At 66.0% G+C, this 82,506-nt stretch carries 73 protein-coding genes and 1 tRNA gene (1 of these 74 only partly in view); 34 read left to right on the top strand and 40 right to left on the bottom strand.

Features of this window, described 5'->3' with window-relative positions:
* Nucleotides 1-40: 40 nt before the first annotated feature.
* Nucleotides 41-117: transfer RNA gene (locus WC729_RS07110), tRNA-Met, on the top strand.
* 270 nt (nucleotides 118-387) lie between these two features.
* Here WC729_RS07110 and dinB read toward each other — a convergent pair.
* From dinB to WC729_RS07090, 4 genes are all read right to left on the bottom strand, one after another.
* Nucleotides 388-1,425: a DNA polymerase IV gene (dinB, locus tag WC729_RS07105; RefSeq protein WP_372851027.1), complete on the bottom strand. Its 1,038-nt coding sequence runs from the start codon at nucleotides 1,423-1,425 to the stop codon at nucleotides 388-390.
* 91 nt (nucleotides 1,426-1,516) lie between these two features.
* On the bottom strand, nucleotides 1,517-3,037 hold the full coding sequence (locus WC729_RS07100) for a tetratricopeptide repeat protein (protein ID WP_372850961.1): 1,521 nt from the start codon (nucleotides 3,035-3,037) through the stop codon (nucleotides 1,517-1,519).
* Between the two features lie 98 nt (nucleotides 3,038-3,135).
* Nucleotides 3,136-3,789, bottom strand: coding sequence for a sulfite oxidase-like oxidoreductase (locus tag WC729_RS07095; protein WP_372850959.1), 654 nt, complete (start codon nucleotides 3,787-3,789; stop codon nucleotides 3,136-3,138).
* A 27-nt stretch (nucleotides 3,790-3,816) separates the two neighbouring features.
* A complete protein-coding gene (locus WC729_RS07090) occupies nucleotides 3,817-5,115 on the bottom strand; it encodes an acetamidase/formamidase family protein (protein ID WP_372850957.1) in 1,299 nt (432 codons plus the stop codon).
* 141 nt (nucleotides 5,116-5,256) lie between these two features.
* Between WC729_RS07090 and WC729_RS07085 the strand changes: the two genes are divergently transcribed.
* Nucleotides 5,257-6,495: a TolB family protein gene (locus WC729_RS07085; protein WP_372850955.1), complete on the top strand. Its 1,239-nt coding sequence runs from the start codon at nucleotides 5,257-5,259 to the stop codon at nucleotides 6,493-6,495.
* Here WC729_RS07085 and WC729_RS07080 read toward each other — a convergent pair.
* Both WC729_RS07080 and gntA read right to left on the bottom strand, forming a co-directional pair.
* Nucleotides 6,492-7,088, bottom strand: coding sequence for a DUF1989 domain-containing protein (locus tag WC729_RS07080; protein WP_372850953.1), 597 nt, complete (start codon nucleotides 7,086-7,088; stop codon nucleotides 6,492-6,494). The genes WC729_RS07085 and WC729_RS07080 overlap by 4 nt on opposite strands.
* Nucleotides 7,085-7,792, bottom strand: a complete 708-nt coding sequence (gene gntA / locus WC729_RS07075) for a guanitoxin biosynthesis heme-dependent pre-guanitoxin N-hydroxylase GntA (RefSeq protein ID WP_372850951.1) — start codon at nucleotides 7,790-7,792, stop codon at nucleotides 7,085-7,087. Before gntA ends, WC729_RS07080 begins: the two co-directional genes overlap by 4 nt.
* A 145-nt stretch (nucleotides 7,793-7,937) precedes the next feature.
* Here gntA and WC729_RS07070 point away from each other — a divergent pair, with 145 nt between their 5' ends.
* On the top strand, nucleotides 7,938-9,020 hold the full coding sequence (locus WC729_RS07070) for an FAD-binding oxidoreductase (RefSeq protein ID WP_372850949.1): 1,083 nt from the start codon (nucleotides 7,938-7,940) through the stop codon (nucleotides 9,018-9,020).
* Here WC729_RS07070 and WC729_RS07065 read toward each other — a convergent pair.
* The 4 genes from WC729_RS07065 to WC729_RS07050 are packed head-to-tail and all read right to left on the bottom strand — an operon-like array spanning nucleotide 9,002 to nucleotide 14,873.
* Nucleotides 9,002-9,976 carry a hypothetical protein gene (locus tag WC729_RS07065; protein WP_372850947.1) on the bottom strand — a complete coding sequence of 325 codons (975 nt, stop codon included), beginning with the start codon at nucleotides 9,974-9,976 and terminating at the stop codon, nucleotides 9,002-9,004. The two genes, WC729_RS07070 and WC729_RS07065, sit on opposite strands and share 19 nt — an antisense overlap.
* A 5-nt stretch (nucleotides 9,977-9,981) precedes the next feature.
* The gene (locus WC729_RS07060; RefSeq protein WP_372850945.1) at nucleotides 9,982-11,229 is read right to left on the bottom strand and encodes a JmjC domain-containing protein; all 1,248 of its coding nucleotides are present in this window, start codon (nucleotides 11,227-11,229) and stop codon (nucleotides 9,982-9,984) included.
* On the bottom strand, nucleotides 11,222-14,509 hold the full coding sequence (locus tag WC729_RS07055) for a type 2 lanthipeptide synthetase LanM family protein (RefSeq protein ID WP_372850943.1): 3,288 nt from the start codon (nucleotides 14,507-14,509) through the stop codon (nucleotides 11,222-11,224). Before WC729_RS07055 ends, WC729_RS07060 begins: the two co-directional genes overlap by 8 nt.
* 13 nt (nucleotides 14,510-14,522) lie before the next feature.
* On the bottom strand, nucleotides 14,523-14,873 hold the full coding sequence (locus WC729_RS07050) for an NHLP leader peptide family RiPP precursor (protein ID WP_372850941.1): 351 nt from the start codon (nucleotides 14,871-14,873) through the stop codon (nucleotides 14,523-14,525).
* A 299-nt stretch (nucleotides 14,874-15,172) separates the two neighbouring features.
* Here WC729_RS07050 and WC729_RS07045 point away from each other — a divergent pair, with 299 nt between their 5' ends.
* Entirely contained in the window at nucleotides 15,173-15,439 is a 267-nt protein-coding gene (locus WC729_RS07045; protein ID WP_372850939.1) for a hypothetical protein, read from the top strand.
* Here the strand turns inward: WC729_RS07045 and WC729_RS07040 are convergent.
* Entirely contained in the window at nucleotides 15,418-15,600 is a 183-nt protein-coding gene (locus WC729_RS07040) for a hypothetical protein (protein WP_372850937.1), read from the bottom strand. The two genes, WC729_RS07045 and WC729_RS07040, sit on opposite strands and share 22 nt — an antisense overlap.
* Here WC729_RS07040 and WC729_RS07035 point away from each other — a divergent pair.
* From WC729_RS07035 to WC729_RS07025, 3 genes are all read left to right on the top strand, one after another.
* Nucleotides 15,583-16,605: a winged helix-turn-helix domain-containing protein gene (locus WC729_RS07035; protein WP_372850935.1), complete on the top strand. Its 1,023-nt coding sequence runs from the start codon at nucleotides 15,583-15,585 to the stop codon at nucleotides 16,603-16,605. The genes WC729_RS07040 and WC729_RS07035 overlap by 18 nt on opposite strands.
* Before the next feature lie 166 nt (nucleotides 16,606-16,771).
* Nucleotides 16,772-17,062 (top strand): UvrB/UvrC motif-containing protein, encoded by a 291-nt coding sequence (locus tag WC729_RS07030; protein WP_372850933.1) that lies wholly within the window; start codon nucleotides 16,772-16,774, stop codon nucleotides 17,060-17,062.
* The gene (locus tag WC729_RS07025) at nucleotides 17,059-18,321 is read left to right on the top strand and encodes an NRAMP family divalent metal transporter (RefSeq protein WP_372850930.1); all 1,263 of its coding nucleotides are present in this window, start codon (nucleotides 17,059-17,061) and stop codon (nucleotides 18,319-18,321) included. Before WC729_RS07030 ends, WC729_RS07025 begins: the two co-directional genes overlap by 4 nt.
* A gap of 3 nt (nucleotides 18,322-18,324) precedes the next feature.
* On the opposite strand, the gene WC729_RS07020 is transcribed toward WC729_RS07025, so the two are convergent.
* The 3 genes from WC729_RS07020 to WC729_RS07010 all read right to left on the bottom strand — a co-directional run bounded on the left by WC729_RS07020 (nucleotide 18,325) and on the right by WC729_RS07010 (nucleotide 20,940).
* Entirely contained in the window at nucleotides 18,325-19,428 is a 1,104-nt protein-coding gene (locus WC729_RS07020) for an NADH:flavin oxidoreductase/NADH oxidase (RefSeq protein ID WP_372850928.1), read from the bottom strand.
* A gap of 244 nt (nucleotides 19,429-19,672) precedes the next feature.
* Nucleotides 19,673-20,494: a ferredoxin--NADP reductase gene (locus tag WC729_RS07015; protein WP_372851025.1), complete on the bottom strand. Its 822-nt coding sequence runs from the start codon at nucleotides 20,492-20,494 to the stop codon at nucleotides 19,673-19,675.
* 2 nt (nucleotides 20,495-20,496) lie between these two features.
* On the bottom strand, nucleotides 20,497-20,940 hold the full coding sequence (locus WC729_RS07010) for a hypothetical protein (RefSeq protein ID WP_372850926.1): 444 nt from the start codon (nucleotides 20,938-20,940) through the stop codon (nucleotides 20,497-20,499).
* 118 nt (nucleotides 20,941-21,058) lie between these two features.
* Here WC729_RS07010 and WC729_RS07005 point away from each other — a divergent pair, with 118 nt between their 5' ends.
* The 4 genes from WC729_RS07005 to WC729_RS06990 are packed head-to-tail and all read left to right on the top strand — an operon-like array spanning nucleotide 21,059 to nucleotide 24,181.
* The gene (locus WC729_RS07005; RefSeq protein ID WP_372850924.1) at nucleotides 21,059-22,063 is read left to right on the top strand and encodes an acyltransferase family protein; all 1,005 of its coding nucleotides are present in this window, start codon (nucleotides 21,059-21,061) and stop codon (nucleotides 22,061-22,063) included.
* Nucleotides 22,064-22,123: 60 nt separating this feature from the next.
* Nucleotides 22,124-22,846: a hypothetical protein gene (locus WC729_RS07000; RefSeq protein WP_372850922.1), complete on the top strand. Its 723-nt coding sequence runs from the start codon at nucleotides 22,124-22,126 to the stop codon at nucleotides 22,844-22,846.
* Between the two features lie 49 nt (nucleotides 22,847-22,895).
* Nucleotides 22,896-23,345: a thioredoxin TrxC gene (trxC, locus tag WC729_RS06995; RefSeq protein WP_372850920.1), complete on the top strand. Its 450-nt coding sequence runs from the start codon at nucleotides 22,896-22,898 to the stop codon at nucleotides 23,343-23,345.
* A 2-nt stretch (nucleotides 23,346-23,347) separates the two neighbouring features.
* Nucleotides 23,348-24,181, top strand: a complete 834-nt coding sequence (locus WC729_RS06990) for an aldo/keto reductase (protein WP_372850918.1) — start codon at nucleotides 23,348-23,350, stop codon at nucleotides 24,179-24,181.
* 1 nt (nucleotide 24,182) lies between these two features.
* Here WC729_RS06990 and WC729_RS06985 read toward each other — a convergent pair whose 3' ends face one another.
* A complete protein-coding gene (locus WC729_RS06985) occupies nucleotides 24,183-24,590 on the bottom strand; it encodes a helix-turn-helix domain-containing protein (protein ID WP_372850916.1) in 408 nt (135 codons plus the stop codon).
* A 68-nt stretch (nucleotides 24,591-24,658) separates the two neighbouring features.
* Between WC729_RS06985 and WC729_RS06980 the strand changes: the two genes are divergently transcribed.
* Nucleotides 24,659-25,291, top strand: a complete 633-nt coding sequence (locus WC729_RS06980; protein ID WP_372850914.1) for a cation transporter — start codon at nucleotides 24,659-24,661, stop codon at nucleotides 25,289-25,291.
* 9 nt (nucleotides 25,292-25,300) lie between these two features.
* On the opposite strand, the gene WC729_RS06975 is transcribed toward WC729_RS06980, so the two are convergent.
* Both WC729_RS06975 and WC729_RS06970 read right to left on the bottom strand, forming a co-directional pair.
* A complete protein-coding gene (locus tag WC729_RS06975) occupies nucleotides 25,301-27,364 on the bottom strand; it encodes a VIT domain-containing protein (protein ID WP_372850912.1) in 2,064 nt (687 codons plus the stop codon).
* The gene (locus WC729_RS06970; RefSeq protein WP_372850910.1) at nucleotides 27,336-27,707 is read right to left on the bottom strand and encodes a MerR family transcriptional regulator; all 372 of its coding nucleotides are present in this window, start codon (nucleotides 27,705-27,707) and stop codon (nucleotides 27,336-27,338) included. Before WC729_RS06970 ends, WC729_RS06975 begins: the two co-directional genes overlap by 29 nt.
* A 176-nt stretch (nucleotides 27,708-27,883) precedes the next feature.
* Between WC729_RS06970 and WC729_RS06965 the strand changes: the two genes are divergently transcribed.
* Both WC729_RS06965 and WC729_RS06960 read left to right on the top strand, forming a co-directional pair.
* Complete coding sequence (locus WC729_RS06965; RefSeq protein WP_372850908.1) at nucleotides 27,884-28,270, top strand: VOC family protein; 387 nt, start codon at nucleotides 27,884-27,886, stop codon at nucleotides 28,268-28,270.
* Nucleotides 28,271-28,332: 62 nt separating this feature from the next.
* On the top strand, nucleotides 28,333-29,127 hold the full coding sequence (locus WC729_RS06960; protein WP_372850906.1) for a hypothetical protein: 795 nt from the start codon (nucleotides 28,333-28,335) through the stop codon (nucleotides 29,125-29,127).
* 13 nt (nucleotides 29,128-29,140) lie between these two features.
* Here WC729_RS06960 and WC729_RS06955 read toward each other — a convergent pair whose 3' ends face one another.
* On the bottom strand, nucleotides 29,141-30,184 hold the full coding sequence (locus tag WC729_RS06955; protein ID WP_372850904.1) for a rod shape-determining protein: 1,044 nt from the start codon (nucleotides 30,182-30,184) through the stop codon (nucleotides 29,141-29,143).
* 220 nt (nucleotides 30,185-30,404) lie between these two features.
* Between WC729_RS06955 and WC729_RS06950 the strand changes: the two genes are divergently transcribed.
* The 6 genes from WC729_RS06950 to WC729_RS06925 all read left to right on the top strand — a co-directional run bounded on the left by WC729_RS06950 (nucleotide 30,405) and on the right by WC729_RS06925 (nucleotide 34,842).
* A complete protein-coding gene (locus WC729_RS06950) occupies nucleotides 30,405-30,728 on the top strand; it encodes a Crp/Fnr family transcriptional regulator (RefSeq protein WP_372850902.1) in 324 nt (107 codons plus the stop codon).
* Nucleotides 30,729-31,101: 373 nt separating this feature from the next.
* Nucleotides 31,102-32,610 carry a PAS domain S-box protein gene (locus WC729_RS06945; protein ID WP_372850900.1) on the top strand — a complete coding sequence of 503 codons (1,509 nt, stop codon included), beginning with the start codon at nucleotides 31,102-31,104 and terminating at the stop codon, nucleotides 32,608-32,610.
* A complete protein-coding gene (locus WC729_RS06940) occupies nucleotides 32,607-33,227 on the top strand; it encodes a response regulator transcription factor (protein WP_372850898.1) in 621 nt (206 codons plus the stop codon). Before WC729_RS06945 ends, WC729_RS06940 begins: the two co-directional genes overlap by 4 nt.
* A 70-nt stretch (nucleotides 33,228-33,297) precedes the next feature.
* The gene (locus WC729_RS06935) at nucleotides 33,298-33,696 is read left to right on the top strand and encodes a response regulator (protein ID WP_372850896.1); all 399 of its coding nucleotides are present in this window, start codon (nucleotides 33,298-33,300) and stop codon (nucleotides 33,694-33,696) included.
* Nucleotides 33,697-33,868: 172 nt separating this feature from the next.
* Nucleotides 33,869-34,414, top strand: a complete 546-nt coding sequence (locus WC729_RS06930) for a DsrE family protein (protein ID WP_372850894.1) — start codon at nucleotides 33,869-33,871, stop codon at nucleotides 34,412-34,414.
* A gap of 113 nt (nucleotides 34,415-34,527) precedes the next feature.
* Nucleotides 34,528-34,842 carry an NIPSNAP family protein gene (locus WC729_RS06925; protein WP_372850892.1) on the top strand — a complete coding sequence of 105 codons (315 nt, stop codon included), beginning with the start codon at nucleotides 34,528-34,530 and terminating at the stop codon, nucleotides 34,840-34,842.
* A 381-nt stretch (nucleotides 34,843-35,223) separates the two neighbouring features.
* Here the strand turns inward: WC729_RS06925 and WC729_RS06920 are convergent, their stop codons facing one another.
* From WC729_RS06920 to WC729_RS06900, 5 genes are all read right to left on the bottom strand, one after another.
* A complete protein-coding gene (locus tag WC729_RS06920) occupies nucleotides 35,224-36,237 on the bottom strand; it encodes an alpha/beta hydrolase (protein ID WP_372850890.1) in 1,014 nt (337 codons plus the stop codon).
* A gap of 114 nt (nucleotides 36,238-36,351) precedes the next feature.
* Nucleotides 36,352-37,725: a Gfo/Idh/MocA family protein gene (locus WC729_RS06915; RefSeq protein ID WP_372850888.1), complete on the bottom strand. Its 1,374-nt coding sequence runs from the start codon at nucleotides 37,723-37,725 to the stop codon at nucleotides 36,352-36,354.
* A gap of 15 nt (nucleotides 37,726-37,740) precedes the next feature.
* Nucleotides 37,741-38,904 (bottom strand): Gfo/Idh/MocA family protein, encoded by a 1,164-nt coding sequence (locus WC729_RS06910; protein ID WP_372850886.1) that lies wholly within the window; start codon nucleotides 38,902-38,904, stop codon nucleotides 37,741-37,743.
* Nucleotides 38,905-38,928: 24 nt separating this feature from the next.
* Nucleotides 38,929-39,378, bottom strand: coding sequence for a cupin domain-containing protein (locus tag WC729_RS06905; RefSeq protein WP_372850884.1), 450 nt, complete (start codon nucleotides 39,376-39,378; stop codon nucleotides 38,929-38,931).
* A 102-nt stretch (nucleotides 39,379-39,480) separates the two neighbouring features.
* The gene (locus WC729_RS06900) at nucleotides 39,481-40,833 is read right to left on the bottom strand and encodes an MFS transporter (protein WP_372850882.1); all 1,353 of its coding nucleotides are present in this window, start codon (nucleotides 40,831-40,833) and stop codon (nucleotides 39,481-39,483) included.
* Nucleotides 40,834-40,979: 146 nt separating this feature from the next.
* Here WC729_RS06900 and WC729_RS06895 point away from each other — a divergent pair, with 146 nt between their 5' ends.
* On the top strand, nucleotides 40,980-42,587 hold the full coding sequence (locus WC729_RS06895) for an alpha-glucosidase family protein (protein ID WP_372850880.1): 1,608 nt from the start codon (nucleotides 40,980-40,982) through the stop codon (nucleotides 42,585-42,587).
* A gap of 119 nt (nucleotides 42,588-42,706) precedes the next feature.
* Here the strand turns inward: WC729_RS06895 and WC729_RS06890 are convergent, their stop codons facing one another.
* Both WC729_RS06890 and WC729_RS06885 read right to left on the bottom strand, forming a co-directional pair.
* Nucleotides 42,707-43,624 (bottom strand): Gfo/Idh/MocA family protein, encoded by a 918-nt coding sequence (locus WC729_RS06890; RefSeq protein ID WP_372850878.1) that lies wholly within the window; start codon nucleotides 43,622-43,624, stop codon nucleotides 42,707-42,709.
* Nucleotides 43,625-43,633: 9 nt separating this feature from the next.
* Entirely contained in the window at nucleotides 43,634-45,187 is a 1,554-nt protein-coding gene (locus WC729_RS06885; protein ID WP_372850876.1) for an alpha-N-arabinofuranosidase, read from the bottom strand.
* 92 nt (nucleotides 45,188-45,279) lie between these two features.
* Between WC729_RS06885 and araD1 the strand changes: the two genes are divergently transcribed.
* The 4 genes from araD1 to WC729_RS06865 all read left to right on the top strand — a co-directional run bounded on the left by araD1 (nucleotide 45,280) and on the right by WC729_RS06865 (nucleotide 53,049).
* Entirely contained in the window at nucleotides 45,280-46,263 is a 984-nt protein-coding gene (araD1, locus tag WC729_RS06880) for an AraD1 family protein (RefSeq protein ID WP_372850874.1), read from the top strand.
* Nucleotides 46,264-46,330: 67 nt separating this feature from the next.
* Nucleotides 46,331-47,053 (top strand): FadR/GntR family transcriptional regulator, encoded by a 723-nt coding sequence (locus WC729_RS06875; protein WP_372850872.1) that lies wholly within the window; start codon nucleotides 46,331-46,333, stop codon nucleotides 47,051-47,053.
* A gap of 119 nt (nucleotides 47,054-47,172) precedes the next feature.
* Nucleotides 47,173-49,881: a beta-galactosidase GalB gene (galB, locus tag WC729_RS06870; RefSeq protein ID WP_372850870.1), complete on the top strand. Its 2,709-nt coding sequence runs from the start codon at nucleotides 47,173-47,175 to the stop codon at nucleotides 49,879-49,881.
* A gap of 222 nt (nucleotides 49,882-50,103) precedes the next feature.
* Entirely contained in the window at nucleotides 50,104-53,049 is a 2,946-nt protein-coding gene (locus WC729_RS06865) for a TonB-dependent receptor (RefSeq protein ID WP_372850868.1), read from the top strand.
* Nucleotides 53,050-53,238: 189 nt separating this feature from the next.
* Here the strand turns inward: WC729_RS06865 and WC729_RS06860 are convergent, their stop codons facing one another.
* Both WC729_RS06860 and WC729_RS06855 read right to left on the bottom strand, forming a co-directional pair.
* Nucleotides 53,239-55,032 (bottom strand): IlvD/Edd family dehydratase, encoded by a 1,794-nt coding sequence (locus tag WC729_RS06860; protein WP_372850866.1) that lies wholly within the window; start codon nucleotides 55,030-55,032, stop codon nucleotides 53,239-53,241.
* Nucleotides 55,032-56,168 carry an aldose epimerase family protein gene (locus WC729_RS06855; RefSeq protein WP_372850864.1) on the bottom strand — a complete coding sequence of 379 codons (1,137 nt, stop codon included), beginning with the start codon at nucleotides 56,166-56,168 and terminating at the stop codon, nucleotides 55,032-55,034. The genes WC729_RS06860 and WC729_RS06855 overlap by 1 nt, the downstream gene beginning before the upstream one ends.
* A gap of 103 nt (nucleotides 56,169-56,271) precedes the next feature.
* Between WC729_RS06855 and WC729_RS06850 the strand changes: the two genes are divergently transcribed.
* On the top strand, nucleotides 56,272-57,585 hold the full coding sequence (locus tag WC729_RS06850) for a sugar MFS transporter (protein ID WP_372850862.1): 1,314 nt from the start codon (nucleotides 56,272-56,274) through the stop codon (nucleotides 57,583-57,585).
* 172 nt (nucleotides 57,586-57,757) lie between these two features.
* Here the strand turns inward: WC729_RS06850 and WC729_RS06845 are convergent, their stop codons facing one another.
* Nucleotides 57,758-58,309: a hypothetical protein gene (locus WC729_RS06845; protein WP_372850860.1), complete on the bottom strand. Its 552-nt coding sequence runs from the start codon at nucleotides 58,307-58,309 to the stop codon at nucleotides 57,758-57,760.
* A gap of 95 nt (nucleotides 58,310-58,404) precedes the next feature.
* On the opposite strand from WC729_RS06845, the gene WC729_RS06840 reads away from it, so the two are divergent.
* Nucleotides 58,405-59,367 (top strand): helix-turn-helix transcriptional regulator, encoded by a 963-nt coding sequence (locus tag WC729_RS06840; RefSeq protein ID WP_372850858.1) that lies wholly within the window; start codon nucleotides 58,405-58,407, stop codon nucleotides 59,365-59,367.
* A gap of 111 nt (nucleotides 59,368-59,478) precedes the next feature.
* Here the strand turns inward: WC729_RS06840 and WC729_RS06835 are convergent, their stop codons facing one another.
* The 6 genes from WC729_RS06835 to WC729_RS06810 form a co-directional block, all read right to left on the bottom strand.
* Complete coding sequence (locus tag WC729_RS06835; RefSeq protein ID WP_372850856.1) at nucleotides 59,479-61,149, bottom strand: cation acetate symporter; 1,671 nt, start codon at nucleotides 61,147-61,149, stop codon at nucleotides 59,479-59,481.
* A gap of 53 nt (nucleotides 61,150-61,202) precedes the next feature.
* Complete coding sequence (locus tag WC729_RS06830; RefSeq protein ID WP_372850854.1) at nucleotides 61,203-61,514, bottom strand: DUF485 domain-containing protein; 312 nt, start codon at nucleotides 61,512-61,514, stop codon at nucleotides 61,203-61,205.
* A gap of 108 nt (nucleotides 61,515-61,622) precedes the next feature.
* Nucleotides 61,623-62,165: a hypothetical protein gene (locus tag WC729_RS06825; RefSeq protein ID WP_372850852.1), complete on the bottom strand. Its 543-nt coding sequence runs from the start codon at nucleotides 62,163-62,165 to the stop codon at nucleotides 61,623-61,625.
* 54 nt (nucleotides 62,166-62,219) lie between these two features.
* Nucleotides 62,220-63,089, bottom strand: a complete 870-nt coding sequence (locus WC729_RS06820) for a Nif3-like dinuclear metal center hexameric protein (RefSeq protein WP_372850850.1) — start codon at nucleotides 63,087-63,089, stop codon at nucleotides 62,220-62,222.
* A complete protein-coding gene (locus tag WC729_RS06815; protein WP_372850848.1) occupies nucleotides 63,086-64,006 on the bottom strand; it encodes a Nif3-like dinuclear metal center hexameric protein in 921 nt (306 codons plus the stop codon). Before WC729_RS06815 ends, WC729_RS06820 begins: the two co-directional genes overlap by 4 nt.
* Nucleotides 64,003-65,460 (bottom strand): alpha/beta hydrolase family protein, encoded by a 1,458-nt coding sequence (locus WC729_RS06810; RefSeq protein ID WP_372850846.1) that lies wholly within the window; start codon nucleotides 65,458-65,460, stop codon nucleotides 64,003-64,005. The genes WC729_RS06815 and WC729_RS06810 overlap by 4 nt, the downstream gene beginning before the upstream one ends.
* Nucleotides 65,461-65,695: 235 nt before the next feature.
* Between WC729_RS06810 and WC729_RS06805 the strand changes: the two genes are divergently transcribed.
* The 5 genes from WC729_RS06805 (at nucleotide 65,696) to WC729_RS06785 (ending at nucleotide 71,036) form a co-directional block, all read left to right on the top strand.
* Nucleotides 65,696-66,982, top strand: coding sequence for an SGNH/GDSL hydrolase family protein (locus WC729_RS06805; RefSeq protein ID WP_372850844.1), 1,287 nt, complete (start codon nucleotides 65,696-65,698; stop codon nucleotides 66,980-66,982).
* Between the two features lie 14 nt (nucleotides 66,983-66,996).
* The gene (locus tag WC729_RS06800; RefSeq protein ID WP_372850842.1) at nucleotides 66,997-67,902 is read left to right on the top strand and encodes a polysaccharide deacetylase family protein; all 906 of its coding nucleotides are present in this window, start codon (nucleotides 66,997-66,999) and stop codon (nucleotides 67,900-67,902) included.
* 112 nt (nucleotides 67,903-68,014) lie between these two features.
* A complete protein-coding gene (locus WC729_RS06795; RefSeq protein WP_372850841.1) occupies nucleotides 68,015-69,961 on the top strand; it encodes a sialate O-acetylesterase in 1,947 nt (648 codons plus the stop codon).
* A gap of 24 nt (nucleotides 69,962-69,985) precedes the next feature.
* Nucleotides 69,986-70,180, top strand: coding sequence for a hypothetical protein (locus WC729_RS06790; RefSeq protein ID WP_372850839.1), 195 nt, complete (start codon nucleotides 69,986-69,988; stop codon nucleotides 70,178-70,180).
* Between the two features lie 76 nt (nucleotides 70,181-70,256).
* A complete protein-coding gene (locus tag WC729_RS06785; protein WP_372850837.1) occupies nucleotides 70,257-71,036 on the top strand; it encodes an N-acyl homoserine lactonase family protein in 780 nt (259 codons plus the stop codon).
* A 7-nt stretch (nucleotides 71,037-71,043) separates the two neighbouring features.
* Here WC729_RS06785 and WC729_RS06780 read toward each other — a convergent pair whose 3' ends face one another.
* The gene (locus WC729_RS06780) at nucleotides 71,044-71,991 is read right to left on the bottom strand and encodes a GGDEF domain-containing protein (protein ID WP_372850835.1); all 948 of its coding nucleotides are present in this window, start codon (nucleotides 71,989-71,991) and stop codon (nucleotides 71,044-71,046) included.
* Nucleotides 71,992-72,223: 232 nt separating this feature from the next.
* On the opposite strand from WC729_RS06780, the gene WC729_RS06775 reads away from it, so the two are divergent.
* Together WC729_RS06775 and WC729_RS06770 are read left to right on the top strand one after the other, a co-directional pair.
* On the top strand, nucleotides 72,224-73,360 hold the full coding sequence (locus WC729_RS06775) for an aminotransferase class I/II-fold pyridoxal phosphate-dependent enzyme (RefSeq protein ID WP_372850833.1): 1,137 nt from the start codon (nucleotides 72,224-72,226) through the stop codon (nucleotides 73,358-73,360).
* 341 nt (nucleotides 73,361-73,701) lie between these two features.
* On the top strand, nucleotides 73,702-74,382 hold the full coding sequence (locus WC729_RS06770) for a response regulator transcription factor (RefSeq protein ID WP_372850831.1): 681 nt from the start codon (nucleotides 73,702-73,704) through the stop codon (nucleotides 74,380-74,382).
* Between the two features lie 163 nt (nucleotides 74,383-74,545).
* Here the strand turns inward: WC729_RS06770 and WC729_RS06765 are convergent, their stop codons facing one another.
* The 5 genes from WC729_RS06765 to WC729_RS06745 all read right to left on the bottom strand — a co-directional run.
* Nucleotides 74,546-76,360 carry a hypothetical protein gene (locus tag WC729_RS06765; RefSeq protein ID WP_372850829.1) on the bottom strand — a complete coding sequence of 605 codons (1,815 nt, stop codon included), beginning with the start codon at nucleotides 76,358-76,360 and terminating at the stop codon, nucleotides 74,546-74,548.
* A 443-nt stretch (nucleotides 76,361-76,803) separates the two neighbouring features.
* A complete protein-coding gene (locus WC729_RS06760; protein WP_372850827.1) occupies nucleotides 76,804-77,463 on the bottom strand; it encodes a peptidylprolyl isomerase in 660 nt (219 codons plus the stop codon).
* Between the two features lie 203 nt (nucleotides 77,464-77,666).
* Entirely contained in the window at nucleotides 77,667-79,085 is a 1,419-nt protein-coding gene (locus tag WC729_RS06755) for an efflux transporter outer membrane subunit (RefSeq protein ID WP_372850825.1), read from the bottom strand.
* A gap of 12 nt (nucleotides 79,086-79,097) precedes the next feature.
* Nucleotides 79,098-82,274 carry an efflux RND transporter permease subunit gene (locus WC729_RS06750; protein ID WP_372850823.1) on the bottom strand — a complete coding sequence of 1,059 codons (3,177 nt, stop codon included), beginning with the start codon at nucleotides 82,272-82,274 and terminating at the stop codon, nucleotides 79,098-79,100.
* 149 nt (nucleotides 82,275-82,423) lie between these two features.
* Nucleotides 82,424-82,506 carry the 3' end of an efflux RND transporter periplasmic adaptor subunit gene (locus WC729_RS06745; protein WP_372850821.1) on the bottom strand. Its footprint extends 1,186 nt past the window's final position, so only the last 83 of its 1,269 coding nucleotides appear in the window; the start codon falls outside the window, past its right edge; the stop codon is at nucleotides 82,424-82,426.

Here is an 82,506-nt window from a genome sequence, read left to right as displayed (position 1 = left end):
CATGTCCTTCCCTCCCAACCAAGGGAGGCAAGAACCTTGGCGCGGGGTGGAGCAGCCCGGTAGCTCGTCAGGCTCATAACCTGAAGGTCACAGGTTCAAATCCTGTCCCCGCAACCAACGTCAAACCCGCAGGCCCCTAGCCTCGCGGGCTTTTTTGCGTCCACAACACACCCCAAAATGTCAGTGAACTCCATGACATTTCCGAACACAGCAGCCCGCAAAGCAACAGCTTCGCGGGCCTTTTTGCGTCTCCAAACCAACGCTCAAAATGTCAGTGAACTGCATGACATTTTGCCGCGCGAGGTTCGATCCAAAACACCAGCATCCGCCGCTAGAGACACTGCTCCGACAATCGCAACCGCCGGCGCTCTTTCTCAATGTCCGCTCTCACGATCCCAGCAAATCGAGCTGGGCTTCGTCTTCACCCCCGTCGAAGGTTGACAGGGTCACCCCGATCAGCCGGATCCCCGCCCGCAGCGGGTACAATGTCCGCACCAGCGCGACCGCCGTCTCGTGCAGCGTCTTGCGGTCGTTCACCGGCGCGTTCCGCGTCCGACTGCGCGTGACCGTCTGAAAATCGGCATAACGGCATTTTACCGTCACCGTCCGCCCCCGCCCGCCCGATTTCTCGCACCAGGCCCACACGTCATCCGCCATCGCCCGCACGCCCTCTTCGACCTGTTCGGGCGTCTCGCGGTCCTCGGTATAGGTCGTCTCCGAGCCCGAGGATTTGCGCGGCCGGTCGGGATTGACGATCCGGTCGTCCTCGCCCCGCGCGATCGCATGGTACCAGGTGCCTGCCTTGCCGAAATGCGCCTGCAGGAACGCCATTTCCTGCGCGCGCAGATCGGCACCGGTGAAGATGCCCAGCCGGTTCATCTTCTCCGCGGTCTTCGGGCCGACACCGTGGAACCACCCGACCTCGAGCTTCTCGACGAACGCCGCGCCCGCGCCCGGCGTGATCACGCATTGCCCATTGGGCTTGTTCTGGTCCGAGGCGAGCTTGGCGAGGAACTTGTTGTAGGAAATGCCCGCTGACGCCGTCAGCCCCGTCGTCTCGAAGATCCGCGCCCGGATCTCCGCCGCCGTCTCGGTCGCGGAAGGGAGTCCGCGCAGATTCTCCGTCACGTCGAGATAGGCTTCGTCGAGCGAGAGCGGCTCCACCAACGGGGTGTAATCAAGGAAGATCGCCCGGATCTGCTGTGAGACGGCGCGGTACACGTCGAAGCGCGGCGGCACGAACACGAGCTCCGCGCAACGCCTGAGCGCGGTGACCGAGGGCATTGCGCTGCGTACTCCGAACCGCCGCGCCTCGTAACTCGCCGCCGCGACAACGCCCCGCCCGCTCGGGCTGCCCACGGCCAACGGCCGGCCGCGCAGGGACGGGTCGTCGCGCTGCTCCACCGACGCGTAAAAGGCGTCCATATCGACATGAATGATCTTGCGGGTCACGGCCCCGCCTTCTGGCACTGACGGCACGGTTCAGGAATAGCGCCATCCTCGGGGATAGGCGACCCTAGTCGTCCTCCTCGTCGCCCTTTATCGCGGCCTTAGCATCCTCGATCTTGCCGGCATCGATCAGGTCGACGACTTTGCGCGGGACATTCTCGCCGGTGCCGCGATGCGGCGCGAAAGCCAGCGGCTGAAGCAGCGCGCGAGCGGCTGCCGGGTCTGCATCGAGCAGCATCTGTTGCGCAAGCGACATCCGGACGGCGCTGCTTTCGGGGGCCAGCACCTGGGCGCGCATCAGTCCCTTGATCGCGCCGGCGCTGGGCTTGGCCTTGGCCTGCTCGAAGCTCAGATAATAGAGGTAGAGTGGCATGACCGCGTTCGGATCGGCCCGGTTCGCCTTCAGCAGCCAAGCCCGGGCGACTGTCCAGATCGCTGGGTCGGTCGCCTTCGCCTCGACTGCGCGGCTCGTCGCGATCCGGCCCTTGGTCACAAGCGCATCGACCAGATCGGGTTTCAGCTTGAGCGCCTTGTCGGCGGCTTCGTCGGCGCGGTCGAGGCGTCCCGCACGATATTCCACTTCCGCCCATTGCGCCTGAACGACCGCGTCGTCCGGATATTTTGCGGCGATCCGTCCGGCCGGTATCGCGACGCGCTGCCAATAACCCTTCGCCATGCCGACCAAGGCCTGTGCGCGGACAGGCAACATCTCGGCCTGCCCGCGCGGCAGGGTCGTCACGGTCACCACCGGCTCCGTTGCCGGCGGTGGGATACGCAACGGTGCCGCCAGCTTGCCGCGACGATAGGCATCGAGCTGCGCGTTGAGCTTGTTCAGATCGCCAAAGGCCCGCCCAGCCGCGTCCAGGCTCAGCGCGCCCTTGTTCATGGCGTTCAGATAGGTCGCCAGCTGGCCCTCCCGCTGCTTGTTGAGCATCAGGAAATGCGTCAGCAGCCAGCCGCGTCCGTAAATGCGGTCCATGCCGTTCTCGTTGAAACCGTAGCGCTCCGGATCGAACAATTGCTTCGATGACAGCGCGCCGTTCTGAACCGCTTCGGCGCGATAGTTCGCTGGATAGCCAATGATCAGCGACCCATCGGGCTCAAACGATGTATTGGCGTTGAACTCGGCGAACCCCTCGACGAACCAGAAGGGATAGGCGATCGGGAAGCTCGAAAAGGTGAAATGATGGCTGTATTCGTGGAGCAGCAAAGCCTGTGAACTCCAGGACCCGACCTTGCTTTTCTTGTCCGCGTCGGGATCGTGCAGGCTGAAGATGAAGGAGCCTTCGGCGCGTTGCTGGTAGAAGCCAAGCGCGTTCGGGCACCGGCAGGCCGCGTTGAAAGGGTCGGCCCGCAAGGCATAAATCGCAATCGGCCGGGCGCGGCGATCCGGGCTGTCGGCAACGCCGTAGAGCCGCCGCATCGCCGTGTCGAAACGCTCGAGCCGTAGCGCAAAGTCGTGCGCGTTCGCCTCGGTATCGTCGATTGTCAGGATGAAATGGTCGGTCCGCGCCTGCCGCCATTCGGCCTGGGCCGGTGCCGCGAACGCCAGCAGCAGGACAGTCAAAAAACTCAATATGTTACGCATAACTGGCCCCCGCGCCCTCCTGTCCTCCCTAGGCAGGGGCGACCCGCTTCGCAATGAGACTGAAGCTCGAAATGGAGCGAAGTGCGCGATGCCGGGGGTCAGCTATAGCGCTCCTCGGTCCAGGGATCGCCGCGCCTATGGTAGCCGTTGACCTCCCAGAACCCCGCCTTGTCTGTAGCCAGGAAGTCGATCCCCTTGATCCACTTCGCGCTCTTCCAGAAATAGAGATGCGGCACCACCAGCCGCGCCGGCCCGCCATGCTCGCGGGCGAGCGGTTTGCCCTGCCAGCCATGCGCCAGGATCGCATCGGGCGCGGCGAAATCGGCCAGCGGGATGTTGGTGCTATAGCCGTCATAGCCGTGCAGCAGCACGAAGCGCGCATCGTCGCCGGGCTGGACCAGGTCGAGCAGGTCGCGGGTCAGCACGCCCTGCCAGTCATTGTCATAACGCGACCAGGTCGTAACGCAGTGAATGTCGGTGCGGATGCTCGTTTGCGGCAGCGCCATGAACGCCTTCCAGTCGAGCGCGACCGGATGGTCGACCAGCCCGCCGACCGTCAGCATCCAGCGCTCGGTCGGCACGTCGGGCTGCTGGCCCAGATCGAGCACCGGCCAGTCGCGCACCAGATGCTGGCCCGGCGGCAAGCGCTCGGCGTCGGGTCGCGCACTGTGGCCGGTCAGGAATTTGCCCTCGCTCGCCCAGCGTTGTTTCGACCGGGTGAGCTTGCTCGTTTCGGGGATCTCGTCGTCCATCCCGCGCTCCTGTGCCGTGCGTCTCCCCTATAGCACGCGCTTTGCCGGCAGCAGAGCCTTGTCGATCCGCGCGGAGACGCCGACGCTGCGCCCCGCCAGATTGGCGATGGTGAGGCGCACGGCGCTTCCCATCAACTGGGCACTTTCCGACAGGGTCAGGCCGTAATCCTGCTGCAGCCATTGGATCAGCCCGGTGCTCGCCGCCTTCGTCGCCTCGTCGAGCGACCCGGCCTGGCCCAGCACCATGATCTGCGTGGGGGATTCGACGCGGGGCGATCCGATCGACCGGCCCTTGATCAACTCGACGCCGAACTCGACGTCCATCGACGTCTCCAGCGCATATTGCGATGTCTCGCCGTCGCCCTGCAGCGCATGCGCGTCGCCGAGATAAAGCAGGGCGCCGGGTTGCTGGACCGGCAGAAAGACGGTGTTGCCTGCGACCACTTCGTTGAAATCCATATTGCCGCCAGTGCGGCCGGTATCGCCGGTCGACATCGGTGCAGATCCGAAACCCGGCGCCACGGCGAGCCCGCCGAGCATCGGCCGCATCGGCACCGACAGGTCCTTGAGTGCCCCCGTCCCCTCCGGGGTGGCCCGGCCCGTCGCCCGGTCGAGCTTCCAGCGCACCGGCTTGCCGAGATCGCCCGCCTTGGCGACCAGGCTCGTGCCGAGCGCCCGCCCGACGATGCTGTCCAGGCTGTCGGCATAGTCGCGATTGGGCGTCAGGCGCTTGATATGGATGGCCAGCGTATCGCCTGCCACCGCGCCGTCCACATAGAAAGGCCCGGTCTGCGGGTTGCCGAACAGGGCACGCGTGACGCCCGCCGCATCGACCCCGCCCGAATCCACCGTGCTGGTGCGCACCGTGTCGCCCGGCCAGATCGTCAGCACCGGTGCCCGATCGGCGCTGAACAGGTTGGAATAATCAGTCGGCGTGAAGTCGTAGGTCCGGGGCAGTCCCTCCGGCCGCTCGGGCAGGCGCCGCGCGGTGAAGCGATGTCGCGCCCGTGCGCCCGGCGTGTTTGAATCGGCGAAGTCGGCCTCGCCCGACATCGCTGCGCCATCGCGCATACCGGCATAGCGGTATTCGGTGCCCTTCGCGTCGGTCGCGACGAAGCGGAGCGACTTGCCCTTCGCGTCGCCCCTGACCGGATCGCCGTCCAACTCGCCGGAGAGCCCGCCTTCCTCGCGGATCAGAGTCATGGTGGAATAGGCCGGTGTGCCCCACATGTCGGTGACAACCAGCCAATGCTCTCCTTTGTTCGCCTCTCCGGCATGGGCCGGAATGGCAAGCGACAAGGCAGCGAGGGCGAGCAGCGTCTTCACAAGGGTCTCCGACAACATCGATTACAGTTGTAATCGATAGCGGCGATCCGCAACGATGCAAAGCGTGTTAGCGCTACAAATCAGATATGCTATATGATCCTGGCAGGCGGAAATTGCCGCTGCATTGGGGAGGATTATCGAATGACGGTGTCGCGCTGGGTAGCCATGTCGATTGCGCTTGCAGCCGGGGTAGCGGCGGGGGCGGCAACGCCGCAGCCGGTCGGCCAGTTCGTCGAGCAGCGCGACATCGGCACGCCCCAGTTCCCCGGTTCCTCCAGTCACGACGCGAAAACCGGCACCTACACGGTCACTGGCGGCGGCGCGAACATGTGGGCCGGGCATGACGACTTCCAGTTCATGTGGAAGCCGATGTCCGGCAACATCGCGATGCAGACCGATCTGGATTTCACCAGCCCCAAGCCGGCGCCGACCGCAGGCGGTTTCCTCCACCGCAAGGGCGGCGTGGTGCTGCGCCAGGATCTCGATCCGGATTCGGCCTATGTCGATGCGATCCGGATGAGCAACGACCAGCTTTCGCTGCAGTATCGCGAAGTGAAGGGCGGGCCGACCCGGCTCATCTGGATCAACACCGGCCGGCTGGGCAGCGTGAAGCTCGAGAAGATCGGCGACTATGCCTATCTCTCGGTGCCCGGCCCCGACGGAAAGCTCCGCCGGGCGGGTGGCTCGTTCAAGCTGAAGATCACCGGCACCTATTATATCGGCCTCGGCGTCTGCGCGCATGACAATGGCACGCGCGAGACCATGGCCTTTCGCAACGTGAAGATCACGCCGCTCCCGGCCAATGCGACGGGCCGCTCGAACGACACGGCGCTCCAGACCATCCAGGTCGCCAACGAGTTCGAACAGACCGTCCTCCACCGCGCTACCGGCCCGATCGCGGTCGCCGGCTGGTCGCCCGACGGCAAGGACATCGTCTACCGCACGGGCGGCGCTCTCTACAGCGCGACCGGCTGGGACAGCGACCGGGTCGCAAAGCTTGCCGGTCCTGCACCGACGCTTGCCGCGACCCCGACCAGCGACTGGGTCTATTCCAGCGGTCCGGCTGGATCGGCCTCGGGGCTCTGGCGCGCCCGTCCCGACGGCACCGGGCGTACCCGCATCGCGACGGGTGAGGGCAGCGCCTTCGATCCACGGCTATCGCCCGACGGCAAATGGCTGGTCTATCTCGCGACCGAGGCGCCGACCCGCACCCTCGCGGCCACGACTGATGTGGCACTTCGCCGCATGCCGGTCGCGGACGGCGTGCCTCAGCCGGACAAGGCCATCACCCTGTCGAAGTTCCGGGGTGGCACCGGCTCGCTCGACAAGGCCGCCTGGTCGCCCGACAGCAGGCTGATCGCCTTCGTGACCCGAGACTAGCCGGCCGGCTCGATCCGGTAGTGGATCGGCTTGAAGGTCCCGCCGTTCGAGTCCGGCGCCGAACAGGCGGTCAGGCCGATGATCAGGTCGGCCTCCGCCCGGAAGGCGATATGGTCGCCGGCCTTACTGATCGGCGGCAAGACCTTCAACGCGCCGGTCTCGCCGTCGACCGGTACGTTCATGAAGCAGTTGAACGCGCTCGGAATGCGGTCCGGCACGATGCCATAGGGCGCCAGTGCTTCGGCGAGGTTGCCGAAGCAGCCCCGGTGCGGCGTCAGGTCGTCATACAGCAGCCGGAAGGTATCGGCCGAGCAGGGCGTCAACAGGAAGTCGTGCCGCCCCACCGTGTCCTCCACGATTTCGAGCAGCACCGTCGAGCGGTTCGAATAAAGCTTGTCGCCCGTCGTGAGATAGATGCGCGAGGCATAATCCAGCGTCCGGCCCGAAGAGATCACTTCGTCCACATCCGCCGCGTTGAAGGCCAGCAGGTCGGCCACCTGCTCGCCGCGTGGGTCGATCACCACCAGGGTCTCGCCTTTGGCCAACCGGAAGGCAGTACCGCTACGCTCGGGAATCTCGGTCACGTCGCTCACTTGGCATCCCCTGCATAGCGGAACGGGCACGCCCAGTCCGAACCCACCGCACGGCCGCTATATTGCCGCGCTTCGCTCGTGTCGCCATGCCGCGACAGCATCGGGTTGCGCGATCCGGCCAGCGCTTCGTCGCGTACCAGGATCTTCTCGCGCATGCCCTCATATTTGCCCTGCGCGCGCAGCGTCTCGAACTGGTCGTGCAGGTTGAAGATCATCGCCGGTCGCGCGAAGCGCCGTGCCGGGCGGCTGGCATGCGGGTGAAGCCCGACGATGAAGAACGCCTCGCCGCCGAAGCTCAGCGAGAAATGCGGGTTCTCCGGGTCGGGGCTGACCGCCGGATCATAATCCTGGCCGCGCCACACATCCTTGTTCGACAGCGACTGGACGCGTTCCCACAAGGCAGCCTCGAACCGGTCCTCGGCCAGGTCCTCGGGGCCCTCGAATACCACCGCGAAGCTGCGGAACAGCGCAGGCGCCGCGCGATAGGCACCGGCGAACGCGATCAGCCCGTCATGGATGCGCAGATCGTCCCACGCGCTGTTGATGCGGTTGCAGGCCAGCACCTGCAACGTACCGCGCGCCAGCGCTGCCTTGGCGCCGACGCAAGGGAAGCCCGGATCGTCGACCATGGCGTGCATCATCGTCTGCAATTCTTCCTGTGCATGGTGCTGCCAGGGATGAAGGGGGGTGCTGGGTGGTGACATTGCCGGGGGAAGACGTTTCGCCAACCAAGCCGTTCCCGGGATTCATCCTGATCTACAGCAAGTGCAACGCGACGAATTGAAACGACATTGGGGCCACCTGCGCTTGGGCGGCCCGGCAGAATGTGACATTTTCCGTGCCATGCCGATGTTTGAACCGACTTCGCGGCCGATGACCGATTATGGCGGATTTCATCAGAGTAACGGCATCTATTGGCGCTTCGTGCCCCAGGATGTGGGGACGTTATGGGCCGGCCTGTCCGAAGTGAAGGCGCGCGGCATGGCGGTGCGCGTCCGCGGGGCGGGCCATTCGATGAACGGCTCCTCGATTCCGCGGTCGGGCGAGGTGCTGATCGAGACCAGGGGCCTCGATTCCTATGTCTTCACCCGCCCCGGCACGATCACCGTCGGGGCCGGCGCGACGATGTGGGACGTGCAGCGCCTGCTTGAGCCGCTCGGCTACGAACTGCTCGTGCTCAACGACGGCAACGCGCCTGCGTCCACCGTGGGCGGCTATGTCTCGGCGGGCGGCTTCGGCGCGGAGAGCTGGCGTCATGGCGGCTTCTGGGAAAGCGTCGAGAGCATCGACATCGTTACGCTCGAAGGCGCGGTGCGCACGGTTGCACGGGCCGATCCGCTCTTCTCCTGGCTGTTCGGTTCGATGGGCCAACTCTGCATCATCGTCTCGGCGACCCTGGCCGTCCGGCCGCGCGCGGGGGGCGACGCCACCTTTCCGCTCGGCAAGCGCGGGCGTGTGCCGGCGAGCCGTCACACCTGGGAAAAGACGATCTGGTTCTCCGCCTTCGTGCCGCGCCCGGTCTGGGGCGAGGCCCGGCGCGCGCTGGCGGCGATCGGGGAACGGCATGGTCACATGTGGCAGGCCCGCCCGGCCTATGCCTATTCCTTGCCGTTTGGCCGCTTCACCCCGCCTTTGATCCATCCGGCGCAGCAGGATCTGGTCGCGGTCGGCATCTGGGGCGAGGCACCGGAAGGTGGCTTCGATCACGCGGCGGTCCGCGCCCTCGACGCGGATTTCACGTTGTGGCTACGCGCTCATCCGGATTTTCGCCGCTACGCCCAGACCGAGCTGCTTTATCCCGGCTTCGATATCGCCGCTCATTTCGGGCCTGAGTGCTTCGCGCGTTTCCGCGAGTGGAAGAACCAGCTCGACCCTTCGGGCCGGCTCGCCCCGGGCCTGCTCGACCTGCCGGCTCAGCGCGCCAGCGCCTGACGCAGCGCAAGATAGGCCTTGGCCCGATAAGGCAGGCCCGGTTCGTGGACGAGCTTGATATGATGCACGCCGCGCTGGAATCGGCGGTCGCCCCGCACGACATCGCCGGCGGCCTGCCAGGTCCGTAGCGCCGCGGCCTTGCCCTCCCGGCAGGCGCCATCCTCGATCGCACGCGCGAGGAAGCGATCGAGCAATATCTCCGGCGCGCGCCCGGCCCGCGAGGGTGCGAAATAGGCCTCGAGCCCGATCTTCGGCAGCAGGTCGGGCGTCAGATCGATGCACAGGGTGACATCGCCGACCGACGGCTGATACCTGACCAGCAGCGCTCGCACCCCGTCGACATCGGGATACCCCCACGCTGCGAGCAGGGTCAGGATCCCGTCCAGCGCGATCTGGTTGATGCAAAGCCGGAGACCCGCGAACGGCCGCGCGCGCATCGCGCCGAGCTGGAAGATCACCGCCTGCGGTGGCAGCGCCGCCCCCAGACGCATCACCGCTTCGATCAGATCCTCCTGCACCGGTGCGCCTGCCAGCGCCGCGCCAGCCTCCGTGACGATGTCGCGCAATGCCTGCACATCGCCCGCGCGATAGAGTGGCCGACAGAACAGGTTCGGCACCTCCGGCTTCGGCCCGAACAAATCGAACTCGAGCCAGGCATCGTCGATCCGAGCCGCGTCGGCCAGATGCCCGAGCGCCCCGACCGACGCCCATGCGGGCTGTAACTCATACGCCGCCGCCAGAGTCGCTGCCCCGTCTCTCGCCCGCACTGCCGAGACGAGGATATCCGCCTGTGCTGCCGTCTCATGCAGCGGACATTCGAACCCGAAGGTCTGACGCACGAACGCGGCCGGCAGCAGCGCGCCCACCGTCAGCATCCGCGCGCGCGCTTCCTCCCCCACCAGTTCCGGCGGCAGGGGGGTCAGCAACGGCGCCAGATGCTCGGCAAAATCGCCCATGCGCCTCAGCCCGAATCGACGAAGGTCAGCAGCCCGTTCTCGACCAGCAGCTTGGCCAGCACGATCCGGCTTTCGTCGCTGAGCTGGGTTGGCAGGTCGCCGACGCGGAACGTCCGCACCGCCAGGACATGGCGGACCATCGATTCAGCACGGATCGGCAGCTTCAGGGATCTTCCGGCGAACAACAGCATCAGGTCGGCCCCGCCGGCATGCGCGTTGCAGCCGAGCCCCGGTCGAACCTTCAGCATGGTGTCGATGCCGATTGTGCCCAACCGCAGCATATCGGCCCCGGCGCCCTGCCAATCCCCCTCGCGCGAATGGACGAACTGGTCGGCCAGCGTGTCGAGCGAACGGGCCAGATCGTCCGGATGGAAATGGGCCGCCAGCGTCGCGACCATCTCCGGCGCCCGCTTCGCTGCCTCGGTCCGTATCGCAGCGTCGGTCGCGAACCCCGGCGGCAGCGCCGTCCTCAATGCCGGGCTCCGCCGCGCCGCCGCCAGTAGCGCATGCACCGCGACTTCGTACCAGGTCACCACCGGTGCCGCGACGGTCAGGTGAAGCGACGCGCTGTCGCCGGTCATCACTTCATGCACATGCCCGCGCGGCACATAGAGCATGTCGCCCGCGACCAGCCGGATCGTCCGCGAACTGTGCTCCGGCGGCAGGGTCTTCAGGCTCGTCTCATAAGGCAAGGGTCGCTTCAGCCACTCTTCCCGTCCGCGGAACATCACCTCCAGCGGCAGCTCGGCGGCGGGCGACCGGATCGTCCACAGCTTCTCGCCTTCGACCTGCAGGATGAACACGTCGTGATTGTCGTAGTGCGCGCCGAACGCCCGCGCCGCGGGCGGCGTCATGTACAGGTTGATCGCGATGTCGCTGCTCAGGTCATGCTCCAGGCAGGCAGCGAGGCGGCGGATCGCCGGGATATAATGTTTGGTGTTCCCGATGCGGATCGTCGCACCCTTGCCGATCCTCTTGTAGACTGCTTCGGGCGTCCATGACGATCGCGCCGCCGGCCCAGGCTCCGGCGCCTCCTTATTCTCCAGATGCTCACCGATTACCGAGATCGGGAAGTCGGCGCGCCCGCATTGGCTCGCGATCAAATGGTCGACCTGCTCCCGCCCGACCAGCTCGCTGAAATAGCCGGGCTCGCCGCGTGCGACATGCAACGGCTCGATCTGCCAGTGTTTCGCCAGGAACTCGTCGCGCCCGACCGGCCCGAGCAGCCCGGCCAGGCTCCAGTCTCTAGTCATAGGTCAGGAAGCAGGGCAGCGCCTCGGGCTCGGCAAGACGGAGCAGGCTGTACGCGATCCCCGCCGCCCCGGTGAACAGCCCCGGCGCGAACAGCTTGCCCGGCACGTTCAGCACCAGCCGGAAGCTCCCGTCGCGGCGATAGCGTTCGACGACATAAGCGGCATCGCGCCGCAGTCCCTCGATCGCCGCTGAGTCGCCCATCGCCAGCGCAAGGTCGAGTTGCATGTCGATCCGCCCCATATTGCCGCAGCAACTATGATCGACATGGTCGAGCGTGAAACCGCCCGCCATGCGCAACGCCCGTCCGGCCTGGTCGAGCAGATCGGGGTCGCGGGTGATGCGGTGCATCGCCAGCCGGTACAGGCCGATGCCGGGGGCGCCGTGGCACCATGCGGTCTGGAAGGCGGGTGCTTCGGCCGTGCTGCGATAATCGGGATAATTGCCGCGTTCGGCATCGAACAGCGCTTCCTCGAACGCGACATGGACCATCGCCGCGTCGCGGTAGCGCGCATCGCCGGTCGCCGCATAGGCGCGCATCAACGCCAGCGCGATGCCCGACGACCCATGCGATGCGCCGGTGACCACAGTGCCTTCATAGGTCGGCACCAGCCCATCATTATTGCGATTGGCAAGCAGATGGTCGGCGGTCAGCGCGATTGCCTTCACCACTCCGGCATCGCCGCTCACCCGGTGCAGCTTGGCGAGGCCGAGCAGCAGCCCGGCGCTGCCGAAGATCACGTCGAACTTGCGGTCGCGCGCCAGCAGGGCGGCATCGATCCGGTCGGTACAGGCGATCGCCGCCTCGATCGCTTCGGCGGCAATCTTATGGCCAGGCAGGAAATCGGCGATCGAGGCGAGCCCATAGACCACCGAGCCAAGCCCGTTGCCCCCACCGACCGTGCCGTAGCGCAGCAACCCGTCCAGGTCGGTCTCGATCGCCCCCAGCACCGGCCGGATCGCCGCCGCCGCCAGATCGGCCAGTGCGGCGTCTTTGCCCACCTTCGCCGCGCCGGCGAGGAAGAAGGCGAGCCCCATCGACCCGCTATAGAGATTGTAGGAGATCGGCTTGAACTGGAAGGTATCGGCTTCCTTCAGATATTCGAGCGCGATCCACGCCGCGCTGCCGTCGCCCGCCTGGATCGCCTCGCGCGCCAGTTCCTGCGCCACCTCGTCCGCCACCGCGCGGCACGCCTCGGCTGAGATCGGCGCAAGATGCCCGGTCGGCTGCTTGTCGAATTGAGTGAGCGCGGCGACCGCATCGGGATCGTCATGATAGCTGCGCGCCGCCCGCGCGTGGAAGGCGCAGGCGATATAACGTTCCTGCAGCGTCAGATCGTCGGCATCGAGCCGGTCGAGCTTGTGCCCCAGCCGCTCAAGGCACCCGCTCGAAAAATAGCCTGGCGCGCGTACCACGCCCGCTCCGTCAACGATGTCGAGCCCATCGGCCGGCACGCGGAAATAGGGGATGTCGAGGTCGATCATCGCCTCATGCTCGGCGCGCAGCATGCCCCAGGGGGTCGGCCCGTCGCCGCTCGCGCCGAGATACATGCGCGCCATCCGGTCGGTCTCGATGCTCCAGTCCACGCCGCTGCGCAGATATTTGGGGTCGGTCAGCTTCCACAGATGCTGCGCATAGACATTGGTCGCCTTGCGCACGAAGCGGACCTGGATGTCCTTGTGCCGGCCGATCAGCGCCGACAGCTCGGCTCGCCGCTCGACCAGCAAGCCGTACATGGCGCGGAACCCCGTAACGATCGCATCGACATGCCCGTCGGCCTGCACTGTCTCGCCCGCGACCAATGGCTGATTGGTCATCGCCGCGACCGGAATCTTCCGCGGCTCGAGTCTCATGTCGTCAGTGCCGATGCCGACCCAGGCCTTGACCGACTGGTCGTCATTGCCAGCGACCGCGGCACCGCCCAGCCCGCTGGTGTCGCGCTTGGCGCCGTCCGCCCGGATGTTCCAGTTGGGCAGCATGCCGGTGCGCATTACGGAATAATAGACGGTCTCATTGGCCAGCAGCGTGGCATTGCCCCCGGCCGCATCCATTTCCTTGTACGGATTGAAGATCGTCTCGGTGTCGATCAGGTAAGGCTGTTCGCCGCGCGCCACGAGATTCTCGTGATGGCAGTCATAGCCTTCGAGCGCATAGGTCAGCGCGAGCAGATAGCCGGCCCGGACATAGAATCGCGCCGCCGCCTCGGCATCCGCGCAAGGCTCGTTCTCGATGAACTCCTGCCAGCCATAAGTGCCGCGATTGATCGAGGCAGCGCTCGCCATCGGCAACAATCCGGCGCTCGTATTGATCCAGTCGATCAGCTCGCCCATCAGCAGGTCGGTATCGAGCGGCTTCGGCTTGTAGACGATCCGCCGGCCCGAGGCCCAGCGCAGAATCACCGTGCCGCGCCCGCCATTGTGCCGGTCGGACAGGCCGAAAGAAAGGGCGACCGGATCGCCCAGCGCCACGCCGCCGTTGAAGTGCTGCTCGAGCTCGAACCGGTCCTGCTCGAGCCGCGCGAACAGCTCGACGACCGACTCGATCCAGCCCGTCGCGAGCGCTGCGATCTGCCGCGCCAGCACGGCATATTCGCTGACGAAGCTGGGCCAGTGCCCGTCGAAGAAGTCGCGGATAAAGGCGCGGTACAGATCGGTCGAAACCTCGCCCCGCGCCCGGCGCAATACTGCCGACAGGCCCGATTCCCGCCGCGACCGATAGAGCGTGAATTCCAGGTTGAACGCCGGCGCCGCATGATGCGCGAGCTGATGGATCAACGTCGCCCGTGCTGACGAGAGGCTGGCCCAGCGCGCCTCGTCTGCCAGCTCCGGCCGCGCCTCGCGCAGTTGCGCGAACGCGTGTTCAGCAAAGGGCCGTACCAGCGCGTAGAAAGGCGGGTTACCCGCCTCCTCCGGATGCGCCGCGAAGATCTGCTCCTCGTCCCACTCGGCAGCCGCGGCCAGCGCATCGCGGATGAAACCGGTCCAGCCGGGCAGGGGAGCATCCGGCACGATCGCGGCATCCCCGAGCAGCGCCGCCAGCCGGTCAGGGTCGAAGCCGTCCTCGACCAGCCGTCGCCTGAATGTCGCCGCGTCGCCCTTGGCCGCGGTCTCGCGCCACTGCGTTTCGCGCCGCGCCGCGATCTTGCCCGGTTCTCCGCTCAGCGGCAGGCGCGCACGTTCATGGACGGTCATGGCGCGCACCGCGGCGCGCGCCATGTCGTCGGTCGTCGGTACCATGTCCGGTGCCCCGGCCCGGGGCGCCAGCGTATCGGCAAGGGCCATCAAGCCGCGCCGATCAGCCGCCTTCTTCCGTCGGCCCAGGTGCGCAGGTGGTGCCGTTGTTGCCGCACTGGGTGCATTCGAGCGTGCAGCTCGCGACCGAGCTCCAGCCGCTGCAGTCGGCGGCATCGGCTTCTTCCGACTGCAGCTCGGTCGTCGCGCTCGGCGCGGCGGGCAGCACGATGTGCAGGTCGCGCGCCGTTTCGTCATGGATGTGAATGTTGGTGTCGGGCGACAGCGTCACGCCATATTCGCGCTCGATCGTGCCCTTGGGATCGCTGACCAGTTGCTGGCGGAACGCATCGTCCTTCATCGCTTTCGCGACAAGCTCGTCGTTCAGCTGCGCGCGGTCCGAGGAATACCCCATGTCCTTCTCCATTTTTCGAGAGTGGTTACGCCTGTACGCAGTCGCGACAACGGACCTGGAACCAGGCGTCCGCGATGCGGCGGAGGATAAACCCGGCACCTTCAAAGGCAATTGAGCGAGGGCAGGATCGGCGAGTTTTATGCAACGGAAATGGTTGTAATGGAACGGAAGTTACACAGCGATGACAGTGCCGCGTGACCCTTTGGAATAGCGTGGAAAATGCCCGTGCGAAGGGCGCTTGGCGACGGGCGCGGGGCAGGGCATGGTCTGCCTGCCGCCGCACGACGGTACACAGGGGAATGGTTTTGGATCTCGACGCGCTGCTCTATCATTATTTCGGCACGACCGAGATCGAGACGCTCGACGACGCCGCGATCGAACTCGGGCTGGAAAAGCTCGGCACCGCCTTCTGGACGGAGCGGGAGCCCGGTCGCCGCTTCGCGCTGTGGGCCTTGCTCCATTCGCTGGGCGAAGCGCCCGATCCCGAGACGGCCTTCAAGACGCCGCGCGAGCGCGAGGCAGCCCATGCCTATGCCCGCGCGGCTTACCGGGCTGAACAATCCTGACCGAGACGATCTCGCTCGCACAGGCGCGGCGGATCGCGCTCGCCGCGCAGGGCTTCGGCCCCGCGCATCCCGCGCGTGCCGATCGGGGCAGCCTGCGCCGCACGATCGACCGGCTGGCGCTGCACCAGATCGACAGCGTCAACGTGCTCGTTCGCGCGCATTATCTCCCGGCCTTCTCGCGCCTCGGCAATTACGACCGGTCTCTGCTCGACACCGCTGCCTGGGGCCGCAAGTCGGAACGGCGGCTGTTCGAATATTGGGCGCATGAAGCATCGCTGCTGCCGCTCGCGCTCCATCCCCTGCTGCGCTGGCGCATGGCCCGGGCGGAATCGGGCACGGCCGGCTGGAAGAGCATGCGCGCCTTTGCCGGGGAACGCCGGCCCGAGGCGGAAGCGATCCTCGCCCGGATCCGCGCCGAAGGGCCGCTCGCCGCATCGGATTTCGAGGAGGGCAAGAGCAGCACCGGCTGGTGGGCCTGGGGCGCCACCAAGCATGCGCTCGAATGGCTGTTCTGGGCCGGGCACATCACCACGGCGACCCGGCGGCGCAGCTTCGAGCGCGTCTACGACCTGACCGAACGGGTCATCCCGCACCGTATCCTGTCGCTACCGACTCCGCCCGAGGCGGACGCGCACCGCGCCCTGATCGAGCTTGCCGCCCGCGCGCACGGCATCGGCACCACCACCGATCTGCGCGACTATTTCCGCCAGAAGCCGGAAGACGCGAGCCGGGCCGTCGCCGAATTGGCCGAGCAGGGCGTGCTGATCCCCGTCGCGGTCAAGGGCTGGACGTACAAGGCCTGGCTTCACCGTGACGCGAGGCGCCCGCGCCGGCTCGAGGCGGCCGCCTTGCTCGCGCCGTTCGATCCTTTGGTGTGGGAACGCGACCGGACCGAGCGCCTGTTCGATTTCCGCTATCGCATCGAGATCTACACGCCGGCGGAGAAGCGTATCCACGGCTATTATGTCCTGCCCTTCCTGCTCGACGACCGCCTCGTCGCGCGCGTCGATCTCAAGGCCGATCGCCAGACGTCGCGCCTGCTCGCGCACCGGGTGACGCTGGAGCCAGGCGCGCCGGCCGAGACGGTGGAGCGACTGACATTGGAACTGCGGCGCATGGCCGACTGGCTGGCGCTGGACCAGGTCGTGCTGGGGCCAGTCGCCTGACACGCCTTCTAAACCTTCCCCGGCGGAGGCCGGGGCCCAGTCGGGGGACGAAAATAAATGGGTGCTGCGCGCAACCACATGGGCCTTCCCGACTGGGCCCCGGCCTTCGCCGGGGAAGGCAGGTTGATTGTCCGGCTCCATTCCCGGTGTCCGACGTTATGCGGCCATGAGCGCCGAGATCGAAGACCTGCAGAACCGCATGGAGGCAGCCGCCGCAGCGCTGGATTTCGAAGAGGCCAAACGCCTGCGCGACCAGCTCAATCTGCTGCGCGGTGGTGCCTCGGCCGAGGATGCGGCGGCCGCCGACACCTCGGGACTGATTCGCCAGCAGCCCGGCCGCATGGGCCTCGGTACGAGTCAGCAACGGATGACGCCGCCCCTCGGCTGGACGCCGCCGAAAAAACCTGATCCGATGACGCGCGCCACTGGCCGCCGACGCTCCAAGGACCCTTCATGAATCCCGAAAAAGCGAACGGCAAACCCGGCCTGATCAGACAGCTCGGCCCCGGCCTGATCACCGGCGCGGCCGACGACGATCCCAGCGGCATCGCCACCTATTCCCAGGCCGGCGCGCAATTCGGCTTCGGCCTGCTCTGGACCCTGGTGCTCACCTATCCGCTGATGACCGCGGTGCAGCTGGTCAGCGCGCGGATCGGCCGGGTCACCGACGCGGGCCTCGCGCGCAACATGGCGAAGATCCTGCCCGGCTGGATCGTCACCGGGCTGGTCGCGTTGCTGTTCGTCGCCAACACGATCAACATCGGCGCCGATCTCGCGGCGATGGGCGCGGCGGCCGAGCTCGTCGTCGGCGCCGGCGATCACGTCTTCACCGCCATCTTCGCGATCGTCTCGCTGCTGCTTCAGGTCTTCGTGCCCTATCATCGCTACGCCGGCATCCTGAAATGGCTGACCCTGGTGCTGCTCGCTTATGTCGCGCTGGTCCTGATGGTGCATGTCGACTGGGCGCAGGTCGGCTGGGGCCTGGTCTGGCCGAGCATCGCCGGCGTCAGCGCGATCACCACCGTGGTCGCGATCTTCGGCACCACGATCAGCCCCTATCTCTTCTTCTGGCAAAGCTCGCAGGAAGTGGAGGAGGTCGACCGCGACGAGGCCAAGCACGCGCTGAACGATGCGCCCGATGAAGCGGCGGGGGAATTCCGCCGGATCAACTTCGATACCTTTGCCGGCATGGCGGTGTCGAACCTCGTGGCGCTGGCGATCATGATCGGCACGGCGGCGACGCTCCACGCCTCGGGCAAGACCGACATCGCCACCGCCGCCGACGCGGCCAGTGCGTTGAAGCCGGTCGCCGGGCAGTTCGCCTTCCTGCTGTTCAGCCTCGGCATCATCGGCACGGGGATGCTCGCCATTCCCGTGCTGGCGGGCTCGACTGCCTATGCCATCGGCGAATCGCGCGGCTGGAAGACCGGCCTCGAAAGCAAGCCGCTCGAGGCCAAGGGTTTTTATGCGGTGATCGCGATCTCGACGCTGCTAGGCATCGGCATCGACTGGTCGCCGATCGATCCGATCAAGGCCTTGTTCTGGAGCGCAGTGATCAACGGCGTGGTCGCGGTGCCGATCATGGCGGTGATGATGATCGTCGTATCGCGCCGCTCGACCATGGGTGAGTACACCGCGTCGCTGCGCCTGCGCTTCTTCGGCTGGGCCGCGACGGCGGTGATGGCCGCTGCCGCGGTAGCGATGGTAGCGATGTAGCGCCTACGCCTCGAACAGGTCGCGATGCTGGCGCGGTTGCGACCGGAGATACTGGTTCGGCGCCTTGACCTTCCCGCCGAGATGCGCCGCGGCATGCCAGGGCCAGCGCGGATCGTAGAGGATGCCGCGGGCCAGCGCGACGAAATCCGCATCGCCGGTGCCGATGATCGCCTCGGCTTGCTCATAGTCGGTGATCATGCCCACCGCGACCACCGGCAGGCCGGTCGCCTGCTTGATCGCCCGGGCCAGCGGCACCTGATAGCTCGGTCCGACCGGGATATCCTGCCGCGGGTCGAGCCCGCCGCTCGACACATGCACCGCGCTGCAACCGCGCGCCTCGAGCGCCTCGGCGAAGGCCACGCTCTGCGCGACATCCCAGCCGCCCTCGACCCAGTCAGTGCCCGACAGCCGCATCGTCACGGGCTTGTCGGCAGGGAAGGCAGCGCGGACCGCATCGAACACTTCCAGCGGAAAACGCATCCGGTTTTCCAGGCTGCCGCCATAATCGTCCTCGCGCCGGTTCGACAGCGGGGAGAGGAACTGGTGGAGCAGATAGCCATGCGCGCCGTGCAGCTGCACCGCGTCCAGCCCAAGCCGCGCCGCGCGCCGTGCCGAGACGGCAAAGGCGTCGCGCACCCGGTCGAGACCGACCTTGTCCAGCCCCAGCGGCGCATGGTCCTTGTGATGGAAACCGATCGGGGAGGGCGCCACCGTCTGCCAGCCATGCGCATGGTCTGGCGCGATCTGCGCGCCGCCCTTCCACGGGAGGTCGGTCGATGCCTTCCGGCCGGCATGCGCGAGCTGAATCGCGATCGGCATGTCGGACCAGCGGCGCACGCTTTCGATCGTCCGTGCGATCGCTGCCTCGGTCGCATCGTCATACAGCCCGACATCGGCATAGGAAATGCGGCCCTCGGGCACTACCGCGGTCGCCTCGATCGTCAGCAGCGCGGCGCCCGACAGCGCGAGAGTGCCGAGATGCATCTGGTGCCAGTCGGTCATGCACCCATCGACCGCCGAATATTGGCACATCGGCGCGACCACGATCCGGTTGGAGAGCGTGAGTGCACCGACCGCCTTGGGTTCGAACAGCCTGGGTCCCGCCATCTTGTATCTCCGCAATCGAAACCCGGCGCGAAATACCGCCGCGCCGTGCAGATCGGGATGGCCCACCCGACAATCAACCGCACCCCCTATCTAAGGGTGAGTTGGCAAAATGACGGCCCCCAAATCCCTCCGTCACCCCGGACTTGTTCCGGGGTCCATCGTCCCGCAAACGCAACGGACGCGGCGCCTGCGGAAACATGGATGCCGGAACAAGTCCGGCATGACGGATGGGGGCAGCATCACCTCACCCGACAAAAGCCCGCTCGATCACATAATGCCCCGGCTTCGCATTGGACCCCTCCTCGAACCCGCACGCCTCCAGCATCGCCGCCGTATCGCGGATCATCGCCGTACTGCCGCACAGCATCACCCGGTCCTGCGCCGGGTCGAACGCCTTCGCGCCGGCCAGAGGCGGCCCGAACAATTGCCCATCCGCCACGAGCGCATCGATCCGCCCGCTGGTGCGGAACGGCTCGCGCGTCACGGTCGGCACATAATGGAATTGCAGCAGCGCCTGGTCGCTCACCAGCGGGTCGCCGGCCAGCTGCGCGGTCAACTCGTCATGATAGGCGAGGTCGCTGACGCGCCGCACCGAATGCACGATCACCACCTGCCCGAACCGGTCATAGACCTCGGGGTCGCGGGCCACGCTCAGGAACGGCGCGAGCCCGGTGCCGGTCGACAGCAGGAACAGCCTTTTCCCGCCGAGCAGCGCGTCGAGCACCAGCGTGCCGGTGGGTTTCCTGCCCAGATAGAGCTGGTCGTCCGGCCGGATCGCCTGCAGCCGCGAAGTGAGCGGGCCGTCGGGTACCTTGATCGACAGGAATTCGAGCTCGTCGGACCAGGCGGGGCTAGCGATCGAATAAGCGCGCATCAGCGGGCGGCCGCCGGCATCGTCGTCGCCGGGCAGCCCGATCATCACGAATTCGCCCGACCGGAAACGGAAGCTCGCCGGCCGCTCCACAGCGAAACTGAACAGATGCTCGTTCCAGTGCCGCACCCAGCGCACCGGCACGGTCTGGAAGGCGGCATGGTCGGCAATGGTGCGCGGCGCGCGGACGGGCATGTTCATGAACGGTCGGCCCCCGTACCGGTGGCGTTGCCGGTGGTCGTGCCGGCGCCCAGGGCGGTCGCGACGAAATCGGCCGACTGGGCCAGCCGCGCCACCGCACCCTCGACGACCAGCCCGGCCGCCACCCGCTTGAGCCGCGCGATCGGCCCTTCCCGCGCGACCGCGAACAAGGCGAGCATCCGCGCCTCGTCGTCGGTCACCCGGGCCGATCCGGCGGCGCCGAAGCGGATATGGCCGAACCCGTCCTGGTCGAGCGTCACCATCATCATATTGAAATCGGGCAGCGCCTCGGCGATGCCGCGCCCCGCGAAGCCGGCATGGAGGGCGTGACAACAGCATCGGCCGGCGCGCGCCGCGCCCACCCATGTCCGCATCACGACGAGCAGGAACTGCTCGGGCTCGTCGAGCCGGCGGATCGCCCGGTCGAGATAGCGGTACATGACGACTCCTTATTGCGAGTGCGTCGCATTATTATAGAGAGGCGCTAGCGTCAATGCCGGATCGCGGCTTGAGACCGCGTCGATCGCTCCCTATCGTCGCGCAAAGGGGAATGGCGCCATGACGATCCGGGAACAGACCGCGCCCGAGCGCCCCCAGCTTGTGGGCCTGCAATATCTGCGCGCGATTGCCGCGACCGGCGTCGTCCTCTTCCACGCGACCGAAGCGGCGGGTGCGCCCTGGGGCCTCGGTGCACGCGGCGTCGACCTGTTCTTCGTGCTCAGCGGCTTCCTGATGATCGCGATCACGGACCGCGGTGTGCGGCCCTGGTCTTTCTTCAAGGATCGTTTCCTGCGCGTCGCACCTCTCTACTGGATCGCGACAGCCACGCTGGTCCTGGTCGGTCTGGTCGGTATCGCGCCCGGCATACCGCTCGATCCGGCCCGGATCGCGACCTCATTCGCCTTCATTCCCTATGGCGAGGTCAATGCCAGACATATCGCCCTGCCCATCCTGCCCGTTGGCTGGACGCTGAACATGGAGATGCTGTTCTACTCGGTCTTCGCGCTCATCCTTTTCCTGCCCCGCTACCGTATGGCGGTGCTGACCTGCGTGCTGGGTGGCCTCGTCCTGGCCGGTTTTGCCTTTCGCCCGACCGGCCTTGTCTCGGTCTGGACGAATCCGCTGATGCTGGAATTTGTCGCCGGCGGCTGGCTCGGCATGGCGTGGGTTCGGCCCGAGCGGCGGCGCCTTATCCTGGCTCTCATGCTTCCCGCCATGGCCATTTGGCTATTTGTCCCGACGGGGCGGATCGGCGTCCTGGCCACGCTCATCGTGGCGGTGGTGCTGTTCCTCGAAAGCCGCGGGAGCGTCCCGACATGGCGCGCCCTCCGGTTGCTCGGAGATGCGAGCTATTCGATCTATCTGTGGCAGCTCTTCCCACTGCTCGTGATTTTCCGTCTCGGCGCGCACTTCCCCGTGCCACTCGCCATCCTTGCTATCGTCACCATCATCGCTGCGCTCGGTGGCGGCATCCTTGCCTATCTGCTGATCGAGCAGCCGCTACGCAGGATATTCCATCGCCGCCGAACCCAAGGCGGCATCACCATCCCGGCCGGTCCATGACGGCACTGGCGAGCACCGCCGCCCTTTGATAGTCTGCCGCAACGTTTGGGGGCAGGCGATATGGCAACAATGGCAGGCGGCGTCAGGCCGGATGCGGTCGTCAGGGACCGTGGTTTCTTCCTCATCATGGCGCTGGCGATTTCGGCGACGGTGGTCGCGGGCTTCACGCTCCAGCTTGCTGCCGGCCGGTCGAGCTTCGCCTCGCCCTGGTGGGTGCATGTCCATGGCATCACCTTCATGGGCTGGCTCGGCATCTATGTGGTGCAGAACCTGCTCGTCTATCGCGACAATCTCGCGCTGCACCGCCGGCTCGGCCGGTTCGCTGCCGTCTATGTCGGCTGGATGGTGCTGGTCGCGGTCAGCGTGAACACGCTGGCGGCGATTCACCACCGCATCCCGCCCTTTTTCGAGACCAATGTCTTCCTGGTGATGGACTGGCTGACCGTGCTGGTCTTTGCCGGCCTCACCTGGGCGGGCGCGCGCATGCGCTACCGCACTGACTGGCATCGCCGGCTGATGCTCTGCGCCGCGATCCAGATCATGACGCCGGGCGTTGGCCGGCTGCTCCCGCTGCCATTGCTGGGCACCTGGATCATCTGGTCGATCTGGCTGGTCATGCTTGTCTATATCGGCGTGGCAGTGACCTATGATCTGGTCACGCGCGGCAAGATCCATCCCGCTTATTATTGGGGCTTCGGCGCCATCACGCTCTCGGTGGCCTTGATGCGGCCGCTCGCCTTCACCCCGCCGATGCTCGCCGTCACGGCTGCCCTGACCGGCTGATCGGGGAACCGGGTGGGCGCCGCAGGGTTGGCACGGCAAGGAGAAGCGCATGGCCGAGGCCAGTACAGAAACCCTGCTTGTCGCCTGCCCGCATGATGGCGCGCTCAACCGCGTACCGCGCGCCCGGCTCGATCAGAACCCGTCCTGCGGCAATTGCCACCGGCCGCTTTTTGCGGGCAAGCCGGTCGATCTGACGTCTGCGACCTTCGACCGGCACGCGGTGCAGGGCGACCTGCCCGTCGTCATCGATTTCTGGGCGGCCTGGTGCGGCCCGTGCCGCATGATGACCCCCGCCTTCGAAGCGGCGGCAGCGCGGCTCGAGCCGAAGGTGCGGCTCGCCAAGCTCGATACCGAGGCCGAGCCCGCCATCGCCGCGCGTTATCGCATCCAGGGCATCCCCAGCATGATCATGCTCCGCAAGGGCCGCGAGATCGCCCGCACCTCGGGCGTGATGCCGACGCAGCAGATCGTCGCCTGGATCGAGCAGGCGCTCGCCTGACCATGCGCTTCCGCCCCTTCGGCAGCACCGCGCGCGACGTCGCGATCATCGGCCAGGGCAGCTGGCGCATGGACGAGCGCAACCGCGCCTCCTCCGTCTCGGCGCTGCGTCGCGGCCTCGACGCCGGCATGACTCACATCGACACCGCCGAGATGTACGGCGATGCCGAACCGATCGTCGGACAAGCGATTGCCGGTCGCCGCGACGAGGTCTTCCTCGTCTCCAAGGTCCTGCCGCACAACGCCTCGCGCGCCGGCACGATCGTCGCGTGCGAGCGCTCGCTGGCGCGCCTCGGCACTGACCGGCTCGATTGCTATCTGCTCCACTGGCGCGGCAGCTATCCGCTCGAGGAGACCATCGCCGGCTTCGAGCAGCTCGTGCAGCATGGCAAGATCCTCTCCTGGGGCGTCAGCAATTTCGACGAGGAAGATCTCGATGAGGCGCTGGCCATCGCCGGTTCGGGCCGGATCGCCTGCAACCAGGTTCTCTATCATCTGGACGAACGCGCCATCGAACATGCGGTGATCCCGTGGTGCGACCGGAACGACGTCGCCGTGGTCGGCTACAGCCCGTTCGGCAGCGGCGACTTCCCCGCGCCGTCGAGCCCGGGCGGTCGCGTCCTCGCCGAGATCGCCGCCGCGCACGGTGCGAGCGTCCGTCAGGTCGCGCTGGCCGCGCTCGCCCGCCATGCCTTCGTCATTCCCAAGGCCTCCTCGCCCGACCACGCCATCGACAATGCCGGCGCGGGCGACCTCCTTCTCGACGAAGCGGCGTTCGCCCGGCTCGATGCCGCTTTCCCGCTGGGGCGCAAACCCCGCAGCCTGCCGATGATCTGACTCACCCCGCGCGCGGCGCCAGCGCCTCGAGGATTCGACAGTCGGAAATGGTCCCGCCCCGGCATGACGAAATCAGCGTGCTCAATTCCCGGCGCAGCGCGGTCAGGTCGGCCAGCTTGCGGTCGATCTCGGCGAGATGCCCGGTCGCCATCGCATCGACTGACCCGCAGTCGCGCTGCGCCTGGCCCGCCAGGTCGAGCAGGTCGCGCACCTGGTCGATCGAGAAGCCCAGGTCGCGCGCCCGGCGGATGAAGCTCAGTTGCGACAGCGCCTCGGTCCCGTATGCGCGGTAATTGCCCTCGGTCCGGCCCGGCGCGGCGAGCAGCCCGATCCGCTCATAATAGCGCACCGTCTCCACCTTGGTGCCGGTGGCCTTCGCCAGATGCCCGATCGTGAATGCCGTCGCCATGGCTTGACCCTGTAGTTGCTACAGGGTGCATATGCCCGTCCGACTCCGAACCTGTCGAGGGAATGCCGATGGCCTGCACCAGCTGCGCGCGCGAGACGAAACCGACCAACGATCCGCGCTGGCGCCGCATCCTGTGGATCGCGCTTGCGGTCAATGTCGCGATGTTCGTCGGCGAGATGGGCGCTGGCGTCGCCGGCGGCTCGCGCGCGCTTCAGGCCGACGCGCTCGATTTCCTGGGTGATGCCGCCAATTACGCGATCAGCCTCGGCGTCGCCGGCATGGCACTCGCCTGGCGCGCCCGGGCTGCGCTGGTCAAGGGCGGCACGATTGTCGCGTTCGGCCTGGCCGTGCTCACCGCGACGCTCTGGGCTGCCTTCCATGGCGCCACGCCCAAAGCCGAGGTGATGGGCGTGGTCGGCTTCGTCGCCCTGATCGCCAACGCCGCGGTTGCCGCGCTGCTCTACCGCTACCGCACCGGCGACGCGAACATGCGTTCGGTGTGGATCTGCTCGCGCAACGACGCGATCGGCAACCTCGCCGTGATGCTCGCCGCGCTCGGCGTATTCGGCACCGGTACCGCCTGGCCTGACCTGATCGTCGCCGCGATCATGGCGGGGCTCGGCCTGTGGGGCGGGGCCCAGATCATCGGCCAGGCCCGCGCCGAGCTCCGCCCCGATCCGGCCGCCGCCCAACCCGCCTGAAATCGGCGGTCAGGGCTGCATCCCCAACTCCCGCAGCAGCGCATCGACCGCCTCTTTCGGCAAGCGGCCAAGCAGCATCCGCGCGACCCGCATCGCCGCCCGGTCGGTCTCGCCCGCGATCCGGGCAGCGAGCGCGACCGTCAACAGCCGCGTATCGATCCCGAGCGCATCGGCGCGGGACCGGAGCAGGCGCGTTGCCACTGGCTCGATCTGGCGGGCAAGGGCCGGTGGAAGCCCGGAGATATCCCCCGCCGCGAGCGACGGCCCATGCTCGCTCCAGTCGATGCTTCTCGCGAGAATCTGCAGAAACGCCAGGATGCGCGTAGCTCCATGGTCGGGAGGCGGCACCGCCGGCGCGGCGGCCATGGCATCCGCACCGGGCATAACGCGCCTGCGCCGGACCTCCTCCACCACGGCATTGCTCCTGCCATGGCTCCGGGTCATCTTGGCGGCGCCGCCAGCCCTGGCTGAACGATCGAGCGGCGCTCTCATGGCCAGCATCGCGCCCGCGACCGCCGGCGCTTCCAGCGCGATCTTGCGGATCGACGGGACGCCTTCCTGGACGCTGCCCGCCTCATCGACCAACACCAGGCTGGTCAGATGAGTCACCAGCCCTTCCGCTTCAGCCAGTGCCGCCGCACGCTCCGTGCCCATCGCCGTCATGGCCAATGCCGCCGCCACCGCGCTCACGCCCGCCACGGGGTCGGCCGGCGCTGCCGCATCGGTCCAGCGCGCCGCGATCGTCACGCCGCCACGCCGCGCCAGCAACGTCTCGGGCTGCCCGGCGATCGGCTCGGGTTGCAGATAGGGCGTGCGGATCGCCGCGATCATCGCCCGGGCGACGCTCGCGAGATTGGTCTCGGCGGCAATGAACAGCTCACCCCCGGTCAGCGCCGCGAGGTGACCGACATTCGCCTCCAGGCTGTCCTCGCCGATCAGCAGCACGCTCACCCGCCGGCCAAGCCCGGCCAGCTTCTGCACATCGAGCGCATGGCTCTTGCCGTCAGTGATCAGCAGGATGTCGCGCGTGTCGGACCCCGCCGCCACCGTCTCGACTGCCCGTCCTGTCTCGGTGCCGCCGCCCGGGCTCGACACCTTGTCGAGCAGGCCGTCGATCGACCCGCCGTCGAAACGCGACAGCGCGCCGACCTGCCGCACGGCAGTGCTGAACTCCCACAGGTCGAGCGCATCACCCTCAGCCAGTGCCGCCGCGACATCGCGCACCACGGCCTTGGCCGCGCTGTGGTTCGTCATCAGCGTGCGCGCGCTGGTGAAGCGCTCGCCCATCGATCCCGACACGTCGACCAGCACCGCGATCGCCGCGCGCGTCGCACCGGCCGGGGCAGGGGTGACGGTCAGCTCGACCCGGCGGCCATCGGCGGCGCGACTGACCAGCGACGCTGCGGCCCAGCCTGGCACGGCGATATCGATTGGCCGGTCGAGCCCGATCTCCGCCTGTCCGTCGATCAGCCGCACGCCGGCCACCGTCACTGGCCCATCGGCATTGCGGATGCGTAACTGCGCGCGTTGCCCGGTCCTGCCGTCGGTCACCAGCTCGTCGGTATCGGCCAGGCCCGACCAGCCATAGACGTCACCCGCGGTCAGCGGGATGCGCAACTGCCCATTGCCCTCGACAAAGGCGAGCGTCGCGGCCCAGCGCGTGACGATCTCCACCTCTCCGCCCGGCCGCAGATTGGCGACCGACAGCATATGGATGCCGCGCAGCACTTCCTCGTGCAATACCGCCGCCTTGCCCTGCTGGATGGCGTCCTCATAAGTCTCGCGTGCCGCGTCGCGCCGCTGCGCACTCGCCTGCAGAACGCGGCCGTCGATCCGCGTTTCCAGCCCGAACAGGGCGGCATGCACCGGCATGGGGAACGTCATGATCGCCTCGATCGCGACGGCCTCGGCATTGCGGAACAGGCGCGTCGTGGTGACGGTCGCGAGGCCGGCGGCAATCGCGATATCGAAGCTGGTCGAGACCAGCGGAATCGGGCGCGCGTCGCTGCGCTGATGGAGGCGCTGCATGAACACGCCGAGCGGATCAATCATCGGTTGCGCGGTCGTGGTCATGGTCGGCCTCCTTCAGGATTCTCGTCAAAAGCGTTTCGATCTCGCGGATCAGGGGTTCGACCGGCGCGCCGCTCGCCACCATGTCGGGGCTGACCAGCAGGGTGATCCCGGGGACGATGGGGAAGGGCGTGCCCTCCCGTGCGTCGAGCAGCAGCTTGATCGCCGCGGGCGGAAAGCCCAGCTCGCGCAGCCGCATGTAGCGGCGGATGCCGCCCACATGCTCCTCGCCATAATCGGCCTTCGCTCGCCCGCCGCTGGGGCCGGGGATGAAGCCCTCCGAGATCAGATACCGGATCTGGCGTTCGGCCACTCCGGTCCGGTCGATGAGTTCGCGTAAGCGCACGGCGCCTCCTTTCGACAAATAATATGTCAAAAGAGTCAGGTCCGAGTCAAGTGCTTTTTACAAAAACTATGTCGAAAGGATTTCCGGCGCGATTTTGCTGCGTGTGGATCAACCCGGCTGACCGTCTTGACGCGCCCCCGCCGCCGGGCGAGGGTCCAAAAAAGGGGAGAGACACGATGTTCAGTCACATGATGGTCGGCAGCAACGATATTGCCCGCTCCAAAACCTTCTACGACGCCATTTTCGACGCGATCGGCGGCAAGCCCGCCATTGAGGATGATCGCGGCCGCCTGATCTATCTGCACAAGGGCGGCATCTTCATGGTGACCAAACCGATCGACGGCGCGGATGCCTGCCACGCGAATGGCGGCACCATCGGCTTCGCGTTGGCCAGCCCCGAGGAAGCCGAGTCCTGGCACCAGGCCGGTATCGCGCATGGCGGCACCCCGATCGAGAACCCGCCCGGCATCCGCGAAGGCGGCTTCGGCAAGCTCTACCTCGCCTATCTGCGCGATCCCGACGGCAATAAATTATGCGGGCTGCACCGGGTGCCGGCGGGCTGAACCTACCGCGCCACGCGAAGCCGAACGACCCGAGTTGAACACTCCTGCAGGCAGGTCACGCCATGTCCATTCGCTTAGCCCGGTCAGCCGTTCTCGTTCTGATATGGACCTCAAGCATTGGGGGCGCGGCGACGCCGAAGCTGCGCGAGATTGCGGCGATTGATCTGTCCGGGCCATTCGTCACGCGTTCGGCATGGCGCTTCACGGCCGTTCAGGGTCCGGAGTTCGACGATTCGCTCCGGGAAGGGGGCAAAGCGCCGGGTGCCGTCGCATTGTGCATCAGTAACGACGGTGGGCGATCCTGTTCCCCCGATCTGCAACGAATACTGCGCCCGTCTGAGGGTGAAGACCTCTTCTCGCAACCCCATTTCCTGGGCAAGGCTCAGGTCGTGACACCCCGTGGCGGGCGGGCGCTGCTGCTTGTGCAACTTGCCAGTCTTCACAGCGCCAATGGCAACCAGCGCGTGGCCACGCAGATTCTGGCCTATGATCGATCCCGTGATCGGTTCCGGTCGATCTACGGAAACCTGACCGGGCGGAACAACAACGAAGATGTTCGCTTCGTAACCGACGGCCCGCTTGAAGGCGCCGTGATCTCAGCTGAGCCAACCGGGAACGCGCCCTTCGGCTATTGGATCACGGTCAACCGGCTCACCAGGGCCTATACCTATAAACAGGTGATCCGCTTCCGCAGCGCCACCCGGTACGCCGACGGCAATCCATTGTCGGTCAACGATTCCGAGATGCCCAACATCCAGCATCGGCTTGGTCTATGGAGACCCGGCACCGCCATGCCGGTGCCGAAAAAGAATTGTCCGAAACCGCATTTGGTCAGGATGGAGCTTTGGTGCAGCTAAGCCGCGCCCGGTTTCAGGCCGTCGTCATCACCCCACTATAAACCGGGTCCTCCAGCGCCCGCCCGGCGCCCATCGCCACGCAGATCAGCGCATTGTCGGCAACGATCACCGGCAGCCCGGTGGCCTTGGCCAGCGCTTCGTCGATCCCCGACAACAGCGATCCGCCCCCGGTCATCACGATGCCCTGGTCGTAGAGATCGGCGGCCAGTTCCGGCTCGGTCCGCTCGAGCGCACCGAGCACGGTCTCGACCACCTGGCCGACCAGGTCGGCGAGCGATCCGGCGATCTCCGCCTGGGTGACCTCGACTTCCTTGGGCACGCCGGCGACCAGGTCGCGCCCCTTCACCCGCATGATCAGGCTGTTCGAGGCGGCTTCCTCGCTCGCCATGCCGATCTCGATCTTGACCCGCTCGGCGGTGGATTCGCCGATCATGAGGTTGTGCTTGCGCCGGATATAGGAGGCGATCGCATCGTCCATCCGGTCGCCGCCGACCCGCGCCGAGGTGCTGTAGGCAAGCCCGCGCAGCGACAGCACCGCGACTTCGGTCGTGCCGCCGCCGATATCGACCACCATCGCCCCGATCGGCTCGGTGACGGGCAGCCCCGCGCCGATCGCCGCCGCCATCGGCTCCTCGATCAGATGCACCTTCCGCGCGCCGGCATTCTCCGCTGCCTGGCGGATCGCACGGCGCTCGACCGGGGTCGCGCCCGAAGGGATGCAGATCGCCACCTCGGGGTGGCGCGGCAACCGGCTCTTCCCGCCATGCGCCTTGTCGATGAAATGCTTGATCATCTGCTCGGCGACATCGATGTCGGCGATCACCCCGTCGCGCATCGGCCGGATCGTGCGGAGCGTGTCGGGCGTCTTGCCCATCATCAGCTTCGCCTCGGCGCCCACCGCGCGCACGCGCTGGACCCCGTTCAGCGTTTCGATGGCGACGACGGAGGGCTCGTTGAGCACGATGCCCCGGTCGCGCAGATAGACGACGGTATTGGCGGTCCCGAGATCGATCGCCATGTCATTGGACGATCGGCTGAACAGGCTAGGAAATCGCATTTAAAATCAATCACTCGAAGGGTGGCCGCAGATACACCGGCAGGCCTGGCTTTAAGGTTAGGTGCTGGAAGCGGCGGCGTGGGCGCGTCGGCGGGGAGCGTCAAGGGTCCGCAGCGGACCGCTGCGTTCGACCGGGCTGTGCGGGCGACGAGGGGGCGGCCTGACCTCGGTCAACGCGCACCGGCTATGGTCGTATGTCGACCGCGTCGCCGAACCGGACATGGGCCACGGCGCGATCGTCCGGGTCGCGCATCTGTTCTGCGAATTCGCCTTGCGGACGGTGCGCGCCGGATTGCCCGGCGGCGACAGTTTCGAATTGCCGATGACTCAGGAACAGATCGGCGATGCGCGCGGGCTGACCGCGGTTCACCTCAACCGGGTGCTGCGCTCGCTCACCGAGCAGGGCCTCGTGACGCGCAGCGGCCATCGTTACGGCAGCACCGACTGGAAACGGCTCGAAGCCTTTGCCGATTTCTCGCCCCTCTATTTGCATCTGCACGAGGCCGAGCCGGTGGCCGAACATCGGTCGCGCTGGGCCGCCTGACGCTGACCGACCGGAGCGACAGTCGGATTCCAACATGAGTTCGACGCCTGCAATCGGAATTCCGCCACCGTTTTCAATGATCATAGTCTTTCCGAATAGATCGTGTCCAATTTGGATGTAAAGGACGTCCATATCGGTGAAGAAAAATGTAGAACTGAATAAGGAGGATTCTTCGCAGAATGTGGCACTACTGATGCCCAGAGATTGTACTGCCCTTCGAGTCATGCAACATGAAGATCAATGCTCATGGTCAGGTGGGACAAGGGGCGTCGGAAACAGGGGAGGGCTGAAGCTAGGGGAATCTACTTAATAGGCATATTGTTGATACACGGACGATGTGCCGTAGAAAAATAGGAATTGTCCCGGGGGGTGAATGCTGCGCCGCACCATTAAAGACGACACGTCGCTCGCGCTATTTGCCGAGAGTGCGGTCGATCGGGCAATGTTTCTCCTGGACACGCACGGCGCGATCAAGACATGGAATCGTGGTGCGGTTTTGTTGACTGGATGGGCCGCTGATGAGGCCATCGGTCAGCCCGGACTTATCCTCTACACGCCGCGCGACGTGGCTGGCGACAAGCCTGCCGCAAATCTCATCCGCGCCGCGGAGACTCAGGGAATACAGGAGGAAACCTGGCTGCGGCGGAAGGACGGCTCGGAATATCTTGCCGATGTGACGATCACCGCCCTTCGCGATCCGGATGGAGCGCTGCGCGGATATGGGCAGATCATCCTCGATATTACCGATCGCCGCGCGGCCGAGGCCGCGCTTGAGCGCAGTGCGTTGCATCTCCGATCCATTCTTGCGACCGTCCCGGACCCGATGGTGGTCATCGACGAATTCGGCGTCATTCAGTCGTTCAGCGCCGCCGCCGAGCGCCTGTTCGGCTATTCGGAAATCGAGGTGGTCGGCCATAATGTTTCGATGCTGATGCCGTCGCCCGATCGGGACCGGCATAATTCCTATCTTTCCAGGTACCTGACCACGGGCGAACGCCGCGTGATCGGGATGGGCCGCATTGTCGTTGGCCGTCGACGTGACGGTACCGATTTCCCCATGGAACTGTCGGTGGGAGACGTGGAATCCGACGGCTTTCGTATCTTCACCGGCTTCATTCGCGATCTGAGTGCGCAGCAGCGCGCTGAATTGAAGCTGCAGGAACTGCAGACCGAACTGATCCACGTTTCGCGCCTCTCGGCGATGGGAACCATGGCATCGACGCTGGCGCATGAACTCAACCAGCCGCTGACGGCGATCGCGAACTATCTCGAGGCGGCGCGCGAGCTTCTCGACCGAGCCGAGCGAAATGACCGGATCGAGGGGATGTTCCGTGAGGCCGTCAACCAGTCGGCCAAGGAGGCATTGCGCGCCGGAGTCATCGTGCGGCGATTGCGCGATTTCGTGTCGCGCGGGGATGTCGAGAAGCACATCGAGAAATTGCCCGAACTGATCGACGAGGCGAGCCGCCTCGCCCTGGTCGGCGCGACGGAGCGAGGCGTTCGCGCCGAGTATGAGCTCGCGCCCGAGGCGGATCTGGTGCTGGCCGACCGGGTCCAGATCCAGCAGGTGCTGGTCAACCTGATCCGCAACGCGATCGAAGCGATGTCGGAGAGTGCGGTTCGGACCATCGTCGTTTCGACAAGGCTCGAAGGACGACAGATGGTGCGTGTCTCGGTCTCGGATACTGGGCCTGGGCTGGCGCAGGTCGTTCAGGATCGACTGTTCGAGGCGTTCACCAGCACGAAGGAGCGCGGCATGGGCCTCGGTCTTTCGATCTGCCGTACGATCGTCGAGGCGCATGGCGGTCGGATCTGGGCGGATACCCGCCCGGGCGGCGGCACCATTTTCAACTTCACCATCGTGAAGGGGAGGGAAGAATGAGCGCAGACCTTCAGGTTATCCATGTCGTCGACGACGAGGAATCCGTTCGGAGCGCCGCAAGCTTCATGCTGCGGGTGTGCGGGTTTGACGTGCATACCTACGCGTCCGGAATCGAATTTCTCGCTCAGCTGGAGGGGCAGCCGCACGGATGCATCTTGCTCGACGTCCGGATGCCCGAGATGGATGGACTGGAGGTGCAGGCCGAACTCAACGCCCGGCGCTCGGAGATGCCGGTGATCGTGCTGACGGGGCACGGCGATATCGGCACCGCCGTCGCGGCAATGAAGGGTGGCGCGTCCGATTTCATCGAAAAACCGTTCGAAAAGGACGTCTTGCTGAATGCAATCGAGCTCGCTTTCGACAAGGCCGAGCTGGGGGCCGGGGCGAAGGCTCGGCATGACGCGGAAGTGCGCATCGCGGCCCTGACGCCGCGCGAACAGGATGTCCTCAGAGGGCTGGTGCGTGGAAGGCCCAACAAGCTGATCGCCTATGATCTCGGTATCTCGCCTCGTACGGTCGAGGTCTATCGGGCGAATTTGATGAGCAAGCTGCATGTGCGGAGCCTGTCGGAGGCGCTCCGGATCGCGTTTGCGGCCGGCTTGCTGGAGGAACTATAGCCCTCGCCGCCTCCTAGCTGGGAGAAACACGTAAAGACAGCCCAATGGCTTTCTTGATAATCCGACCGAAATGGATCGGATTATGCCAGAACTCTCCAGGACAGGGCTGAAGCGCGAACCAAGGCTTGTCCTCATTCAGGAGGATGATGATGGGCGCCGTACACTGCATCTGATTCTGACCCATGAAGGCTTCAGTGTGCGCTCCTATTCTTGCGCTATGCTGTTCCTTGCTGACACTGCCGTCGCCGATGCCGAATATCTCGTGTCGGATTGTCGCCTTCCCGATGGTGAGGGATTCGCGCTGTTGGAAGAATTGCGCCGGACCGGCTGGGAAGGCCACGCCATCATCGCGATCGACGGCCCTTCGCTCCAGCTCCGCGAGCGGGCGCTGGCTGCGGGCTATGCGGTGGTACTCTCGAAGCCCTTGCGGCCCCAGCGATTGATTTCCGCGCTCAGGCAATTCCGATAAGGTTTCGCCAACCGAACCGGCGGTCGTGTTCCGCCGCCGCATTCGGTGGGTGAAAGGCTCTGAGCGGAAATCCCCCGCTGGACGCTCGCCGAACAACGACATCGGCGCCTCTGCGGCGCTCTGCTATCCTCATGGGATATTGCCGACCGAGCCCGCGGATGAGGAGAGACGCATGACCGGACCGTACAGGACCTTGCTCGCCGGCCTCGTCGCACTGACTCTCGCCGCCGGAGCGCCGGCGCAGGACCGCGTCTTCCCGGTGATCCAGGGCTATGGTGGGGTGAAGCCGAGCCCGACCGCCGCCAACCGGCCCGACCCGAAACTCGATTACAAGGTGGTGTTCAACATCACCAGGGCCACGCCGAACGGCGCGAAGAATGTCAGCCTGAGCAAGGTCGCGCGCTTCCTGAACCTGCTGGGCGAAGACGGCATCCGCCCCGCCGCCGGCAAGGTCGTGCCGATCGTCCAGCACGAGGCGACCTCGATCGTGCTGAGCGATACGGCCTTTGCGAAGCACTTCCCCGGCCGGACCAATCCCGATGCGGAGCTCATTGCCCGGCTGAGGGCAGCGGGAGCGCAGGTGCATGTCTGCGCCCAGGCGCTGGCGGGGCAGGGCTATGATCCAAGCGAGGTCAGCCCCGACGTCGTGGTCGACGATTCCGCGCTGACCACACTCGCGAACCTCCAGCTTCGCGGATACGCGCTGATCCCGGATTGATCGCTGCCGGTGCGTTCACCGGCCATTTTCGCGCCCATATAGCGTCCGCGCGTGATCGACACGCCGGGCATGTCTATGACCGGCTCCGCCTCTCACGATGATGGAGCCCGCCGGTGATCACCTGTCATATCCGATACGAACTCGACGCTGACCGGATTGCCCTGTTCGAGCAATATGCCGAGATGTGGCTGGAGCTGCTGCCGCGCTTCGGCGGGACGCATCACGGCTATTTCCTGCCGTCGGAGGGGGCGAGCGATATCGCGCTGGCGACGTTCAGCTTCCCCAGCTTCGCGGCCTACGAACAATATCGCAAGGACGCGAGTACCGACCCCGATGTCGCCAGGGCCATGGCCTTCGCGACCGAGAACCGGTGTTTCCGGCGCTACGATCGCTCCTTCTTCCGGCCGCTCCTGCCGAAGAGCGGCTAAGGCGCGCGTGCCGATTCAAGCCGGCGGCCATTCGTGCTGAACTCCCTGACCCTCCCGGCGCACGCAGCGCTGCGAGTATTCGAGTTCAGCCTGAAGAAAAGCGCCATGAAGAACCGATACCCCTCGCATAATTCGGCGAGTAAAATACCACTATCGCGGCAATTGCCGCGTGCGGCCGAATCGCCGGATTCGCCTACTCATCCGCCCTTCCAACAGCACCCTTCAATATTCAGCGCGCAGCCCTCAAGAACCGCTCGATTCTGCCCTGCTCGCAGGTGCCCCGCGAAATTCGACGAATATTCGGCCGAATGGCGCAGAGCCGCGCATTTCCCAACATCTGTTCAGGCCGATTGCTGCGCCGCCGCTCATGCGCGCGATCCGTTATTTCCGATATCCCTGCCAAAGCCATTCGATCGCCCCGGGCAAGGTCTGGCCCACCACCCGCTGGTCGACATGCACCGAGTCCTTCGCGAACACATAATGATACGCATAGCCCTTCGCCTTCAGCGCCGCGGCCATGCGCTGGTTCGCCATCGGCCAGTTGTGGAAGGTCGATTCCGGGTCGTCGAAGTGCAGGTCCTTCTCGCCGACATGCATCCAGAGGCGGATCGGCCTTTTGGGGCTCTCGGGGATCAGGTGCGCGTGATAGTCCCAGGCGCCCTCGGGCGTCGCAGGATCGGGCGGGCTCTGCTGGTTCACGAAGGTGCCCGAATAGGACAGCACCCGACGATACCATTCGGGGTGGAACCACGCCATGCTGAACGCCGCCGCCGCGCCGGAGCTCGCGCCCATCGTCGCGCGTCCTTCCGGGTCTTTCGTGAAAGCGATCCGGTAATTGCGCGCTACCAGCGGCAGCACCTCCGTCTCGACGAACTCGGCATAGCGGCCGGAGACGGTGTCATATTCCAGCCCCCGCTCGGAGCCCTGCGCATCGCCCCCGCCCGACTGGATCATTACCGCGACCATCGGCGGCACCCGCTTCTGCGCAATCAGCGTGTCGAGCGCGAGCGCCACGCGCGTCGCATAATCCCGCCCGTCCTGCACCACCATGAACGGCGTCTCGGTCCCGGCTTTGTAGCCGGCCGGGATGTAGACGATCACCTCGCGCCGATACGGCGCGGGTTCGGACTGAAGCTCGGCCTTGGCCGCGATCCGGTTGCCGAAGGCGTCGCGTTTCGCCGTGGTCTCGTTCTGCAACTGCCGGATGCCGGGATAGATCTTGGAGTCCTGCGACAGCATCACGAAGCCGTGCAGCGTGCCCATCGGCTGGCTCGGATTGACCGCCATCTCGGGTGCATCGGTGTAACTGGGGCCGATCACCTCTCCGGTCTTCGCATCCTGCGCGAGCGCGCCAGTTGTGAGCAACAACGGAGCGAGTGCGATCGTGAATCTCATTGGGCTACCATCTCTCCGTTCGCGCTGAGTTTGTCGAAGCACTGTTCTTCTCTTTCCGCCCGCAGTCAGAAAAACAGCCCTTCGACAAGCTCAGGGCGAACGAGGGAGGCGACATCAGATCGCATAACCCTTGCGCTGCGGCCGGCTCAGCATCGCATTCGCCGCGTCGTCGCCGATGAAACGCTCAGCCTTGGGATCCCAGTGCAGCCGCCGCCCGGTCCGCATCGCGGTCCAGTGCAGCAGGCAGGTCGAGCAGGCCCGGTGCCCCAGTTCCGCGGGCGAGATGTTGGGCTTCCGCGTCTTGATCGAATCGATCCAGTTGCGATGCTGCTCGGGACTCCGCGGCAAGTGGATCTCGTTCGGTCCGATCACGCTGTCGAGGATCTTGGGGTTGCTCGCCAGCAGCCCGCTCGTGCCCGCCGCGGCGATCGCCGGGTCGCTCGCGGTCACCCCGCCGCCGGTGCGCGTGACGAAGATCGATCCCTCGGTGCCGATGAATTTCACGCCATTGGGCAAGGCGCCGGAAATCTTCATCTCCACGCCGTTCGCATATTTTCCATAGGTCTCGAACGGCCCATGCACGTTCCACAGCCCGCTCCTGGGGAATTCCGCCTTGCCCCAGATTTCGATCGGGCCGCTATGCTCGGTGTCCATGCCCCAATGCGCGATGTCGACATGGTGCGCGCCCCAGCCGGTGATCATGCCCGCGCCGAACTGCTCGCAGCGCAGCCAGCCCGGCCGGCTGAACGTGCCGTCCTGCGGATGCACCCGGATCTCGGTATAATAGACCTCGGGCGTCGTCCCGAGCCAGGCGTCGTAATTGAGATTGGCCGGGATCGGCATCGCCGCCGCTTCGGGCCCGGAAGGGTCGCCGGGCAGGCCGATCTCGACATGCGTGAGCTTGCCGATCCGCCCGTTGCGCACCAGTTCGCACGCGCGGTGGAATTGCGGCCATGGGTCCTGCGACCGCTGCTGCGATCCGATCTGCAGGATGCGGTCGGTCTTCGCCACGGCGTCCGCCATCTGCCGCCCCTCGGCGATCGTCAGCGATGCCGGCTTCTGGCAGTACACATCCTTGCCCGCCCGCACCGCATGGATCGAATTCGGCGCATGCTGGTGGTCGGGCGTCGAGACGATGACCGCGTCGATGTCCTTGTTGGCCAGCAGTTCGTGATAGTCGGCGTAACCGCGCGTGCCCGAATAGGGCTTGCCCGTCTTCTCGCCGTACGTCTTGTCGACCAGCTCGATGCCCTGCTGCACGCGCCGCGTGTCGAGGTCGCACACCGCGACGATATGCGCGTCGTCGAACTTGAAGACCTCGGCCATGTCGTGGATGCGCGAGATGCGCCCCACGCCGATCGCGCCGATATTGATGCGCTTGCTCGGCGCATTCTGCCCGAACACGCTGGCGGGTACGATCGACGGAAAGCCGACCGCGGCAATCGCCCCGGTCTTGATCAGGTCGCGCCGCGAGAAACCTTTGGTCATGAGAATGTCTCCCCGTCAGGCCGTGATCGGCCGGGTTGCGTTCTTCTGCGCCTTGAGCACCAATTCGGCGGCGAGCAGCGCCTGCTCCTGGTCCTGCGCGATCGATGTGCGCTCGACGATATCCGTCACGAATTGCGGGCCGAAGGGCAGATAGACCTTGCTGCAATCCAGATAGCGCGCGCTCTTGCCGTCGACGACGAACAGATGGTTGCCGCCGGGCTTGCCCGCCGGGTCGGCATATTTGCGCAGCTCGATATAGCCCTCGGTGCCCAGCACGAAGAGCCGCCCGTCGCCCCAGGTGCCGAGCCCCTTGGGCGTGAACCAGTCGACCCGCAGATAGCCGGTGCCGCCATTCCCGCTCATCGTCATGTCGCCGAAATCCTCGAACAACGGCTTGTCGGGATGGTTGATGTTGCCGGTCTGCGAGCCGACGACCTGGGCGCGATTGCTCTTGGTGAAGAACAGGAACTGCTCGGCCTGGTGGCTGCCGATATCGGTCAGGATGCCGCCGTAACGCGCCTTGTCCCAGAACCAGTCGGGCCGGCTCGCCGGGTTCACCAGGTGCGGCGCGATGTTGATCGTCTGGACAACGCGGCCGATAACGCCCTGTTCGATCAGCTCGCCCGCCTTGATCGCGGCCGGCACTTCCAGCCGTTCCGAATACATGATCGCGAACTTGCGTCCGGTTGCCTTGATCGCGGCGCGCACATCGGCGAGTTGCTTCAGGCTGGTGATCGCCGGCTTGTCGCCCAGATAATCCTTGCCCGCCTTCATCGCCCGGATGCCGAGCGGCGCGCGCAGATCGGGGATCGGCGCGCCCGCGATCAGCTGGATCGACCTGTCCTCCAGTATCTCCGCCTCGCTTCGCGCCAGCTTCGCGGTCGGAAAGAGCTTCTGGAAAGCGGCGAGCTGCTTCGCGTCGGTGGCGTAGACCCAGACCAGCTCGCCCCCGCCGCGGATCACCGCTGCGGTCATCGAATAGATATGGTTGTGGTCGAGCCCGATCACCGCGAATTTGATGTGATGCTTCGGCCGCGGATCGGTCGGCGCGCCGGTATTGACCGTCTCGGGAACGGCATTGCCGCTCAGCGCCTGCGCCATCACGTCGCCCGGCAGGGCGGCGGCAAGCCCGGCAACGCCGGCGCCGGTCAGCATCGAACGGCGGTCGATCGGATTCATCGTGTCTCTCCTTGGCGGTGGCGCTCAGTTCCTGGGCGTCGCCGGGGTGGTCCAGTTGATCACATGATAGGTCGTGTTGGTGGTGCCGACATTACGCAATCCGTGCAGCGAATTGGACGCGTTGAAGATCACCGATCCCGGCCCGAGCCGTTTCCACACGCCGTCGGACAAGGTCTCGACCGTGCCCTCGCGGATGATCACCAGTTCCTCGTTCGGGTGCTTGTGCGGCGCATGCGATGTCTGGCCGGGCTTGAGCGTGGTCACGTGCATCTCGAGATCGTCGAGCGTCGCGGTCGGCCCATTGCCCAGGCTGCGCACTTCGCCGACATCCGTCGGGGTGACCTTCATCGCATTCCAGTCCCACACGGACGGGCCGATGATCTTCTTCGTCTGGGCCTGAGCCAGCACGCCGGCGGAGCAGGTGACCGCTACGGCACTCAGCGCGACGACCATATCCCTACGCGTGATGCGCATCGCGACGTTCCTCTCCTGGCCGGTGCACCGCGTCTCGGGCGTCATCGGGGCCGCGCTGATGGTAGCGCTATCGAGGAGCGTATCGCCGATCCTATAGGATTGTCAAAGCGCCAAATTGGGGTCGGCACGGATTCCGGTGGCTTCTTGCGGGCGGTCGCTCAGGCGCAGCATCGCCAGCGCAGCACACCCCATCAGCACCGCCGCGATCGCGATCGTCCAGATCGGCTCGGTCGGGAAGAAACGGTGGATCACCGGTCCCATCACGACGGCGATGAACAGCTGGGGCAGGACGATGAAGAAGTTGAAGATGCCCATATAGACGCCGAGCTTGCCCGACGGCAGCGCGTTCGCCAGCATCGCATAGGGCATGGTCAGGATCGACGCCCAGGCGATGCCGATCGCGATCATCGGCAGGATCAGCATCTGCGCATCGCGGATGCCGAGCATCGCGGCGAAGCCCCCGGCCCCGATCAGCAGGCAGATCATATGAGTCCTGGCGCAGCCGATCCGCCGCACCAGCAGGGGCAGCACGAACGCCGCCGGCACCGCCACGCCATTATAGACCGAGAAGAGGATGCCGACCCAGTCGGCGCCGTCATTATAGGCTTTCGACGCCGTGTCGGTCGATCCGAAGACGTACCGGGTGACGACCGGCGTGGTGTAGACCCACATGATGAACAGCGCCGACCAGGAGAAGAGCTGGACGACTGCGAGGCGCTTCATCTCACCGGGCATGTTCACGATGTCGCGCAGGATCTGCGCCACGGCATTGCCGACCTTCCCGTCGTCGGACGCTGGCGTCGCATCCTCCCCGGCGAACGCGCGCAGCGCCTCGGGCGGATATTCGCGCGTGACGAGCACGGTCCACAGCACTGCGGAAAGGATCGCCGCCGCGCCGAGGTAAAAGGCATAGCGCACTGCATCGGGGATCACGCCCGGCGGCGCGACATTGCTCGCCCCCATGGCGGTGATCGCGAAGGGCGCGAGCGACCCGAGCACTGCGCCTGCGCCGATAAAGGCGGTCTGGAAGGCATAGCCCATGGTGCGCTGCGCCGGCCCGACCATGTCGCCGACAAAGGCGCGGAACGGCTCCATCGACACATTGATCGAGGCATCGAGCATCCAGAGCAGCAGCACCGCGGCCATCAGCACCGGCGCGTGCGGCATGCCGGTCAGCGCCATCGCGGCGAGCACCGCTCCGACCAGGAAATAGGGCCGCCGCCGCCCGAACCGGCCCCAGGTGCGATCGCTGAAATGGCCGACCAAAGGCTGGACGATCAGGCCGGTGATCGGCCCGGCGATCCAGAACAGGGCAAGGCTGTCGACATCGCTGCCGAGCGACTGGAAGATGCGGCTGACATTCGCGTTCTGCAGGCCGAACGCGACCTGGATCCCGAAGAATCCGAACGAAATGTTCCACAGTCCGGCCAAGGACTGGCGCGGCCGTCCGGTCACTCTATCCACCCCTGCCTGTATATTTTTTTATTTTCTGCCGGTCAGGATGTCAGTGACTTGGCGTCCCGGCAATCCCCGTTTGCGCACGGCCGTTGCTTTCGTCCCGAAGCGGCGCGCAAAAGGACGGAAACCGTAGGGGAGGGGCTGTGACGCGATCGGACGAGACGGGCGCATGGTGGCGCGGCGCGGCGATCTACCAGATCTATCCGCGCAGCTTCGCCGATTCGAACGGCGACGGCGTGGGCGATCTTGCCGGCATCACCGCGCACCTCGATCATGTCGCGTCGCTCGGCGTCGAGGCGGTCTGGCTCTCGCCCTTCTACCCGTCGCCGATGAAGGATTTCGGCTACGACGTGTCGGATTATTGCGGCGTCGATCCGTTGTTCGGGACGCTCGCCGATTTCGACGCGCTGATCGCCCGCGCGCATGCGCTGGGGCTGAAAGTGATCGTCGATCAGGTCTATGCCCACACCTCGGACGAGCATGCCTGGTTCGCCGAGAGCCGGTCCGACCGCACCAACCCGCGCCACGACTGGTATGTCTGGGCCGATGCCAAGCCGGACGGCACGCCGCCCAACAACTGGCAGTCAGTGTTCGGCGGCCCCGGCTGGACGTGGGACGCGCGGCGCGGCCAATATTACATGCATAATTTCCTGAGCAGCCAGCCGCAGCTCAACGTGCATCTGCCCGCGGTGCAGGACGCGCTGCTCGATGTCGCGCGCTTCTGGCTCGATCGCGGGGTGGACGGCTTCCGGCTCGACGCAATCAGCTGCGCGATGGTCGACCCCGCGTTGCGCGACAATCCCGCGCGCCCGCCCAGCAACAGCCGCCGCACGCGCCCGTTCGATTTCCAGTTCCATATCCACAATCAGTCGCATCCCGACATCCCGCTGTTCCTCGAAAGAGTCCGCGCGCTGACCGACAGCTATCCGGATCGCTTCACCGTGGCGGAGGTCGGTGGCCCCAATGTCGAGCCCGAGATGCAAAGCTTCACCCAGGGCGATCACCGGCTCAACACGGCATACGGCTTCAATTTCCTCTACGCGAAGGCACTGACGCCGGCGCTGGTGCGTGACGTGCTCGAACGCTGGCCGGATAGCCCGGGCATGGGCTGGCCGAGCTGGGCCTTCGAGAATCACGACGCGCCCCGCGCCGTCTCGCGCTGGGCGCCGCCGGGGCATGAGGCTGCCTTCGCGCGGATGAAGATGCTGCTGCTCACGGCGCTGCGCGGTAACATCTTCCTCTATCAGGGCGAGGAGCTAGGCCTCACTCAGGTCGACATCCCGTTCGACCGCCTGCGCGACCCCGAAGCGATCGCCAACTGGCCGCTGACCCTCGGCCGCGACGGGGCACGCACGCCGATGCCGTGGTCGGCGGGGGAGGCGGGGCTTGGCTTCTCGACGGCCGAACCATGGCTTCCCTTCGGCCCCGACCATGCGGCACTGGCGGTCGACCGGCAGGAGCGGGACGGGGCGTCGATGCTGGCGCTGACGCGCCGGCTGCTGGCGATGCACAAGGCGAACGAAGCGCTGCGGACGGGGGCGATCCGGTTCATCGAAGCGTCCGAAACGCTGCTGGCATTCGAGCGGGAGTCGGACGGGCAGCACTTGCTGTGCGTGTTCAACTTCACGGCCGAGGCGCGGGAGTGGGCGCATGAGGATGCGGACTCGTGGCAGGTGATGGAGCAGATCGGCGAGGTCGAGCAATGGCGCCTAGGCCCGTTCGCCGGATTGATCGCGGAATGGCGCACCTGAGCCCAACCTCACCTTCCCCGGCGAAGGCCGGGGTCCAGTCGGGAAGGCTTCAGCGATTGAGCGAGGAGTTCACCCAACTGGACCCCGGCCTCCGCCGGGGAAGCGCGAAGAGGAGCGGGCTATTCGAACGCGAACGCCTCAACCTCACGCCGCACCCCAACCTCCAGCGCCTCGGCCACGATCCGCAACGGCGCCAGATCCACATCGCTGTCCCCGCGCGCCACCAACTCGGCGAACCGCGCATAAAGCCGCGGATATTCCACATTCGTGCCCACCGTGATCGTTTCGCCCGCGATCGTCAGCTCCGCACCGCCCATCGCCAGCTTCAGCATGCCGTCGGGCGTATCGATCTCGATGTCCCAGCTTTGCACGCCCTCATGGAGAAAATCGAGCTCGACCGAGACCGGCACGTCGCCGCTCCGCAAGGCAAGCGTGCCCGCGATCGGCTGCGACCGCCCCACCGGTACTTCCAGCTCCGCCGACTCCACCGCCAGCGGCGCGGGCAGGATATCGGTCAGGATCGACAGCGCGTTGATCCCGGGATCGAATACGCCGAAGCCGCCCGCTTCCAGGATCCATTCCTGCCCTGGATGCCAGACGCGGATGTCTTCCTTCCAGATCACCCGCACGGCCTCGATCGTCCGCTGCGACAGCCAGTCGCGCGCGGCATCGACTCCGGCGGCTTCCTGCGAATGCCAGGCGGTGAACAGGGTGACCCCCGCCTCTCGCGCCAAACTTTCCAGGCCGGTCACGTCGTCGACCGTCAGCCCGGGCGGCTTTTCCAGCAGCACATGAAGCCCCGCTGCGATCGCCTCCCGCGCCATCGCGACGCGCGCGAAGGGCGGGGTGCAGATCGCCACCGCCGCCGGGGCGCCGGCAGCGAGCAGGGCTGGCAGGTCGGGATAGACCGGCACGTCGTCGGACTGGGCATGCGGATCGACCGCGCCGGCCAGCTGAAACCGGCCATCGGCGCGGATCGCTGGGACATGCTGGTCCCGCGCGATCTTGCCCAGACCGATAATGGCGATCGGCAGCATCGATATTCCTTACTTCAGCGCCACGACGGTCACCGATTTGGCCGGCAGGGTCAGCACTGCCTTGCCGCCCGTCACCGCTACCGGAGCGATGTCGCGCGGCGCAACCGCCAGCGGTTCGCCGATGCGGTTATGCGCGTCGATCCTGTCGGCGGTCAGCACGCTGCCGGTCAAGGTCGACGCCGTGCTGCCATCGACGTTCAGGGTCACGGTCAACGCATTCACCGGATCGAGATTGGCCAGCGACACGTGCACCACGCCGTCCGCACCGCGCACCGCCGAACTGCTCAGCGACTGCATCGTCCACTGGTCCTTGTTGTACCAGGGGCTGGTCATATCGACCGGCAATTGCGTCGCGTCCTGCCAGGGCACGTACATGCCGAATATCTGATAGGTCGGCGTCACGACCATCTTGTCGCCGTCGGTCAGGATCATCGCCTGCAGTACGTTGATCATCTGCGCGATGTTGGCCATCTTCACCCGGTCCGCATGGTGCGTGAAGATGTTGAGGTTGATCGCCGCCACCAGCGCATCGCGCAGGCTGTTCTGCTGCTGCAGGAAGCCGGGATTGCTGCCCGGCGTTGGGTCGTACCAGGTGCCCCATTCGTCGACCGCGAGCCACACGCGCTTCGCGGGATCGTATTTGTCCATGATCGCGCTGTGCTTCGTGACGAACTCGTCCATCCTCAGCGTCTTGGACAGCGTCTTCGCCCAGTCCGCCTCGTCGAAGCCGGTCGCCGATCCCTTTTTCTGCCAGGTGTCCGGCACGGTGTAATAATGCACGCCGATGCCGTCGACGGTACGCCCGGTCTCGCGCATCATCACGTCGGTCCAGTCGTAATTGTCGTCGCTGGCGCCGCTGGCGATCTTCAGCGTCTTCGTGCCCTGCGGGACTTTGACGAAGGTCGAATAGCGCTTGGTCACGTCGGCGGCATATTGCGGGCTCATATTGCCGCCACAGCCCCACAGCTCGTTGCCCAGCCCGAAATAGGGCAGCTTCCACGGCTCCTTGCGGCCATTGGCGCGGCGCTCGTTCGCCAGCGTCGAACTGGTCGGGGAGGTCATATATTCGACCCAGTCGGCCATTTCCTGCGGCGTGCCGCTGCCGACATTGCCGGAGACATAGGCCTCGGCACCGACCATCTCGGTGAAGTTCATGAACTCGTGCGTGCCGACCGTGTTGGGCTCGGTCACGCCGCCCCAATGGGTGTTGACCTTCACTGGCCGCTTCGCGCCCACGCCCTCGCGCCAATGATATTCGTCGGCGAAGCAGCCGCCCGGCCAGCGGATCAGCGGCACCTTGATCGCGCGGAGCGCCGCGATCACGTCGTTGCGGAAACCGTCGGTATTGGGGATGCGGGAATTCTTGCCGACCCACAGCCCGCCATAGATGCCGGTGCCGAGATGCTCGGCGAACTGGCCGAAGATCTCGCGCTGAACCTTCGGGCCGGGCTTGTCGGCATGCACGGTGATGCTGGCCTCGCGCGCCTGCGCCCAGGCCGTGCCCGACGCGAGCGTCAGCGCCGCCGCCAATGCGACCCTTTTCAACCCCATGATTGCCGTCATCGCCCCGATCCTCTCATCTGCCGTTCCATGACGGCTGGCTTTAGCTTATTGTCTGAGTATATGATTGCGCAAGTGGTAATCAGGAGAGGGTAATGCGGACGTCGCTGGTGCAGTTCATCCAGGCCGGAGGCGCGCGTGGCGTGGCCGTGCTGCATGGCGCTGAACCGCCGCAACGATTGGCTGGGATTGAGAGTATCCGGGCGCTCGCCGAGGCGGCACTGGCAGCGGGCAACAGCCTGGCCGATCAGGCAGCGCTGGCCGGCTATGCCGGCGAGGTCGACCTCGATTCGGTCACGCTGTTGTCGCCGATCGATCACCAGGATCCGGCGCATCTTCTGCTGACCGGCACTGGCCTCACCCATCTCGGATCGGCCGAGGGGCGCGACAAGATGCACCGCTCGATGACCGAAGCCGCGCAGCAGACCGATTCGATGCGCATGTTCCTGATGGGCGTCGAGGGCGGCAAGCCCGCTGACGGCGAGACCGGCGCCCAGCCCGAATGGTTCTACAAGGGCAATGGCGAGCAGCTTGTCGCGCCGGGCGCGCCGCTGCGCTCGCCCGCCTTCGCGCTCGATGCGGGCGAAGAGCCCGAGATCGCCGGCATCTATCTGATCGACGCGGAGGGCAATCCGGTCCGGCTCGGCTTCGCGATCGGCAATGAATTCTCCGATCACGTCACCGAGCGCGGCAATTATCTCTGGCTCGCCCATTCGAAGCTGCGCGCCGCGGCGCTCGGCCCGGAATTGCTGCTCGGCGACCTGCCCCAGGATATCCGCGGCACCAGCCGCATCGTGCGCAACGGCGAGACCATCTGGGAGCGCCCCTTCGTTACGGGCGAGGCGAACATGTCGCACAGCATCGCCAATCTCGAGCATCACCATTTCAAATACGACCTGTTCCGCCATCCCGGCGACGTGCACGTCCATTTCTTCGGCACCGCGACCCTGTCCTTCTCGGAAGGGATCCGAACCGAACCTGGCGATGTCTTCGAGATCGAGGCGGCGCCTTTCCGCCTGCCGGCGCGCAATTCGATCGCGATCGAGCCGGCGCGTGATGTTCGGATACGAATACTATAGGCTATCGACAGACGAGCCTTGCTGCGACGACGGGAGGGCCGACAGGGAGAAGGCGGATGGGGGACACGTGACGCCGGGGAAACAGCCAGGGGGACGCCGGATTCACGGCACGATCGCGCATGATCTGGGCGTGGAGATCGTCACGGGCGTCTACCAGCCGGGCGACGTGCTGCCGGGCGAGATCGAATTCGCGGAACAACTCCAGGTATCGCGCAGCGTCTATCGCGAGGCAGTGCGCATGCTGATGGCCAAGGGTCTGGTCGAGAGCCGCCCCAAGGCCGGCACCAGCGTCAGCCCGCGCAGCCGTTGGAACCTGCTCGATCCCGATGTGCTCGCCTGGATGTTCGAGGGTGAGCCGAGCGAGGCCTTCATCCGCAGCCTGTTCGAACTGCGCATGATCGTCGAGCCCGCTGCGGCCGCCGTCGCCGCGGAACGCCGGACGGGCCGCGAGCTCGCCCAGATGGGCCATGCGCTGGAGGAGATGGGGCGGTACGGCCTCGCCACGCCGGAGGGCCGCGCAGCGGACCAGCATTTCCATCACCTGATCCTGCAGGCGACGCGCAACGAGCCGCTGACTACGCTCTCCAGCACCATCGCGGCCGCAGTCGGCTGGACCACCATCTTCAAGCAGCGCAACCGCAAGCTGCCGCGTGATCCGCTGCCCGAGCATCAGGCGCTGTACGACGCGATCGCCAATGCCAACCCGGACGCGGCGCGCGCCGCCATGACGGAGCTGATCCGCCACGCGCTGGAGGATACGGAGCTGTCGATGGAGCCCGGGGCGGCCTGAGGGGCGGCGGAGAAACGGGAATAACTCCTACAAATTTCTTGACCCACGCCCCGCTCGCGCCATAGCGTCACGCCGTTTCGGGAACGACGCGATCGCCAAGGTCGCCGCGCGTGGAGAAGATGTCCGTGGCAAATCTGGCTCAAACCCTGGCGCGGCTGTCAGCGCTGATGCTCACGGTAACGCTCGCGCTGCCGGGCGCTCAGGCCCAGACCGCCCCGCGCGAACGCGTGTCGATCAACAGCGGCTGGCGTTTCCATATGGGTGATCCCGCCGGCGCGACCGGCCTGTCCTATGACGTGCGGCCCGAGATCGGGAAGAGCGAGGACGGCAAGGCCGCCGATGCGAAGCCCGACGAGGCCAAGGCCGTCACCGCCGTCAGCCAGCCAGTGCTTAAGCCCTGGATCCTGCCCAGCGCCAATGCCTTTATCAGCGATCCCGCGAAGCGCCATGTCCGGCCCGCGGGCAACCCTGGCAGCGACGTCTCCTTCGTCCAGGCCGGTTTCGACGACAGCGCCTGGCAGAAGGTGACGCTCCCGCACGACTGGGCGATCGAGCGGCCTTTTCTGAAGACCGGCCCCTATGGCGGCATGGGCCGGCTGGAGAGCTGGGGCGTGGGCTGGTACCGCAAGGCACTGGACGTGCCCGCGCGCGACAGAGGCAAGTCGGTGTTCCTCGATGTCGAGGGCGCCATGTCCTATTCGGCGGTCTGGTTGAACGGCAAGCTCGTCGGCGGCTGGCCCTATGGCTACAATAGCTGGCGGCTCGACCTGACGCCCTATCTCGCGTTCGGCGGCAGGAACGAGCTGGTCATCCGCCTCGACAACCCGCCCGAATCCGCGCGCTGGTATCCCGGGGGCGGGCTCTACCGGAACGTCTGGCTGACCAAGACGACTCCCGTCCATGTTGGCCAATGGGGCACGCGCGTTACCACTCCCGAGGTCTCGAAGGACAAGGCGGCGATCGCGCTCGACGTCTCGGTCGACAACGATTCCCGCGTCGAGGCGAACGCCGGCATTCGCACTGACATCTATGCGCTCGACGCTTCCGGCCGGAAGACGGGTGCCGCGGTAGCCCGTATTGCACCAACCAGCGTACGCGTCGCCGCGGGCGGCAGCGCCAGGGTCGCGGGCTCGACCATGCTTGCCAATCCCCGCCTCTGGGGCCCCCCGCCGACGCAACAGCCCAATCGCTACGTCGCCGTCACCTCCGTGACGCTGGGCGGCAAGCCGGTCGATCGCTACGAGACCCCGTTCGGCATCCGCTCCGTCACTTTCGACGCGAACAAGGGCGTGTTCGTGAATGGCGAGCGCATCGACCTGAAGGGCGTCAACAACCATCACGATCTCGGCGCGCTCGGCGCGGCGTTCAACGTCCGGGCGGCGGAACGCCAGCTCGAGATGCTGCAGGAGATGGGCGTCAACGCGATCCGCATGAGCCACAATCCGCCCGCGCCCGAATTGCTCGAACTGACCGATCGCATGGGCCTGCTGGTGATCGACGAAGTGTTCGACGTGTGGGAGCGCAAGAAGACGCCGCTCGATTTCCATCTGATCTTCCCCGACTGGCACGAGGCCGATCTGCGCTCGATGCTGCGCCGCGACCGCAACAATCCGTCGGTGGTGCTGTGGAGCGTCGGCAACGAAGTCGGCGAGCAATATACCGCGGAGGAGGGCGCCGCGATCTCGCGCGGGCTGGTGCAGATCGTCCGCGAGGAAGATCCCACCCGTCCCACCACCACCGCGATGAACTATGCCAAGCCCGACATGGCGCTGCCCGGTACGGTCGATGTGATCGGCCTCAATTACCAGGGCACCGGCGTGCGCGCCTATCCCGGCCAGTTCGCTGCCTTCCACGCCAAATATCCCGACAAGGTCATCATGAGCACCGAAAGCGCCTCGGCACTCAGCAGCCGCGGCGAATATCTCTTCCCGGTGGCGGGCGCGATCAGCGGCCCGGTGCGGCCCGGCTCGGGCGGTGATCCGGACAAGATGCAGGTCAGCGCCTATGAGCTGCACGCCGCCGATTTCGGCTCTTCGCCCGATCGCGTCTTTGCCTCGAACGACCAGAACCCGTTCGTCGCGGGCGAATTCGTCTGGACCGGCTTCGACTATCTCGGCGAGCCGACGCCCTATTATGCCGCGCGCAGCTCCTATTCGGGCATCATCGATCTGGCAGGTTTCAAGAAGGACCGCTTCTGGCTCTACCAGGCACGCTGGCGCCCGGAGCTGAAGTTCGCGCATGTCCTGCCGCACTGGACCTGGCCCGGCCGCGAAGGCCAGGTGACGCCGGTCCATGTGTTCAGCTCGGCTGACGAAGCGGAATTGTTCGTCAACGGCAAGTCGCAGGGCAAGAAGACGCGGGCGCCCTACGAATATCGCTTCCGTTGGGATTACGTCACCTATGAGCCCGGCGAGCTGAAGGTCGTTACCTGGAAGGGCGGCAAGCCCTGGGCGACGGAAGTCGTGAGAACCGCCGGCGTCCCTGCCGCGCTCGAGGCGACGCCCGACCGCGCGCAGATCAACGCCGATGGCCGTGACCTCGCCTTCGTCACGGTGCGCATCACCGACAAGGACGGCCTCACCGCGCCCCGCGCCGATAACGCCGTCACCTTCACGATCGACGGCCCGGGCGAGATCGTCGCGACCGACAATGGCGATCCGACCAGCTTCGACTCCTTCCAGTCGCCGACGCGCAAGGCGTTCAACGGCCTTGCGCTGGTGGTGGTGCGGGCCAAGGCCGGCAGCAAGCCGGGGGCGATCACCCTGCATGCCCAATCCGGGGCGCTCAAGGGCGCCACGATCGCGCTGAAGAGCGTAGCCGCGAGGTAACGCTACCGGCATCGCCGACGCCTGGAGCGGCCTCCCAGGGGAGGCTGCCAGCGCTGCGCATGGCCGAAAGAGCCAAGCCGTTCCGGTTCCGCGCTCAATCGAATATCGTCGCTTGACAGTTTTTACACGGACAATTAGCGGCCCGCATTGGTAGCGCTACCAGCGCATTGTGTAATCCGGCGATCCGTCGACGAGCGGGCGCCTTCGGAGAGGTAAACCTTTATGTTTCTGCGTAATCAGTCCCTGCGAGCCGCCCTGCTGGCCGCCACCGGTATCGGTGCCCTGACGATCGCGGGAACTGTATCTGCGCAGGAAACGGCCGCTCCGGCCATAAATACTCAGAGTACAAATGCTGCGCCGGACACTGTCGCTGCGACGCAAAATGACGCCGCCGCGACGCCTGACGACACAAGCCAGGACATCGTCGTCACCGGTATCCGCGCCTCGCTGCGCAGCGCGACCAACGCCAAGAAGAATTCGGTCGGGTTCGGCGATTCGATCTTCGCGGAGGACATCGGCAAGCTGCCTGCGACCAACCTGGCGGAGACGCTGAACCGCATCCCCGGCGTCAAGCTCAACCGCGACATCAACGGCGAAGGTCTGCAGGTCTCGATCCGCGGCCTCGGCCCGAGCTTCTCCAAGGTGCTGCTCAACAACACCCAGATCGCGATCGCGTCGGACGGCGGCACCAATGGCGGCAGTTCCAATCGCGAGGTCGATCTCGACTTCTTCCCGTCGGAGCTGTTCACGCGCCTCGACGTGGCGAAGAGCCCGGTCGCCTCGACCTTGGAGGGTGGCATCGCCGGTACCGTCAACCTGCGCAACGCGCGCCCGTTCGACAATCCCGGCCAGCACGTCACCCTGATCGCGCAGGGCCAGTACACCGACAGCAACCAGCGGATCAGCCCGCGCGGCGCGATCGTCGCGAGCAAGACCTGGGACAATTTCGGCGTGCTGGTCGGCGTGTCGGGCGTGAAGACCAAGACGCGGATCGACGGCTTCGAATCGATCGGCTGGACCGACGCGAACCTCACCTGCCCGACTGCCAGCTGCAATGCGGGCGGCAACGGCTTCTCCTATGCCTCGGTCACGCCGAACAATGTCGGCCATGGCCTGACCCCCGGCACGCCGCTCGATCTCGCCGCGACCTCGGGCCTGTCGCTCGACCAGCTTTCCAAGGCGATCATCCCGCGCCTCGGCCGCAACAGCTTCACGGATGGCACGCGCTCGCGCATCTCGGCGCTGGCCTCGGTCGAATGGCGGCCGAGCGACACGCTCAGCTTCGCCGTCGACGCCATCTACGCCAAGTCGGTCCGCGATTATTACCGGCTCAACATGAACTGGTATGTCCGCAATTCCGGGCCCGGCACCTCGCCGACCTCGACCGGCGGCATGGTGCCGATCGACCTGACCGTCGACCAGAACAATGTCGTGACCAAGGGCACCTTCGCCAACTCCAGCTTCTTCCTGGAGAATGACGTGTTCCACCAGACCACCGAATTCTGGAACGTGAACCCGAACGTCTCGTGGCAGCCGTCCGACACTGTGAAGATCGACGCGCAGCTCAATTACGGCCATTCGACCTTCTTCCGCGAACAGCCCCAGTTCGATTTCCAGACGCCGCGCGAGTCCGGCCTGGAGGTCACCTATGACAACAGCACCGGCGCGGCGCAGCCGATCATCACCACCAACCGCGATCTGGGCGATCCCAATCTCGGCTGGCAATGGTACCGCGTGAACGTGCAGAATGTCCGCCGCGAGACGACGACCAAGGGCGCGCATCTCGACACGACGATCGGCGACAAGACGACCAACTTCAAGTTCGGCCTGGCCTATGACGAGGCCTCGCGCTCGATCCGCGCGTACGACAACAGCATCGCCTTCCAGACCTCGGTGTGCGGCGCGACCTGTGACGGCCTGACCGGCTCGGTGCCGAATTCGGCGGTGGCGCAATATCTGTCGCGCTGGAGCGTCGACAATTTCGGCCATCTGGCGGGCGGGAATGTCGGCTACACCAGCATGATCATCCCCAATCTGGCGGCGCTGGAGAAGGCGACCAACTATGCCGCCTTCCGCGACAGCGCGCCCGAGAGCAGCGGCGCGGTGACGGGCGGCGCGACCGGCGACATCGACGAGAAGACCTTCGGTGCCTATGCCGAGACCAACGCCGTCGCGACAGTCGCGGGCAAGGATCTGCGCATCAATGCCGGCATCCGCTACATCCACACCAACCAGACGGTGGTCGGCCCGACCCAGACGGCGTCCGGTCTGGTCGATGTCTCGCTGAAAACCAGCTATGACGAGTTCCTGCCCTCGTTCAACCTGAGCTATGATTTGACCAGCCGGCTCAAGCTGCGCGTTGCGGCCTCGCGCAGCATGACCCGCGCCGATGCAAGCCAGCTGCTGCCGGGCCTGACCTTCTCCGACCCCTCGGCGCAGATCGCGACCGCAGGCAATCCGGACCTGAAGCCTTATACCTCGAACAATATCGATATCGGCGGCGAATATTATACCGGCGGCATCGGCTATGTCGGCCTGGCGGCGTTCCACAAGAATGTCGACGGCTTCACCGTGGTCCAGCAATCTACCGTGCCATTCACCTCGCTCGGCATCGCCTATAGCGATCTGAACACCACGCAGCAGCAGGCGATCGATCTGCGCGGCGGCCCGAACGTCGCTCAGGTGACGGTCAACCGCCCGGTCAATCTGCAGAATCTGATCCTCGACGGCATCGAGGGCACTTGGGTCCAGCCGCTCGACTTCGCGGTGAAGGGCCTCGGCTTCTCGGCCAACGCGACCTATATCAAGCAGAGCTCGTCGAGCGGCCTGTTCGCGCCGGGCGTGGCGCCGTGGAGCTACAATCTCCAGGGCTTCTACGAAGGCCACGGCGTGTCGCTCAGCCTCAACTATGTGTGGAATGACCAGACGGTCGCGGCGAACGGGCCGCAGAACAATCTGCCGGTCGGCCTAATCAACGATGCACGCGGCCAGCTCGATCTGTCTGCCGGCTATGAGCTGCCGTTCGCCAACAAGGCGTTCCGCCTGACACTCGACGTGCTGAACATCACCAACGCGCCGATCCGCACGACCTTCGGCTACGATAACGCGACCTACAGCGTCTATTATCCGGGCCGCCAGATCCTGTTCGGCGTCCGCGCCAAATTCTGAACCCTTTCCTCCCCTCCCCCCTTCGGGCCGGCCTTTGCGCCGGCCCTTTTTTTTGGGAAAGGAGTCGCGGCCCCAAATACCACCGTCACCCCGGACTTGTTCCGGGGTCCACCGTGCCGCGTACCAACACGCTTCTGCTCCTGCGGAACAGTGGATGCCGGAACAAGTCCGGCATGACGGAGGTGGAGGTTAGTGGTTGTCCCGCGGCAGCCCACGCGTCTGCGCGATCCGCTGATACTGCTCCGCCCCTTCCAGGATCGCCCCGCTGTCGAGCTGCCCGACGATCGCGCGCTGGATCTCCTGCCACGGCGTCTGCGAGGCGGGATAGGCATAGCCGCCCGCTTCCATCAGCACGCGGCGGCGCTCGGCCAGTTCCGCGTCGTCGATCAGCACATTGGCCGTGCCCGCACGCAGGTCGATCCGCACCCGGTCGCCGGTGCGGATCAGCGCGAGCCCGCCATTGGCCGCCGCCTCGGGCGAGGCATTGAGGATCGAGGGCGATCCCGAGGTCCCCGATTGCCGTCCGTCGCCAATGCACGGCATGGCGTGCACGCCTTCGCGGATCAAATAGGCGGGCGGCCGCATGTTCACGACTTCCGCCGCGCCGGGATAGCCGATCGGCCCCGCGCCGCGCATGAACAGCAAGGTCTCGCGCGTAATGCCGGTCGCCGGATCGTCGATCCGCGCGTGATAATCCTCCGGCCCGTCGAATACGACCGCCGGCCCCTCGAACGCGTCGGGATCGGCCGGGTCGGAGAGATAGCGGTCGCGGAATTCCTGCGAGATCACACTGGTCTTCATGATCGCGGCGTCGAACAGATTGCCCTTCAGCACGACGAACCCCGCATCCGCCATCAACGGCGTAGCGAAGGGGCGGATCACGTCCGCATCCTCGATCGTCGCGTCGCGGCAATTGTCGCCGATGGTCCTGCCGTTGGCGGTGATCGCGTCCTCGCGGATCAGCCCATGCTTCATCAGCTCCGCCACCACCGCGGGCACGCCGCCGGCATGGTAGAAATCCTCGCCGAGATACTCGCCGGCGGGCTGGAGGTTGACCATCAGCGGCACGTGATGGCCGTGTGTCTGCCAGTCCTCGAGCGGCAGGTCGACGCCGATATGGCGCGCGATCGCGGCGAGATGGATCGGCGCATTGGTCGACCCGCCGATCGCCGAATTGACCACGATCGCATTGGTGAAGGCATCGCGCGTCAGGATGTCGCTCGGCTTCAGGTCCTCGGCGACCATCTCGACGATGCGCTTGCCGGTGCGCCACGCCACTTCCTGCCGGTCGCGGTACGGCGCCGGGATCGCGGCCGACCCGGGCAGCTGCATGCCCAGCGCTTCGGCGAGTGAGTTCATCGTCGTCGCCGTGCCCATGGTGTTGCAATAGCCGGTCGACGGCGCCGACGAGGCGACGAGCTTGACGAAGCCGGCATGGTCGATCTCGCCCGCCGCGAGCAGTTCGCGCGCCTTCCACACGATCGTGCCGGATCCGGTGCGCTCGCCCTTGTGCCAGCCATTGAGCATCGGCCCGACCGACAGGGCGATCGCCGGGATGTTCACCGTCGCCGCCGCCATCAGGCAGGCCGGCGTGGTCTTGTCGCAACCGATCGTCAGCACCACGCCGTCGAGCGGATAGCCGTACAGCACCTCGACCAGCGCCAGATAGGCGAGGTTGCGGTCGAGCCCGGCGGTCGGGCGCTTGCCCGTCTCCTGGATCGGATGGACCGGGAATTCGATCGCGATGCCGCCCGCCTCGCGGATGCCCTCGCGCAGCCGCTCGGCCAGCACGAGGTGATGGCGGTTGCAGGGGGAAAGGTCGGAACCGGTCTGCGCGATGCCGATGATCGGCTTGCCCGATTGCAGCTCCTCCTGCGACAGGCCGAAATTCATGTAGCGCTCGATATAGAGCGCGGTCATGTCGATGTTCGCAGGATTGTCGAACCAGGCGCGCGAACGCAGCCCCTTGGGTGGTGTCGTCATCAGCGTGGCGCCACCGAGACACGGTAGATCATCAGGTGGCGATAAGGCTTGCCCGGATCGACCCGGGCCGAGCCGAAGGCCGGCTGGTTGGGCGTATCGGGGAATTTCTGCGGCTCCATCGCGACGCCGTCGCCCATGCGATAGACATGGCCGTGCTTGCCGACGAGCGTGCCGTCGAGGAAATTGCCGGTATAGAGCTGCAGCCCGGGCTCGGTGCTGAGCACTTCGAGCACGCGGCCGGACACGGGGTCCTCGAGCCGCGCGGCCAGCTTGGGTTCGGCGGTCAGCCCGGCATCGATCGCGAAATTATGGTCGTAACCGCGGCCGGCGACGATCTGCGCATCGCGTCCGTCGCGCAGCCCTTCGGCCAGAACGCGCGGCTTGCGGAAATCGAAGACACTGCCCTGGACCGGGCGCAGCTCGCCGGTCGGGATCAGGGTCGCGTCGACCGGGGTATAGGCCTTTGCCGGCATGGTCAGCCTGTGGCCCATCGCCCCCATCGGCGATCCTTCGCCGCCCAGATCGAAGATCGCGTGGTTGGTCATGTTGACGATGGTTGGCTTGTCGCTTGCCGCCTTGTACTCGATCGACAGCGATCCGTTCTCGTCGAGGCCGTAGGTCACGGTCACGTCGAGCTTGCCGGGATAGCCCTGGTCGCCGTCCGGGCTGACATAGCCGAAGGTCACGCGCGCCACGGGGCCGTTCTCCACCGAGACGACGCGCCATACGACCTTGTCGAAGCCCTTGGTCCCGCCGTGCAGCGAATTGGGCGCGTTGTTGATCGGCAGCTGATAGCTCTTGCCGTCGATCGCGAACTGCCCCCTGGCGATGCGGTTGGCATAGCGGCCCACCGTCACGCCGAAATAATTGGGCTTGTCGACATAACCGGCCAGATCGTCATAGCCGAGCACCACGTCCGCCGGCTTGCCGTCGCGGTCGGGTGCGATCAGCGATTGCAGGGTCGCGCCATAGCTCAGGATGCGCGCCGTCACGCCCTTCGCATTGGACAGGGTGATCGCCTCGACCTTGGCGCCGGCGACCTCACCAACGGTTTCGCGCGCCGCCGATGCGGCATGAGCCTCCGCCGTCGCCGTAGCGGCGCCAATCGTCGCCAGCATGATCAAAGCCTTGTGCATGAAAATCGCCCTCCACTGCGGCCGCTCGAACCGGCGGCGTTGACCGCGATTTTGCTTACATATACTCAGACAAAAAACAAGCGACGCAGCAGAGGACGTGAGAATGGCCGCACCGATACTCGATACGACGGCGCCGCTGGGGGCGGGTACGGGCGCAGGCCCCGGCTACCGCGCGACGCTCAGCCTTCTCGCCACGCTATTCTTCATGTGGGGATTCATCACCGTCATCAACGGCACGCTGCTGCCGCACCTGCGCAGCGTGTTCGACCTGAATTATACCCAGACAACCTTGATCGAGTCGGTCTGGTTCATCGCCTATTTCATCGCCTCGATCCCCTCGGCGAAGCTGATCGAGCGGATCGGCTACAAGGCCTCGATCGTCGCCGGCCTGGTCATCATGGCGTTCGGCGCGGTGCTGATGGTGCCCGCCTCGATGATTCCCTCCTATGGCGTCGTGCTGGCAGCCCTGTTCATCATCGCGGCGGGCATCACCTTGCTGCAGGTCGCGGCCAACCCTTATGTCGCGGTGATCGGATCGCCCGAAACCTCATCGTCCCGGTTGAACCTGGTCCAGGCGTTCAATTCGATGGGCACGACCTTTGCGCCCCTGTTCGGCGGCTATCTGATCCTCGGCCGCAGCACGTCGGGCACCGCAGCGGCGGGCGCGGTGCTCACCCCGGCCGAGCGGCTAGCCGACGCGCAGTCGGTGCAGCTGCCCTATCTGATCGTCGCGGCGGTGCTCGTCGTGCTTGCGGTGGCGATCGCCCGCTTCCGCCTTCCCGACATGAACGCCTCAACCCGTGGTGTCGCGCGCGAGAGGCTGCACCCCTGGTGGCATATTTGGCGGCACCCTCTCTGGGGGCATCGCAACCTGGTGCTCGGCGTGCCAGCGATCTTCATCTATTTGATCGCCGAGATCGGCGTCGGCAACCTCTTCATCAACTTCGTCTCGACGCCGGAGATCGGCAACCTCACCCACGAACAGGCCTCGCATTATCTCTTCCTGCTCTGGGGCGGGATGATGGTCGGCCGCTTCCTCGGCAGCTATCTGATGCAGCGCATCCCGGCCGAAACCGTGCTCGCGGCGTTCAGCGTGGGCGCGCTGGTGGTGATGCTCATCGCGACCTTCACCACCGGCCCCGTCGCGATGTGGGCGCTCATCTCGGTCGGCCTGTTCCACTCGATCATGTTCCCGACGATCTTCACCCTCGGCATCCGCGGCCTCGGCCCGCTCACCGAGGAGGGTTCAGGCCTGCTGATCATGGCGATCGCTGGGGGCGCGCTGGTGATCGTGCAGGGCTGGCTGGCCGATGCGTACGGCCTGCAACTGTCCTTCCTGCTGACCGCCGCGTGCGAGCTTTACGTGCTGTTCTACGCGCTATGGGGCGCGAAGCCGGTGGCCGTGGCTGCTGATTGATCTGTTCTTCCTCTCCAATGGGAGAGGATACGGAGACTTGCGAGTTTGCTCGCTAGTCGCAGTTGGTGAGGGGCTTCGGGAGCTATCGATAGCGCCGGAGCCCCTCACCAACTTCGCCTAATTCGCTACGCTCATAAGGCTTCGTATCCTCTCCCAAAGGAGAGGAACTCTTTCAAACCCGCGTCCAGTCCATGAACCAGCCCTCGTCCCAGCTCTTCCCGCCGTCCCGCGATACGCCCTGACGCCAGCGGCAGGAATTCGGGGTGATCCGGTCCCACACGCCCCGCGCGATCATCGGCTTGCCGTCTTCCATATCCTCGGAGGTGAAGGTCCCGGTGCCATTCTCGAACGATCCGGGCATGCCCGGCGTGGTCAGTACGCCCGATTTCGCGTTGACCCAGAAGTCCGACCAGATTTTCTTCTCCACATCGAGCAGCCTCAGTCCCATGCCGGAAAAGCCCCGCGCCGGGATGCGCAATTCCTCGACGCTGCCCACACCCGCCAGGATCGTCCAGCAGATCGCTTCGCCCTCGAATATATCCCAGTCGGCACCCTTCTTCATCCGGTGCGCGATCTTCCACTTGCCCGCGAGGAAATCGAAATCGCCCGGTTTGCCCGGCGTCCGCGTCGGAAGCGCTGCCGCAACGCCCGGCACGAACTGGCTCGCCGCCAGCCCCGCCGCTGCCTGAAGGATCGCGCGCCGCCCCATTCCCGTGCCTGTCATGTCCTGCCTCCCGAAAGCGCGCCACGGCGCCGGAGTCGGCTGTACGACGGCTATCCTGACAGGTACCGTCAGCATTTATCTGCTATCGCATGGCGATGCGCGCGAGCCGTCTCCTCTCGATCCTGATCCTGCTCCAGCTGCGTGGCCGGATGACCGCCGAGGCGCTGGCCGAGGAATTCGAGGTCTCGATCCGCACCGTCTATCGCGACGTCGATGCGCTGAGCGCGGCGGGCGTGCCCGTCTATGGCGATCGCGGGCCGGGCGGTGGTTTCCAGTTGCTCGACGGCTATCGCACCCGGCTGACTGGCCTCGCTGCCGATGAGGCCGAAGCGATGTTCATGATCGGCATGCCCGGTCCCGCAGCGGCGCTCGGGTTGGGCGCAGCGGCGGCGAGGGCGGGCGGCAAGCTGCTCGCGGCGCTGTCGCCGCCGGTGGGCGAGGGCGCGGGGCGGATCGGCACGCGCTTCCATCTGGATCCGGTCGACTGGTATCATGCCGATGAGGCAGTGCCGTTCCTCCCCGCCATCGCCCGCGCGGTGCTCGATCAGCAGGCGATCGAGATGACCTATGAAAGCTGGTCGGGCCTGCGCGACTGGCGCGTCGAGCCGCTCGGCCTCGTGCTGAAGGCGGGCGCCTGGTATCTGGTGGCGACGGCCCGGCGCGGCGTGCAGACCTTTCGCGTTTCCAACATCCGCACGCAGCAGGTGACGGAGGATCGGTTCGAACGGCCGGCCGATTTCGACCTGTCGTCCTGGTGGGCTGCCTCGCTCGAGCGCTTCGAGACGGAGCTGCGTCCGGCTCGCGCGTCGATCCGGCTCTCGGCGCTGGGCCGGCGCAGGTTGGCGGAACTCGGCGCCTATGCGGCCGAAGCGGTGGCGGCGGCCGGGGCACCGGACGAGAACGGATGGGCAATCGTCAGTCTGCCGATCGAAACGGCCGACAAGGCCGCGCTGACTCTGCTCGGCCTCGGACCCGAGGTGAGGGTGATCGAGCCGGTGGAACTGCGCGACAGCCTGCGTGATCTTGCCGAGCAGGTGATGGGGATGACCGCCACTTAACCCAAACGTCAGCCCGGACTCGTTCCGGGGTCCATCGTTCCGCACACGCACCGTCGCGGCGCTTGCGGAAACATGGATGCCGGAACAAGTCCGGCATGACGGGCGGAAAGGCTAGTGGCTGGACGCGCCCTCGGCCCCAATCCCAGTCTCGGACCGCACCCGCTGCTCGAGATACGCCCCCCGATCCACCGCCGCGCGCGCCGATGTGTCGAGTTTCGACACCAGCCAGATCGTGAAGAACGCCAGTGGCACCGTGAAGATCGCCGGCGACGAATAGGGGAAGATCGCCTTGTCGTGATGCAGGATCGCGACCCAGATCGCGGGCGACAGGATCGTCAGCACCAAGGCTGTCACCAGCCCGACCGATCCGCCCACCACCACGCCCCGCGTCGTGCAGCCCTTCCACAGCAGCGACAGCAGCAGCACCGGGAAATTGCCCGACGCTGCCAGCGCAAAGGCCAGGCTCACCATGAACGCGACATTCTGCTTCTCGAACAAGATGCCGAGCAGGATCGCCACCACCGCGAGCACCAGCACCGTACGGCGCGACACGCGCAGTTCGGCGGCTGAATCGGCCTCACCCTTGCGGAACACCGTCGCATAAAGGTCGTGGCTCACCGCCGAGGCGCCCGACAGGGTCAGCCCCGCCACCACCGCCAGGATCGTCGCGAACGCCACCGCCGAGACGAAGCCGAGGAAGATATTCCCCCCGATCGCCTGCGCCAGATGGATCGCCGCCATATTGGCGCCGCCACGCAGGACTCCACCTCGATCGATATAGCTCGCATCGGTCGCCACCAGCACGATCGCGCCGAAGCCGATGATGAAGGTCAGCAGGTAGAAATAGCCGATCCACCCCGTCGCCCACAGTACGGAACTGCGCGCCGCCTTGGCGTTGGGCACGGTGAAGAAGCGCATCAGGATATGCGGCAAGCCGGCGGTGCCGAACATCAGCGCCATGCCGAACGAGATCGCCGAGATCGGGTCCTTGATGAAATTGCCGGGCCCCATGATCGATCGCCCGCGCTCTGGCGCTGCCGCGATTTCGGCGGACGTCGTGGCGCTCATCGAGGCAAGATTGGTCTTCACTTCCACCGCGCGGGCGAACAGCGCCTCGGGCGAGAAGCCGAACTTCGCCATCACCATGAACGCCATGAAGCTCGCACAGCCGAGCAGCAGCACGGCCTTGATGATCTGCACCCAGGTCGTCGCGGTCATCCCGCCGAACAGGACGTACAGCATCATCAGCACGCCGACGATGATCACGGCATAGGCATAGTCGAGTCCGAACAGCAATTTGATCAGCTGCCCCGCACCGACCATCTGCGCGATCAGGTAGAACAGCACGACGACGAGCGTGCTCAGCGCCGCGAAGGTCCTGACCGGCGTCTGCGCGAAGCGGAACGAGGCGACATCGGCAAAGGTGTAGCGGCCGAGATTGCGCAGCCGCTCCGCCATCAGGAACAGGATGATCGGCCAGCCCACGAGGAAGCCGATCGAATAGATCAGCCCGTCATACCCATCGGCGAAGATCTGTGCGGAGATACCGAGGAACGACGCGGCCGACATGTAATCGCCCGCAATGGCGAGCCCGTTCTGGAATCCGGTGATGCCGCCGCCCGCGGTGTAGAAATCGGATGCGGTGCGCGTCCGCCGCGCGGCCCAGCGGGTAATGCCGAGCGTCAGGATCGCGAACGCCGCGAACATCACGATTGCAGTCCAGTTGGTCGGCTGCGGCTTCGGCGCCCTGGCGTCGATGGCGAGGGCAGGGGTGGCGATCATCAGGACCGCAGAAGCGATAGCGATGATGGGGGCGATTGCCCGGGCGATGCGGCTCATTCGCCTTTGCTCTCGACCAGGCTCTGGACGAGGGCGTCGTAATCGCGATTGGCGCGGCGCACATACAGACCGGTCAGCCCGATCGCGAGCAGGATCACGCCGAGCCCGACAGGAATGCCGATCGAGGTCACGCCCGATCCGATCGGCGCGGCAAGTGCACTCTTGTCGAAGGCGATCAGCAGGATGAAGCCGAAATAGGCGACCAGCATGACGCAGGTCAGCGTCCAGGTGAACCGGCCGCGCTGGCGGGTCAGCGCCAGATATCGCGGATCAGCCGCGATCCGCGCCAGACGTTCTGAATCGGCCATCCCACTCTCCCCCAGCCGCTCGTTGGCGGTATCGCTACCATGCTATATCGGCGGCGCGATGCAAGCGACGTTTGCCGATCGAACCTGTCTTCTTCCTGACGCTAGCCACTATTCTCGTTTGGTGGGTTCGATCGGCTCATTGCGATAATCGTGTGAAATCATGGGAGCATTCGCCATGATGCAAACCAGGTCGCGCAATACCTTATCCTTTTCATCGCCGCTCCGCTCCGCAATCTTGAAAGCGAGCAGGTAGCGGTGCGTCCGTTCAAGGCAGATGTGAAATGCGCCGAACTGCTTCGCACTCCGCGCGTAGAGCCAGAACGCACCCCCAGCGACGAGTTCCATTACACCACCGCTTATGATCGACAGAGAAGATATAGTTATTGAATTCGATGACGGTGGGGTCGTCAGGCCGAGTCTACTAAGGGCATCAAATGTGAGCATGTAAATGAGGCTCAAAGAAAAAATCGCAAGTCCGGCATACGCAAATGCCTTCGCTGCAGCGAAGCTTTTAGTAGCTTGACCCTGAACGTCCGTGTAATACTCCAAGATCATCGCTTCATGTTTGGCGACGATCTTTCCCATCGATCCATCGTCAACGGCATCGCCAAGCTCTCTGCATGCCTCTTTTTTCGCGGTTAAATTGTCCATCGGTTCCCCCTGTCGCGGGATCCATTTGCGCTCAGTCTACGACCTTGCGCAAGTCTAGCGCGTATTGATCTCAAAAACAGGCGCGTCCGGATTCCAATAGGGCTCGACCTCGGGAATGAACTCCACCGGCACTTCGTCGACAATCGTCTTCAGCCACTCCGCGCAATAGCGCATCCCGCCCGCGACCGATTTCGCCTGGCCAAGCAGGATCAGCGCCTTTTTGTCGCCCGCCGCGATCAGGTCCTGGGCATATTCCACCGCTTCCCATTCGCGGGTGTAGCCGCAGATCACGACATCGACCGCGCTGTTGAACAAGGCGATGGTGGGAAGCTGCGAGGCATTGCCCCAGCTCGTCGCGACCGTCGTCACCGGCAGCTTCGGATCGCCGACGATGCGCATGGTGCGGTCGCCGAGCCTGTCGTGAAGCTGCTGCGCCAGCCCGAGCAGGGTGGTCGGTGGCAGCTTGAACAGATTGAGATTGGCCGGATCGGCGAGATTGCCCGACCAGCCCAGCTCCTTCGCCATGCCGGTCGCGATCCCGTCGGGGGTGCGATCGCGCCAGTGATCGTGGAAGTTGAAGATCACCAGATCATGCGCGCGGATGAAGTCGCGCTTCGCGTTGAACAGCGCGTCGCCTTCGAGCCGGTCGAGCGAATCATTGCTCGACCAGAAGGGCGGATCGAAGGTGACGATAAAATTGGCGGCCTTGGCCGCCGCTGCCTTCAGGCAATCGAACGTCGCCATCGCAGTGGTGGCGATGCCGGTGACGGCGGTGGTAGGGTCGCCCGCGACGATCCGGTCGACCGTCTGCGGCCGGCCCGGCGCGCCGGACTTTTCGAGGATGCGATCGACCAGCTGCAGCGCCGTGACGGGGCCGGTGTGGAGCGGCGGACGGGCGGGAAGGGGAGGGGCCGCCTGCATCATGCGATCCTCGTATCGATCTCGAACACCGGGCGGCGCACGTTCCAATATGGCTCGATGATCGGCACGAATTTGACCGGTACCTCCTTCACGAATCCGCCGAGCCATTCGGCACAGGCCTTCATGCCCCATTGCTCCGACTTCACATGGCCGAGCACGATCAGCGCTTTCTTCCGGCCCGAGGCGACGAGGTCCTGCGCATAGGCGATCAGGTCCCAGTCCTGCGTCTCGCCGATCACCAGCACATCGGCTTCGCTGTTGAGGAAATTGATGCCGGGAAAGGCGCTGCAATTGCCCCAGCTTTCATAGACGATGGACACCGGCAGCGCTGGGTCGCCGATCACCCGAATGGTGTTCGCGCCCATGCGTTTCTGGAAATCCTTCGACAGCGCGAGCAGGGTCGTATGCGGGATGGTGAACAGCCGCTGGTTGTCGGCATGCATGAATTTCGACCAACCCATCAGCTGCATCGTGCCGAGGTTGATCCCGTCGACCGGGCGCAGCGCATGCCAGTGATCGTGCAGATGGTACGACACCAGATTGTGCGTCTTCGTATAGGCCAGCTTGGTTCGGTAAAGCGGATCGTCCTCGATCCCGCTCAGCCGGTCCTGATGCGAAAACCAGGTCGATTCATGCGTGATGATCATGTTCAGGCCCTGGCGTGCCGCTGCTTTCATCGCGTCGAACGTCGCCATCATCGTGGTGGCGATGCCGGTGACGACCGTGTCGGGACCGCCGGCCTTGAAGCCGTCCACCCCGCCGTCGCGCCACGGACCGCCGATCTGCAGCTTCATCCGCTCGATCACGTCGCCCGCGGTAAGCTTGCCGGCGGCAAGGGCAGGGCCCGCCCCTGCGGTCAGAGCGGCGCCCGCGCCCAGCGCAAGCACGCCCCGGCGGGAGAGATCCGCCTCGCGCATCATTTGAGTTCCTTCTGCGCGAACTGGATGAAATATTGCCAGTTGGGGTTGGGCGTATGGCCCCAGGGGTGCTGGCGGAACGCGACATCACCGGTATCGATCAGCGTCTCGACCTTGGGGAAGGTCGACGTGCCGATGCCCTTCTTGCCCAGCACCTCCCAGGCCGGGCTGGCCGCGACCGCCGACAGGAACATGCCCTGCGCATCCTGCCACGCATCGCCCGGAATGGCGCAGGGCGGATCCATGATCAGCCCGCCGCCGCCGATGAAGATCGGGCGCGGCGCGACCAGGGCGACGAATTCATGCGCATCGACCGGCATCTCGTCCGCTGTGTGCCCAACCGCAGCATATTTCAGGAAATTGCCCGCCATCCAGTGGAATTCATTGGGCGCCGCGACATTCTCCAGCGCCTCGCCGTAATTGCGCCGGTACAGGTTCCCCCCGCCCGCACCCGAGGAGGAAATGAAGCCGATCGCGAAGCGCGGATCGTCGACCAACGCCACCAAAGCCGCCTTGCCGCCACGCGAATGGCCCATCACGCCAACCTTGCTGCCGTCGACATCGGGGTCGGTCAGCAGATAGTCCATCGTTCGGCTGCTCGACCACGCCCAGGCGCGCAGCACGCCCCAATCGTCCATCGACCGCGGCTGGCCCTTGTTGACCAGGCCGATAATGCCTTTGGTCAGCCCGGCGCCATTGTCCGCCTGCACCGCTCCATTGTCGACCGAGACGAAGCCCCAGCCCTTCTCCAGCAACTGCTTGCCCGACGAGTCCACGACCGGCCCGCTCAGCATGCACATGCCGGTGGTGGCGCGGGTCGGCGGGGCGAGCGGCATCGGCCGCGGGCGGAGCGATCCGCCGCCGATGATCACCGGCACCCTCTTCCCCCTGGTGGAGGCGGGCGTGACGATATCGGCCGCGATCTCGACGCTGATCGCCGGATACGCCGCATTGTCGACATGGCCGACGACATGCTTGACGATCGCCGGGATGCCCTCGACGTCCTGCTGCGTCGTGCTGGCAACCGTCCAGGTCACCTTGGGCAGATGCGCCGGATATTTGCCATAGACATGCTCGTCGAACAGCGCCTTGATCTCTTCGCGGCGCTTCGCCCAGCCGGCCGCAGTCGTCACCTTGGTCCCGTCGCGCAGCGTCATCAGTGCCGGCAGATTGGGATACGGGTTTGCCTTGGCCTCATCGTAATTGGTGAAGTCCGGCCGGCCGGGGATCACGGCGTTCTTCGGGATGCGCAGCGCGGTGATGCCCTGCGCCTTCATCTCGCGCACCAGTTCGACGGTCGAGGCATCGAGCACCGCCTGCGCCTCGGGCGATCGCGGCCGGGCGGCTGAGTCGCTCGGAATCACCGGCGTCACGAAGTCCTGGCCCGCAGCCATGGCAACGCCGCCGGCCGACATGGCGCTCAGCAGCACACCGCACAACAGATGCGATCTCTTCATGCATCCTCTCCCGCCTCGATATATCTGATATTCTATATGATTCTGGACGCGGTTATCTCGCTGTCCGGGGCCGCTGGCAAGGGGCACGTGCGCACGATGTTTTCCGCCCGAAACGCCCGATTCGGGCCAGTTGGAGTCGCGGATAACGCTCGCTATGGTACCGCTATCGCGGCACCGGCCGAGATCAGGGAAGAGTGACCGTCACAAGGCGGCGAGACGACAAAAGGAGAAGATGTTGAGAAGCTTCCGTCCCTATCTGTCCCTCGCCGCACTGACGCTGGTGCTTCAGCCGCTCGCCGCCGCCGCCCAGTCGAAAGCCTGGACAAGAAGCTGGCAGGCCGTGCCGATGGAGCGTCCGGGCCTTCGTCCGCCGCCTCCGCCCCCGCCGGCGCAAGTCGGCCAACCTACGGCGCCGGGCCAGCCCGCGCCGCCGCCACAGCCGCAACAGGGCGTGCCGGTCCCCACCTCGGACGTCACCTATCGCATGGTCGCGCACCTCTCGGCCGGCGGCTCGACGCTGAGGCTGCGCCTGTCCAACGAGACGGGCACTGAGCCGCGCCAAATCGGCGCCGTTCATGTCGGGCTCGCCGGTCCCAATGGCGAGGTCGTCGCTGGCAGCGACCGTGTCGTCACCTTCGATGGCGACGCCTCGCCGGTCATCCCCGCCGGCGCGCCCGCGGTCAGCGATCCCGTAGCGCTCAAGACCGGCCCGCTCGCCAATGTCGTGGTCAGCATCTACGTGCCCGGCGACACGATTTCCCTCAGCGTCCATGCCCTGGGCGTCGCGACCACGCAGATCGCCCCGGGCGACCAGACCGCCGCCGCCAGCTTCCCGCCCGGCGGCCCCACCAATACGATGCGTCTCGTGCTCACCGGCATCGACGTCTCGGGCGGCCCCGCCACCGCGACGATCGTCACCCTCGGCGATTCGATCACGGACGGCGCGCAATCGACCCGCGACACCAACAACCGCTGGCCCGACATATTGGCCGCGCGGCTGGCCAAGGCAGGCAAGACCGGCTTCGCAGTCGCCAATGCCGGCATCTCGGGCAACCGCCTGCTCAACACCGGCAGCGGCCCGGCTGCGCTCGCCCGCTTCGACCGCGACGTGCTGGCGGTGCCCGGCGTGCGTTATGTGGTGATCCTCGAAGGCATCAACGACATCGGCAGCGCGACCCGCGCCAAGACGCCCCTGCCGACGGTCGCCGACATCACCGGCGCTTACCGCCAGATGATCGACCGTGCGCATGATCGCGGCGTGACGGTGATCGGCGCGACCGTCATCCCCTATAAGGGCGCCGGCTATTACAGCCCCGAGGGTGACGCCGTGCGCATCGCGGTCAATGCGTGGATCCGCACGCCCGGCAATTTCGACGGCGTGATCGATTTCGAAAAGGCCGTCGCCGACCCGGCCGATCCGCTGCGCATGGCCAAGGCCTATGACAGCGGCGACGCGCTGCATCCCGGCGATGCCGGCTACCGCGCGATGGGCGACTCCATCGACCTCGACCTGTTCCGCTGATCCGGAGAATGACAATGCTGCGCAGCATAATGATCGCCGCGACCCTTACGGCCGCGGCAAGCGGAACCGCGACCGCGCAGGAGATCGCCTTCACCTGGGACGATCTCCCCTCGCACAGCGCGCTGCCCGAGGGCACAACGCGCGTCGAGATCGGCGACAAGATCATCGCCGCGTGGAAGGCGGCCAAGCTCCCGCCGGTCTACGGCTTCGTCAACGGCGTGCGCACCGAGGAGGAGCCGGACTCGACCGCGATGCTGGATCACTGGCGCGCCGCCGGCCTGCCGCTCGGCAACCATGCCTGGTCGCACATGAACCTCGCGACGCACACGGCGGGCGAGTTCGAGCAGGACGTGATCAAGGGCGAGGGCGTCGTCGCCGATCGGATGAAGGGTCAAAACTGGCACTGGTTCCGCTATCCCAATCTCTCGGAAGGCGACACGCCGGAGAAGAAGGCGGCGGTGCGCAAGCTGCTCGCCGATCGCGGCTACCGCATCGCTGGCGTCACGATGAGCTTCGGCGATTATATGTGGAACGCACCCTATGCCCGCTGCGTCGCGAAGAAGGACGAGCACGCGATCGCCTGGCTGAAGAAGACCTATCTCGACGCGGCCGACGAGAGCATCACCTATGGCCGCGGCGTGTTCAAATCGCTGCTTGGCCGCGACATCCCTTATGTCCTGCTGATGCATGTCGGCGGTCTCGACGCGGAGATGCTGCCGCAACTCCTCGACCTCTACAAAAGTCGCGGCTTCAAGTTCGTGACCCTGGAAGAGGCACAGCGCGACCCCTGGTACAAAGGCTATATGGACCCGCGCGAACCGGATGCCCCGGGCCGCCCGGAATCGCAGCTCCAGGCAAAAGGCCTGCCGGTACCGGAGCGCCACAATTACGGCCCGGAGCTGGAAGCGATCTGCAAATAAATTCCTCCCCGAGCAAGCTCGGGGAGGAACGAGTAGCCCACTGGACAACCCCCTCAAACACTGCTCCTATATCCTATACGATCCGCGCAAGAGCGGACGGGGGAGAGCGACGATGAAGGGCCCATTCCGCGCATTGATCCTGGCCGGCCTCGGCCTTGCGGCACCGGCCATCGCCGCCGACGCGCCAATCCTTCACGTCATGTTCCAGGACCACGCCGTCCTCCAGCGCGACAAGCCGATCCCGGTCTATGGCCAGGCCGCCCCGAACACGACCGTCACCGTCAAACTCGGCACCGAGACCGCCACGGCCAAGGCAGACAAGACCGGCCAATGGCGCACCACCCTCGCAGCACTCCCGTCCGGCGGTCCCTACACGCTCGAGGCTCGCAGCGGCACCACGACCCAATCCGTCCAGGACGTCCTTATCGGCGACGTGTTCCTCTGCACCGGCCAGTCGAACATGCAGCTCGCGGTCCGCGCCGCGGGCAACGCGACCTTCGAGATGCGCGCCGCGACCGACGGCCAGATCCGCCAGCTCGGCATCGCGACCAAGGACAGCCTGACCCCGCTCTCCACTTTCGCCACCCCGGTGTCCTGGACGGTCGGCTCCCCCGACACGGTCGGCAATTTCTCGGCGAGCTGCTATTATTTCGCGCGCGAAATCAAAAAGACCACCAATGCCCCGGTTGGCCTCGTCGTCTCCGCCTGGGGCGGCAGCCGCGTGCGCGACTGGGTGAGCGAACCGAACCTGCGCAAGCTCGGCCAGTACAATGCCGATCTCGATATGCTCGCCCTCTACCGCACCAACCCGCAGGCCGCGCAGCGCCGCTGGGACTCAAGCTGGGAAAGCTGGTGGAAGGCCAGCGGGGCCGCGGCGGCAAAGGGCAACCCCTGGGAACCCGCCTATCCCGTCACGGACTGGAAGACAGCGCCGGCCGCGCTCGGCCCCTGGGCGCTCTGGACCGGGACTTCGCCCGACGGGTTCGTCGGCCAGATGTGGCTGCGCACCACCGTCGATCTCACCGCGGCGCAGGCTGCCCAGGCCGCGACGCTCGATCTCGGTTCGGTCAATGAAGAAGACCAGAGCTGGATCAACGGCAAGGGCGTCGGCGGTACCAGCTGGTCGAAACAGGCGCTGCACGACATCCCTGCGGGCGTGCTCCATGCCGGCGCCAACATCATCGTCACCAACATCTTCTGCAGCTGGCGCAATTGCGGGATGAGCGGCCCGGCCGAGACGCGCGCGATCCGCCTGAAGGACGGCGGCGCGGTGCCGCTGTCCAACCCCTGGCGCTACGCCGAGGTGCCGAACGGCCTCATCGCGCCGCAACTCCCCTGGGGTCCGACCCACGGCGTCACCCAGCTCTATTACGGCATGATCGCCCCGATCGGCGGCTACGGCTTCAGGGCCGCGATCTGGTATCAGGGCGAATCCGACATCTATTTCAACAGCCAGTATCAGGCGACGCTGACCGCGATGATGGGCGACTGGCGCGACCGCTTCGGCGCCGACCTGCCGTTCCTGATCGTGCAGATCCCCAATTACGGCCCGCGCCCGACCGCGCCGATGGAATCGGTCTGGTCCGACGTCCGCGAAGCGCAGCGCCGCGCGGCGATGGCGGATGCGAAGGCTGCCTATATCGTCACCGTCGACATCGGCGACGCGACCAATCTCCACCCCTCCAACAAGCAGGATATCGGCCGCCGCCTCGCCATCGCTGCGCGCCACGCCGTCTACGGCGATCCAACACCGGCCGCCGGTGCGGTGCCGGGTGTCGCGCGACGCACCGCCGATGGCGTTGTCGTCCCGTTCGGCCAGATCACCGGCACGCTCGCCGCCTGGAGCGGCCAGCCCAATGCCTTCGAACTATGCGGCCCGGCTGCCGGATCGTGCCGCTACGCCGATGCCCGGATCGACGGCACGACCGTGGTGGTGAAGGCCGATGCCACCGATGCGACGCGTATCCGCTATTGCTGGGGCGACAGCCCGACCTGTACCCTCACCGACACGAGCGGCCTGCCGGTCACGCCGTTCGAACTGACGATCCCGCCGCGCTGAGCGCCGGGACGGGGGAGACGGAGCATGTTCTTGGCGGGAATCTGGGCATTCGCACTATTGCTGGTGGCAGTTTATTGCATTTGGCAGGCAGTGCGCGATTTCCGTCGCGGCGAGCGCGCGATGGGCTTGCTCGGCGCGGTCTGCGCCGGTCTCATCCTGCTCATGCCGATCAAGACTCAGGCGGTGAAAATTGACCTGCCCGTTCCGGTCAACCGCTGAACCGGAACGCTCCCCCAGCGGAGGGATGGTGTCTCCGGCGCGCTTTACCGTAAATCCTTTGCAAAGGATGGTCGCGATGATCCGTACGATGTTGCTCGCCGCAGCGCTGGCCTTCACCACCGCTGCTGCCCCGGCGAAACCCAAGGTCCAGCTCTGGCGCATCGACTGCGGCGATTTCGGCCCCAAGTCGCTGGTCAACAGCTGCTACCTGATCCGCCATGACGACAAGCTGATGATCTGGGACGCGGGCTTCCCCGGCGAATGGGTCGGCAAGCCGCTCTCGCCCGAGACGCGCTCGACAAACGTCCCCACCAGCCTCGTGTCGCAGCTCGCCCGGCTCGGCATCACGCCCGACCGGATCGACGTGGTCGCGATCAGCCACCTGCACTGGGACCATCTCGGCCAAGCGGCGAGCTTCCCCAAGGCCCGGCTGCTGATCGGCAAGGAGGATTGGGAAGCGCTCACCGCGCCCCAGCCCGACAGCCGTCTGGAGCCCGTCCGTCTCGCGTCCTGGATCAAGGGCGGCGCATCGATGGAGGCAGTTCCCGGTGACAAGGATGTCTTCGGCGACGGCACCGTGATGATGGTCGCGACGCCCGGCCATACCCTCGGCCATCATGCGCTGCTCGTCCGCCTGCCGCATTTCGGCGCGGTCATGCTCAGCGGCGACCTCTATCATTCGAGCGACCAATATCGCGACAAGCGGGTCTCGAAGGGCAATGCCGATCAGGCAAAGACGGCAGAGAGCATGCGCCGCTTCGATGCTCTGGCCACCGCGGAAAAGGCGACCGTCATCATCCAGCACGAATCCGGCGATGTGACAAAGCTGCCGCTATTCCCCAAGGCGGCGGAGTAGCGCGCCCTTACATACAGGCGTGCGGCACCTCGGGCAGTGCCCGGCGCACCCGGTTCCGTCCGGCATGCTTGGCCGCATACAGCGCTGCATCGGCCGCCGCGAACAAAGCCTCGGCGTCGAACGCATAGGGATCGCGCACCTCGGCGATGCCGGCCGATGCGCTGACCTTCAGCAAGTCGCCCCGCCAGTGGATCGCCGTCGACAGACGCGTCAGCTGGCGCTCGACCCGCAGTTCCAGCCGCCTGTCGGGCGATCCGGGCGGGATCAGCACGGCGAACTCGTCGCCGCCGATCCGCGCCACCATCAGCGCGTCGTTGAAGCCGGCGCAGAGCCGGTCGGCGATCGATTGCAGGCAGGCATCGCCCGCCGCATGACCGTGCCGGTCGTTGACCAGCTTGAACCCGTCGATGTCGAACAGGATGAGCGCGCCCAGCGGTTTCATCGGCGCGGCGCAATCGAGGAAGCGGCTCTGGAAGATCTGGCGGTTGGCCAGCCCGGTCAGCGGATCCTGCTCGGCCATGCGCCGCAACGTCTCCAGCCGCGCCCGCTCCTCGGTGATGTCCTGCTTCAGCCCATAAAGCTGGACCGGCCGCTCACCGTCACAGACAATATCGGCGGTCAGCCGCATCCAGCGCTCGGCCCCGTCGGTGCGCATGATCTTCGCGTCCATGGTGAAGGGCCGGCGCCGCACGATCGCATCGGCGCGCAAGCATTCCATCGCAATGCGGGATTCCTCGGCATACATGGAGGCGATCTCGCGCCGGTCGATGCGGGCGCTGCGCGGCAGGCCGAACAGGTCGTAGATGCCGGAAGTCCAGCTCAACGAATCGTCCGAAAGGTTGCAGCTCCACGCGCCGATCCCGGCCAGCGCCGTGGCGCGATCCAGCAGGTTTTCCGATCGGCTGCCCCCCAGCATTCCGATCTGCGGCGCCTGCCGGATCCATTCAACCTTCATCGCGCGGCCCCTCTCTCCGCGCATGCCCGCCGCTTTGCGTTCCCCTCATGCCTCATCCCTAGGGGAAAGTCCTTAACGGAGAGTAAGGATTTGCAATAAATCGGCACGTATAGTGTCGTTTATTTTGTGGCACGCGGCACGCCGAAAGCACGGTGTTGGCTGATCCCGGGTGAAATCCGCGCGGCAGGCGTCTATCGCCACTCAACCGTCCCCCGCAACAAAGGCCCCCTTCATGCCCGCCCTCCAGGATTTCCGGCTCGAGACCTATTTCTCCCGGTGGGAATTCGCGGCACGCTATCATCTGACGGCCTCCGATGCGCAGAGCATGACGCTTGGCGAACTGCTCGCCATGGCCGATCCTGCCGACCGGGAAGGGTTCGACCGCCTCTGGCTCGGTTATACCGAAACCTATGGCGCGCCCGCGCTGCGTGCGGAGATCGCCCGCACCTATGACGTCCGCGAAGCCGCCGACATCCTCTGCTTCGCCGGGGCCGAGGAAGGCATCTACATCGCCAACCACGTGCTGCTCGAGGCCGGCGATCACGCCATCGTCGTCACCCCCAATTACCAGGCAGCGGAGACGGTGCCGCTGTCGATCTGCGCCGTCACCGGGGTACCGCTCGATCCGGAGGACAATTGGAGCCTCGATCTCGACCGCGTCGCCGCGGCGATCCGGCCCGATACGAAGCTCGTCTCGATCAACTTTCCGCACAACCCGACTGGCCGGATCATCGATCGTGCGCTGCTGGACGGGCTGGTCGATCTCTGCCGCCAGCACGGCCTGTGGCTGTTCAGCGACGAAGTCTATCGCCTGCTCGGCCCCGACCCCGCCAGGCAGGTGCCGCAGGTAGCCGACCTGTACGAGCGCGGCCTGTCGCTGAACGTGATGTCCAAGGCGTACGGCCTGCCCGGCCTGCGCATCGGCTGGATCGCCTGCGCCGATCGCGACCTGCTCGTCCGCATGGAGCGGATGAAGCACTATCTTTCGATCTGCAATTCGGCGCCGAGCGAGCAGCTCGCGATCATTGGCTTGCGCAACCGCGCGGCGATCCTCGCCCGCAACAATGCGCTGGTCCGCGACAATCTCGATCTGCTCGACGGCTTCTTCGCTGAATTCCCCGACCTGTTCGACTGGCGCCGGCCCGATGGCGGCTGTGTCGGCTATCCCCGTTATCTGGGGCCCGGCACCGTCGACGATTTCGCGGCGGACCTGGTCGAGCAAGCCGGCGTGCTGCTCCTGCCCTCGGGCATCTACAGCTCGGATCTTTGCCCGACGCCGACCGACCGATTCCGCATCGGCTTCGGCCGCGCCGGCACGGCAGAAGGGCTCGCCGCGTTCCGGGCCTACCTCCATCGCAACGCCGGGTAATTTACCAGCTGTCCCGGGTATAATAGGCGGCACCCCAAGATGGGCATCTCGCGTCAGGAAATGGTGCGATGAATCTTCAATGAATCCAGTAAATCGACCAGTATATTCCGTTGTCGTCGAAATGATTCAGTAGAATTCGTTTCTTCAATGGAACGAACCATTCGTGACATATGTTGTACTAATCCAGATCAATTTTTCTGGGATGGCGTGGGTTTTATCGCACCAACTTGCTCCGGGTCGCAACACGCTCATCGGCGGAAGGCGCTTTCCGTACAGGCCGTACTCTCAACAGGGGAAGGTCGACTGTAGTTTCCAGCGTTTCCTCATTGAGGATACCGGCAATGACACGCACAACCTATCTCGTCGACGACGACGCCGCCGTCCGCAATGCGATGCGCGGCCTGCTCGACCTTCAGCCGGATCAGACCCTTCTGGATTTCGGCAGCGGAGAAGCTTTTCTCGATGTGGCGGGGGAGGTCGATCCCGGCGTCCTGCTGCTCGATCTCAACATGCCGCGCTTGGGCGGCATGGAGGTGCTTCAGGCGCTTCGGGCCTTTCCCGGCAAATTCGCCGTCCTCGTCCTGACGGGCATGGGCACCGTGCCGCGCGCGCTCGATGCGATGCGCGACGGCGTGTTCGATTTCCTCGAAAAACCCTGTCCGGTCGAACAGTTGCTCGACACCGTCGATGCCGCCCATGCCGACCTCGCGCTGAAACGGGAAGCGATCGCCGGCGCGGACAAGGCCAAGGCTCAGATCGACACGCTGTCGGGCCGCGAGCGCGATGTGCTGATGGGCTTGCTCGATGGCCTGGCGAACAAGAACATCGCCTTTGCGCTGGATATCAGTGCGCGCACGGTGGAGATTTACCGTGCGAACCTGATGCACAAGCTTCAGGTGCGGTCGCTTCCCGCGGTCATGCGGATCGCCTTTGCGGCCGGGATGGCGCCAGGCGGTCAGACGCCCCGTACCGAGGATCTCAGCGGCATCATGACGGGCCGCGACAGGCTCGCGCCGATCTGATCCACCAGGGCGCCCTGCGGTCAGCTTTCCTGCGGTGCCGTGTCCGTGGGAAGAAGGTCGTGACGCGCATTCACGCATCACGAGCCTGACGATGGTGCGCCGCCCTTCTCCTTCGGCTTCTCGCCACCCTGGCCACCTGCGCGCCGCCGGAGCGATCGGTCCGTTACAGCCGCGTGATCACGACATAGAGCAGCAACAGATACAGCCCGAAGCCGATCCAGCCCAGCAGCCCGGCAAAAGCCGCCGCGAACAGGAACAGCGCGGCGCCGAGACCGATCACCAGCCCCAGGATCAGACCCAGCGACAGCGGCGGCAGCCAGCCCAGCGCGATCGCCCAGCTGGCCTGGCGCGGAACATAATCGAGATCGAGGCCCTGCGGCGGCAGGCCGTCGACGACGAAGCGGGCGATATCGTCCCACTGGCTTTCGCGGATGCCGGCACCGTGCCCGCCAGCGACATAATCGATCTGGTGTGACTGCGCCGCGCCGATCGTCACGCAGCTGATCCGCGCTCCGCTGACCGGCACGGCATCGCGCTGGGCAAGTTGGTCGAAGCCGTGATGCCCGGCGCTGCCCAGGTCGAGCGCCTTGAGGCGCGATAGACCGTTGGGGAAGATCGCAACGACCCAGTCCTTGCTCGCGACATAGTTCAGCACGGCGTCCACCTGCCGCCACTTGCCGGTGATGGCGCGGTGCCAGTCATATTGGCGGCGCACCACGCTGCCGGCGAACACGATCCGGCGGAAGCGGGCGGCGGGATAATCCTCCAGCGCGCGTGCGGCGAGATAGGTGCCGTTGGAGTGGCCGACATAGGAGAAATCGGCATTGGGATAGAGCGCCCGCCATTCGGCATAGCTGTCCATCATCCAGCGCACCTTGGCGCGGCGAACCCAGGGCAGGACGAACGGCACCATGGCGAGATAGCCATAGCTCAGCGTCATCGCGCGGACCTTGCGCGGTGTGCCCGTCGCCGTTGCGTCGGCTGCCCGCTCCATGATCTTGCGTGCGATCTTGCGGGTCCAGAAGCCCCGGTCGCGGATGCCGTGGATGACGAAGACCACGTCGGTAACCGTCGGGTCGCCGTCCGGCGCGGCGCCGTTCACCGCGAAGCTGTTGGGAATGGCGACCGGATCGCCGCGCGCGTCGCGTAGCGCGCGCAATTCCGCCGGGCTCTCGCGCAGCGCCGCCATGAAACGCCATTTGCGGTCGCGATTGCCCGCATCGTCCATCGCGATCGCAGTGGGATGGTTGGTATGAGGCAATTCGATCAGCACGAAACTGTCGCTGGTCAGGTCGACCGCGAAATCGATCGTATCGTCGGGTGCTACGGTATCGTCCTGCGATCCCAGGAGCTGGACCACCTGGATCGGCGCCTCCCGCCGCCGCCGGGTCAGGGCGAGCCATTGCAGGCGGGTCTGGACGATGAAGGGCGCGCCCTGGCGAATGCGCAGCAGGGTCCAGCGGCCGTTGAGGAAGATATCGCCGATCAGGATCAGGAAGGCCCACCATGCCGCGATCACCGGATTGGCAGCCGCATTCAGCGACCAGCCCCGCGCCATGCCGGCGAGCATCACCAGCCGGTCGATCCGGCCGGCCCATGGCTTGGCCTCGACATGATCTTCGAGCCCCGGTTCGAACGGCGCATCGGCCGTCTCGCCATGCGCGATGATCGTGGCCTTGCGGGCGATCAGCGATCCCATCGAATGGCCGACCAGCACGATCCGCGCATGATCCTGGCGCTGCATCAGGCCGTCGATCTTGTCGACCACCTTTGCCGCGATCAGCTCGGGCCGCGCGGCAGTGAGGGGAAAGGCATAAGGCAGCCGGGGGCAGAATATCGTCGCGTCGGGCCAGGTGGCGCGCACCGTCGCGGTCACTGCCGCCATCTTCAGCGGCGATCCCCTCAGGCCATGCAGCACGACGACCAGCGTGCCGCCGTCCGTTCCCCGATCCAGGCCGTCACGCGAGTCGATGCCCATTGCGCTTTCCCCCGTCAGCGTCGGCGCGAGGCTGCACCTTGCGGGGTGCATGGTCAACGAAGCCCGGCGGCGAATGGCGCCTGAATGGATGTTTCGACGATGACGGACCGGATGCGGGTTTATGTCGTCCCAGGCGCGATCGATTCAACCGCGAGCCCATTCGATGCATCGCGCACACCGGTCGGGACGCGACAATTCCGGCCGCGCTGTTTCTCATGATGGCCGATTGCTTACGCTTCGACCGTCCCTGTTTCCTGATTTTAGCCCGCTGTTACGCGGGAAATTTCCGCTGTTAATTCCATAACAGGGAAAAGGCGGGCCAATCTATTGAAATACCCGGCTAAAAATTGCCGAAAAATCCAACTTTTTCCCTGTTAATTCGCCAGAAAAAAACTGCGCCCTGTTATCGGCCTGGAACAGGGAGGCCAGCCGTCACCACGCCGCTATTTCACTCCGATCAGCCAGGGCTGCACCACGCCGGTCGGTTTGGGCGTCCCGTCGATCCGCTCGGCCCGGATCAGCGGCACGGGCTTCAGGATCATCTGCCCCTTCATCGGGCCGGATCCTGCGCCGATCGGCTGGGCGAGAATCTTGCGCACCACCTCCATGCCCTCGACGACCCGGCCGAACGCGGCGTAGCCGGTGTACCCCGGCTTCGCGTCCATGCTCGGATGCGCGCCGAGCATGATCGCGAAATTGCCGGTCGCGCCATTCTCGTCGCGGCCATGCGCCATCGAGATCACCGTATCGAGATGGCGGATGCCGGTCCGGTTGGTCGGCTCGAGCGGCACCGGCGACGGCAACATACGCCGCGCATCCGTGCCGATCCCGCCCTGGACGAAACCGTAGGTCGGGTCGGCCTTGCTCCGCGCCGAGCGGTAGAAGCTGGTATTGTCCAGCCGCTTGTCGTCGACATAAGCGAGGAAGTTCGCGGTGGTCTTGGGCGCACGCTTCGCGTCGAGCGCGATCACGATCGGCCCGAGCGCGGTGACGATCCGCACGCGCACCGTCCCCGGTGCGGGCCGGTTGAGGTGCTGTTGCGGCATGGCTGGCGTCGCAGTTGCCAGCGCCACGAGGGCGAAAAGGGAGAGAATCGGGCGCATCGGGCTCGCTCGAAGGGGGTGAAGCCCCTGCGAGCTAGGGGTTGGGCGAGGTCGACGCAAGCGGCGCGCCGAAAACCCTCTCCCAGCGGGAGAGGGAGGGCCCCGCCGCGAAGCGGTGGGAGGGTGAGGGTGAACGGAATCGCTCGGGTCACCCTCACCCTTCCGCGCTTCGCGCTCCCTCCCTCTCCCGCTGGGAGAGGGGTTTATCGTGCGGCGATCACCGGCCGCTGCCAGCCGCCGCCGAGCGACCGGAACAGGTCGATCTGCGCGCTGGCGATCCGAGCATCCGCGGCTGCCAGATCGGCGTCCGCGTCTGCGAAGGTCCGCTCCGCATCGAGCACTTCGAGGAAGTCGATCTGCCCCTCGCGCTGACGGGCGCGGGTGATGCGGGCCGCCGCTTCGGCGCCGTCGCGCGCTGCCTGCAGGGCGGCCCGGCGCCGCAACTCGCCCTGATAGGCGGACAGGGCCGTCTCGGTCTCCTCCAGCGCCTGGAGCACCGTGCCGTCGAACGACGCAAGCGCCTCGCGGCTGTCTGCCTCGGCGCCGGCGATGCGTGAGCGGGCCGCTTCCTGATTGGGGAAGGACCAGCTGATCAGCGGCCCCACCAGGAAGCGCAGCGCGCCGCCGGTGAACAGATCGCCAATGCTGGCGCTGCTCGACCCGATCGATCCGCCGAGCGAGATGCGCGGGTAAAGCTCGGCCGTCGCCACGCCGATCCGCGCCGTCGCTGCCGCCAGCCGTTGCTCGGCCGCGCGCACATCGGGGCGCCGGGCAAGCAGGGCCTGGCCGTCGCCGACCGGGATCGGCTGGTCGAGATGCGGCGTGTCGGTGCGCGCCGCGGCGATCTCGGGCAGTTCCTGCGGCGTGCGGCCGGTCAGGGTCGCCAGCCGGAACAGTGCCGCCTGGCGCTGCGCCTCGATCGCGGGGACGAGCGCGGCGCGCTGGTCGCGCAACGTGGTGATGCGCACCTGGTCGAGCTTGGCCGCGCGGCCGGCCTCGACCCGCTTGCCGGTCAGCGTCGCGGACTTGTCGAGCAGCTCGACGATATGCTTGGCGACGCCAAGCCGCTCGGCCGAGGACGCGGCATCGACATAGGCCCGCGTGGTCGCGGCGACCACCGCGACTCGCACGGCGTCCGCATCGGCATCCGCCGCGCGGACGTCGCCGCGCGCTGCCTCGATGTTGCGGCGGACGCGGCCGGCCAGGTCGACCTCATAGGCGACGCTCAGGCCGACATCATAGGACTCGCCCTCGGACGCCGTGCCGGGCAGGCGCTGGCCGTCGGGGGTGCGGCCATAGCCGCTGGTCGCGCCGATCGTCGCCTGGGGCAGCCGGTCCGACCGGACGCCGCGCAGCGAGGCGCGCGCCTTGTCGAGCCGCGCGACCGCCACGCGGATATCGGTGTTGGCGGCCAGCGCGTCGGCGACGAGCTGGTCGAGCGTCGGGTCGCGGTAGAGCTGCCACCAGCGGTCGTCCGCCTGGGCGGTCGAGACGCCGGGGTTGGCGCTGCCGATGAACTGCCCCGCCGCCTTGGGCGGGGCCACCGGCGCGACGAAGTCGGGGCCGGCCGCGCAGGCTGACAGGGCCAGCGCGGAGATCGATGCAAGCAATAGCTGTTTCATGACGGCCGCTCCTTATTCGGCGGGCTGAAGGGTCGCTGGCAGGTCATGCTCGCGACGGCGGGAGAACCGCACCGCGAGCGCCCGGCAGACGACGTAGAAGGTCGGCGTGAAGAGCAGGCCGAAGGCCGTGACCCCGATCATCCCGAAGAACACCGCGGTGCCCAGCGCCTGGCGAAGCTCGGCGCCTGCCCCGCTCGCCAGCACCAGCGGCACCGTGCCGAGGATGAAGGCGAAGCTGGTCATCAGGATCGGGCGGAGACGGGTCTGTGCTGCCCGCACTGCCGCCTCGACCGGCGACAGGCCATCCTGCTCCTCGGCCTGCTTGGCGAACTCGACCACGAGGATCGCGTTCTTCGCGGCCAGCGCGATCAGCACGACCAGGCCGATCTGGGTCAGGACGTTGTTGTCCATACCCCGCAGGTTCACGCCGGTCATCGCGGCGAGCAGACACATCGGCACGATCAGCACGATGGCGAGGGGCAGGGTGACGCTCTCATATTGCGCCGCCAGCACCAGGAAGACGAACACCACGGCCATCAGGAAGACGATGCCGGCCGTGCTGCCTGCCGCCTTTTGCTGATACGCGATGCCCGTCCACTCATGCGAGTAACCGGCGGGCAGGGTGGAGTCGGCGAGCTTCTCCATCGTCACCAGCGACTGGCCCGAGGAGAAACCCGGTGCCGTATCGCCATCCACCTCGACCGCGGGGAAGAGGTTGTAGCGCACGACCCGGTACGGCCCGGTCTTGTCCTGGAAGGTCGCGACCGATCCGATCGGCACCATCTGGCCCGAGTTGGAGCGGGTCTTCAGGTTCGCGATGTCCGCAGTGGTATTACGGAACGGCGCATCGGCCTGGGCCGTGACGCGGTAGGTGCGCCCGAGCAGGTTGAAATCGTTCACGAATGCCGAACCGAGATAGACCTGCAGCGCCTCGAACACCCGCTCCGGCGGCACGCCGAGCATGTTCGCCTTGGTCCGGTCGACATCGGTGAAGATGCGCGGCGTCGCGGTGTCGAAGAAGGTGTAGATCTGCGCAAGCCCGCTGGTCTGATTGGCCTTGCCGATCAGGTCATAGGAGTTCTTGCCGAGATCGGCGTAACCGCGCCCCTCGGTATCCTGCACCATCATGCGGTATCCGCCGGCCGAGCCGATGCCCTGGATCAGCGGCGGCGGCACGATCAGCAGCCGCGCCTCGTTCACGTCCGCGGTCGCCTTGCGCGCCTCGTCCATGATGCCCGCAAAGGTGACGCCCAGCTTCTCGCGCTCGGCAAAGCTCTTCAGCGGGAAGTAAGCGGCGGCCGAATTGGGCGCGAGCGTCTGCGACGGGCCGTCGAAACCGGCCAGCATCACCGAACCCTCGATGCCCTTGAGCGGCAGGATCTTGGCTGCGACCTTGCGCATCACAGCGTCGGTCCGCTCGATCGAAGAGCCCGGCGGCAACTGGATCACGGTGAGGAAATAGCCCTGGTCCTGCGCCGGCACGAAGCCGGTCGGCGTGATCCAGAACACCCCGCCGGTCAGCGCGATGAGGCCCGCATAAGCGAACATCATCTTCTTCGGTGCATTGACCAGTTTGCGGGTGAGGCTGGCATAGCCGACGCTCATCCGCTCGAACCCGCGGTTGAACGCATCGCCGGCACGGCCGATGATCCGCTGGAACCGGTTGCCCTCGTCCGTCCTCTCCTTGTGGCGGAGCAGCAGGGCGGCGAGCGCGGGCGACAGGGTCAGCGACAGGACGAGCGAGATGATCGTCGCGGTCGAGATGGTCACCGCGAACTGGCGGTAGAAGGCGCCCGACAGGCCGGTCAGGAACACCGTCGGCACGAACACTGCGCAGAGCACCAGCACGATCGCGACCAGCGCGCCCGACACTTCGTCCATCGACGTGCGCGCCGCCTCTAACGGGGAGAGCCCGCGCTCGAGATTGCGCTCGACATTCTCCACGACGACGATCGCGTCGTCGACCACCACGCCGATCGCCAGCACCAGCCCGAACAGCGACAGGTTGTTGAGTGAGTAACCGAACGCGGCGAGCACCGCGAAGGTACCGATCAGTGAGACCGGGATCGCGACCACCGGGATAATCGCCGCACGCCATTTCTGGAGAAACACCAGGATGACGAGCACGACCAGGATGACCGCCTCGAACAGCGTGTCCTTCACCGCGTCGATCGACTGGGCGATAAACTCGGTGGGGTTGTAGATGACCTTGTACTCGAGCCCCTTGGGGAAATGGGCGGACATCGCCTTCATCTCGCGTTCGACGCCCTGTGCGGCGGCGAGCGCGTTGGAGCCGGGGCGCTGGAACGCTGCGACGATCACCGTCGGCTGGCCGCTGAGATAGGTATTGGTGCCGTAATCCTGCGCGCCGAGCTCGACCCGGGCGACGTCCGACACCTTGACCTGGCGGCCATCGGGGTCGGTACGGATCACCACATCGGCGAATTGCTTGGGGTCGGTCAGGCGGCCCTGCGTCTCGACATTGAGCTGAAACGCATTGCCGCTGGCATAAGGCGGCTGGCCGAGCGTGCCGGCGGCGACCTGCACGTTCTGCGCCCGCAGCGCTGCGACGATCTCGCCGGCGGTCAGGTCGAGCGCGGCGGCGCGGCCCGGATCGATCCAGACGCGCATCGAATAGTCGCGCGACCCGAACAGCTGCACGTCGCCCACACCGTCGATCCGGCTCAGCCGGTCGCGCACCTGGGTGAGCGCATAGTTGGAGATATAGCCGCGATCGAGGCTGTTGTCGGGCGAGATCAGGTTCACGACCATCAGGAAGTCGGGCGACGTCTTGCGCGTCACCACGCCAAGCCGCTGCACTTCCTCGGGGAGGCGCGGCACTGCGATGGCGACGCGGTTCTGCACCAGCACCTGCGCGGCATCGAGATCGGTGCCCTGCTTGAAGGTGACGGTGATGACGACCTTGCCGTCACCGGTCGATTGTGACGACTGGTACAGCATGTTGTCGACGCCATTGATCTCCTGCTCGATCGGCGCAGCGACGGTCTCCGCGACCGTCTCGGCCGAGGCGCCCGGATAGCCGGCGCTGACGGTCACGGTCGGCGGGACGATGTCGGGATATTGCGAGACCGGGAGAGACCAGTAAGCGATCGCCCCGACAAGGGTGATGACGACCGCGATCACCGCGGCGAAGATCGGGCGCGTGATGAAGAAGCGCGAGAGGCGCATGGATTTCGTCCTTTGAAAAAAGGGTCGCTTGTTCGGGTCTCGTGTCGCCCTCACCCTTCCGGCGCTTCGCGCCTCCTTCCCTCTCCCGCCGGGAGAGGGAAGGGGCCCGCTCGGCGCAGCCGAGTGGGAAGGGTGAGGGTGAAAGCCCTTTAGTTCGCGATCGTCGCCTCACCGGCGACCGGCAGCGACACCGCCGGTCCGGTCGTGGCCGCCGCCGTGGCACCGATCCGGC

This window comes from Sphingomonas sp. (assembly GCF_041661825.1).
In the GTDB taxonomy this organism is placed as follows: domain Bacteria; phylum Pseudomonadota; class Alphaproteobacteria; order Sphingomonadales; family Sphingomonadaceae; genus Sphingomonas.
This window is presented reverse-complemented; position numbering and strand designations above follow the sequence as displayed.

What these genes read in the sequence shown, in the direction of transcription:
- WC729_RS06890 (WP_372850878.1), bottom strand. Translation starts at nt 43,624, where the DNA reads ATGCTGCCGATCGCCATTATCGGTCTGGGCAAGATCGCGCGGGACCAG.
- WC729_RS06885 (WP_372850876.1), bottom strand. Translation starts at nt 45,187, where the DNA reads ATGACGGCAATCATGGGGTTGAAAAGGGTCGCATTGGCGGCGGCGCTG.
- WC729_RS06935 (WP_372850896.1), top strand. Translation starts at nt 33,298, where the DNA reads ATGGATCGGATTATGCCAGAACTCTCCAGGACAGGGCTGAAGCGCGAA.
- WC729_RS06855 (WP_372850864.1), bottom strand. Translation starts at nt 56,168, where the DNA reads ATGCACAAGGCTTTGATCATGCTGGCGACGATTGGCGCCGCTACGGCG.
- WC729_RS06760 (WP_372850827.1), bottom strand. Translation starts at nt 77,463, where the DNA reads ATGCGCCCGATTCTCTCCCTTTTCGCCCTCGTGGCGCTGGCAACTGCG.
- trxC (WP_372850920.1), top strand. Translation starts at nt 22,896, where the DNA reads ATGGCCGAGGCCAGTACAGAAACCCTGCTTGTCGCCTGCCCGCATGAT.
- gntA (WP_372850951.1), bottom strand. Translation starts at nt 7,792, where the DNA reads ATGTCACCACCCAGCACCCCCCTTCATCCCTGGCAGCACCATGCACAG.
- WC729_RS06915 (WP_372850888.1), bottom strand. Translation starts at nt 37,725, where the DNA reads ATGACCAAAGGTTTCTCGCGGCGCGACCTGATCAAGACCGGGGCGATT.
- WC729_RS07065 (WP_372850947.1), bottom strand. Translation starts at nt 9,976, where the DNA reads ATGGGCGATTTTGCCGAGCATCTGGCGCCGTTGCTGACCCCCCTGCCG.
- WC729_RS07045 (WP_372850939.1), top strand. Translation starts at nt 15,173, where the DNA reads ATGGTTTTGGATCTCGACGCGCTGCTCTATCATTATTTCGGCACGACC.
- WC729_RS06765 (WP_372850829.1), bottom strand. Translation starts at nt 76,360, where the DNA reads ATGGGCATCGACTCGCGTGACGGCCTGGATCGGGGAACGGACGGCGGC.
- galB (WP_372850870.1), top strand. Translation starts at nt 47,173, where the DNA reads ATGTCCGTGGCAAATCTGGCTCAAACCCTGGCGCGGCTGTCAGCGCTG.
- WC729_RS06965 (WP_372850908.1), top strand. Translation starts at nt 27,884, where the DNA reads ATGTTCAGTCACATGATGGTCGGCAGCAACGATATTGCCCGCTCCAAA.
- WC729_RS07100 (WP_372850961.1), bottom strand. Translation starts at nt 3,037, where the DNA reads ATGCGTAACATATTGAGTTTTTTGACTGTCCTGCTGCTGGCGTTCGCG.
- WC729_RS07040 (WP_372850937.1), bottom strand. Translation starts at nt 15,600, where the DNA reads ATGCGCGCGAACGAGCACGTTGACGCTGTCGATCTGGTGCAGCGCCAG.
- WC729_RS07085 (WP_372850955.1), top strand. Translation starts at nt 5,257, where the DNA reads ATGACGGTGTCGCGCTGGGTAGCCATGTCGATTGCGCTTGCAGCCGGG.
- WC729_RS06845 (WP_372850860.1), bottom strand. Translation starts at nt 58,309, where the DNA reads ATGACAGGCACGGGAATGGGGCGGCGCGCGATCCTTCAGGCAGCGGCG.
- WC729_RS06795 (WP_372850841.1), top strand. Translation starts at nt 68,015, where the DNA reads ATGAAGGGCCCATTCCGCGCATTGATCCTGGCCGGCCTCGGCCTTGCG.
- WC729_RS06815 (WP_372850848.1), bottom strand. Translation starts at nt 64,006, where the DNA reads ATGATGCGCGAGGCGGATCTCTCCCGCCGGGGCGTGCTTGCGCTGGGC.
- WC729_RS07000 (WP_372850922.1), top strand. Translation starts at nt 22,124, where the DNA reads ATGGCAACAATGGCAGGCGGCGTCAGGCCGGATGCGGTCGTCAGGGAC.
- WC729_RS06940 (WP_372850898.1), top strand. Translation starts at nt 32,607, where the DNA reads ATGAGCGCAGACCTTCAGGTTATCCATGTCGTCGACGACGAGGAATCC.
- WC729_RS07020 (WP_372850928.1), bottom strand. Translation starts at nt 19,428, where the DNA reads ATGGCGGGACCCAGGCTGTTCGAACCCAAGGCGGTCGGTGCACTCACG.
- WC729_RS06985 (WP_372850916.1), bottom strand. Translation starts at nt 24,590, where the DNA reads ATGGCGACGGCATTCACGATCGGGCATCTGGCGAAGGCCACCGGCACC.
- WC729_RS06950 (WP_372850902.1), top strand. Translation starts at nt 30,405, where the DNA reads ATGGGCCACGGCGCGATCGTCCGGGTCGCGCATCTGTTCTGCGAATTC.
- WC729_RS07030 (WP_372850933.1), top strand. Translation starts at nt 16,772, where the DNA reads ATGAGCGCCGAGATCGAAGACCTGCAGAACCGCATGGAGGCAGCCGCC.
- WC729_RS06945 (WP_372850900.1), top strand. Translation starts at nt 31,102, where the DNA reads ATGCTGCGCCGCACCATTAAAGACGACACGTCGCTCGCGCTATTTGCC.
- WC729_RS07095 (WP_372850959.1), bottom strand. Translation starts at nt 3,789, where the DNA reads ATGGACGACGAGATCCCCGAAACGAGCAAGCTCACCCGGTCGAAACAA.
- WC729_RS07070 (WP_372850949.1), top strand. Translation starts at nt 7,938, where the DNA reads ATGTTTGAACCGACTTCGCGGCCGATGACCGATTATGGCGGATTTCAT.
- WC729_RS06835 (WP_372850856.1), bottom strand. Translation starts at nt 61,149, where the DNA reads ATGATCGCCACCCCTGCCCTCGCCATCGACGCCAGGGCGCCGAAGCCG.
- WC729_RS06820 (WP_372850850.1), bottom strand. Translation starts at nt 63,089, where the DNA reads ATGATGCAGGCGGCCCCTCCCCTTCCCGCCCGTCCGCCGCTCCACACC.
- WC729_RS07055 (WP_372850943.1), bottom strand. Translation starts at nt 14,509, where the DNA reads ATGGCCCTTGCCGATACGCTGGCGCCCCGGGCCGGGGCACCGGACATG.
- WC729_RS06830 (WP_372850854.1), bottom strand. Translation starts at nt 61,514, where the DNA reads ATGGCCGATTCAGAACGTCTGGCGCGGATCGCGGCTGATCCGCGATAT.
- WC729_RS06850 (WP_372850862.1), top strand. Translation starts at nt 56,272, where the DNA reads ATGGCCGCACCGATACTCGATACGACGGCGCCGCTGGGGGCGGGTACG.
- WC729_RS06960 (WP_372850906.1), top strand. Translation starts at nt 28,333, where the DNA reads ATGTCCATTCGCTTAGCCCGGTCAGCCGTTCTCGTTCTGATATGGACC.
- WC729_RS06825 (WP_372850852.1), bottom strand. Translation starts at nt 62,165, where the DNA reads ATGGACAATTTAACCGCGAAAAAAGAGGCATGCAGAGAGCTTGGCGAT.
- WC729_RS06930 (WP_372850894.1), top strand. Translation starts at nt 33,869, where the DNA reads ATGACCGGACCGTACAGGACCTTGCTCGCCGGCCTCGTCGCACTGACT.
- WC729_RS06755 (WP_372850825.1), bottom strand. Translation starts at nt 79,085, where the DNA reads ATGAAACAGCTATTGCTTGCATCGATCTCCGCGCTGGCCCTGTCAGCC.
- WC729_RS06770 (WP_372850831.1), top strand. Translation starts at nt 73,702, where the DNA reads ATGACACGCACAACCTATCTCGTCGACGACGACGCCGCCGTCCGCAAT.
- WC729_RS06780 (WP_372850835.1), bottom strand. Translation starts at nt 71,991, where the DNA reads ATGAAGGTTGAATGGATCCGGCAGGCGCCGCAGATCGGAATGCTGGGG.
- WC729_RS06790 (WP_372850839.1), top strand. Translation starts at nt 69,986, where the DNA reads ATGTTCTTGGCGGGAATCTGGGCATTCGCACTATTGCTGGTGGCAGTT.
- WC729_RS06920 (WP_372850890.1), bottom strand. Translation starts at nt 36,237, where the DNA reads ATGAGATTCACGATCGCACTCGCTCCGTTGTTGCTCACAACTGGCGCG.
- WC729_RS06840 (WP_372850858.1), top strand. Translation starts at nt 58,405, where the DNA reads ATGCGCGCGAGCCGTCTCCTCTCGATCCTGATCCTGCTCCAGCTGCGT.
- araD1 (WP_372850874.1), top strand. Translation starts at nt 45,280, where the DNA reads ATGCGGACGTCGCTGGTGCAGTTCATCCAGGCCGGAGGCGCGCGTGGC.
- WC729_RS06910 (WP_372850886.1), bottom strand. Translation starts at nt 38,904, where the DNA reads ATGAATCCGATCGACCGCCGTTCGATGCTGACCGGCGCCGGCGTTGCC.
- WC729_RS07015 (WP_372851025.1), bottom strand. Translation starts at nt 20,494, where the DNA reads ATGCCCGTCCGCGCGCCGCGCACCATTGCCGACCATGCCGCCTTCCAG.
- WC729_RS06905 (WP_372850884.1), bottom strand. Translation starts at nt 39,378, where the DNA reads ATGCGCATCACGCGTAGGGATATGGTCGTCGCGCTGAGTGCCGTAGCG.
- WC729_RS07010 (WP_372850926.1), bottom strand. Translation starts at nt 20,940, where the DNA reads ATGTACCGCTATCTCGACCGGGCGATCCGCCGGCTCGACGAGCCCGAG.
- WC729_RS06980 (WP_372850914.1), top strand. Translation starts at nt 24,659, where the DNA reads ATGGCCTGCACCAGCTGCGCGCGCGAGACGAAACCGACCAACGATCCG.
- WC729_RS06810 (WP_372850846.1), bottom strand. Translation starts at nt 65,460, where the DNA reads ATGAAGAGATCGCATCTGTTGTGCGGTGTGCTGCTGAGCGCCATGTCG.
- dinB (WP_372851027.1), bottom strand. Translation starts at nt 1,425, where the DNA reads ATGGACGCCTTTTACGCGTCGGTGGAGCAGCGCGACGACCCGTCCCTG.
- WC729_RS06955 (WP_372850904.1), bottom strand. Translation starts at nt 30,184, where the DNA reads ATGCGATTTCCTAGCCTGTTCAGCCGATCGTCCAATGACATGGCGATC.
- WC729_RS07025 (WP_372850930.1), top strand. Translation starts at nt 17,059, where the DNA reads ATGAATCCCGAAAAAGCGAACGGCAAACCCGGCCTGATCAGACAGCTC.
- WC729_RS06975 (WP_372850912.1), bottom strand. Translation starts at nt 27,364, where the DNA reads ATGACCACGACCGCGCAACCGATGATTGATCCGCTCGGCGTGTTCATG.
- WC729_RS06750 (WP_372850823.1), bottom strand. Translation starts at nt 82,274, where the DNA reads ATGCGCCTCTCGCGCTTCTTCATCACGCGCCCGATCTTCGCCGCGGTG.
- WC729_RS07060 (WP_372850945.1), bottom strand. Translation starts at nt 11,229, where the DNA reads ATGACTAGAGACTGGAGCCTGGCCGGGCTGCTCGGGCCGGTCGGGCGC.
- WC729_RS06775 (WP_372850833.1), top strand. Translation starts at nt 72,224, where the DNA reads ATGCCCGCCCTCCAGGATTTCCGGCTCGAGACCTATTTCTCCCGGTGG.
- WC729_RS06865 (WP_372850868.1), top strand. Translation starts at nt 50,104, where the DNA reads ATGTTTCTGCGTAATCAGTCCCTGCGAGCCGCCCTGCTGGCCGCCACC.
- WC729_RS06785 (WP_372850837.1), top strand. Translation starts at nt 70,257, where the DNA reads ATGATCCGTACGATGTTGCTCGCCGCAGCGCTGGCCTTCACCACCGCT.
- WC729_RS07050 (WP_372850941.1), bottom strand. Translation starts at nt 14,873, where the DNA reads ATGGGGTATTCCTCGGACCGCGCGCAGCTGAACGACGAGCTTGTCGCG.
- WC729_RS07005 (WP_372850924.1), top strand. Translation starts at nt 21,059, where the DNA reads ATGACGATCCGGGAACAGACCGCGCCCGAGCGCCCCCAGCTTGTGGGC.
- WC729_RS06860 (WP_372850866.1), bottom strand. Translation starts at nt 55,032, where the DNA reads ATGACGACACCACCCAAGGGGCTGCGTTCGCGCGCCTGGTTCGACAAT.
- WC729_RS06800 (WP_372850842.1), top strand. Translation starts at nt 66,997, where the DNA reads ATGCTGCGCAGCATAATGATCGCCGCGACCCTTACGGCCGCGGCAAGC.
- WC729_RS06990 (WP_372850918.1), top strand. Translation starts at nt 23,348, where the DNA reads ATGCGCTTCCGCCCCTTCGGCAGCACCGCGCGCGACGTCGCGATCATC.